This window comes from Bradyrhizobium yuanmingense (assembly GCF_900094575.1).
GTDB classification, from domain to species: Bacteria; Pseudomonadota; Alphaproteobacteria; order Rhizobiales; family Xanthobacteraceae; genus Bradyrhizobium; species Bradyrhizobium yuanmingense.
The window spans coordinates 111,779-225,117 of sequence record NZ_FMAE01000002.1; the positions used below are offsets into that span (position 1 = coordinate 111,779).

Below are 113,339 nucleotides of genomic sequence, written 5' to 3' on the forward strand. Positions count from 1 at the left end.
AATGCCCATCGACCTCATCATCTTCGATTGCGACGGCGTGCTAGTGGACAGCGAGGTGATCTCCTGTCGCGCGCATGCAGACGTGCTGACGAAGCACGGCTATCCGATCACGTCGGAGCAGGTGCTGGTCCGATTTCTCGGCGTGTCCGAGAAAGACGCGCGGCGGATGGTCGAACAGGAGATCGGCCGCAGTCTTCCCGACGATCTGGAGCAGCAGATCAATGCGGCCACGCTGCAATCCTACGCCAGCGATCTGCAGCCGATCATCCATGTCGCGGCAGCAATCGCCGCGATCGACCTGCCCAAATGCGTTGCGTCGAGCGGCACGCCGGACAAGATCCACCACGGCTTGACCTGCGCCGGGCTCTACGACCTGCTCGCCCCGAACATCTTTTCCGCCAACCAAGTCGCGCGCGGCAAGCCCGCGCCCGATTTGTTCCTCTTCGCCGCGGCGCAGATGAAGGTCCCACCCGAGCGGTGTCTCGTGATCGAGGACAGCGTCCCCGGGGTCACAGGCGCGCACGCCGCCGGGATGACCGTGCTCGGCTTTCATGGCGGCGGCCACTGCCCGCCGGGCCACGCCGAACGGTTGCGCGCCGCAGGCGCCAACCTGACATTCGACGATATGCGGCAATTGCCGGAACTGGTCCGGCGGGTTGAGGCGGACGCTCTGGCGGGCTGATTTTCGCCCAGACCGTTATTCCGGGGCACGCGTGGGCGCGTGAACCCGGAATCTCGCAGCAAAACTCTGGATTCCGGGTTCGCAACTGCGTCGCGCCCCGGAATGACAGGCGGAAATGGCTCCATTCGCTGGATTTTCGGCCCTCCAGCCTATATCTGAGGGCCGTCCTCCAGCTCCATTTCGGGTTCCATGACGCCGCCGCGCAAGCTGCACATCAAATCATATGGCTGCCAGATGAACGTCTACGATGCCCAGCGCATGGTGGACACGCTGGCCCCGGAAGGATTCGTGGAGACGGCGAGCGCGGAGGATGCCGACCTCGTCATCCTCAACACCTGCCATATCCGCGAGAAGGCCTCGGAGAAGGTCTATTCCGAGCTCGGCCGGCTACGCGTCGCCAAGGACGAGGCCGCGCGTGCAGGCCGCGCGATGCAGATCGCGGTGGCGGGCTGCGTGGCGCAGGCCGAGGGCGAGGAGATCGTGCGGCGCGCGCCTGTCGTCGACGTCGTGGTGGGACCGCAGAGCTATCATCATCTGCCGGAGCTGTTGAAGCGCGCCGAGGGCGAAGGCCGCGCGATCGAGACCGAATTTCCCGCCGCCGACAAGTTCGGCTTCCTGGCCCAGCCGAAGCCGGACGCGATCCGCGCGCGCGGCATTTCCGCCTTCGTCACGGTGCAGGAAGGCTGCGACAAGTTCTGCACCTTCTGCGTCGTGCCTTACACGCGCGGCGCCGAAGTCTCGCGCCCCGTGGCGAAGATCGTCGAGGACGTGAAGCGGCTCGCTGACAACGGCGTGCGCGAGCTCACGCTGATCGGGCAGAACGTCAACGCCTATCACGGCGAGGGGCCGGACGGACAAACCTGGCCGCTCGGCCGGCTGCTCGAACATCTGGCGGCGATTCCCGGCATCGCGCGGCTGCGCTATTCGACCAGCCACCCCCGCGACGTCGATGACAGCCTGATCGCGGCCCATCGCGATCTCGGTGCCCTGATGCCGTTCGTGCACCTGCCGGTGCAGTCGGGCTCGGACCGCATTTTGGCGGCCATGAACCGCAAACATACCGCCGATGATTACCGGCGGGTCATCGACCGTTTTCGTACCGCACGCCAAGACATTGCTTTTTCATCGGATTTCATCGTCGGCTTCCCCGGCGAGAACGAGCAAGATTTTCTCGCCACCCTCGCGCTTGTCACGCAAATCGGCTACGCTGCGGCCTATTCGTTCAAATACTCCGCCCGGCCGGGAACGCCGGCCGCGGACATGCAGGAGACGGTGTCCCCCGCCGAGATGGACCAGCGATTGGAGCGGCTCCAGGAACTGATCGACAGCCAGCAATCGGCCTTCAACAAGGCCGCGATTGGCTCAACGGTCGACGTGCTGTTCGAGCGTCCGGCGCGCAAGGAGGGCCAGATCGTGGGCCGCACCGCCTACCTCCAGCCCGCCCACGTAATGGCCGCGCCCGACATCATTGGACAGATCCTGCCTGTCAGAATCGACAGCCTTGAGCGCTACAGTTTTCTCGGCGAGCTCGTGATGCCGCGCAAGGCGCGCGAGCCCGCTTTATCGCAAGCCAGTGGAGCCTGAACCCTTGCCCAAAAGCGCATCGGATTCGTCTTCGTTCGCTCCCAGCCGCAAATTTGACCGCGACATGCAAGTTCCGCCCGAGACCCAGGTCGTCATCGACTTCGACGACAACCGCGCCGCTTCCGCGCTGGTCGGCCCCTACGGCCAGCACCTGGCGCAGATCGAGCGGCGGCTCGGCGTCATCGTCGATTCCAAGGGCAACCACATCACAATCGGCGGCACCCGCGACGGCTGCGACGCTGCGCGCCGCGTGCTGGAGATGCTCTACGCGCAGGCCGCGAAGGGGCACGATCTCGACCAGGGCGAGGTAGAGGGCGCGATCCGCGCCGTGATCGCGCAGGGCTCGCTGTTCGAGTTCGACGCCAAATCGGCCAAATCGACCTTCGACAGCATCAACTTGCGCAAGCGTCCGGTGCGGGCACGCACGGCGGCGCAGGATTCCTACATCCGCGCGCTGAAGCGGCACGAGCTGGTGTTCGGCATCGGCCCCGCCGGCACCGGCAAGACCTGGCTCGCCGTCGCGCATGCCGCGCAGCTGTTCGAGCGCAAGGAGGTCGACAAGATCATCCTGTCGCGCCCGGCGGTGGAAGCCGGCGAGCGGCTCGGCTTTCTGCCCGGCGATCTCCGCGAGAAGGTCGACCCTTATCTGCGGCCGATCTACGATGCGCTCTACGACCTCATGGATGCGCGCATCGTCGAGCGCGCGCTGCAGACCGGCGAGATCGAGATCGCGCCGCTCGCCTTCATGCGCGGCCGCACCCTGACCAACGCCGCCATCATCCTGGACGAGGCCCAGAACACCACGTCGATGCAGATGAAGATGTTCCTGACGCGTCTCGGCGAGAACAGCCGCATGATCGTGACGGGCGATCCCTCGCAGATCGACCTGCCGAACGGCCAGACCTCGGGCCTGGCCGAGGCGACCCGCCTCCTGAGCGGCGTCGAGGGCATCGCCCAGGTTCATTTCAAGGCGGAGGACGTGATCCGCCACGAGCTCGTGGCGCGGATCGTCGCCGCCTATGAAGGGCCGCCGCAGCGGCCGGCCACCGGTCAATCCTGACGAGGCAACACCGGACCAAAGAGGGCGCGAGCACCGCGCCTTCGTCCGAGACAACACAATGTCCCATTCCAACCTTCCCATGACCGAGGTCCTCGTCGTCGCCGATTGCTGGCAGCGCGAGCCCGATTCCGAAGCCGTGATCCAGCGCGCACTGGCGGCGGCCGCCGAGAGCGTCGACGAGGATGTTGCCGACGCCGAAGTGGCCGTGATGCTGACCGATGATGCCGGCATCCGCACGCTCAACAGCAACTGGCGCGGCATCGACAAGCCGACCAACGTGCTGTCGTTCCCGGCGCTGCAGCCGGAGGGCGCGTGGAAGCCGGGCGATGCCCCGCGCATGCTCGGCGATATCGCGATCGCCTATGAGACCATGCGGCGCGAGGCGGACGAGGAGCACAAGCCGTTCGACCATCATCTGAGCCACCTCGCCGTGCACGGCTTCCTGCACCTGATCGGCTACGACCACGAGAACGAGGGCGACGCCGAGGAGATGGAAGCGCTCGAAACCGATATCCTCGCCCATCTCGGCATCCCCGATCCCTATGCCGACCGCCCGGGGACGCACTGAGATGCCGGATTCCGAGCCTACCCACGACAATCCCCGCACCACGGCCAATTTGCCGGTTGTGGTGACGCCGGGCGAGGTGCTGCGCCCGAGCGCCGAAAGCTGGCTGCTGCGCGCCTTCCGCACGCTGTTCGGCTGGAAGGCGGGGTCGGTGCGCGACGACCTCCAGGTCGTGCTCGACGCCTCGACGCCCGACGACACCGGCTTCTCCGCGGTCGAGCGCACCATGCTGCGCAACATCCTCAGCCTGCACGAGCGCCGCATCGCCGACGTCATGGTGCATCGCGCCGACATCGTCGCGGTGAAACGCGACATCCCGCTCGGGGAATTGATGGACCGCTTCGAGAGCGCCGGCCATTCGCGCCTCGTCGTCTTCAACGAGACGCTCGACGATCCCGTCGGCATCGTCCACATCCGCGATTTGCTCGCCTTCATGACCGCGCGCGCCCGCGTGTCGGAAGCCACCAAGACCAAGCGCAAGAAGCCGCTGCCGGCCGGGCTCGATTTGCGCGCGGTCGATCTCGCGCTGCCGCTTCACGAGGCGCACATCATCCGCAAGCTGCTCTACGTGCCGCCGTCGATGCGGGCGATCGACCTGCTCGCGCAGATGCAGGCCTCGCGCATCCATCTGGCGCTGGTGGTCGATGAATATGGCGGCAGCGACGGGCTGGTCTCGATCGAGGACATCGTCGAGCAGATCGTCGGTGAGATCGACGACGAGCACGATAGCGACGAGCCGCCCTCGATCGTGCGCCTGCCCGACAACGCCTTCATCGCCGACGCCCGCGCCAGCCTCGACGACGTCCGCTCGGTGATCGGCGAGGATTTCGTCACCGGCGAGGCAGGCGAGGAGGTGGAGACGCTGGGCGGCTATCTCGTCAGCTTCGTCGGGCGCCTGCCGGTGCGCGGCGAGGTGATCTCGGGCCCCGGCAATTACGAGGTCGAGGTGCTCGATGCCGATCCGCGCCGCGTCAAGCGGCTGCGCATCGCGACGCGGAAGGAACGCCCGGCGCCCCGCACCCAGCGCGAGAGCCGGCGGCGTGAAGCCACGCCGGAGAGCGGACAAGCGCCGGCCAGCGACACGCCGACATCGCCGCCGCGCGACGGGGCCGCCTCGCAGTGAGCCCATCGCAGCGCCTTCGGCAAATTGCGCTCGCCATCATCCTTACCTGGGGATGGCAGCGCGCAGTCGTCGCCATGGCGGCCGGAGCGCTGTCGGTGCTGGCGCTGGCGCCGTTCAACCTCTTTCCGGTGCTGTTCGTCACCTTCCCGGTGCTGGTCTGGCTGATCGACGGCGCCGGGGCCGGCCGCTATGGCGGCGTGCCCGCCGCCGCCCTGACCGGCTACTGGTTCGGGCTCGGCTATTTCGTGCCCGGCCTCTACTGGATCGGCTACGCCTTCTTCGTCGAAGCCGACACATTCGCCTGGCTGACGCCGTTCGCGGTGCTGGGCCTGCCGGCCTATCTTTCGATCTTCACGGCGATCGGCTTTGCGCTGGCGCGCCTGCTCTGGAGCAAGAACGCCACGCGCGTGCTGGCGCTCGCAGCGAGCCTCACCATCAGCGAATGGCTGCGCGGCCATGCGCTGACCGGCTTTCCCTGGAACGCGTTCGGCTATGCGCTGTCCGAGCCATTGCCGCTGGCGCAGACGGCCTCGCTGATCGGCCTGTGGGGCGTGACGTTCCTGACGATTGTGATCTTCGCGAGCCCGGCGACGCTGATCGACCGCACGCCGGATCGGCGCCTGCAATGGCGGGTGCCGGCCGCGGCCGTCGCGCTCCTGCTCGTCATGAGCATCTTTGGCGCAATCCGCCTGTCGCTGCATCCGACCACGATCGTATCCGGCGCCAAGCTGCGCCTGATGCAGCCCAACCTGCAGCAGGACGAGAAATTCAACTATGCCGCCAAGCCGGAGGTGATGAAGAAGTACCTTGCGCTGTCGGACCGCGCCTCCGGCCCGCAATCGACCGGCGTGCGCGATGCCACCATCCTGATCTGGCCGGAATCCGCCTTTCCGTTCTTCCTGACCCGCGAAGCCGACGCGATGGCGCAAATCGCCGATCTGTTACCGAAGGGCACGGTGCTGGTCACGGGATCGGTCCGCGCGCCCGATGTGCCGCGGGGCACGCCGATCACGCGCGCCTACAACTCGATCTACGTGATCGACCACGACGGCAGCGTGCTCGCCGTCTACGACAAGCTGCATCTGGTACCGTTCGGAGAATTTCTTCCGTACCAGTCGTTGATGGAGAAGCTCGGTTTCGAGCAACTGACGCGTGTGCGCGGCGGCTTCATTCCAGGCACCGTGCGGCATGCGCTCCCCGTTGCCGGCGCGCCGCCCGCGTTGCCGCTGATCTGCTACGAGGCGATCTTTCCCGACGAAGTGGCTGCACGCAACGAACGTCCGGGCTGGATCGTGAACCTGACCAATGACGGCTGGTTCGGCATCTCGACCGGTCCCTACCAGCACCTGGAGCAGTCGCGGATGCGCGCGATCGAGCTCGGATTGCCGCTGGTCCGCTCGGCCAATACCGGCATCTCCGCAGTGATCGATCCGGTCGGCCGCACGGTCGCGAGCCTCGGTCTCGGCCTCGAAGGCATTTTGGACGCAAACCTGCCGGCCGCGATCCCACCGACCGTTTATGCACGGGTGGGTGATGTGCCCGCAATCATGCTCGTCGCGGTGGCCGTGCTGCTGGCGGTCCGCCGACGAATAGGCAAACGCCAGCCCTGATCGCACCGCCGCCGCAGCGGCCGGAATCCTTTGACAACCGTAGTCCCACGGTTGACAGACTGCACGCGGGCTCCCCATTCTGCACCGGCTGCGAAAGATGGCGGTGCATTGCTAAATTTCTCCGCAATGTTTCCCAATAACAGGGTTTGATTTTGACGGTGCTGCACCCGAGGCATGCTTGATCATTGCGCCGAAGGTGGTGTTTGGAGGGCTGAGGAAATGTCGAAAGCGCCCAACCCTGTTGACAAATATGTCGGCAGTCGCGTGCGCATGCGCCGCATCATGTTGGGCATGAGCCAGGAGAAGCTCGGTGAAGCTTTGGGCCTGACTTTCCAGCAGATTCAGAAGTACGAGAAGGGCACCAACCGGGTCGGCGCAAGCCGCATCCAGCAGATCGCGGAGATTCTGCAGGTGCCGGTGTCCTTCCTGTTCGAGGGCGGCCCGAGCGGCGTGCCGGGTCCGGATGGCTTCAGCGAAGGCGCCTCGCCCTCTTACGTCTCGGACTTTCTCGCCACCTCCGAAGGGCTCGCTTTGACCAAGGCGTTCACGCGAATCACTGATTCGAAGATGCGCCGCTCGATCGTCGATCTCGTCGAGCAGATTGCGGCCCGCGAAGGTCCGGACAAGCGTTGAAGCTCATGTCCCCCGCGATTTGAGACTGCATCAAATCTGGCCTATGTCGTCATTTACGACCGCGCTTTGATGCGCGTCCGCTTCGATGATGCGATTCAAAGGCACAGATGCGTCCATGACCGGCTCCAATTGGTTCGATTCACAAACTATTCTCGATGGCATCCGCCGCTGGGTGGAGATCGAGACGCCGACGGAAGCACCTGAACAGGTCAACAAGCTGGTCTCCGTGGTCGCGGAGCAATACGGCGACCTGCCCGTCACGCTCGAGCGCATCGCCGGCACGGACGGCTGCGGCGATCATCTCGTGGCGCGCACGAATTGGGGGCAGGATCAGCCGGGCATCCTGGTGCTGAGCCATCTCGATACCGTCCATCCCATCGGCTTCATCGAGCGCCTGCCGTTCAAGGTCGAAGGCGACGTCGCGTTCGGTCCGGGCATCTACGACATGAAGGGCGGCGCCTACATCGCCCACCACGCCTTCCGCGCGCTTTGCGCGACGGGCGATCGCTCGCCGCTCGGCATCACGCATCTGTTCACCTCCGACGAGGAGATCGGCAGCCCGACCTCGCGTGCGCTGATCGAGCAGGAAGGGCGCAACGCCAAATACGTGCTGGTGACCGAGCCGGCGCGCGACGGCGGCAAGATCGTCACCGGGCGCAAGGGCGTCGGACGCTTCCGGGTATTCATCAAGGGCGTGCCCGCGCATGCCGGCTCGCGGCCCGAAGACGGCCGCAGCGCCGTTCGCGAACTCGGCAACGTCATCCTGGCGCTGGAAGGAATGAACGATGTTGCGCGCGGCGTGACCGTCAATGTCGGCGTGGTGCGCGGCGGCACGCGCCCCAACGTCACGCCCGAGGAGGCCTATGCCGAAGTCGATCTGCGCGTCGTGAGCCTCAAGGACGCGGACGAGTTCGTCGGCAAGATTCTCTCTTTGACCTCGAAGACCGATGGCGTCACCGTCACGGTCACGGGCGAGCTCAACCGGCCGCCTTACGAGAAGAGCAATGCGGGAGCTTCGCTGTACGAGCATGCCAAGACGCTCGCCGGCGAGATCGGCTTCGAGCTGATCGACACCCACACCGGCGGCGGCTCGGACGGCAATTTCACCGCTCCCTTCACCGCAACGCTCGACGGGCTCGGCGTCGACGGCAAGGGTGCACACACCCATTATGAGCAGCTCTATGTCTCCTCGCTGGCCCCACGCGCGCGGCTGCTCCATCGGCTTTATCAGACGCTGCGATGAGCGAACGTAAATCAAGCCCCGACCGCGACGACAGCGAGCGCGCCTTCTTCGGGCGCCGCAAGGGCCACAAGCTGAGGCAACACCAGGCCGGCTTGATCGAGCAGCTGCTGCCGCATCTTGCCCTCGATATCGACGGTGAGGCGCCGGCGGACGCCCGCGACATCTTCGATCCCGCAGCCGACGACGTCAGGCTCGAGATCGGCTTCGGCGGCGGCGAGCATCTCGCGGCCGAGGCACAAAACTTTCCTGCCACCGGCTTCATCGGCTGCGAGCCCTATGTCAACGGCATGGCCAAGATCCTCGCGCAGATCGAGGCGGCCAACATCGGCAACATCCGCCTGTTCGCGGGCGATGCCGCCGAGCTCTTGGCCTGGCTGCCCAAGGAGTCGCTGTCGCGGATCGACCTGATCCATCCCGATCCCTGGCCGAAGCGGCGACACTGGAAGCGGCGCTTCGTCCAGGACCGCACCATCGCGGCGATGGCGCGCGTGCTCAAGCGAGGCGGCGAATTCCGCTTCGTCTGCGACATCGACGATTACTGCGCCTGGACACTGTCGCATCTTGCGCGCTCGCAGGACTTCGTCTGGCTGGCCGAACGCGCCGACGATTTCCGGCTTCCATGGCCGGGCTACACCATGACGCGCTACGGCCGAAAGGCCGCGCGCGAGGGACGCAAGGCGGCTTATCTGCGGTTCAGGCGGGTGGGTTAGCCATCATTGCGAGGAGCCCGCGACAAATTGCAAGGCAATTTGCGCTGGCGACGAAGCAATCCAGAGCGTTTTCGCGGAACGAGTTCTGGATTGCTTCGCTTCGCTCGCAATGACGGAGTGGGACGCTAGATCGTCTGCCGGTTGCGCCAGAAATTCACGACGCGTTCGGCGGTGGCCGGCATCAGGCGTGTGAAGTTCAGACGCGCGGCCTCGATATCGGCATCGGCCGGCGTGCGGTTCGAGCCGTACCAGAGCAGGATGAGCGCGCGCACCGTGGGCCAGCCGAGGCTCAGCACGCGGCCGAGGATCAGAAGCGGATCGTAGCGGTCGCCTGCGATCAGGCGGTCGAGGACCTGGAGGCGAACGCCCGACATCGCCGACAGCGCGGCGACCGATTCCTCGTATTTGTGCGCCTTGGCGAAGCCGAGCAGCGCGCTCTCGCCGAGATGGCCCTCGCGCCGCAAGGTCAGCACGGTGTGCTGTGCCGCGGAGTAGTCGCGGCGCGGACCCGGCGGCAATGCGGCCTCCTCGATCGCCGCCATCGCGCGCTTGATCTCGACCTGGCGCGCGGGATTGACCACGGTGGAGAGGCGGCGGCGGATGACGTCGAGCGTGCCATCGAGCAGCTGCTTCAGGTGCTCGCCGGAAAGGTCGTTGCGCTGGCCGATCTTCAGCGTCAGCACGCCGTCCTGCGCCGCGCGCTTGATCATCTCGGAATAGCTGCCCGGCGAGAACACCGCACCGGCATTGGCGGCGGCACGGCGCACCACGTCGCGATCGCCGCGCTCGACCAGCACGTCGGTGACGGCGGGAGACAAAGCTGGACGCTCAGTCATCGCCAACAGATGACCCTGGCCCTTCAACCGCGCGATCTCGACCAGAGCCGCGTCGTCGAGCACTGGCGAGCGGCGCAGCACGGGGCCGGCGACCGCGATCTCGTTTTCGCGCGCGAGCTGATTGACGAGGTGCGGCGGCGCGTTGTTCAGGCGCGAGAAACGCTCGGCCAGATCGGCGCGCGAGGCCAGCTCGGCATGCGGGACGAGATCGACCAGGAGATTGTCGAAGAGATCGATCAGTTCAGGGCGGAGCTTTTCCGCGTCCTGGAAGAACAGCTGGGAAATGGCGCGCGCGATCTCGCCACGACGCCTCGGGTCGCCGCGCTTGACGATATCGTCCAGTCCAGGAATGAGCGACGTGGCAACGGTCATGAAAACGCAACTCGAACGGGGCACGCCGCGGGTGCGCCCTTGGTCCAAGCCGCCCCACAATCGGGGAATCTAGGCCTGCTTGATGAAGGAAGCGTTGCGCAGGGTCCGACGGGCGCAAAAAGGCCCCGTTCCCGCTGCAATGGGCCTTGTCCGGGGGTTAAGAAAGCGCTATATCAGCGCCAATTCATCTTCTCATACGATCCGCGTAGTGAGAGTGGGCCCGCAAGGACCCGCTCTTTTTTATTACCTGAACGCGGCTCGGCGGGAGATGCGCCCGACGCGTCGTCGGGAAAGTTCCGAAGCGGGCTTTGACATCGTAACCAAGCCTTAACCATCGAGCGCTCTGACCCTGGACATGACCGAACCGAACCCTGGTTCCACGGATGCCGAATTGCTGGCCGAGCCGCGGCTCGTGGTCGAGCCCGGCGTCGCGGCACGGGTGTCCGCGGTGGCAGCTCCCGTGCTGCAGGGCATGGGCTACCGCCTGGTCCGGATCCGCATTTCCGGCGAGGCCGGCTGCACCGTGCAGATCATGGCCGAGCGGCCGGACGGCTCGATGCAGATCGAGGATTGCGAGGCGATCTCGCGGGCGCTGTCGCCCGTGCTCGACGTCGCCGATCCCATCGACCGCGCCTATCGGCTCGAGATCTCCTCGCCGGGAATCGACCGCCCGCTGGTGCGCCGCTCCGATTTCGAGCGCTATTCCGGGCACCTGGTGAAGATCGAGATGGCGGTCGCGCATGAGGGGCGCAAGCGCTTCCGCGGCACGCTCGGCGCCGTCGAGGGCGACCGCGTGCATCTGCATCGCGACGATGCCAAGGCTGGCGACGATGCCGACGTTCTCCTGACCATGGAGGATATCGGCGATGCCCGGCTGGTGCTGACCGACGAGCTGATCGCCGAATCCATGCGCCGCGGCAAGGCCGAGGCGCGCGAGATGCGGCGCAATCTCGGTCTCGAGCCGCCGCAGGCGCCGCACGCCAGGATCAGCGAGAAGACCACCAAGAACACCAAGCCGAAGAAGAAGCCGGCCCCGACCAACACGAAGAAACATCGCCTTGCCGCCGAACGCGCGCGGCGCGGCGAGATCGAGCCTGACCAAGGAGACTAGCCATGGCAGTCAGCGCCAACCGACTCGAATTGCTTCAGATCGCCGACGCCGTCGCACGCGAAAAGTCGATCGACCGCGGCATCGTCATCGCGGCGATGGAGGACGCCATCGCCAAGGCGGCGCGCGCACGTTACGGCAGCGAGACTGACGTTCATGCCGAGATCGACCCGAAGAAGGGCGAGCTGCGGCTGTCGCGCCACATGCTGGTGGTCGACAAGGTCGAGAATCACTCCAACCAGATCTCGCTGGTGGACGCGCAGCGCGCCAATCCCGGCGCCCAGGTCGGCGACACCATCGCCGACACCCTGCCGCCGCTGGAATATGGCCGCATCGCCGCGCAATCGGCCAAGCAGGTCATCGTGCAGAAGGTGCGCGAGGCCGAGCGCGACCGGCAGTACCAGGAATTCAAGGACCGCATCGGCGACATCGTCAATGGCGTCGTCAAGCGCGTCGAATATGGCAGCGTGATCGTCGATCTCGGCCGCGGCGAAGCCATCATCCGCCGCGACGAGATGCTGCCGCGCGAGGTGTTCCGCAACGGCGACCGCGTTCGCGCCTACATCTTCGACGTCCGCCGCGAGACGAGAGGCCCGCAGATCTTCCTCTCCCGCACCCATCCCCAGTTCATGGCGAAGCTGTTCGCGCAGGAAGTGCCGGAGATCTATGACGGCATCGTCGAGATCAAGGCGGTGGCCCGCGATCCGGGCTCGCGCGCGAAAATCGGCGTGATTTCCCGCGATTCCTCGGTCGATCCGGTCGGCGCCTGCGTCGGCATGCGCGGCTCGCGCGTGCAGGCCGTGGTCAACGAGCTGCAGGGCGAGAAGATCGACATCATTCCATGGTCGCCCGACATCGCGACCTTCGTGGTCAACGCGCTGGCGCCGGCGGAAGTCTCCAAGGTCGTGATCGACGAGGACCGCGAGCGCATCGAGGTCGTGGTGCCCGACACCAACAACCAGCTCTCGCTCGCGATCGGCCGCCGCGGCCAGAACGTGCGCCTGGCCTCGCAGCTCACCGGCTGGGATATCGACATCCTGACCGAGCAGGAGGAATCGGAGCGCCGCCAGGCCGACTTCGAGAACTCGACCCGGGTCTTCATGGAATCGCTTAACGTCGACGAAGTGGTCGGCCAGCTGCTGGCGTCCGAGGGCTTCACCTCGGTCGAGGAGCTCGCGATGGTGGACGTCAAGGAGCTCGCCGGCATCGAGGGCTTCGACGAGGAGACCGCGCAGGAGCTGCAGAATCGCGCCCGCGAATATCTGGAGCAGCAGGAAGCCGAGCTCGAGGCGAGGCGCAAGGAGCTCGGCGTCGAGGACGCGCTCAAGGACGTGCCCGGCGTGACCTCGAAGATGCTGGTGAAGTTCGGCGAGAACGACATCAAGAGCGTCGAGGACCTCGCCGGCTGCGCCACCGACGATCTGGTCGGCTGGACCGAGCGCAAGGAAGGCAGCGAGCCGACCAAGCACGCCGGCGCGCTCGACGGCATCGACATCTCCCGTGACGACGCCGAAGCGATGATCATGCAGGCCCGCGTCAAGGCCGGCTGGATCACCGAAGCCGATCTCGCCAAGCCCACCGAGGAGGCCGAGGCGACCGAAGATCAACCGGCTTAAGGGCAAAGGAGAATGTCGCCCGGATGCTTGCAGATTCCGACCTCGAACTTGACCATGGCCCGCGGACCGAAAGGTCCGCGACCATGCGCATGTGCGCGGTCAGCCGCGAGGTCCGGCCGATCGACGAGCTGATCCGCTTCGTTGCATCGCCTGACGGACAAATAGTTCCCGATCTCAAGCGCAAGCTGCCCGGACGCGGGATGTGGCTCACCGCCTCCCGCAAGACGGTTGCGGAAGCGGTGCGGCGTCACCAATTTAGCAAGGCCTTCAAGCGCGAGCTGCGCATCCCTCAGACGCTTCCCACCGACATCGAGGCGCTCCTGGTCCGGAGCGTGACCGAAGCCCTTGGGATCGCCGCCAAGGCGGGTCAGGTCGTGGCCGGCTTCGGCAAGGTCGAGAGCGCCCTCCGGGAAGGAACGGTCGAGGTCCTGATCCATGCCAGCGACGGGGCCGCGGACGGAATCCGCAAATTGGACATGCTGGCGCGTCAGAATGCCGGGAATCGCGGTGCTAAGGCGCAGATTCCCGTCGTCACCGCTCTGAAATCGGTAGAATTGGATTTGGCACTGACCCGGTCAAATGTGATACATGCTGCCCTGCTCGCGGGCCCGGCGAGCAAGTCATTCCTGTCACGTAGCCAGATCCTGGTCCGATACCGGATGGCGGACGACGACAAGACTGCCGAAAAACCCGGCCAGGATTTCTGAGAGACAACGACGACCCGATTGGATGGTGCGGCAACGCACAACACTGATAAATCAGGATTAGGACTGCTGAATGGTTGATACCAAGACCCCTGGCGACAAGAAGCTGAGCGTTCCGAGCAAGACGCTATCGCTCAAGCCGCGCGTCGAAACGGGCACCGTGCGCCAGAGCTTCAGCCATGGCCGCAGCAAGCAGGTCGTGGTCGAGAAGCGCGGCAAGCGCCGCATTGGCGATGGACCCGAGCCGCACGCGCCCGAGGTGACGGCAAAGCCGGCGCCGGCCGCACCCGCCGCGCCGCCGCGTCCGGCTCCGCCCCCGCCGCGCAACGCCGGTTCCGGCGTGGTGCTTCGCACCCTCACCGAGGATGAGCGTTCGGCCCGTGCCAGTGCGCTGGCCGATGCCAAGCTGCGCGAGGTCGAGGAACGCCGCCAGGCCGAGGAAGAGGCCCAGCGCCGCGCCGCCCGTGAGGCTGCCGAGCGCGCCGAGCGCGAAGCCGCCGAATCCCGCCGCAAGGCCGAGGAAGAGCGCCACCGTCACGAGGACGAAGCCAAGCGGAAGGCCGAGACCGAGGCCAAGAAGCGTTTTGGCGAAGGCGAGCAGCCGTCCGCACCGCGTCCCGCCGCCGCGGTACCGGCCGCCTCCGCACCGCGCCCCGGTGCGCCTGCGTCCCGGCCTGGAACCACCACCACAGCGCGTCCTGGAACCACGACGGCGCGCCCTGCAACCACGACCGCGCAGCGTCCGGGTGGACCGGCTGGCCGCGGCCCCGCCGTTGCGGCCGAAGCTGACGACGACGAGGCGCCGCGCCAGATCCGCCGCGGTCCCGGCGGCGCCGCGCGTCCCGTGGTGGCCCCCAAGCCCACCCACAAGCCCGGCCCGCAGAAGGAGCGCGGCCGCCTGACCGTCGTCACCGCGCTCAATGCCGATGAGGTGCGCGAGCGCTCGATCGCCTCGTTCCGCCGCCGCACCCAGCGCCTGAAGGGCCACGCTTCGAACGAGCCCAAGGAAAAGCTCATCCGCGAAGTGGTCATTCCGGAAGCGATCACCATCCAGGAACTCGCCAACCGCATGTCCGAGCGCGCGGTCGACGTCATCCGCATGCTGATGAAGCAGGGCGCGATGCACAAGATCACCGACGTGATCGACGCCGACACCGCGCAGCTGATTGCCGAAGAGCTCGGCCACACCGTCAAGCGCGTTGCCGCCTCCGACGTTGAAGAAGGTCTGTTCGACGCTACCGACGATTCGACCGACACCGAGACCCGTTCGCCCGTGGTGACCGTCATGGGTCACGTCGACCACGGCAAGACCTCGCTGCTCGACGCGCTCCGTCACGCCAACGTGGTCTCCGGCGAAGCCGGCGGCATCACCCAGCACATCGGCGCCTATCAGGTGACATCGCCTGAAACCGGCAAGAAGATCACCTTCATCGACACGCCCGGCCACGCAGCGTTCACCGCGATGCGCGCCCGCGGCGCCAAGGTGACCGACATCGTCGTGCTGGTGGTCGCGGCCGATGACGGCGTGATGCCGCAGACGGTCGAAGCCATCAATCACGCCAAGGCGGCCGGCGTGCCGATCATCGTTGCCATCAACAAGATCGACAAGCCCGATGCCAAGCCCGAGCGCGTGCGCACCGAGCTGCTCCAGCACGAGGTGCAGGTGGAATCTTTCGGCGGCGAAGTCGTCGACGTCGAGGTGTCCGCCAAGAACAAGACCAATCTCGACAAGCTGCTCGAGATGATCGCGCTGCAGGCCGAAATCCTCGACCTCAAGACCAATTCGGAGCGTCCGGCCGAAGGCACCGTGATCGAGGCCAAGCTCGATCGCGGCCGTGGTCCGGTCGCGACCGTGCTGGTCCAGCGCGGCACTCTTCGCGTCGGCGACATCATCGTCGCCGGTGCCGAAATGGGCCGCGTCCGCGCGCTGATCTCCGATCAGGGCGAGACCGTGCAGGAGGCCGGCCCCTCGGTGCCGGTCGAGGTGCTCGGCTTCAACGGCCCGCCTGAGGCCGGCGATCGTCTCGCGGTGGTCGAGAACGAAGCCCGCGCCCGCCAGGTCACCAGCTACCGCGCGCACCAGAAGCGCGAGAACGCGGCAGCCTCGATCTCCGGCATGCGCGGCTCGCTCGAGCAGATGATGTCGCAATTGAAGACGGCGGGCCGCAAGGAATTCCCGCTGATCGTCAAGGCCGACGTGCAGGGCTCGCTGGAAGCCATCCTCGGCTCGCTGGAGAAGCTCGGCACCGACGAGGTCGCCGCCCGCATCCTGCATGCCGGCGTCGGCGGCATCTCGGAATCCGACGTGACGCTGGCCGAAGGCTTCAACGCCGCGATCATCGGCTTCTCGGTTCGCGCCAACAAGGAGGCCGCTGCGGCCGCCAAGCGCAACGGCATCGAGATCCGCTACTACAACATCATCTACGACCTCGTGGACGACGTGAAGAAGGCGATGAGCGGTCTGCTCGCGCCGACCTTGCGCGAAACCATGCTGGGCAATGCCGAGATCCTGGAGATCTTCAACATCTCCAAGGTCGGCAAGGTCGCCGGCTGCCGCGTCACCGACGGCACCGTGGAACGCGGCGCCAATGTGCGCCTGATCCGCGACAACGTCGTCGTGCACGAAGGCAAGCTGTCGACGCTGAAGCGCTTCAAGGACGAAGTGAAGGAAGTCCAATCCGGCCAGGAATGCGGCATGGCCTTCGAGAACTACCACGACATGCGTGCCGGTGACGTGATCGAGTGTTATCGCGTGGAGACGATCCAGCGCTCCCTGTAAGTCCAAATCTTACCGAAGCGTTCGGATCTTTTTGAACTGAGATTGCGGGAGTGCGATGGCCGGTTTTTTCCGGCCATCCACCCCCTCTTCGTTTCAACAGGACAAATGACAATGCCCGTGTCCCAGATGCGGGCATGACGAGGTGATTTTCGAAAAAATGCCACGGCATCATCAGAAGAAGAGTTCCGCGCCCGGCGGCTCGCAGCGTCAGCTGCGCGTCGGCGAGCAGGTTCGCCACGCGATGGCCGATATTCTGGCGCAAGGCAATGTGCATGATGCCGACCTCGAAGGTCACATCATCACCGTGCCGGAGGTGCGGATGTCGCCCGACCTGAAGCTCGCGACGGTCTACGTGATGCCGCTCGGTGGCCGCGACACCGAGATCGTCATCGCTGCGCTCGAGCGCAACAAGAAGTTCTTGCGCGGCGAGGTCGCGCGGCGCGTTAACCTGAAATTTGCACCTGACATTCGCTTCCGCGTCGACGAACGATTCGACGAAGCGGAACGGATCGAGAAGCTTTTGCGAACGCCTGCGGTGCAGAAGGATTTGGAACAGGATCCGCATTCGGATCGGGAAGAAGAGCAATGACCATGGACCCCGCTCACGGCACGATCGGCGGCAACGACACCGATCAGCGCGACGCGCAGACCAACGATTTCGCGGAGATGGGCGGCAATTCGCAGCCGCATCAGGAGCCGCGCCGCGTCAACAACGATCCGCGGGCCAAGCAGCAGAAGGGCAACCAGGTCCGCCGCGACCGCCGCGACGTCCATGGCTGGGTCGTGCTCGACAAGCCGATCGGCATGACCTCGACGCAGGCGGTCGCCGTGCTCAAGCGCCTGTTCAACGCCAAGCGCGCCGGACACGCCGGCACGCTCGATCCGCTCGCCTCGGGGGGCTTGCCGATCGCGCTCGGGGAAGCCACCAAGACCGTCCCCTTCGTGATGGACGGCCGCAAGCGCTACCGCTTCACGGTCTGCTGGGGCGAGGAGCGCGACACCGACGACATCGAGGGCCGAGTGACCGCGACCTCGGACCAGCGCCCGAGCCGGGAGGCCATCCTGGCTTTGCTGCCCCGCTTCACCGGGGTGATCGAGCAGATCCCGCCGCGCTATTCGGCGATCAAGGTCCAGGGCGAGCGCGCCTATGACCTCGCCCGCGACGGCGAGATCGTGGAACTGGCGCCCCGCCCGGTCGAGATTCACCATTTAACCCTTGTCGATCAACCAGATAACGACCGGGCCGTGTTCGAGGCCGAGTGCGGCAAGGGCACCTATGTGCGGGCGCTCGCCCGCGATATGGGCCGGATTCTCGGCACTTACGGCCATATCTGCGCGCTGAGGCGGACCCTGGTCGGCCCATTTGGCGAAAACGACATGATTCCGCTGGATCAGTTGGAGTCTTTGTGCGATAGAGCCGCGTCCGGCGAGGGCAGCCTCGCCGACGCGCTTTTGCCCGTTGAGACCGCGCTGGACGACATCCCGGCACTGGCCGTCACTCGGGCTGATGCGGCAAGGCTCCATCGGGGCCAGGCCGTTTTGTTGCGCGGACGGGATGCGCCCACTTGTAGCGGCACAGTCTATGTCACGGTGGCAGGCCGTCTTTTGGCGCTTGCCGAAGTTGGCAATGGCGAAATCATCCCCAAGCGTGTGTTCAACCTGACCGGCCTGACTGCCAGCCCCGGTCGCAACGAGAGAAATTGACGATGTCGATTGCCGCAGAACGCAAAGCGGAAGTCATCAAGACGAATGCCACCAAGGCCGGCGACACCGGCTCGCCCGAGGTTCAGGTCGCGATCCTGTCGGAACGCATCAACAACCTCACCAACCATTTCAAGACCCACGTGAAGGACAACCATTCGCGTCGTGGCCTCTTGAAGCTGGTCTCGACCCGCCGCTCGCTCCTCGACTACCTCAAGAAGAAGGACGAGGCGCGGTACAAGGCGCTGCTCGAGAAGCACAATATTCGTCGTTAAGAGTTCCTGCGCGCGCCACCGGCGCGCGTTTTCGCGCGTGGTTTCGAACGAAAGCGCTTGTTTTAAGCTTTTTGATCGAGGTTGCGCGCACGTCGGATGCAGGTCGTTGGCGGCCGGCATCCGGGCATGAACGGCGAAGACCGCGGTTCGGTGTTCGCAGTCGTGCCGACTGACAGTCCAGCAGCAATCCGGCGGCTGGGCACAACGGGCAAGGCGCCCGTATGACCCGAAAGGATGGACGCCATCCGACATCCAAAAACCATGGCAGGATCGCAGGACGCTGATCATCCGCTCCGATCAGCGTCCCGCAATCTTGCGCATGGTTTTTGTTTTTCGAGAGCCGTCCCTTCTTTCGAGAACCCATGAAAGAAGACCTCTATGTTCAATAAGCATTCAGTCGAAATCGACTGGGGCGGACGCCCACTCAAGCTCGAAACCGGCAAGATCGCCCGCCAGGCCGACGGCGCCGTCGTCGCCACCTATGGCGAGACCGTGGTGCTCGCCACCGTCGTCGCGGCGAAGGCGCCGCGCGAGGGCGTCGACTTCCTGCCGCTGACCGTCGATTACCAGGAAAAGGCCTACGCTGCGGGCCGCATTCCCGGCGGCTATTTCAAGCGCGAGGGCCGTCCGACCGAGAAGGAGACGCTGGTCTCCCGCCTGATCGACCGACCGATCCGCCCGCTGTTCGTCGACGGCTGGCGTAACGAGACCCAGGTGATCGTCACCGTGCTGTCGCACGACATGGAGAACGATCCCGACGTCGTGGCGATGGTCGCGGCCTCCGCGGCGCTGACGCTGTCCGGCGTGCCGTTCAAGGGCCCGATCGGCGCGGCCCGCGTCGGCTTCGCCAACGACGAGTTCATTCTCAATCCGACGCTCGACGAGATGGTCGACACCCAGCTCGACCTCGTCGTCGCCGGCACTGCCGACGCCGTGCTGATGGTGGAATCGGAAGCCAAGGAACTGAACGAAGACATCATGCTCGGCGCGGTGATGTTTGGTCACCGCCACTTCCAGCCTGTCATCAACGCGATCATCGAGCTCGCCGAGAAGGCCGCCAAGGAGCCGCGCGAAGTCACCGTCATCGACAACGCCGCGCTCGAGAAGGAGATGCTCGGCCTGGTCGAGCAGGAGCTGCGCGCCGCCTATGCGATTCCGATCAAGCAGGAGCGTTATGCCGCCGTCGGCGTCGCCAAGGAAAAGGTGATGGCCCACTACTTCCCGGAGGGCCAGGAGCCGAAATACGACAAGCTCCGTGTCGCCGGCGTGTTCAAGGAGCTCGAGGCCAAGATCGTTCGCTGGAATATTCTCGACACCGGCAAGCGCATCGACGGCCGCGACAGCAAGACGGTGCGCAACATCGTCGCCGAGGTCGGCGTGCTGCCCCGCGCCCACGGCTCGGCGCTGTTCACCCGCGGCGAGACCCAGGCGATGGTCGTGACCACGCTCGGCACCGGCGAGGACGAGCAGTACATCGACGCGCTGTCCGGAACCTACAAGGAAACGTTCCTGCTGCACTACAACTTCCCGCCCTATTCGGTCGGCGAGACCGGCCGCCTCGGCGGCACCAAGCGCCGCGAGATCGGCCACGGCAAGCTGGCCTGGCGCGCGATTCGTCCGGTGCTGCCGCCGCACCATGAATTCCCCTACACCACGCGCGTGGTCTCGGAGATCACCGAGTCCAACGGCTCGTCCTCGATGGCTTCGGTCTGCGGCGCCTCGCTGGCGCTAATGGATGCGGGCGTGCCGCTGAAGCGGCCGACCGCGGGCATCGCGATGGGCCTGATCCTCGAAGACAAGCGCTTTGCGGTTCTCTCGGACATCCTCGGCGACGAGGACCATCTCGGCGACATGGACTTCAAGGTCGCCGGCACGGAAGCGGGCATCACCTCGCTCCAGATGGACATCAAGATCGAGGGCATCACCGAAGAGATCATGAAGGTCGCGCTGGCTCAGGCCAAGGACGGCCGCATCCATATCCTCGGCGAGATGGCCAAGGCCCTCACCGCGGCCCGCGCCGAGCTCGGCGAATATGCGCCGCGCATCGAGACCTTCAAGATCGCCACCGACAAGATCCGCGAGGTGATCGGCACCGGCGGCAAGGTGATCCGCGAGATCGTCGAGAAGACCGGCGCCAAGGTCAACATCGAGGATGACGGCACCGTGAAGGTCGCCTCCAGCGACGGCGAGGCGATGAAGGCGGCGATCAAGTGGATCAAGTCGATCGCGTCCGATCCGGAAGTCGGCCAGATCTATGACGGCACTGTCGTCAAGGTGATGGAGTTCGGCGCCTTCGTGAACTTCTTCGGTTCCAAGGATGGTCTCGTCCACATCAGCCAGCTCGCGGCCAACCGCGTGCAGAAGACCTCCGACGTCGTCAAGGAAGGCGACAAGGTCAAGGTCAAGCTGCTCGGCTTCGACGATCGCGGCAAGACCCGCCTGTCGATGAAGGTGGTCGACCAGACCACGGGCGAAGACCTCGAAGGCAAGGACAAGGGCGGCGAGGGCGAGAAGGCCCCGCGCGAAGCCGCCGGCGAGTAAGGCCTCGCGACAGTCCGGAAACGCGAAGGGCGGCCGAGAGGCCGCCCTTTTTCTTTGCCATGCCGCCTGCATCATCGCGGGCCATGCGCGCTTCCGCCGCAGCGTCGGAGTGACCGCGATCGAAACCCGGAATGGTTGGTCTTGCGTAGCTATCGGACCGCCGTACGCTTCATCAGCGGATCGTCCCAAGACAGGAGAACCAAATGACGTCCATATCCCGGCGCCGCCTCATGTTCACTGCAACCGGCCTCGTCGCGGCTGCCGCTGCCCCGCGCATGGCGTTTGCGCAAGCCGGCGCGGCGGCCACAGGGCCGTTCAAGCTCGATCCTTTGGCCTATCCGGCGAATGCGCTGGAACCGCATATCGATGCCAAGACGATGGAAATCCACCACGACCGCCATCATCAGGCGTTCATCACCAACCTGAACAATTTCGCCAAGGACAATCCGCAGATCGCGGGAAAGCCGGTCGGCGAGGTGCTGGGCAATCTCGGGGCCATTCCCGACGCGATCCGCACCGGCGTCCGCAACAACATGGGCGGCCACGCCAACCACACGATGTTCTGGCAGATCATGGGACCGAACGGCGGCAAGCCGGAAGGTGCCCTGCTCGCCGCGATCGACAGCGACCTCGGGGGCATGGAAAAGTTTCAGGCCGACTTCAACGCTGCCGGCGGGCGCGTATTCGGCTCGGGCTGGGTGTTCGTGACCGTCAGCAAGGACGGCAAGCTCGCAATCGAGACGAGGCCCAATCAGGACAATCCGATGATGGACGGCAAGCGGGCCCTGCTCGGCAACGACGTCTGGGAGCACGCCTACTATCTGAACTACCAGAACCGGCGCGCCGATTATCTCAAGGCATGGTGGAATACGGTGAACTGGAAGGCGGTGGGCGAGCGCTACGCTGCCGCGAAGGCCGGCACACTCGACGTGTAACGCCGATCCGGGATGATGAAAAAAGGGCGGCCTCTCGGCCGCCCTTTTGTTTGCGGGCCCCCGATCAGGATCGCGCCGCGATGTCGTAGCGGTCGAGGTTCATCACCTTGGTCCAGGCTTTCGCAAAGTCCTTCACGAACTTCTCCTTGGAGTCCGAGGTGGCATAGACCTCGGCGAAGGCGCGAAGCTGCGAGTGCGAGCCGAAGATCAGATCGACGCGCGTTGCGGTCCACTTGACGGTGTTGGTCTTGCGGTCGCGGCCTTCGTAGACGCCGTCCGCACCGGGCGGTGCCCACTGCGTGCTCATGTCGAGCAGGTTGACGAAATAGTCGTTGCTTAGCGTTCCCACCTTCGAGGTGAAGACGCCGTGCTTCAACCCGCCGGCATTGGCGCCGAGCACACGCAGGCCACCGACCAGCACCGTCATCTCCGGACCGGTCAGCCGCAGCAGCTGGGCGCGGTCGACGAGGGCCTCTTCGGGCTGCATGAACTGATGCCGCTTGCCGATGTAGTTGCGGAAGCCATCGGCTCGCGGCTCCAGCGGGGCGAAGGAGGCCGCATCGGTCTGCTCCTGCGAAGCATCCATGCGGCCCGGCGTGAAGCCGACCTTGACGTCGACGCCGGCATCCTTGGCAGCCTTCTCGACGGCGGCGGTGCCGCCGAGCACGATCAGGTCGGCGAGCGAGACCTTCTTGGCGCCGGATGAGGCGTTGAAGTCCTTCTGGATCGCTTCGAGCTTGCCGAGCACCTTGGCGAGCTGAGCCGGCTCGTTGACCTCCCAGTCCTTCTGCGGAGCAAGGCGGATGCGCGCACCGTTGGCGCCGCCGCGCTTGTCCGAGCCGCGGAACGTCGAGGCCGAGGCCCAGGCCGTCGAGACCAACTCCGGCACCGTCAGGCCCGAGGCCAGGATCTTCGACTTGAGGGCCGCGATGTCCTGCTCACTGACCAGCTCGTGGTTCACGGCCGGGATCGGATCCTGCCAGATCAGCGTCTCCTTCGGCACCAGCGGGCCGAGATAGCGCTGGATCGGACCCATGTCGCGATGGGTGAGCTTGAACCAGGCACGGGCGAAGGCGTCCGCGAACTGATCCGGGTTCTCCAGGAAGCGACGCGAGATCTTCTCATATGCGGGATCGAAGCGCAGCGAGAGGTCGGTCGTCAGCATGGTCGGCCGATGCTTCTTCGACGGATCGAACGCGTCCGGAATGATCGCTTCGGCGTTCTTGGCGGTCCATTGCTGAGCGCCGGCCGGGCTCTTCGTCAGCTCCCATTCGAAGTTGAAGAGATTTTCGAAGAAGTTGTTGCTCCACTTCGTCGGCGTCTTCGTCCAGGTCACTTCCAGACCGCTGGTGATGGAGTCGGCGGAGTGGCCCGCCCCATGCTTGCTCTTCCAGCCGAGGCCCTGGTCTTCAAGCGCACCGGCTTCCGGTTCTGGACCGACCAGCGAGGGATCGCCGGCGCCATGGGTCTTGCCGAAGCTGTGGCCGCCAGCGATCAGCGCGACGGTCTCCTCGTCGTTCATCGCCATGCGGGCGAAGGTCTCGCGGATGTCCTTGGCCGCGGCGACCGGATCCGGCTTGCCGTTCGGGCCTTCCGGATTGACGTAGATGAGGCCCATCTGCACCGCGCCGAGCGGCTCGGCGAGCTGGCGCTCGCCGCTGTAGCGCTCATCACCGAGCCAGGTGCCTTCCGGCCCCCAATAGAGCTCTTCCGGCTCCCAGACGTCGACGCGACCGCCGGCGAAACCAAAGGTCTTGAAGCCCATCGATTCGAGCGCGACGTTGCCGGCGAGCACCATCAGGTCGGCCCAGGAAATCTTCTGGCCGTATTTCTGCTTGATCGGCCAGAGCAGACGGCGCGCCTTGTCGAGATTGGCGTTGTCGGGCCAGCTGTTGAGCGGGGCGAAACGCTGCTGACCGGCGCCGGCGCCGCCGCGGCCGTCGGTGGTGCGATAGGTGCCGGCGCTGTGCCAGGCCATGCGGATCATGAGGCCGCCATAGTGGCCGAAGTCGGCCGGCCACCATTCCTGAGAATCCGTCATCAACGCGGTCAGGTCCTTGATGACCGCGTTCAGGTCGAGCGACTTGAACTCCTTGGCGTAATCGAAGTCCTTGTCCATCGGATCGGACTTGTCGGAATTCTTGTGCAGCACCTCGATGTTGAGCTGCGTCGGCCACCAATCGCGGTTTGAGCGCGTGGGTTTTCCGCCCGAAAACGGGCACTTCGAAGTGTCGTCCATGAATACCTCCTCTGGCGGCGTCGAACTCGCGCCCTTGGCCAGGTAGAACCACTCTAAGCGTCGCGTCCTATCAGGGGAAGTTGACTTTAATGATCGCTGCGATAGGATTTTCTGATGATCAATCTGACGCTGCGCCAGCTCCGGTATTTCGATGCGCTGGCGCGCCACGGCCATTTCGGCCGTGCCGCCGAGGCCTGCTCGATCTCGCAGCCGGCGCTGTCGATGCAGATCAAGGAACTGGAGGAGACGCTCGGCGGCCTGTTGCTGGAGCGCAGCGCGCGCCAGGTCGCGCTGACCCGGTTCGGCGAGGAGCTGGCGCAACGGGTCCGCGACATCCTGCGCTCGGTCGACGAGCTCGGCGATTTCGCGCGCGCTTCGCAGGACCGCTTCGCCGGCCGCCTGCGCATCGGCATGATCCCGACCATCGCGCCCTATTTGCTGCCCAAGATCACCAAGAACCTCACGCGCATGCACCCGGAGCTCGACATCCGCGTGCGCGAGACCATGACGCCGCGGCTGATCCAGGAACTGGTGGAGGGACGGCTCGACACCGCCATCGTGGCGCTGCCGGTGTCGGAGCCATCGCTCACCGAGGTCGCGCTGTTCGAGGAGAAATTTCTGCTGGTGCGGCCGGGCGCCGATGAAGGCACACCGGTGCCGTCACGCGAGATGATGCGCGAGATGCGGCTTCTGCTGCTCGAGGAGGGGCACTGCTTCCGCGACCAGGCACTCTCCTTCTGCAACATGCAGGCCGCGCCGCCGCGCGAGATGCTGGATGCGAACTCCCTGTCGACGCTGGTGCAGATGGTCAGCGCCGGCATCGGCGTGACCCTGATCCCGGAGATGGCGGTGCCGGTGGAGACGCGCTCCGCCTCGGTCTCGCTGGCGCGCTTCCGCGACCCCGAGCCGTCGCGCACCATCGGCATGGTCTGGCGCAAGACCAGCCCGCTGGCGCGGCAGCTGCTGCAGATTTCCGAGGTGGTGTGTCTGTCCGCGGGCAAGGTCCGCGTGCGGCAATCCGTGCGCAGCCAGAAAGCCTGACCGGATGTCGCATCCGATCATCCGCCCCGCCCGCGCGGTTGAATATGACGAGATCGGGCGCGTCTGGATGGAGAGCTGGGTCTCGACCGGGCTCGCCGAAGCCAGCGACTTCCTGCTGGCGAACCTGCGGGCGCGCATCCGGCGCGAGATCGAGAACGGCTGGAGCCTGTTCGTCGCCGACGACCGCGGCACGCTCGCGGCGATGCTGGCGCTGCATCTGCCAAAGCTCTATCTCGACATGCTGTTCGTCGCGCCCGCCTATCAGGGGCAATCGCTCGGGCGGAAGCTGCTCGCCTTCACGCGCACGCAAATACCCGACGAGATGTATCTGCGCTGCGTCCGCGAGAACGAAAAGGCCTGGCGCTGGTACGAGCGCGAAGGCTTTGTGCTCGAGAGGGAAGAGATCGAGCCATCGAACGGGTTCGTGATGAAGTGTTATCGGTGGAAGCGATAGTAGGAGCCGTACGCAGCTTGCTTGGGAGCCGCGCTGGCAACCTGCCGCGTTGACCAACATGTCGTTCGCGCAGCCGGCTCCTTGCCCAGACGTAGTGCGTTGCGAATGCGCTACAAACGCGTCATGAATCGCGCTGTTCGCTTCTCGTCGATGGAAGGTTCCACGCCATGATCAAGCTCTATTGGTCGCCCCGCTCGCGCTCGTTCACGACGCTCTGGCTGATGGAGGAGAGCGGCCTGCCCTATGAGCGCGTGCTGACCGACATCTCGACCGGCGCGCAGAAGGCGCCGGACTATCTGAAGATCAATCCGATGGGCAAGGTGCCGGCGCTGACCGACGGCGATGCCGCGCTCGCCGAAGCCGCCGCGATCTGCGCCTACATCGCCGACCGCTATCCCGAAACCAGGCTCGCGCCAGCCGTGACCGATCCGCGCCGGGCGCGCTACCTGCAATGGCTGTTCTTCTCGCCGGGCTGCATCGAGCCCGCCATTATCCAGATCTTCACCAAGATCGAGATCCCGACCTCGACCGCGGCCTGGGGCAGCGCGACGCAGGTGTTCGACGTGCTGGAGGCCGCGCTCGAGAAGGGCCCGTGGATTCTCGGCGAGGAATTTTCCGCAGCCGACGTCGTCATCGGCTCCGGCCTGAATTTCGCGGTGCGCCTGTTCAAGATGGTGCCGTCGCGCCCGGCGTTCGACGCCTATCTCGCGCGCTGCACGGCGCGGCCGGCCTTCCAGCGCGCGGAGAAGATCGCGGCGGGTTAAGCAAGCTCTCGTAGGGTAGGCAAAGCGAAGTAGCTGCAGTAGCCCGGATGGAGCGCAGCGCAATCCGGGGCAATCGCATCCGCGGATGAGCCTGTCCCGGATTTCGCTGCGCTCCATCCAGGCTACGAAGCTATTCCGATGACTTCAGATCATCCGGCCGCGGCATCAGGATGACGTTGTAGCCGGAATCCACATAATGGACTTCGCCGGTCACCCCGCCGGAGAGATCCGACAACAGATATAGCGCCGAGCCGCCGAGGTCGTCGAGCGTGACGCCGCGGCGCAGCGGCGAATGCTTCTGCATGAAGGCGAACATCGCCCGCGCCTCGCCGATGCCGGAGCCGGCGAGCGTGCGGATGGGGCCGGCGGAGATCGCGTTGACGCGGATGCCGCGCGGTCCGAAATCGGCGGCGAGATAGCGCACGGAGGCCTCCAGCGCCGCCTTGGCCACGCCCATCACGTTGTAGTTCGGCATCGCGCGCTCTGAGGCGCCGAAGGTCAGCGTGATCATGCTGCCCCCCTCCGTCATCAGCTCGGCGGCGCGCTTTGCGACCTCCGTGAACGAGAAGCAGGAGATCACCATGGTGCGCGAGAAATTCTCGCGGCTGGTGTCGGCATAGCGGCCCTTCAGCTCGTTCTTGTCGGCAAAGCCGATCGCGTGGATCACGAAGTCGAGCTTGCCCCACTTTTCGCGGAGCACCGCGAAGGTGGCATCGACGCTGGCGATGTCCTCGACGTCGCAAGGCAGCACCAGATCGACGCCGAGCTGCTCCGCCAGCGGCTTGACGCGCTTGCCGAGCGCCTCGCCCTGGAAGGTGAAGGCAAGCTCGGCGCCATGGGCATGAAGCGTCCGCGCCATGCCCCAGGCGATGGAATGATCATTGGCGATGCCCATGATCAGACCGCGCTTGCCTTTCATCAAACCTTCCATACCGCCATCGCTCCTATTTTCGACGTCATCGCCCGCGCAGGCGGGCGATCCAGTATTCCAGAGACCGTCGTGATAAATAGAGAAGCCGCGGCGTACTGGATGCCCCGCCTTCGCGGGGCATGACAAAGTCAGAGATCACGCATCCAGCCGGCTGAACACCAGCGTGGCGTTGGTGCCGCCGAAGCCGAAGGAGTTCGACAGCACGGTGCCGATCTTGGCGTTGTCGATGCGCTTGCGCACGATCGGCATGTCGGCGAACACGGGGTCGAGCTCCTGGATGTGCGCGCTCTCGCAGATGAAGCCGTTGTTCATCATCAGCAGCGAATAGATCGCTTCCTGCACGCCGGTGGCGCCGAGCGAATGGCCGGTCAGCGCCTTGGTCGCCGAGATCGGCGGGCACTTCTCGCCGACGCCGAACACTTTGCGGATCGCCTCGATCTCCGGCGGGTCCCCGGCCGGCGTCGAGGTCGCGTGCGGGTTGATGTAGTCGACCTTGGTTTTCACCGTCGACATCGCCATGCGCATGCAGCGCTCGGCGCCTTCGCCCGACGGCGCCACCATGTCGTGGCCATCAGAGGTCGCGCCATAGCCGACCACCTCGCCATAGATGCGCGCGCCGCGCGCCTTGGCATGCTCGAGCTCTTCCAGCACCAACACGCCGGCGCCGCCGGCGATGACGAAGCCGTCGCGATTGAGATCGTAGGGACGCGAGGCCGTGGCCGGCGTGTCGTTGTACTTCGAGGACATCGCGCCCATGGCGTCGAACAGCACCGACAGTGACCAGTCCAGCTCCTCGCAGCCGCCGGCGAAGATGACGTCCTGCTTGCCGATCTGGATGGTCTCATAGGCATTGCCGACGCAATGGTTCGAGGTCGCGCAGGCCGATGAGATCGAATAGTTCACGCCCTTGATCTTGAACCAGGTCGCGAGCGTCGCGGATGCCGTGGAGGACATCGCCTTCGGCACCGCAAACGGGCCGACGCGCTTCGGTCCCTTGGAGCGGGTGATGTCGGCGGCTTCGACGATGGTGCGCGCCGAGGGGCCGCCGGAGCCCATGATGATGCCGGTGCGGATGTTGGAGACTTCGTCGGGCGACAGGCCGGAATCCTGGATCGCCTGCTCCATCGCGATGTGATTCCACGCCGCGCCCTGGCCGAGGAAGCGCATCGCGCGGCGGTCGACCACCGTCGACGGATCGAGCGACGGCTCGCCTTGCACCTGCGAACGGAAGCCGAGCTCGGCATATTTCTCAGCCCGCGAAATGCCCGACTTCGCCTCGTGAAGGCTCGCAAGCACTTCCTGGGTGTTGTTTCCGATCGACGAGACGATGCCCATCCCGGTGACCACAACCCGCCTCATGACAGCCTCGCCTCAATCGTTGTCTTCTTAGTGATGCGCTCAGCCCAGGCTCGTGCCCTGCTTGAACAGGCCGACCTTCAGATCCTTGGCGCGATAGATAATCTGGTCATCGACCGAAAGCCACCCGTCGGCGATGCCGAGCACGAGCTTCGAACGCATCACGCGCTTGATATCGACGTTGTACACAACCTTGCGGGCGTCGGTCAGCACCTGGCCGCCGAACTTCAGCTCGCTCAGGCCAAGCGCCCGGCCGCGGCCTTCCCCCCCGCTCCAGCCGAGGTAGAAGCCGACCATCTGCCACAGCGCATCGAGTCCGAGGCAGCCGGGCATGACCGGATCGTTCTTGAAATGGCAGCCGAAGAACCAGAGGTCGGGCTTCACGTCGAGCTCGGCGCGCACGAGGCCCTTGCCGAACTCACCGCCATTGTCGTTGATGTCAGTGATGCGGTCGAACATCAGCATCGGCGGCAGCGGCAGCTGGGCATTGCCGGGGCCGAACATCTCGCCGCGGGCACAGGCCAGCAGATCCTCGTAGTCGTAACCGTTGCGCCTGTTCAGCATTCACGAGCCTCTGTTCAAATTCCGATTGAGCGGCGTTCCTGGCAAAATTGGGCCCCGTCTGGATCGGACAGCAACGCCAATTGCCACCGCCGGCTGCGACTTGCGCAAGCTTCGCATGAACTGCCGACCGGGCCTCCATGCCGGCTGCGCCAAAATCGGCTAAGCGGAACCGCGCGCTCTCTAACACAGCCGATTTCGGGTGGCAAAGCGCAGACATGAAGGTAAAATGACGCGCTCCCCAGCCGGTTCCAGGCCTGATTAGAACCTCTCTAGTTGCGAGAAACTTGCATCTGCATCTTTCTGTTCTTATATTACAGAGAGATATTGTTCACGCGTGCCCGAAATCTTGGAAATGAACGAGAATACCGCGTCCCAACACGACGACGACCATGCCGCGGCCCTCTTGGCCGGCCGGCAGCCGGCTTTGACCGGGTGCCCCTGGCACGACGTCAACGAAATGCTGCAGTCCGCGGGGTTGCGGCCGACGCGCCAGCGCATGGCGCTGGGCTGGCTGCTGTTCGGCAAGGGCGCACGCCACCTCACGGCTGAAATGCTCTACGAGGAAGCCACGCTCGCCAAGGTCCCGGTGTCGCTGGCGACGGTCTACAATACGCTGAACCAGCTCACCGATGCCGGCCTGCTGCGCCAGGTCAGCGTCGACGGCACGAAGACCTATTTCGACACCAACGTCACCACCCACCACCACTATTATCTCGAGAACAGCCACGAGCTGGTCGACATCGAGGATCCGCATCTGGCGCTATCCAAGATGCCGGAGGTGCCCGAGGGCTACGAGATCTCCCGCATCGATATGGTCGTGCGCCTGCGCAAGAAGCGCTGAGCTAGCCTTAAACTGCTGAAATCGTCGTCATGGCCGGGCTTGTCCCGGCCATCTACGTTTTCGACCAGATGCAAGGGTCGTGGATGCCCGGGACCAGCCCGGGCATTGATGGTGGGCGGCAGATTGCTAGCCTTCGGCCTCAATTCACCTGTTCGTCGACGTAGACGCCCCAGAGCCGCTCCTGCTGGATCCATCCGTCGAAGCCGTTGCCGATGACGCGGCACCAGCCTGCGGCGCATTTCTTCACCTGGGTGACGACGCCGGCCTGGAGCTTGGCGGCAACCGCACTGTCGGGATCGGGTCGGTCGTAGATCGGAGCGAGATCGTCCTTGTGCTTCATGGTGACGACCGCAGTGCGGCGGCCCGACAGCAGCGAGTGATAGACCCAGCCCTCGGCGCCCTCGGAATCGCGCACCCGGCGCCAGTTCTCGAACTCGGCGGTAATTTCGACCGGCAGGCCGGCGCGGGTGTAGACCCAGGCGACGTCATTGTCCTTGGTCGGGCCGGCGCGGACGTTCACGTGATCCGATTTGAGGCTGACATAGCGCGGCACCGGCAAGCCGCTGCTGGCCTGCGGGGTATTATCCTTCGAATGCGAGGGGTCGACCGAGGCGCTCAACCACAAGCAAACAAGCGCCATCATCGAACAAAAACGCCCCAACGCCATCAACCCGTCTCCTTCAAAGACCCGGCAGACCGGACCTTCACCCCAATTCCAAACCCTGCCGCGCCTGTCCCTTCTCCCCGCGCCTTGCGGGTTCCAAGCCTTGAGCCGTGGTTCTTGTCTTGGCCCGGTCTTCTGCTAGAGAGAACGGGCACTCGAGCAACCAATTGGCCCCGATTTTCCGGCCGGAAATGTCGGGTGAGCTTGGAGGAAACGCCGGGGACGGACACGGCAAGGGCAGTGTCGAACAACCGGGTTAATGAGGCCTCAACGACCGGCCTTTGGCGACAGAGGCGGCCTGCGATGCCTCATGAGAGCAGGACATGTCGGTGAAGAAAAAGCCCCTCGTCGTGGTGACGCGCAAGCTGCCGGATTCGATCGAGACGCGGATGCGCGAGCTCTTCGATGCGCGGATCAATCTCGACGACACGCCGATGTCGCCCGAGCAGATCGCGGAAGCCGCCCGCACCGCCGACGTGCTGGTTCCCACCGTGACCGATCACATCAGCGCCGACGTGGTGAACCAGCCCGATTGCAAGCTCCGCCTGATCGCCAATTTCGGCAACGGCGTCGACAATATCGACGTCGCGGCCGCCCATGCCCGCGGCATTACCGTCACCAACACGCCGAAGGTGCTGACCGAAGACACCGCGGACATGACCATGGCGCTGATCCTGGCGGTGCCGCGGCGAATGATCGAAGGCGCCTCGATCCTGACCGAAGGCAAGCCCTGGGCCGGCTGGTCGCCGACCTGGATGCTCGGCCACCGCATCGGGGGCAAACGCCTCGGCATCATCGGCATGGGCCGCATCGGCCAGGCGGTGGCGCGCCGCGCCCGCGCCTTCGGCCTGCAGATCCACTACCACAACCGCCGTCCCGTCGCCCCCGTCATCGCCGAGGAGCTGGGGGCAACCTATTGGGAAAGCCTCGACCAGATGCTGGCGCGGATGGACATCATCTCGGTGAACTGTCCGCACACGCCGGCAACCTACCACCTGCTCTCGGCCCGGCGGCTGAAGCTGATCCGAAAAGACGCCTATATCGTCAACACCGCGCGAGGCGAGGTCACCGACGAGGACACGCTGATCAAGCTGATCGAAGGCGGCGAGATCGGCGGCGCCGGCCTCGACGTCTACGAGCACGAGCCCGCGGTGAATCCAAAACTGGTGCGGCTCGCCAGGGCCGGCAAGGTGACGCTGCTGCCGCATATGGGCTCGGCCACGATCGAAGGCCGCGTCGAAATGGGCGAGAAGGTGATCATCAACATCCGCACCTTCCTCGACGCCCACAAGCCGCCGGACCGCGTGCTGCCGAGCATGCTTTGAGGCGCTGTGCTCCGGCGGACGGATGCTGATCCTATGTGCCCCCGGGCAAATTGAACCTGGCGCGCGATTTCAAGACTGGCCGCCACGTCCTCACCTGTACGTGCAAGCCGGCGTATCCGCGTCTGCTCGATGCGTAACGAAAACTCTCGGATCAGCTCCATAACGTCTGGTGCGAGCCCAGCCGTATTTACGATCTTGATGTTGTAAGGGGGCTTGAGTGCGTTCATTCCGCCCCCGAAAATCGAATCCAAAAAGGCAGCCAGCATGTCGCCATCCCACTCCGGTGCCCCTATTGCTGCCTTGAGACCTGATCAAAAATCCTGAGCTGTTTTCCAAGTACTGGCATCGAGTTCTACTGTTCGCACAGTGCTCTCGATGCCGCCCGAATTTTGGGCCGGTGTCCTACTCGCGGTGGATGCTCAAGTCATCGAACACAGGCCCGTCGCCGTTGAGCGGATTGGCGGGATCGCGGCCGTAGCGCAGCGTCTCGAAGCGCATCGCGCGCGCATCGATCATCAGGAGGCGGCCCACGAGGCCATCGCCGAAGCCGACGATCTCGCGGATCGCCTCCAGCGCCATCATCGAGCCGAGCACGCCCGCCAATGCGCCCATGACCCCGGCCTCCGCACAAGCCGGCACGGTGCCGGGCGGCGGCGCTTCCGGAAACAGACAGCGGTAGGTCGGGTTGAACTCGCCCTGCTCGTTGGTCTCATGCGCGCGGATGGTGGTGAGAGAGCCGTCGAACGTGCCGAGCGCCGCGGTGATCAATGTCCGCTTGGCAAAGAAGCAGGCGTCGGAGACCAGATAGCGGGTCGAGAAATTGTCGGAGCCGTCGAGCACGAGGTCGTAATCACCGATCAGGCTGAGCGCGTTATCCGCGTTGAGCCAGGTGGCGTGGCCGACGAAGCGGACGTGCGGGTTGAGCGCCGCGATCCGCTCGGCCGCACTCTCGACCTTGTGCCGGCCGATGTCGGGCGTCGTATGGATCACCTGGCGCTGCAGGTTGGACAGCGACACCACGTCGTCGTCGACCACGCCCAGCGTGCCGATTCCGGCGGCGGCCAGATACATCAGCGCGGGCGCGCCGAGCCCGCCGGCGCCGATCACCAGCACCGAGGCCCGCTTCAACGCAGCCTGGCCGGGACCACCGACGTCGCGCAGGACAATATGGCGGGCATAGCGTTCGAGTTCGTCCGGGCTCAGCACCTTCTCTTACTCCTGAACCGCACCGTCATTGTTCGCGACCAACGAGATGTGCTTCAATCGCATGCTTTTCAATGTTTTGGCGTTCAACGGGCTGGCTGGATTTGTCATGAGGTCGATGCTTGCGGCAACACTGATGTTCGGGGCTGTCACGGGCGCGCACGCCCAGATGACGACGCCCCAAGTGCCAGGCGCCACCCCGAAGACGGTCCAGACCGTTCCGGTCAAGCCCCCGTCGATGCAGACGCCTGCCGCCACGGCCGATGCCATGGCCAAAGCCGAGCGGCTGGCGCTGCAGTCCGACCTCGCCTGGGTCGGCCAGTATAACGGCGCCATCACCGGCGACGTCAGCGAGCGCATAGTCAACGCCATCAAGGAATACCAGAAGGCCAAGGGCGGCAAGCCGACCGGCGTGCTCAATCCGCAGGAGCGCGCCGCGCTCGCCGACACGGCGCGAAAGAAGCAGGAGAGCGTCGGTTGGAAGATCGTGACCGAGCCGACCAGCGGTGCCCGGCTCGGCATTCCGGGCAAGCTGGTGCCACAGCAGGCAAGCGACGCCAACGGCTCGAAATGGACCTCGCCGACAGGGACGGTGCAGGTGGTTCTCAGCCGCCGCAAGGAGGCGAACCCGACCTCGGCAAAGCTCGCCGATCTCGAGAAGGAGCCGTCCGGACGCAAGGTTGATTACACCGTGGTGAAGCCCGACTTCTTCGTATTGTCGGGCTTGCAGGGCCTGAAGAAGTTCTATGTCCGCGGCACCTTCAAGGGCGACGAGGTCCGCACCATGACGATCCTCTACGACCAGGCGACAGAGAATACTGTCGAGCCGGTCGTGATCGCGATGTCGAGCGCGTTCAACGCGTTTCCGTCGCGGCCGCTGGCCGGGCCGCCCCCACGCAAGACCGTCGAATACGGCACCGGCGTCGTCGTCAGCGAGGACGGCGCGATCGTCACCGACCGCCTCGTCACCGATGGCTGCCTTGCGATCATGATCGCCGGTCATGGCAGGGCCGATCGCATCGCGGAGGACAAGGAGCGCGATCTCGCGCTGCTGCGCGTCTACGGCGCGCCCGGCCTGAAGCCGCTCAGCCTCGCCGGCGGGGCCCCGAAAACCAATGTCGATCTCGTCGGCATCGCCGATCCGCAAAGCCAGGGCGGCGCGGCGGCGGTGTCGAGCCTCAAGGCCACGCTGGCGCCGGTGACCAGCAGCAATTCCGCACTCTCGCCGTCGCCGGCGGTCGGCTTCTCCGGCAGCCCGGCCGTCGACGCCGACGGCAAGTTCGCCGGCATCGCGCTGCTGAAGGCGGCGGTGGTCGCGGGGCCTGCAACATCGGTGCAGGCGTCGCAGGCGATGATGGTCTCCGCAGAGGCGGTGCGCGGATTCCTGAAGGCGAACGGGGTCGCGGCGAACGGCACGTCGACGGACGCCAAGGCCGCCGTCGTGCGCGTGATCTGCGTGCGGAAGTAGCATGTTGCGGCGTCTTATCTCTCCTTCCACGCTGAAGCAGGCATTCGCGACCTTTGCCGGGCATCACATCGACGCCATTGCCGGCATGCCGATCCTTAAGCGAGCCTGAACCTGATTCCGCTCTTCGCAAGGCCGCCCGAAATGCCGACTGGCGTGCCGTCGGCGCGCCAGCAGGCGGCGCCTGTCATGGTGCCGCCGTCCTGGAAGGCGATACCGTTCATGCCGCCGGCGACGGTCGGAACGGGCTCGACCTTGTGGCCCAGCGCCGCGAGCCTCAAGCGCACGCTCTCAGGCACCGTCTGCTCGACCTCGAGCGCATTGCCCTCGGTCCACACCCTCGGCGCCTCGACCGCCTCCTGCAGGCTCATGCCGTGGTCGATCAGATTGACCAGCGCCTGCATCGCGCTCGGGAAGATGCGCTTGCCTCCGGGCAAACCGAGCGCATAGCGCAGCTTGCCGCCCTTCAGCGCCATCATCGGCGACATCGAAGTGGTGACACGCTTTCCCGGCGCCAGCGACAGCGCGTGGCCCGGACGCGGATCGAACAAATTCATGTAGTTGTTGGCGATGGCTCCCAAGCCCGGGATCATGATCTTGGCGCCGAACAGACTGTTGATCGTCTGCGTGGTCGCAACCACGTTCCCGAAGCTATCCGCCGCCGTCATGTGCGTGGTATGTGCGCCTTCGAGCTGCGACACGCCGGCACCCCAAATCTGCGCCCGCGCCGGATCGATGGCGCGGCGGCGCTCCTCGGCATAGGCTTTCGAGGTCAGCTTCTCCACCGGCACGCCGACATAATCAGGATCGCCACTCGCGGCAGCGCGGTCGGCAAAGGCGATCTTCAGGACCTCGGCGAGGTAATGAATCGTTTCAGGCGTGCCGAAGCCGAGGCCAGCGATGTCGTAGCCTTCCAGGATGTTCAGCATCTGCGCGATATGCACGCCGGAGGCGGCCGGAGGCGGCGGGCCAAAAATGGTCCAGCCGCGATAATCGGCCCGGATCGGCTGCCGCTCAACGGTCTTGTAGCCTGCGAGATCACTGCGACGGATGAAGCCGCCGGTCTTCTCCATGTAGTCGGCGAGGATGTCGCCAAGCGGCCCTTCGTACAGCGCGGTCTCGCCTTGCTCGGCGATATAGCGCAGGGTCTCGGCATATTCGGCCTGAATTACGCGCTCGCCAACCTTGAGAGGCTCACCGTTCGGCAAGTAGATCGCCGAAATCGGTTTGTCCTTACGCATCTCGATAGCGCACTCACTGATGCATTCGTGCAAATAGGGCGTCGCTGCATAACCGCGTGCGGCGTGCTTGATGGCGGGTTGCAGGACGTCGGCGAGGCTCATAGTGCCGAACCGGCGCAACGTCTCGCACCAAGCCTTCAGCGAGCCCGGCGTGGCAACTGCCTTCGGTCCGTTGAGATTCTCGTCGCCGACGGTATCGAACACGTCGTGCGCCGAGCCGGGCTTCGAGATGTAGGTGGTGTCGCGCACAGCCGCGGGCACGGTGCTCTGGCCGTCGATGAAGCGGTGGCTGCCGTCGGCGAGCCGGATATGCGCCATGCCGCCACCGATGATGCCGACCATCATCGGCTCGACCACCGTCAGCGTGAACAGGGTGGCAATCGCGGCATCGATGGCGTTGCCGCCGGCTGCCAGCATCTCGGCACCGGCGCTGGAAGCCAGCGGATGATTGCTGACCACCATGCCGCGGCTCGAGACCGCCGGCATCTTCTGGCATTCAAAGGTGGTTGCCGTCCGCTCGCGCCAGTTCCCGCCCATGCCGCCTGCCCTTCTTGTTCACGGCGGCAACCACATCATACGCACGATTACGGGTCCAGTATTGGTACGGATTAGCTGACATTCCCAATTCTGCCACCATTGCCTCTGTTGATTCGGACCTCCGCGATCCCTCTTTGGATCGGGCCGGCACGTCCTGAGCGAGAAGCGCTCAGCATCCAGAAGCGATGCACGTTCGCGTGGCGTATCCCTGACCCAGCTCCAAAGGACTGATCTTCAAATGCACACCATCGCATTGGCCACCCAAAAGGGCGGCAGCGGCAAGAGCACGCTCGCCATCGGGCTCGCTTTGGCCGCCAAGCAGACCGGCTTCACCGTCCGCCTGATCGAGACCGACCCGCAGGGCACCCTCTCCAACTGGCAGCGCCGCCGCAACAATGACGACGTCGTCGTCGAGCCGATCTATCAAGCCGCCAATATCGAGCCTCGCTTGAAGATGCTCGCCGACAGCGGCCTCCAGATCGCGATCGTCGACACCGCCGCCGGCCTCAGCGCCGCCACCACCGCCGCGATCCGCCATTCCGACCTCTGCCTGATCCCGGCCCGTCCCAGCGTCGCCGACATCGAGGCGACCGTCTCGACGCTCAGCGTCGCCCGCGCCTGGAAGCGGCCTTACAGCTTCGTGCTCAACCAGACGCCGATCCGCGGACAGCGCATCGACAACGCCGCGACCGCGCTCGCCGAGGAAGCCGCGCTCGATCTTGCCGAGGTGCTCGCGCGTCCGCTGATCGTGATGCGCAACGATCACCAGGACGCGCTTGCGAGCGGCCTTGCCGTGAGTGAATTCGCGCCGAACGGCAAATCGGCGGACGAGATCCGCGGCCTCTGGCGCTGGATCGAGACCCGGCTCGAGCTCGAAGCCACCACCAATGTCCTGATCGACCAGGTCATCTCGGCTGCGCACGGCATGCTGCAGATCGCTGCAGAGCAGGCGGCGGACGAGACCACGACACTGGCGTCCTGAGCGGGGCGATCGCTCGGACGACAGCCGAGCTCTTCGCTATCCGGTGAAAGAGCCCAAGCGGCGCTCGCAATGACGGCGGGGTGAGATCGTCGCCCTTGCTGAGACTCACGGCCTCTCTGCGGCAATCCCGATGGTCACTTCTGACATTTCGGGCACCAGAACGTCGAACGACCATTCTGCACGAACCGCTTGATCGCGCCGCCGCAGCGCGGCGTCGTGCATTTTCCGCCTTCGCGATCGTAGACCTTGAACGAGTGCTGGAAATAGCCGAGCTCGCCGGTGGTCTGGCGGTGATCGCGCAAGCTGGAGCCGCCGGCCTTGATCGCATCGTTCAGCACGGCATGGATCGCGCCGACCAAGCGCTTGGCATGATCTGTCGGCTCGCCCTTCTTGGTGGATAGCGTCGCAGCGATGCGCCGTGGCGACAGATGCGAGCGGTGCAGCGCCTCGCAGACATAGATGTTGCCGAGCCCGGCCACCACGCGCTGGTCGAGCAGCGCGGCCTTCAGGCTCGTGGTCTTGCCCTGGCAGGAGCGCGCCAGCATCGCCGCGTCGAATTCATTGCCGAGCGGCTCGGGGCCGAGCCCGCGGAGCAGAGGCTCGTCCTCGAGCGCGCCACGTGCAATCACTTTCATGTATCCGAAACGGCGCGGATCGTTGAAGATGATGTCGGCGCCCGAGGACATCCGAAACAGCACGTGGTCGTGCGCGGAATCCTTGGCCTTCGGATAGTGAAACTCGCCGGGCTGAGCCTCGTTGTCCGGCTTGATGACGCGGAACGAGCCCGACATGCCCAGATGCATCAAGAGCACGTCGCCGGAAGCGAGATCCGCCATAAGATATTTTGCGCGGCGCCCGAGGCCCGTGACGACCTGCCCCTTGAGCCGGGCCACGAAGTCGGGCTGGAACGGAAAGCGCAAATCCGGGCGGCGGGCCTCCGCATCGAGGATTTTCGCACCCTCCATCACGGGCTGAAGGCCGCGGCGCACGGTCTCGACTTCGGGCAATTCAGGCATGGTCGGGCATTCACCTTATGAGGGCGGTGTGATAGCGCCATTGCGGCGGGCAGGCTATGGTCCGCCGACTGGAGTAGAGTAATGGATCGGCCGGGCGAAACCACGCATTTTGGCTTCAGGGACGTTCCCCTCGGGGACAAGCAGACGCTGGTGAACGACGTGTTTCACAGCGTGGCGTCGCGCTATGATCTGATGAATGACCTGATGTCCGGCGGCCTGCACCGGATCTGGAAGGACATCATGATCACCTCGCTGGATCCGCCCAGGGGCGACCGGCCGTTCGCCCTGCTCGACGTCGCCGGTGGCACCGGCGACATCTCGTTCCGCGCCGCCAAGGCGGCCGGCCCCGGCTTCCATGCCACGGTGTGCGACATCAATTCGGACATGCTCGCCGTGGGGCGCGAGCGCGCCGCCAAGCGTCATCTGGACACCCAGGTCGATTTCGTCGAGGGCAACGCCGAATCGCTTCTCTTTGCCGATCGCAGCTTCGACGCCTATACGATCGCCTTCGGCATCCGCAACGTGCCGCGGATCGACCTCGCGCTGCGCGAGGCCTATCGCGTGCTGAGGCCCGGCAGCCGCTTCCTGTGCCTGGAATTCTCCACCGTCGAGATGCCCGGCCTCGACAAACTTTATGATCTCTTCTCGTTCAAGGTGATCCCGCCGCTCGGGCGCATGGTCACGGGCGACGCCGAATCGTATCAATATCTCGTCGAGTCGATCCGCAAATTTCCAAAGCCCGCCGTCTTCGCCGACATGATCCGGGAGGCCGGCTTTGCCCGCGTCAGCTGGCAGACACTCTCGGGCGGCATCGTCGCACTGCATTCGGGCTGGCGTTTGTGATCTCTGCCGTCACCCACATTGCGCGCCTGATCCGCGCCGCGTTCGTGTTTGCGCACGAAGGCGTGTTCGGCGCGGTCGACCCGAGTCTGGTGCCGCCGCCGGGACAGCTCGCGCTGAAGCTGGCGCGCATCATCGAGCGCCGTGGCGCCAAGCAGGGACCGCGGATCTCGCGCGCGCTGACGCGGATGGGCCCGGCCTATCTCAAGCTCGGCCAGTTCCTGGCGACGCGCCCCGACGTGGTCGGCGTCATCATGGCGCGGGATCTCGAAAGTCTGCAGGACCGTCTGCCGCCGTTTCCGCAACAGGAAGCCGAGGCCACGATCGCGACTTCGCTGGAACGGCCGCTGACGGACGTCTTCGTGAGCTTCGGCCCGCCGGTCGCGGCGGCCTCGATCGCGCAGGTGCATCGCGGCGAGGTGTTGCGCGACGGCATCCGCAAGTCGGTCGCGATCAAGGTGCTAAGGCCCAACGTCGCGGCACGCTTCCGCCGCGATCTCTCCGATTTCTTCTACGTCGCGCACAAGGCCGAGGCCTATTCAGCCGAGGCGCGGCGCCTGCGCCTGATCGAGGTCATCAACACCATGTCGCGCTCGGTCGCGATGGAGATGGACCTGCGACTCGAAGCAGCTGCACTGTCGGAGATGGCGGAGAACACGCGCGACGATCCCGATTTCCGCGTGCCCGCCGTCGACTGGGACCGCACCACGCACAACGTGCTGACGATGGAATGGATCGACGGCATCGCGCTGAACGATCACAAGCGCCTCGCAGAGGCGCAGGTCGACCTGCCAGATCTCGGCCGCAAGGTGATCCAGAGCTTCCTGCGCCACGCGCTGCGCGACGGCTTCTTCCACGCCGACATGCATCCGGGCAATCTATTCCTGGATGACGCCGGCCGTCTCGTCGCGGTCGATTTCGGGATCATGGGCCGGCTCGGCATGAAGGAGCGGCGCTTCCTCGCCGAAATCCTGCTCGGCTTCATCACCCGCGATTATCGCCGCGTGGCCGAGGTGCATTTCGAGGCCGGCTATGTGCCCGCGCATCATTCGGTCGAGAATTTTGCGCAAGCCATCCGCGCTATCGGCGAGCCGATCCACAACCGCACGGCGGAAGAGATCTCGATGGCGCGGTTGCTCACGCTGCTGCTCGAGGTCACCGGCCTGTTCGACATGACGACGCGGCCCGAGCTTATCCTGCTGCAGAAGACCATGGTGGTGGTCGAAGGCGTGGCGCGCGGCTTCGATCCCAAGCTCGACATCTGGAGGATCGCCGATCCCGTGGTGCGCGAATGGATCGAGCGCAATCTCGGACCCATCGGTCGCATCGAGGGTGCGATCGCCGGCACCGGGGACATCGCCCGGGTCTTGATGCGCCTGCCCGAGATCGCCGAGCGGTCCGTGAAGGTGCTGGAGCAGCTCGAGACCATGACGCGGGAGGGCATCAGGCTGTCGCCTGAGAGCATCGCGGCCATGGGACGCAGCGAGGGCCGCAAGAACCGCTGGCGCACCGTGGCGCTCTGGATCATCGCCGCGACCTTCATCGGGATTCTGATCGCAGTCCGGAATTTGTGATTGCACTGCAATCATGCGAATGATAGCATCGCTATCATTCTCTGCCGGAGGGCGTCATGGCAAGCCTGACCATCCGCAAGCTCGACGACGCAGTCAAAACCTATCTACGGCTGCGCTCGGCCAAGAACCACAGGTCGGTCGAGGAGGAGGTCCGGGTCATCCTGCGGGAGCTGATCGAGGGCCGCGAGGAGCCGCTGACGCCGTTTGCGGTGCCGTCTCCCGCCCCGACGCCCCAGCGCACCGGCGCGCTTGCCGAGGCCAGCGTCACCCTGATCATCGGAGGCGGGATCGCGGCGTATAAGTCGCTCGACCTGATCCGCAGGCTGAAGGAGCGCCGCATCGAGGTCCGCTGCGTGCTGACAAAGGCGGCCCAGCAATTCGTGACGCCGCTGGCCGCGAGCGCCCTGTCGCACGAGCGCGTCTATACCGACCTGTTCGACCCGCAGAGCGAGTTCGATGCCGGCCACATACGCCTCGCGCGCGACTGCGACCTGATCGTGGTGGCGCCGGCCACTGCCGACCTGATGGCGAAGATGGCGAACGGTCATGCCGACGACCTCGCCAGCGCCATCCTGCTTGCGACCAATCGTAAGGTGCTGCTGGCACCGGCGATGAATCCGTTGATGTGGACCAACGCGGCGACGCGCCGCAACCTCGCCCAGCTCCAGCGCGACGGCGTTGTGCTGATCGGCCCGAACGCGGGCGAGATGGCCGAAGCCGGCGAAGCCGGGACGGGCCGCATGTCGGAAGCCATCGAGATCGCCAATGCCGCCGAGCGCCTGCTGCGACCGCCGATGCCGAAGCCGCTCGCCGGCAAGCGCGTGCTGATCACCGCAGGCCCCACCCATGAGGCGATCGATCCCGTGCGCTATATCGCCAACCGTTCCTCCGGCAAGCAGGGCTTTGCCATTGCCGCCGCTGCACAGGCCGCGGGCGCCGAGGTTGTTCTGGTGAGCGGTCCGGTCGACATCGACGATCCCCCGGGCGTGACGGTGAAGCATGTCGAATCGGCGCGGCAGATGCTGGAGCAGGTCAAGGCCGCGCTTCCCACCGACGTCGCGATCTTCGCCGCCGCAGTCGCCGACTGGCGCGTCGCCAATGAAGGCGAGCAGAAGCTGAAGAAAACCGCGGCCGGCATGCCGCCGCTGCAATTGGTCGAGAACCCCGACATTCTCGCCACCATCTCCAAGCTCGCCGACAAGCGCCCGAGGCTCGTGATCGGCTTTGCCGCCGAGACCGAGCACCTCATCGACAACGCCAAAGCAAAATTTGCGCGCAAGGGCTGCGACTGGATCGTCGCCAACGACGTCTCGCCCGCCACCGGCGTGATGGGCGGCGACCGCAACACGGTCCACCTGCTCAGCCGCAAGACCGGTGCGCCGGACGGCGAGATTGCAGTTGATTCCTGGCCGGCGATGACCAAGGAACAGGTCGCGATCGAACTGGTCGCGCAGATCGCGAAGAGCGTGACCGGCAAATCCCTGGAGTCCGCATCTTGAGTACGAAGGTGACCGTCGAGCTGCAACGCCTCGCCCACGCTGAGGGCCTGCCGCTGCCGGCCTATCAGACCAGCGAGGCCGCCGGCCTCGACTTGATGGCGGCGGTGCCGGACAACGCGCCCATGACGCTCGCACCGGGCGAATATGCGCTGGTGCCGACGGGCCTTGCCATCGCCTTGCCGCCCGGACACGAGGCGCAGGTGCGGCCGCGTTCGGGGCTGGCGGCTAAGCACGGCGTCACCGTGCTGAATTCGCCGGGCACGATCGATGCGGACTACCGCGGCGAGATCAAGGTGATCCTGATCAATCACGGCACCGCGCCTTTCGTGATCAAGCGCGGCGAGCGCATCGCGCAGATGGTGATCGCGCCGGTGCTGCAGGCCGCGCTGGTTCCCGTCGCCACGTTGTCGTCGACCGACCGCGGCGCCGGCGGTTTTGGCTCGACGGGGCGCTAACCCAAGACAACTCCAGCCGAATCATCCGCAGAATCACGCGCCTTGGAACCGCGCGGCCCGCATTTTTTTGGGGCCGCCTTTGCGTTCACGATCTGGACTCTTACCGGCGGAGTCGCGGTGAGGGTATTGTCTTTTGATTCGCGCGCGACGGGGGTCGCCGCGCGCAGATTCGTGCGGTCTTGAATTTCCGCGTCTTGGGGCAACTATGTCAGGCGTGATCGTGTCGATGCGTCGGACGCTGTTGTCGTGCACATCGCTGGCGCGCAACGGCTTGGTGGGAGGCGCTCTCGCAGCGCTGCTGCCGGCTGCGCCGGCCAAGGCCGCCGACCTCATCGACACCCTCGCCCTCGTGATGGATCTCAACCGGCAGGAACTCGCGGTGCTCGCCACCGCGCTGGCCCTGCTCGGCTTTTCGGTGATGGCCGCGATCCTGTTGATGCGGACGCGGGTGCGCACGGCGAAGAACGAGGCGCGGCTGCGCGCGCGGATCGGGGAACTTCAGCTCCAGGCCGACCGCTTCGGCGCACTGTTGTTCGCCGAGCCGCAGATCCTGATCTCATGGCCGGCGGGCGACAACCGCGCGCAGATTTCCGGCGATATCGCGCTGGTGCTGCCGCGCGATTCCTCGCCGCAGCGCGTGCTGGCGTTCGGAACCTGGCTGCCGCCGGAACCGGCGCTGCTGATGGACCATGCGGTCGATGCGCTGCGCGAGCGCGGCGACGGGTTCCAGCTGACGCTGACCACCGCGCACGGCCATATGCTGGAAGCGATCGGGCGCGCCATCGGCGGCCAGGCCATCGTCCGCATTCGCGAGCTCTCGGGCCTGCGCCGTGATCTGGCCGAAACCAATCTGCGCTACAAGGCGCTCTCCGACGAGACCGAGATGCTTCGCGGCTTTGCCGCGGCCGCACCGTGGCCGATCTGGGCGAAGGGCGAGAACGGCGCGCTGACCTACGCCAACCCGGCCTATGTGCGCGCCACCGAGGCGACCAGCGCCATCGATGCCCAGGAGCGCAAGCTCGAGCTGCTCGACAGTGACGACCGCAATGCGATGGAGCGGGGGCTCAAGGACGCCGCCAATTTCACCTCGCGGCTGCCGATCGTGGTCGGCGGCGAACGGCGCATCTACGACGTGCGCGCCGTCAATGTCGGCAGCGGCAGCGTCGGCGTCGCCATCGATGCCAGCGAGGCGGATGCGCTGAGCTCGGCGCTGGTGCGCATGGCGGAGGCGCACCGCCGCACGCTCGACCAGCTCTCCTCCGGCGTTGCCGTGTTCGACGGCCAGCGGCGCCTTGCCTTCTACAACGATTCCTATCGCCGGCTGTGGGATCTCGATCGCAACTTCCTCGACGCTCATCCCGACGATTCCAGCGTGCTCGACCAGCTCCGCGCCGCGCGCAAATTACCGGAGCAGCCGGATTTCCGCGCCTGGAAGGCCAAGCTGCACGAGGCCTATCGCGCGGTCGAGACCGCCAAGGACACCTGGTTCCTGCCTGACGGCCGCGCGCTCTCGGTCGTCACCACGCCGAATCCCGAGGGCGGCGTCACCTATCTGTTCGACGACGTCACCGAAAGCCTCGACCTCGCCCGCCGCTTCGACGGCCTGATCCGCGTCCAGCGCGAGACGCTGGACAGCCTCGCCGAGGGGGTCGCGGTGTTCGGCAGCAACGGCAAGGCGCAGCTGTTCAATCCGGCCTTCGTGCGGATGTGGAAGCTGTCGAGCGATGCCATGCGCGACGAGCCGCATATCCAGACCGTCGAAGGCTGGTGCCATCAGCTGTTCGACGATCCGCAAGTCTGGCGCCAGATCCGCGAGGCCATCACCGCGATCGAGAACCGCGCCGACCTGCCGCTGAAGCTGGAGCGCAAGGACGGCAGCGTGCTCGACGGCATGATCCGGCCGCTGCCGGACGGCGCCACCATGCTGACCTTCCAGGACATCACCGACACCGAGAATGTCGAGCGCGCGCTGCGCGAGCGCAACGAGGCGCTGGAGGCGGCCGACCAGATGAAGGTGGATTTCGTCCACCACGTCTCCTACGAGCTGCGCTCGCCGCTCACCACCATCATCGGCTTCGCGCATTTCCTCAGCGATCCCTCGACCGGACCGCTGACGCCGAAGCAGGCCGAATATCTCGACTACGTCACCAAATCGACCAACGCTCTGCTCGCGCTCACCAACAACATCCTGGATCTCGCCACCATCGACGCCGGCGCGATGAAGCTGGAACTCGGGCAGGTCGACGTCAGCAAGGCCATCGAGCTTGCCGCCGAGGGCATCCAGGACCGGCTCGCCACCGACCGCATCCGCCTCAAGGTCGAGATCGCGCCCGACGTCGGCAGCTTCGTCGGCGACGAGAAGCGCGTGGTGCAGGTGCTCTATAACCTCCTCGCCAACGCCGTCGGGTTTTCTCCACAGGATTCCACCGTCGGCATCAGCGCGCGGCGCACCGAACGCAGCGTGGTCTTCACCGTGACAGATTCGGGCCCTGGAATACCTGCCGACATGAAGGACAAGGTGTTCAACTGGTTCGAAAGCCGCTCGCAGGGCTCGCGTCACCGCGGCGCCGGGCTCGGCCTGTCGCTGGTGCGCTCCTTCGTCGAGCTGCATGGCGGCAAGGTGCGGGTGGATTCGATCGTCGGCCGCGGCACGGTCGTGATCTGCGATTTCCCGACCGACCAGGCGGCGCACCGCGACGCCGCCGAATGACGGAAACAACCACATTCTCCGTCGCGCTTCACAACGAGACGGCCACGGCGCAATTAATGGCCGACCTCGCGCTGCTGGTCGGTCCCGGTGACGTCATTACGCTGACCGGCGATCTCGGCGCCGGCAAGACCGCGGCGGCGCGCAGCCTGATCCGCTATCTCGCCGGTGACGATGCGCTGGAAGTGCCGAGCCCGACCTTCACGCTGGTGCAGGGCTACGAGCTGCCACCCTTCCCGGTGCTGCATGCCGATCTCTACCGTGTCGAGGAGGAGAGCGAGCTCGAGGAGATCGGGCTGTCGCCGCTGCCCGATGCCACGCTGGTGCTGATCGAATGGCCGGAGCGCGCTCCGTCGGCGATGCCCGAGGACCGCATCGACATCGCGCTGACGCACCGGCCGGCGCTGGGCTCGAACGCGCGTGCCGCCGACATCACAGGCCATGGCAAGAGCGCAGCTACAGTTGCGCGGCTGAAGGCGCTGCGCGACTTCCTCGACGCATCCGGTTACATCGATGCGACGCGCAGGCGCATGCCGGGCGACGCCTCGACACGCTCCTACGCGCGGCTCGTGCGCGATGAGGAGATCGTCATCCTCATGAACTTCCCGCAGCGGCCCGACGGCGCAGCGCTCTACAACGGAAAATCCTACAGCGCCGCGGTGCATCTGGCCGAGAACGTAAAACCCTTCGTCGCCATCGACGAAGGCCTCCGGGCGCAGGGGATCTCCGCGCCTGCGATCCATCATTTCGATCTCGACCAGGGCTTTCTGATCTCCGAGGATTTCGGCAGCGAGGGCGTGATCGAGGGCGATCCGCCGCGGCCGATTCTCGGGCGCTACGAAGCCGCCACCGACGTGCTGGCGATGCTGCACGGCAAGACACTACCGGAGACGCTGCCGCTAGACGGGCAGACCTACGCGATCCCCGTCTTCGACGTCGAGGCGCTGCTGATCGAGATCGGGTTGATGCAGGAATGGTATCTGCCCGATCGCAACGCGCCGCTGAGCGATGAGGCGCGCGCGGAATTCTTCGCGATGTGGCGCGGATTGCTGAAGCGGCCGCTGGCGGCGCCGAGGACGTGGATCATCCGCGATTATCACTCGCCCAATCTGATCTGGCTCGGCGAGCGCAGCGGCATCGAGCGCGTCGGCGTGATCGATTTCCAGGACGCCGTGCTGGGGCCGCAATCCTACGACGTGGTGTCGCTGCTCCAGGACGCCCGCATCGACGTACCCGAGACCATCGAGCTGACGCTGCTGTCGCGCTACATCAAGGCGCGGCGGGCGCAGGATGCGAGCTTCGACGCCGCCGGCTTCGCCGAGCTCTACGCGATCATGTCAGCCCAGCGGAACACGCGCCTGCTCGGCACCTTCGCCCGGCTCAACCGCCGCGATGGCAAGCCGCATTATCTGCGCCATCAGCCGCGGATCTGGACCTATCTCCAGCGCTCGCTGGCGCATCCCGCGCTCGCCCATCTGCGCGACTGGTATCTCGCCAACGTCCCGCCGCCGGGCTGATTCAGGACCGATTTACCGGCCGTTAGCCAAGATGTCGCTATTCTGGCGCCGAGGGAGCCGGAACATTGCGGGGCTGGAGCGGGGCAGATGGCAGCGAAAGCGGATCAGCGCGGAAATAGCCGGGTCATTTTCGAGCGCGGGTTTTCGGCCCAGATGATGGGAATCGACGGCACCTGGCGGCGCGACTGCACCATGGAGGACGTCTCCGAGACCGGCGCCAAGCTGACGATCGACGGCTCGGTCGAAGGTCTGCATCTGAAGGAATTCTTTCTCCTGCTGTCCTCCACGGGGCTCGCCTACCGGCGTTGCGAGCTGGCCTGGGTCAATGGCGACCAGATCGGCGTCAATTTCCTGAAAGTGGGCGACAAGAAGAAAAAGCTACGTTCCACAGCCGTTGGGGCGTGACGGCAACACCCGTCGTACAACCGTCACGGCGGGTGGTTAAGGCGGTTGAGATGCGGTGCGGCAGATCGAGCCTCGTGTTAGGATTGCTGCGAACGCGAAAGGTCCTGAGAAGGGGAAGGATGTCCGTCAAGCCGACCAAAGCCATGGTGCTCGCCGCAGGGTTTGGCCTGCGCATGCGCCCCCTGACGGACAAGATGCCGAAGCCGATGGTGCCGGTCGCAGGCCAGCCGTTGCTCGACCACGTGCTCGACAAGCTCGGCCAGGCCGGCGTGACCGAGGCGGTGGTCAACGTGCACTATTTGCCGGACCAGATCATCGACCACGTCGCATCACGCCAGCTTCCGCGCGTGACGATCTCCGACGAGCGCGACCAGGTGCTCGGCACTGGTGGCGGCGTCGTCAAGGCGCTGCCGCTGCTCGGCGATGCGCCGTTCTTCCATGTCAATTCCGACACGCTGTGGATCGACGGTGTGCGCTCGAACCTGACGCGGCTCGCGGAAAATTTCGACCCTGATCGCATGGACATCCTGCTCCTGATGGCGCCGACCGCGACCAGCATCGGCTATGGCGGCCGCGGCGATTACGGCATGCTGCCCGACGGCGCCTTGCGCAAGCGCAAGGAGAAGGAGGTCGTTCCGTTCGTCTATGCCGGCGCAGCGATCATGTCGCCCGCGATCTTCGTGGACGCACCCAAGGGCGAATTCTCGCTGACGAAGATGTTCGATCGCGCGGGCGAGCAGGAACGGCTGTTCGGCCTGCGCCTCGACGGCGTCTGGATGCATGTCGGCACGCCCGATGCCGTGCACGCCGCGGAAGAGGCGTTTTTGGAGAGCGTGGCGTAGGGGCTGCCTCGAAGACGCCGTAGCCCGGATGGAGCGTAGCGTAATCCGGGGCCTCTCGCCGCGGAGAGAGCATCCCGGATTGCGCTGCGCTCCATCCGGGCTACGAACCTCGGCGAACAGCGGGGACGACTCCTCCGCCACCCATGACCAATTGACCCCGCCTCCCTATATTGCCTGATCCTTCGAATCAGGCAGCCCATGCGCGTCTTCAGCGTTCCCATCTCAGTTCCGTTCCTGCGCACGGTCGTCACCGCCCTGCTCGATGGGCGGCTGGTCGAGGGATTCGAGGCGCGCAAGGAACCGGCGCGGCTGGCGGACGCGACGCTGTATCTGCCGACGCGGCGCGCCATGCGGATCGTGCGCGAGATCTTCCTCGACGAGATGAAGGCGGATGCCGTCGTGCTGCCGCGCATCGTCGCGCTCGGCGATATCGACGAGGACGAGCTCGCTTTCGCGGGCGAGAGCGAGCAGTTTTCCGGGACCGCGCCGCTCGACATTCCGCCGCGCCTGGGCGAGCTCGAACGGCGCCTGACGCTGGCGCAGCTCGTCGCCGCCTGGGCCAAGGGCCCGGTGCTGGCGCCGCTGGTGGTGGGCGGCCCCGCCTCGACGCTGGCGCTGGCGTCCGATCTCGCGCGCCTGATCGACGACATGGTGACGCGCGGCGTCGACTGGAGCGCCCTTGATGGGCTGGTACCCGACAACCTCGACCGCTATTGGCAGCACTCGCTCGAATTCCTGCGCATCGCCCGCATCGCCTGGCCCAATCATCTCACCGAGATCAACCGGATCGAGCCGGCCGCGCGGCGCGATCTTCTGATCGCCGCGGAAGCGAGGCGCTTGACCGCGCATCCAAATGGACCCGTGGTTGCGGCGGGTTCGACCGGCTCGATGCCGGCCACCGCCAAATTTCTCCATGCGGTCGCCGCGCTGCCGCATGGCGCCGTGGTGCTGCCGGGCCTCGATACCGATCTCGATGAGGATGCCTGGCGCAGCATCGGCGGCAGCAGGGACCTCTTGGGCATCACCGAGAATCCGGCGTCGAACCATCCGCAATATGCGATGCATGCGCTGCTCGATCGCTTCGGCATCAAGCGCAGCGACGTCGAGATCTTGCAGCCGCCGGCGGAAGACGGCCGCGACCTGCTCGCGTCGGAATCGATGCGGCCGTCCGCCAAGACCGAGGTCTGGCACGACCGGCTGAAGCAGCCCGATGTTGCCGCGAAGATCGCGGGCGGCATGAAGAACCTCGCGGTGGTCGAAGCGCCCAATCCTGAAATGGAAGCGCTCGCCATCGCCATCGCCATGCGCGAGGCCAGACACCTGGACAAATCCGCGGCGCTGGTCACGCCCGACCGCGCCCTGGCGCGGCGGGTGATGGCGGCGCTGACCCGATGGGATCTCGCCTTCGACGATTCCGGCGGCGACGTCTTGATGGAAACCTCCGCCGGCACGTTTGCGCGCCTCGCGGCGGAGGCGGCGACCAAGGGCCTGGAGCCGCCGACGCTGCTGGCGATGCTGAAGCATCCGCTGTGCCGGCTCGGCCGCGCGCCGGGCGCGTGGAAGATGGCAATCGAGAGCCTGGAGCTTGCGCTGCTGCGCGGCACGCGCCCGCCGGCAGGCACGGCCGGCCTCCTGCGCGAGTTCAACCGCTTTCGCGAGGAGCTGGCAAAGCTGTGGCGCAGCGAGGTCTCCGCACTGCATCGCGCCGAGCCGCGGGCGCGTCTCAAGGCCGAGGATCTCGATCGCATCCAGGCTCTGATCGACGCCCTGCAAAAGGCATTGGCGTCGATCGAGAGCCTGCCGCCGGCGAAGCCGTATGATTTCGCGGAGCTTGCGCATCGGCATCGCGAGATCATGATCGAGCTGTCGCGCGACGATCAGGGCATTCCGCTCGCCTTCGAGGATCGCGATGGACTCGCGCTCGCCGGCGCCTTCGACGATCTCTTGCGCGGCGGCACGACCAGCGGATTGCTGGTGCAGCTAGCGGATTACCCGGACGTCTTCCAGACCGCGTTCAGCGATCGCGCGGTGCGGCGGCGCGACAGGCCGGGCGCGCGGCTGCAAATCTACGGCCCGCTGGAATCGCGCCTGATGCAGGCCGACCGCATCATCATTGGCGGCCTGATCGAAGGCGTCTGGCCACCGGCGCCGCGCATCGATCCCTGGCTCAGCCGGCCGATGCGGCACGAGCTCGGGCTCGATCTGCCGGAACGCCGTATCGGCCTGTCCGCCCATGACTTCGCGCAATTGCTCGGCGGCGACGAGGTCATTCTCACTCACTCGGCCAAGGCCGGCGGCGCGCCGGCGGTGGCCTCGCGCTTCCTGCATCGGCTGGAGGCGGTGGCCGGCGATGAGCTCTGGCAGGCGGCCGTTCGCGCCGGCGAGACATATGTGCAGTTCGCTTCGGCGCTCGACCAGCCCGACGAGGTCAAGCCGATCAAGCAGCCGGAACCACGGCCGCCGCGCGCGACACGCCCGCTCAAAATGTCCGTCACCGAGATCGAAGACTGGCTGCGCGACCCCTACACGATCTACGCCAAACGCATCTTGCGGCTCGATGCGCTCGATCCCGTCGACATGCCGCTCTCGGCCGCCGACCGCGGATCGGCGATTCACGATGCCATCGGCGAATTCACGGAAAGCTATGCGGCGCGTCTGCCCGACGATCCCGCGCGGGTGCTGCGCGCGATCGGCGAGAAGCACTTTGCACCGCTGATGGAGCGGCCCGAAGCACGGGCGCTGTGGTGGCCGCGCTTCCAGCGCATCGCGCGCTGGTTCGGCGAATGGGAGACGGCGCGGCGCGAGGCGATCGCGGCGATCGTCGCGGAGACCCGTGGCGAGATCTCGTTCATGCTCGATCCTCAGCGCAGCTTCCGCCTTTCCGCGCGCGCCGACCGCATCGAACGCCGCCAGGGCGGCGGCTACGCCATCCTCGACTACAAGACCGGCCAGCCGCCGACCGGCAAGCAGGTCCGCATGGGCCTGTCGCCGCAGCTGACGTTGGAAGCCGCGATCCTGCGCGAGGGCGGTTTTCCCGACATCGACGCCGGCGCCTCCGTGAGCCAGCTCGTCTATGTCCGCCTCAGCGGCAACAATCCACCCGGCGAGGAGCGCATCCTCGAGCTCAAGTACAAGCCCGGCGACGAGCCGCAGCCGCCGGACACCGCGGCCGCCGAGGCGAGGGCAAAGCTGGAAGCGCTGATCCGCGCATTCGAGGACGAGAACCAGGCCTATACATCGCTGAACCTGCCGATGTGGGCGAATCGCTACGGCACCTATGACGACCTTGCCCGGATCAAGGAATGGTCCGCGGCCGGCGGGTTGGGGATCGAGGAATGGTGAAGGCGCCGCGTCCCATCCCTGACGAGGTGCGCGCGCGGCAGGCGCGCGCCTCCGATCCGACTGCATCGGCCTTCGTCTCGGCCAATGCCGGCTCGGGCAAGACGCATGTGCTGGTGCAGCGCGTGATCCGCCTGCTGCTCTCGGGCGTGCCACCGGAGAAGATCCTCTGCATCACCTTCACAAAAGCTGCCGCCGCCAACATGGCCGAGCGCGTGTTCACCACGCTCGGTCATTGGGTGACGCTGGACGATGACGCGCTCGACGCGGCGATCCGCGCGGTCGGCATCCCGCATCCCGGCGCAAAGCTGCGCCGCGACGCGAGAAAACTGTTCGCCTGCGCGCTGGAGACGCCGGGCGGGCTGAAGGTGCAGACCATCCACGCACTGTGTACCCGCCTGCTCCAGCAATTTCCGTTCGAGGCCAACGTTCCCGCACGCTTCGCCGTGATCGACGAGCGCGACCAGACCGACATGATGGAACGCGCCAATCTGAAGGTGCTGCTGGAAGCCGCACGCGATCCGGAGAGCGTCACCGGCCGCGCGCTGCTGACGGCGATGGCGAGCGCCGCGGATGTCACCTTCAAGGAGGTCGTGCGCGAGGCGTGCCTCAGCCGCGATCATTTCATGGCCTGGACCGACCAGGCCGGCAATGCGGAAGCCGCAGCGGCGCAGATGGCTGCGGTGCTGGGCGTTGACATCGGCGACCGTATCGAAGCCGTCGAGACGGAAATTCTCGACGGCCCGTTCCTGCCGCGCGCGCGCTGGGACGACATTGCCTTCGCGCTGGAGGACGGCAGCAAATCCGACAATGACCAGGCAGGGCGGCTGCGCGCGGCAAAGGTGTTTTCCGGCAGCGATCAGGTCGACGCCTATCTGTCCGTCTTCCTCACCGACGACAAGCTGCCGCGCAAGGCGGTGCTGACCAAGAAGTTCTGCGATCACAATCCCTCCGTGGCCCGCCTGTTCGAAGCCGAGGCGCAGCGCCTTGCAGGGCTGATCGAAAAGCGCCGCGCCGTGACGGTTCGGGACCGCACCGCGGCCCTGCTGCATATCGCGACAGCGGCCGCCGCGAATTACCGCCGCGAGAAGCAGGAGCGCGGCCTGCTCGACTACGACGACCTGATCGACAAGACGCTGGCGATGCTGGACCGCATCGCCTCGGGCTGGGTGCATTACAAGCTCGACCGCGGCGTCGATCACGTGTTGATCGACGAGGCGCAGGATACCAGCCCGCGGCAATGGGACATCATCGCGCACATCATCTCCGAGTTCACCGCCGGCGAAGGTGCGCGCGAGGGGCTGAACCGCACCATCTTCGCTGTCGGCGACGAGAAGCAGTCGATCTTCTCGTTCCAGGGCGCAGCTCCCCACGAGTTCGACGCGCGCAGGCGCGAGCTGCATCGCAAGTTCACCGCCGCCGGCCTGAAATTCGATCCGGTCGCCTTCACCTATTCGTTCCGCTCGGGCGCGACGATCCTGCATTCGGTCGACCACGTCTTCCGCGATCCCGCGATCTACAAGAGCATCCATTCGGTCGAGATCGGCCATCCCCTGCACAATTCGCTGAGCGATGCCGGCCCGAGCGTGATCGAGCTGTGGGATCTCGCCGAGGCCGACGATCGGCAGGACATCGAGGGCTGGCGTGCGCCATTCGACGGCGTCGCCGTCACCAGCCCCGAGGTCAAGCTTTCCCGACGCATCCAGGCCGAGATCAAGCGGCTGGTCGAGAGCGGCACGCTGACCGGGCACGAGGGCGAGCGTCGTCCTCTTCGCTATGGCGACATGCTGATCCTGGTGCGCCGGCGCGGCAACGCATTCGACGCCGTGATCCAGGCGCTGAAGCACGCTGGTATCCCGGTCGCCGGCGCCGACCGCCTCAAGCTGACCGAGCACATCGCCATCATCGACCTGATGAACCTGGCCGACGCGCTGCTGCTGCCGCAGGACGATCTCGCGCTCGCGGTGGCGCTGAAGTGCCCGCTGTTCGGGCTCGATGACGACGATTTGTTCCAGCTTGCGTGGGACCGCAAGGGATCGCTGCGCCGCGCGCTGGGCGACCATGCGGCCACAAGCGAGAAATTCACCACGGCGTTGCGACGCCTAGAAGCCTGCGAGATCCGCGCCCGCGAGGAGACGCCGTTCGCGTTCTACGCCTGGCTGCTGGGCGGCGATGGCGGGCGTGCGCGCATCCTGCGCCGGCTCGGCCACGAGGCCAATGACGCGCTCGACGAATTCCTGGAGCTCGCGCTGAACTACGAGCGCAAGGCGCCGGCTTCGCTGCAGGGCTTCATGGCCTGGCTCCGCTCGGCCGACACCGAAGTGAAGCGCGACATGGAGATCTCGCGCGACGAGGTGCGGGTCATGACCGTACACGGCGCCAAGGGCCTGGAGGCCTCGGTCGTGTTCATGGTCGACACCACGTCTTCGCCCGCGGACTCGCAGCGGCTGCGGCTGATCCAGGTACCGCGCGGCAATGGCGGCGAGGTCGTGGTCTGGGCCGGCCGCAAGGCCGACGATCCAAGGCCTGTCGCCGAGGCGCGCAAGGCGATGCTGGAGGAGACCGAGGACGAATATCGCCGCCTGCTCTACGTCGCGATGACGCGCGCGGCCGACCGGCTGATCGTCGGCGGCTGCATGCCCGGCAACATGAAGACGGTGCGCAAGCTGAGCTGGTACGACCTCGTCGACACCGGGCTCAAAGGCTCGGGCCTCGACAAGCAGGTGATCGAGACGCCGCTCGGCAAGGTGACGCGGTTCGCCCGTCCGGAGGATGTCGCGGCGCTGGGCGCGCCGGCGACGTTCGTGCTCCAGACAGTCGCCTTGCCGGACTGGCTGCGGACACCGGCCCCGCGCGAGACCATCGACGACGATCCCGTGCGCCCCTCGGGCCAGTCTGCCGAGGAGGGCCGCAGCGTCCGATCGGGCGAATCGGTGCAGTCGCGCGCGCTGGCGTTGCAACGCGGCACGCTGGTGCATCGGCTGTTGCAATCGCTGCCCGAGATCGCCAGCGAACGCCGGCGCGAGGCCGCGCTCGGCTTCATGGCGCGCAACGCCGCGGACTGGCTGGAGGCCGATCGCATCGCACTGGCCGACAAGGTGCTCGCCCTGATCACGGAGCCGCGTTTCGCGCCCGTCTTTGCCGCCGGCAGCCGGGCGGAGGTCGCGATCGCCGGCCGGGTGGAGCGGCCGGGCCGCACGCCGGCCCTGGTGTCGGGGCAGATCGACCGGCTGGTCGTGCGCCCCGAGGAGGTCCTGATCGTCGACTTCAAGACCAACCAGGCAGCGCCCAAGAGCGCGGCCGAGGCGCCGGCGGCCTATGTCCGGCAGCTTGCGCTATACCGGGCGGTGCTGTCCCGGCTTTATCCCCAAAAGCCGGTCAGGGCCGTCCTGCTCTGGACCGAGGCCCTTGAATATATGGAGATTTCGGCCCCCGCGCTGGACGCGGCGCTGGCATCCCTTCATCTCGGTGTGAGCGTCCTTGACCCGGCAAGGGGCCGTTCATAGGTTGACCGCATGATCCCGGGCGCGATTCCAGGTCGCGCCGATTCTCTTTCAACCGAGTGAGGTACTCCCAATGGCCGTTAGCAAGGTTTCCGACGCCGATTTCGAAGCCGAAGTGCTCAAGGCGAACGGCCCCGTGGTCGTCGATTTCTGGGCCGAATGGTGCGGCCCCTGCCGCATGATCGCACCCGCTCTCGACGAGATCGCCGGCGCGATGGGCGACAAGGTCAAGATCGTGAAGCTTAATGTCGACGAGAGCCCGAAGACCGCGTCCAAGTACGGCGTGATGTCGATCCCGACCCTGATGATCTTCAAGGGCGGCGAGATGGCCTCGCGCCAGGTCGGCGCCGCGCCGAAGGCGAAGCTGCAGCAATGGATCACCTCCGCGGTCTGATCCACTGGCGCAGGATTATTGGCGCAAGATTATTTTCGACAACGGCCGGCGAAAGCCGGCCGTTTGGCGTTGATGGGGCGTGTTCAGCCTATGACGAGTCCCGCCCTTGCCTGCTCCTCCCCGAAAGCGCGACCGCAAGCCCACCGCTCTCGCCGCAATGGAGGCGCGCTCGGTCGACGCGATCCCGCGCGGCGGTGAATGGCAATATGAACCCAAGTGGGACGGCTTCCGCTGCCTGTTGGCGCGCAACGGCAGCAACGTCGACCTGCGCTCCAAATCCGGCGAAGATCTCGCGCGCTACTTCCCGGAAGTCGTCACTGCTGCTTTGGAGCTGAAGGCCGACCGCTTCACGCTTGACGGCGAAATCGTCGTGCCGCACGGCAAGAGCTTTTCCTTCGACGCGCTGCTGCAACGCATTCATCCGGCGGCAAGCCGCGTGAAGAAGCTCTCGGTGGAGACACCGGCGCTCTACCTCGTCTTCGATCTGCTCGCGACATCCGGACAGAAGGGCCTGGCTGAGAAGACGCTGCGCGAGCGCCGGCCGGCGCTGGAAGCCTTCGCGAAAGCCAACATCAAGGGCAGCCTGTTCCGCCTCTCACCGGCGACCACGAGCTACGCCACGGCCAAGAAATGGCTGGCGCGATCCGGCGGCGGCTCGGACGGCGTCATCGCCAAGCGGATCGATCTGCCCTACCAGGCGGGCAATCGCGACGGTATGCAGAAGATCAAGAAATTCCGCAGCGCCGATTGCGTGGTCGGCGGCTTCCGCTACGCCACCAACAAGATCGCCGGCCGGAACGTCGTCGGCTCGCTGCTGCTCGGGCTCTACGACGATGATGGCCTGCTGCATCACGTCGGCTTCACCTCGGCGATCAAGGCGGAGGCGAAGCCTGGTATGACCGATCGGCTCGAAGCACTGATCGGCGAGCCCGGCTTCACCGGCAACGCGCCGGGCGGGCCGAGCCGCTGGTCGACCGAGCGTTCCGCAAAGTGGTGTCCGCTCAAGCCGAAGCTGGTGATCGAGGTCTGCTACGACCATTTCAGCGGCGAACGCTTCCGTCACGGCACCTCAATCCTGCGCTGGCGCCCGGACAAGGCGCCGCGGCAATGCACGTTCGAGCAGCTGAAGCAGAAGGCGGCCGATCCGATGAAGCTGTTGAAGTAGCCCGTAGCCCGGATGGAGCGGAGCGTAATCCGGGAATCATGCCCCAAGCAACGATGGCCCCGGATTGCGCTCCGCTCCCTCCGGGCTACGCAGCAACACCTACTTGATCCACCCCGTCGCCAGCGCGTTCGCAAGCTCCGGCTGACCATTGCGGCGCGCCAGCGCGGCCATGGCCCCGTGATCGTAGGCGACGTGGCGGAACGTCACCTGCCAGGCAGCATCGGCACGTTCGAGGATCGCATAGCGCGCGTGCGGCGTGCCGGCCTCGACCACATGCGCGTACGGATGCTTGTCGCGAAAACCAGGGCTACCGACGCTGCCGGGATTGACGATCAGCCGGCCGTCGCGCAGGCGCACCGCGCGGGCGAGGTGGGTGTGGGCGCACAGGATCAGCGATTGCGTGATGCCGTCCGCGAGCTGCTCGATGCGGTCGAGCGGCGACAGCGCCACCGTGCCGTCGGGATGAACGGTGTCGAGCCAGTACACCTCATCGCTGCCGGGCGTCGCGTGGCAGACGAACACCTGCTCACGGAAGACACGCGTCATCGGCTGCGCGCGCAGCCAATCGAGGTGGGCGGCATCGAGCTGTTCGTAGGCGGGACGATCCCACGACCCCATCTTCTCCGGCGGACGGTCGAGCAGATAGCGGTCGTGATTGCCGAGGACGTGCACGGCATCGAGCGGCATCAGGATCTCGATGGTGCGGCGCGCATCGAGCGGGCCACTCAGCATGTCGCCGAGATTGACGATGTCGGCAATACCGAGCGCGCGGATGTCGGCGAGCACGGCCTCCAGCGCGAGATAGTTTCCGTGGACATCGGCAATCGCGGCGAAGCGCATTGGCATTTCCTGTAGCCCGGATGGAGCGCAGCGTAATCCGGGACCTTCCTTGCTTGTGGCACGATCCCGGATTGCGCTTCGCTCCATCCGGGCTACGGCAACCTCTATGCAGGCGGCGTGCCGTTGATGGCCAGCACGTGGCCGGCGAGATACAGCGAGCCGGTGATCAGGATCCGCGGCGGCAACTCGTAGGCGAGCTGCGCCAGCGCGCGCAGGGCGGCCTCGACGCCGGGGGCGGGCTCGACGCGCATGCCGAGGCTGCGCGCGGCATCGGCGAGACGGTCGACCGGCATCGCATTCTCCGTGTCGGGAATCGGCACTGCGATGATGTGACGGGTGAGGCCGGCGAAATTGGCGAGGAAGGCGTGCGCATCCTTGTTGGCCATCATGCCGGCGATGATCACCAGCGGCCGCGACACCCGCTCCTCGAGGTCGCCGAGCGCGGCCGCCGCAACGCGCCCGCCCTCGGCATTGTGGCCGCCGTCGAGCCAGATCTCCGAGCCCTGCGGACCCCAGGACAGCAACTCGCCCGAGGTGAGGCGCTGCATCCGCGCCGGCCAGTCGGCACCGACGATGCCGGCCTCGAACGCGGCGTGATTGACCTTGATGGTCGGCAGCGCGCGTAGCGTCGCGATCGCGAGCCCGGCATTGGCGAACTGGTGGCGCCCGAACAGACGCGGCGCCGGCAGGTCCATCAAGCCGCGATCGTCGGAATAGACCAGACGTCCGCGCTCGACATTGACGTGCCAGCTCTCGCCTGCGGCGAACAGCGGCGCACGCATGCGCCTCGCCTGCGCTTCGATCACGGCCATGGCCTCCGGCATCTGCTCGGCGCAAATCACGGGCACGCCGCGCTTGATGATCGCGGCCTTCTCGCCGGCAATCGACGCCAACGTATCGCCGAGGAAATCCGTGTGATCCATGCTGACGGGCGTGATCACAGAGGCCGCCGGCTGATCGACCACGTTGGTCGAATCCAGCCGGCCGCCGAGGCCGACTTCGAGCAGCACGATGTCGGCCGGGTTCTGCGCGAACAGCAAGAAGGCAGCCGCCGTCTTCAGTTCGAACAATGTCGCGGCCTCGCCGGCATTGACGCGCTCGACCTCTTCCAACGCCGCGCGCAGTTCGTCGTCGCCGACGAGCACGCCGCCACTGAGGCGGCCAAGCCGGAAACATTCGTTGATGCGGACGAGATAAGGGGACGTATAGGCGTGGACGCGAAGACCTGAGGCCTCCAGCGTCGCGCGCAGATAAGCGAGCGTCGAGCCCTTGCCGTTGGTGCCGGCAATGTGGATCACCGGCGGCAGCTTGCGCTCGGGGTGGCCGAGCCGCTCGAGCAGACGGTGCATCCGCTCCAGCCCGAGATCGATGCGCTTCTGATGCAGGGTCGACAGCCGCCCGATCAACTCGTCGAGCGGTCTCTTTGCACTGTCAGGGGAGGCGTTCACGCGTGCGGCGCAGCCGGCGCCGTCTCGGCGGCCGATACGATCTGCGCCGGGCTGGCGACCGGCTCCACGGGCTTCGATGCGCCTTCCTGCGCCGGCGCCTTGGTCAAGAGGCGGCAGAGCCGCGCCAGCGTCGGCCGCAGCTCGTGGCGATGCACGACCATGTCGACCATGCCGTGCTCCTTGAGGTACTCGGCGCGCTGGAAACCTTCAGGCAGCTTCTCGCGGATGGTCTGCTCGATCACGCGCGCACCGGCAAAGCCGATCAGCGCGCCGGGCTCGGCGATCTGGACGTCGCCGAGCATCGCATAGGACGCGGTGACGCCGCCGGTGGTCGGATTGGTCAGCACGACGATGTAGGGCAGCTTTGCCTCGCGCAGCATCTGCACGGCTACGGTGGTGCGCGGCATCTGCATCAGGGACAAAATGCCTTCCTGCATGCGGGCGCCGCCGCTGGCCGCGAACACGATGAACGGCGACTTCTTCTCGACCGCGAGCTCCATCCCGCGCACGATGGCTTCGCCCGCGGCCATGCCGAGCGAGCCGCCCATGAAGTCGAAATCCTGCACGGCGACGACGACGGCGGAGCCTTCGAGCTTGCCGTAGCCGACCTTGACCGCATCATTCAGATTGGTCCGCGCCCGAGCATCCTTGACGCGGTCGACATATTTCTTCTCGTCGCGGAACTTGAGCGGGTCAGGGGTGACTTCGGGCAGCGCCACGTCGAACCAGGTCTCGTTGTCGAAGATCGACTTGAGCCGCGCGACCGCGCCCATGCGCATGTGATAGTTCGAGCCGGGAATGACGAACTGGTTGGCCTCGACGTCCTTGTAGAACACGAGCTGTCCGGAATCCGGGCACTTGATCCACAGGTTCTCCGGCGTCTCCCGCCGCAGCATGTTGCGGATCTTCGGCCGGACCACGTTGGTAAGCCAGTTCATGGTTTGCTCCGATGTGCGATCCCGCCGGGAATCGCCTGAAGGATATATGGCGGCCGGACATCTGCCCGGCAAGCCGCCGTGTCGCCCGCGTTAGAGCATGATCCGGAAAAGTGTGAAGCGGTTTTCCGACCAGATCATGCTCAAACTAAAGAGCTACAGCGGAATTATGGCCTATTCCGCCGCCTGCTGCGCGCCCTTGACGCCCTGGGCCAGAGCGGCCGTCAATTCGGCGACGGCGTTAACGGTCTTGGCGGTCGCCCGTCCCTCGGCATCGAGGCTGTTCTTGAGGGCGTCGACCAGCGCGGTGCCGACCACCGAACCATCGGCCTTCTCGGCAATGGCGCGCGCCGCCTCCGGCGTGCGGATGCCGAAACCGACGCAGATCGGCAGCCTGGTATGCCGCTTGATGCGCGCGACAGCTTCGCCGACGGCATTGGCGTCCGCCGCCGCTGCACCGGTGATGCCGGCGATCGAGACGTAATAGACAAAGCCTGATGTGTTCGCGAGCACCGCAGGCAGGCGCTTGTCGTCAGTAGTCGGCGTCGCCAGGCGAATGAAGTTGAGCCCCGCCTTCAGCGCAGGAATGCAGAGCTCGTCGTCTTCCTCCGGCGGCAAATCGACGATGATCAGGCCGTCGACGCCGGCCGTCTTGGCATCAGCCAAGAACTTGTCGACGCCGTAGATGTAGATCGGATTGTAATAGCCCATCAGCACCAGCGGCGTGACATTGTCGTCCTTGCGGAAGTCGCGCACCAGCTCCAGCGTCCTCTTCAAGGTCATGCCGATCTTGAGCGCACGCAGGCCTGCAGCCTGGATCGAGGGACCATCCGCCATCGGATCGGTGAAGGGAATGCCGAGTTCGATGACGTCGGCGCCGGACTTCGGCAGCGCCTTGACGATCTCGAGCGAGGTCGCGGGATCGGGATCGCCGGCCATCACATAGGTGACAAAGGCCGCGCGGCCTTGGCTTTTCAGCTCGGCAAAACGGGTATCGATACGCGTGGTCACTTCTTGCCCCTCAGGATGTCGCCGACCTGCGGGACGTCCTTGTCGCCGCGGCCGGAGAGATTGACGACCATCAGGTGGTCCCGCGGCCGCTTCGGCGCGAGCTCCATCACCTTGGCGATGGCATGCGCGGGCTCGAGCGCGGGGATGATGCCTTCGAGCTTTGACAGCAGCTGGAACGCGGCGAGCGCCTCGTCATCGGTCGCGGAGAGATAATTGACGCGGCCGACCTCGTGCAGCCAGGAATGCTCAGGGCCGATGCCGGGATAATCGAGACCGGCCGAGATCGAATGCGCGTCCTGGATCTGGCCGTCGGCATCCATCAAGAGATAGGTGCGGTTGCCGTGAAGCACGCCGGGGCGGCCGCCCGCGATCGAGGCCGCATGCAGCTGCGTCAGGCCATGGCCGGCGGCTTCGACGCCGAAGATCTCCACGGAGGAATCATCGAGGAACGGATGGAACAAGCCCATCGCGTTGGAGCCGCCGCCGATGCAGGCCACCAGCGAATCCGGCAGGCGCCCCTCGATCTCCTGCATCTGCGCCTTGGTCTCGTCGCCGATGACCGACTGGAAATCGCGCACCAAGGTCGGATAGGGATGCGGACCGGCCACCGTGCCGATGCAATAGAAGGTGTTATGCACGTTGGTGACCCAGTCGCGCAGCGCCTCGTTCATGGCATCCTTCAGCGTGCGCGTGCCCGACTGCACCGGCATCACCTTGGCGCCCAGCATCTCCATGCGGATGACGTTGGGCTGCTGCCGCTCGACGTCGACGGCGCCCATATAGACCACGCATTCGAGGCCAAAGCGCGCGCACAGCGTCGCGGTGGCAACGCCGTGCTGGCCCGCGCCGGTCTCGGCGATGATGCGCTTCTTGCCCATGCGCCGTGCCAGCATGATCTGGCCGAGCACGTTGTTCACCTTGTGCGAGCCGGTGTGGTTGAGCTCTTCACGCTTGAGGTAGATCTTGGCGCCGCGGAGATGCTCGGTCAGGCGCTCGGCGAAATAGAGCGGCGAGGGCCGGCCGACATAGTTCTTGAGGTAGCCGTTCATCTCGGCCTGAAACGCCGGATCGGCCTTGGCCGCGGTGTAGGCCTTCTCCAGGTCGAGGATCAGCGGCATCAAGGTTTCGGCGACGAAGCGCCCGCCGAAAATGCCGAAATGGCCGCGCTCGTCGGGGCCGCTGCGGTAGGAATTTGGCTTGGCAATGTTCATCGGACGCTCAACTCTTGACTGGCATCTTTGCTGGCGCGCGCGGCGCGGATGAAGGCCTTGATCATCTCTGGGTCTTTCACGCCGGGAGCGCTCTCGACACCGGAGGACACGTCGACGCCGCTGGCGCGGGTGACACGAAGGGCCTCGGCGAGATTCTCGGCGTGCAGCCCCCCCGAAACCATATAGGGCAGTTTCAGATCGAGCTTTTCGAGCAGGTGCCAGTCGAAGGGCTCCCCGAGGCCGCCGGGCCGCGTCGCGTCCTTCGGCGCGCGCGCATCGAACAGGATGCGATCGGCGACCGCGGCGTAGCCGGGCAGCACCGCGAGATCGGCCGCTGTCGCGACCGGGACCGCCTTCATCACCGGGCGGCCGAAGCGTTGCTTGAGGTCGCGCAGCCGCGCCACGCTCTCCCCGCCGTGGAGCTGGAAGATGTCCGGCGACAGCGCGTCCATGATGTTGTCGAGCGTTGCGTCATCGGCATCGACCGTGAGCGCCACCTTGAGCGCGCGCCGCTTGACCTGACGGCCGAGGTCACGGCCGAGTTCCAGGGACAGGTGCCGGGGCGACGGCGGAAAGAACACGAACCCGACCATGTCGGCGCCCGCCTCGAGCGCCGTTTCGAGCGTCTCGGGCGTGGACAGGCCGCAGATCTTGACGAGCAGGGACATGGTCTCAAAGCGGGTAGAGGCCGCGGGTCCGCGGCCGGAAAACGGGGCTTTTCGGTCGGGGCCGCTTCTACAACGTCGCGCGCTGCTTGTCTCGCCCGACGGGCCCGTACAGGCCCATCCCGGAGGGAACGGGAAGGCGCTGGGACTCCGCCTTCGCTGCCGTCGCCTGGGCCCGCAGATCGGCCAGTTCGGCCCTGACGGCCCGGGCCTCCGCGTCATTCCGGCGCGCCGCGCGCCGCCAGCGCCGCTGGCCGAGCCAGACGGCGGAGCCGCCCGCGACAACGCCCAGGGCCGCCGCCAGGATCAGCAACAGGAACAGCGGCAGGGTGATCGACAGCGAGGGGTCGTCGGCAATGAAGGGGTCGAAGGAGACCGTGACGAAATGCCTGTTGGCGACGGCGAACGCCACCAGGATCAGGCCCAGCGGAAGTACGATCAGCGCGGTCAGGAACTTTCGCATCTGGCTTCGCTCGCCTTGAATCAAGCTTGCGGCCGCATCCTGTGCGACCGCGAAAAACCCCAAAGCGCGCTCACATCGCGCTCTAGTCTACGCCGCCGGGATCCGGATGGTCGCGGTTCAGCCGCTCGCGCATTTCCTTGCCGGTCTTGAAGAACGGAACGCTCTTCTGATCGACGGGCACATGGGCGCCGGTGCGTGGATTGCGCCCTGCGCGCGCAGGGCGATGCTTGACCGAGAAGGCACCGAAGCCGCGCAGCTCGACGCGGTCACCGCGTGCAAGCGCCGCTACGATCTCTTCGAGAATCGCATTCACAATGTTCTCGACATCCCGCTGGTACAGATGCGGGTTGTGCTCGGCGATACGCTGAACAAGTTCGGATTTGATCATCGAGAGATAGGACCCGGGAGCGTGCGGATGACCATTTCCGTGAAAATACCGTGATCTGTCAAGACGCTAAATCAAGGATGGGCGTCGTGAAAATGCGTGACAAATGCCGAAAAAGCAGGCTGCGCCAGCACGCGTCAGACGCGAAAAAGCTCTGAAACTCGCCTGCCGACGGTCAGTTGGACGCAGCCGGCTGCCACAAGGCCAGCATTCCATCCATTCCGAGCCGATCCACCGCCTGCGCGACGCCGGTTTGCCCGATCTGGTGCGCGATCGAGCCCAAACCGAGCGCTTCCAGCGTCAATGCGGCCGCCGTCTTCAGGAACGGCAGGTCGCCGAAGCGCGGCTGGAGCTTGTAGTCGCGCACCGGTAGCCCCTTCTTGACGCCCTTCTGCTCGACCAGCCAGGTCACGGCCGTCTTCTCGTCGCCGATCTGGTCGATCAGCTTGAGATCGATCGCCTGGCGCCCGGTGAAGACGCGGCCGTCGGCGACTTTTTCGAGCTGCGTGTCATCCATGCCACGCCGCTCCTTCACCATCCCCTTGAACCAGGCATAGGAATCCTTCACCAGCGCATCGAGCGCGGCGCGCGCCTCGGGACTGGTCGGCTCAAAACCGTTGGGCGCCGCCTTCAGCGGCGAGGACTTCACCTCCTCGACCTTGACGCCGATCGTCTTCATGAGCTCGGAGAGGTTGGGGTACTGGAACAGCACGCCGATGGAGCCGACCAGGGAGCTTTGCTGGGCGACGATGTGGTCGCTCGCAATCGCGGTGATGTAGCCCCCGGAGGCGGCCAGCCCCTCCACCACCACCACCAGCGGCTTTTTCGCCTTGAGACGGACCAGCGAGTCATAGAGCTGCTCGGAGCCGGCGGTGGTGCCGCCGGGCGAGTTGATGTGAACGATGACGGCGGCGGCCTGCGAATTCTCGAGCCGCTCCAGCGCCTGCGTGCGGTCGGAATCGCTGCGGATCAATCCCTCGATCTGGACGCGCGCGATCGAGCCGGCGGATGCGAGGGTGCCGCGTGCACCGGGCGTCGCAATCAGCGCGAAGCTTGCAATCGCCGCGATCGCGATCAGCGCCGCCATCACCCGCCAGAACGTCAGCTTGCGGCGGATCCTGCGGCGATCGACGATGATGTCCGAATCGAGCGACATCGGAATATCTCCAAATGAAAGATCAGGCGCGTTGTGCCGTCACGGCGTGACCATTGGCCTATCTCGATACATCAATTGCGGCGCAATTTGAAGAAAACAAGGCCTCGTGTGGGGCAAGCAAGTCGTCGCAGACTCGGTCGTCATCCCCGCCTAGTGCGCAATTGCGCACGGGGGCGGGGATCCATAACCCCAAGGAGGAGTCGTCGAGCGAGCTGGCAACTCCGAGTCTTCGTCAAACTCCTCCCTGGGGTTATGGGTCCCGGATCGGCGCTCCGCTTCGCGTCGCTTGTCCGGGACGACAGCGGAGTTCGTGGAGACAGCAACAAAAAAGCCCCGGCTTGCGCCGGGGCCTTGATGTCGCAAAACGGACGTTTCGCTTACTTGCTGTCGCGGTTCTTCAGCGCGGTGCCGAGGATGTCGCCCAGCGTCGCACCCGAATCCGAGGAGCCGTACTGCGCGATGGCTTCCTTCTCTTCGGCGACTTCGAGCGCCTTGATCGACACCTGGACCTTGCGGGCCTTCTTGTCGAACTGGATGACGCGGGCATCGACCTTCTCGCCGACGGCGAAGCGTTCGGCGCGCTGGTCGTTGCGGTCACGGGCGAGCTCGGAGCGCTTGATGAAGGTGGTGAAGTCGGTACCGGCGATCTTAACCTCGATACCGCTTTCCTTCACTTCGAGCACTTCGCAGGTCACGACCGCACCCTTCTTGACATCGCCCGGCTCGGCGAAGGGATCGCCTTCGAGCTGCTTGATGCCGAGCGAGATGCGCTCCTTCTCGACGTCCACATCGAGCACCACGGCCTTCACCATGTCGCCCTTCTTGTAGTTGTCGATCACCTGCTCGCCCGGAAGCTTCCAGTCGAGATCGGAGAGGTGGACCATGCCGTCGACGTCGCCCTCGAGGCCCAGGAACAGACCGAACTCGGTCTTGTTCTTGACCTCGCCCTCGACCACCGAACCGGTCGGGTGCTTCTCGACGAAGACCTCCCAGGGGTTGCGCATGGTCTGCTTGAGGCCGAGCGAGATGCGGCGCTTGACGGAATCCACTTCCAGCACCTGCACGTCGACTTCCTGCGAGGTCGACACGATCTTGCCAGGGTGCATGTTCTTCTTGGTCCACGACATCTCGGAGACGTGGATCAGGCCTTCGATGCCCGGCTCGAGCTCGACGAACGCACCGTAGTCGGTGATGTTGGTGACGCGGCCGGTGAAGCGGGCACCCAGCGGGTACTTGGCTTCGATGCCCTGCCACGGATCGTCCAGCAGCTGCTTCATGCCCAGCGAGATGCGGTGCGTCTCGTGGTTGATCTTGATGATCTTGACCTTCACGGTCTGGCCGATCGAGAGCACCTCGGTCGGGTGGTTGACGCGGCGCCAGGCGATGTCGGTGACGTGCAGGAGGCCGTCGATGCCGCCGAGGTCGACGAACGCACCGTAATCGGTGATGTTCTTGACCACGCCGTCGATGACCTGACCCTCTTCGAGGTTCTGCACCAGCTCCTGGCGCTGCTCGGCGCGGGTCTCTTCCAACACCGTGCGGCGGGACACGACGATGTTGCCGCGGCGGCGGTCCATCTTCAGGATCTGGAACGGCTGCGAGTTGTTCATCAGCGGCGCAACGTCGCGGATCGGACGGATGTCGACCTGCGAGCGCGGCAGGAAGGCCACGGCACCGTCGAGGTCGACGGTGAAGCCGCCCTTGACCTGGTTGAAGATGACGCCGTTGACCTTCTCGTTGTTCTGAAACGCCTTCTCCAGCTTGCCCCAGCTCTCTTCGCGGCGCGCCTTGTCGCGCGACAGCACGGCTTCGCCGAGGGCGTTTTCAATGCGATCGAGGAACACTTCCACCTCGTCGCCGACCTTGAGGTCGCTCTCACGGCCGGGGCCGGAAAATTCGCGCAGCGCGACGCGGCCCTCGGTCTTCAGGCCGACGTCGATGACGGCCATGTCCTTTTCAATTGCAACCACCTTGCCCTTGACGACGGAGCTTTCCTGCAGGTTGCCACCTGCGAAGGACTCGTCGAGCATCGCGGCGAAATCGTCGCGCGACGGGCTATAGGTATCAGCAGAAGTCGAAGCCATTTGTTCTCCAGTTGCGGATGTCTGCCGGCCGTTGGGTTCATGGGCGCATCGCGCGCGCAGTGTCGGAAGGTCCGCAAGACCTTCGAGCGACCGCTCGTTGCCCCGATCTAGCGACCAGAACAGCGGAAGCGGGCCGGCTGAGGCCCGCGCGTTCGATACGTTGAAAGCTTTGTCCGGAACCTGGATCGCGCCGGTCCCAAAACCGGGACGAAGCGTATCGACCTCAAAGAGCGGGAGCGGGCACTTCCTCCAATGACGGCGGCGGCTTAACCCCGCGACCGGCCCGCTCGGACAGCCTCGATAATGTCGATGGCGGCCCGGACGCCGCCTTCTATATCCAGTTGGGAGTTATCTAGCAAGTAAGCATCCGGGGCCGGTTTCAGAGGCGCAATCGGCCGATTCTTGTCACGTTCGTCACGCTGGAGGATGTCGGCGAGCACGGCCGCCTCGTCCGCCTCCTCGCCCCGCGCTTTGGCCTCCATGGTGCGGCGCCGCGCGCGGACCTTGGGGTCGGCGACCACGAAGATCTTCACGTCGGCATGGGGGCAGATCACGGTTCCAATATCGCGGCCGTCGAGCACGGCGCCGGGCGGATCAGCGGCGAACTGGCGCTGGAAATTGACCAGGACCTCGCGAACCCGAGGGATTGCCGACACGATCGAGGCTCCCTCGCCGGCCTTCTGGGTCTTCAGCGCAGGATTGCCGAACTTTTCGGGATCGAGCTCCAACGCGGCCTGCACCGCAGCCGCCTCGTCGTTGAGATCGTGCCCCGACTGCATCAGGGCATAGGCGACCGCGCGATAGATCACGCCGGTATCGAGATGACGATAGCCGTAATGGTGGGCGAGACGCTTGCCGAGCGTGCCCTTGCCCGAAGCCGCGGGCCCGTCGATGGCGATGATCATGAAAACTCGGCCCCTAGCGAACGCATCATCGGAATGAAATCCGGAAAGCTGGTGGCGATGAAGGCGGTGTCGTCGACGGTCACGGGCTGATCGGAGGCGCAGCCCATCACCAGCGCGGACATCGCGATGCGATGGTCCATATGGGTGGCGACAGTGCCGCCGCCCGGGACGTGGCCGCGACCCTCCACGATCAGATCGTCGCCGGAGACCACGACCTTGACGCCGTTGACGCGCAGCATGGCGGCGGTGGCTTCAAGCCGGTCGGATTCCTTGACGCGCAGCTCCTGCAGGCCGCGCATGATCGTGGTGCCTTCGGCGAACGACGCCGCCACCGCCAGCACCAGATATTCGTCGATCATCGACGGCGCGCGCTCCGGCGGCACCTCGACGCCGCGCAGCTTCGACGCCCGCACGCGCAAGCGCGCCATCGGCTCGCCGGCATCGCCGCGCACTTCGCTCTCCTCGATGGAGGCGCCCATTTCGCACAGCGTGGTGAACAGCCCGGTGCGCAGCGGATTGGTCATGACGTCGGACAGCACGACATCGGAGCCCTCCACGATCAGCGCCGCGACGATCGGGAAGGCGGCCGAAGAGGGATCGGCGGGCACCACGACATTGGCGCCATGCAGCTCGGGCTGGCCCACCAGCGTGATGCGGCGGCCGTGCCGGCCTTCCTGGACCGAGGTGATGTCGGCGCCGAAATGCTTCAGCATCAGCTCGGTGTGGTCGCGGCTGGCCTCGGTCTCGATGACCGTGGTGGTGCCGGGAGCGGCGAGGCCCGCCAGCAGCACGGCCGATTTGATCTGGGCCGAGGCGACCGGGGTCTTGTAGACGATCGGCAGGGGGTCGCGCGCGCCCTGGAGGGTCAGCGGCAGGCGCCCGCCCTCGCCGCCGGCGGTGACTCTGGCACCCATCTTTTCCAGGGGATCGAGGATCCGGCGCATCGGACGGCTGCGCAGCGAGGCGTCGCCGTCGAACACCGCCGAAATCGGGCAGCCGGCGACGGCGCCCATGACCAGCCGGCAGCCGGTGCCGGAATTGCCGAAATCCAGTGCTGCCTTGGGCTGGGCGAAGCCTCCGACCCCGACGCCGTTGACGGTCCAGGCGAAATCGCCGGTGCGCTCGACGCTGGCGCCCAGCGCCTGCATCGATTTGGCGGTGTTGAGGACGTCCTCGCCCTCGAGCAGGCCCGAAATCCTGGTTTCGCCGACCGCGAGCGCGCCCAGGATGAGGGCGCGGTGGGAGATCGACTTGTCGCCGGGCACCCGTACTTTCCCGGTCAGGGGACCGCTGGCGCGAGACTGGAGCGGCCTCGGTTGGTCGGAATGGGTCAAGATTGTGTCCTTGAATAGGCCCGGTGGGCTGGCGCGCAGGTACCACATGGTCCGCGCCCCGTCACGGGCATGTCGTTCTCCCGTAATGCGCTATTGACAGCGGGCCGCCAACTAGCCAAGTGAAGCACCGCTTTTCAGACATTCCCAGGATTCCTGCCGTGGCCAAGTCCGAACTCGGAACCAAACGTATTTGCCCGACCACGGGCAAGAAGTTCTATGACCTCAACAAGAATCCGGTGATCTCGCCCTATACCGGCGAAGTGGTGCCGATCGCACCGGTCGCTCCTGCCCGCGGCCCCCGTGCGGCCGAGGCCCGTAACATGGCCCAGGACAACGCGCCGGAGCCGGCGGAGGCCGAGGAATTGGTGTCGCTCGAGGAGGCCGATGCCGAGGAGAACACCGGCAAGGTCAAGGCGGTCGTGCCCGAATCGGAGGACGATATCGAGGTCGACGAGACCCTCGACGACGATGATGACGACGATTCGACCTTCATTGCCGACGAGGAAGAGGGCGATGAGGACGTCACCGACATCATTGGTGATGTTGGCGGTGATGAAGAGACTTGAGATCAGCCCTGATCTGTGAAAAAGGGTGCTCCGCGCGAGTCGCCTAGAGCGCTCGCCGGCCGGGACGGGTCCCCCAGGATCCTCCCATCTGGACTAAGGGGCCATAGCTCAGCTGGGAGAGCGCTTGCATGGCATGCAAGAGGTCGGCGGTTCGATCCCGCCTGGCTCCACCAGCCTTCGCTGGCTTCGCCAGCTACGGCTCGGCAAGCCAGCTCCGCTCCCTCGTGGCGAAGCTAGCGAAGGCTGCCGCGGCGGAGCCCAAAGGGCGAAGCCGGGCTTCAGCAGAGCAACGGCGGGTGTAAACTCTCTTCGACAACCGGGGGGAGTGCGATGAAGTACGTCTACATCTTGGAGAGCCTCGATTCCCTCCATTTCTACGTCGGGATCACCGACGACCTCCGCGCCCGACTGGCAAAGCACAATGCTGGCGAGGTGCCCCACACTTCGAAATACGGACCTTGGGGGCTCAAGACTTACGTCGCATTCAGCGATGAGAAGCAGGCCGTCGCATTCGAAAAGTACTTGAAGTCAGCATCAGGCCGCGCCTTCGCCAAGAAGCGGCTTTAGTCCCCTACTCCCCGATCACCGCATTCAGCCGATCCCTTAGCGCGACGATCTCGTCTTTCATCGCGACCAGCTCCGACACCGAGCAGTCCGATGCCGCCAGGATCGATTGCGGCACGCTGCGGGCCTTTTCCTTCAGCGCATGGCCCTGCGGCGTCAGGGCGATCAGAACCTGGCGCTCGTCCTCACGCGAGCGGGTGCGCCTGACGAGATGGGCGGCCTCGAGGCGCTTGAGCAGCGGCGTCAGCGTGCCCGAATCCAGGAACAGCTTCTCGCCGATCTCCTTGACCGGCACGTCGTCGCGCTCCCACAGCACCAGCATGACCAGATATTGCGGATAGGTCAGGCCGAGCCGATCGAGCAGCGGCTTGTAGACGCGGTTAAAGGCGTGCGTAGCGGAATAGACCGCGAAGCAGATCTGGTTGTCGAGACGAAGCGGGTCTACCGCCGTTGATTTCCGGGCCATGAAGAATCCTGCGCGTTTCTCCCATTCTGGGCCCGGCCGGCGCCAGATTCAATTGCGAACAATTAAATGTGAGGCGCGACGAATTAGATTGCGCGCAATCTAATTGTCTGCGATAAAGCTTACACCCCAACCCGGAAAGACCCGAGGAGACGACAATGTCTGTGAACGTCCTCTACAAGACCAGCGCCAAGGCCACCGGCGGCCGCGACGGCCATGCTGCGACCCTCGACGGCGCGCTCGACGTCAAGCTCACCACGCCGAAGGAGCTCGGCGGTGGCGGCGGCGCTGGCAACAATCCCGAGCAGCTGTTTGCGGCCGGCTATGCCGCCTGCTTCATCGGCGCGATGAAGTTCGTGGCCTCGCAGGGCGGCCCGAAGGTGCCTGCCGACGCCTCGGTCACCTCGACCGTCGGCATCGGCCCGCGCTCCGAGGGCGGCTTCGGCCTCGATATCGACCTCGCGGTCTCGCTGCCGGGCCTTGCCCGCGCAGACGCCGAGGCGCTGGTGGCGAAGGCGCATCAGGTGTGCCCGTACTCCAATGCCACGCGCGGCAATGTCGACGTTCGCCTGACGGTGGTCTGATCGGCAGCGCGGATTGGCTGGCCCGGGAATCCCCCCTCGGGCCGGCCGCATCCGAGGGAATTTGCCACCCCGCGGCATGGCTGCACGCCGGCGCATGCGGCTCCACGCTCGGCGCCATTGCTGGCGCAAACAAACCTCGCTAGGCCTGTGAGCCAATGATCGACACAGGGAAGCGAAGGCATGACTGAAGCAGCAACGGGCGCCATGAGCGGATTGCGCGTCATCGATCTCACGCGCGTGCTCGGCGGTCCCTACTGCACCCAGATCCTCGCCGACCACGGCGCCGACGTGATCAAGGTTGAGCCGCCCGCGGGCGACGAGGTGCGCGAATGGGGCCCTCCGTTCCACGAGGAGGATGCGGCCTATTTCGTCGGCATCAACCGCAACAAGCGCTCGATCGGCCTCGACCTCGCCTCCGAGGGCGGCCGAATCGTGCTGCTCAAGATGCTGGAGACCGCCGACGTCCTGATCGAGAATTTCAAGCCGGGCACGCTGGAGAAATGGGGCATCGGCAACGAAATCCTCAGCAAGAAATATCCCCGCCTCGTGCATTGCCGGATCTGCGGCTTCGGCGCCGACGGCCCGCGCGGCGGCAACCCCGGCTATGACGCCATCATCCAGGCCATGACCGGCATGATCGCAGCGACCGGCTCGCCCGAGAGCGGGCCGATGCGGATCGGCGTGCCGCTGGTCGACATCACCACCGGACTTTATGCGGCGATCGGCATATTGATGGCGCTGTCGGAGCGGCAGCGGTCGGGCAAGGGCCAGTTCCTGGAGACGACGCTGTACGAGACCGGCCTTGCCATCATGCATCCGCACACCGCGAATTATTTCATGCATGGCAAGCCGCCGGGTCTCACCGGCAACGAGCATCCGAACCTCGTGCCTTACGCGATCTTCCCGACCAAGACCGACAACATCTTCATCGGCGTCGGCAATGACGGCACCTTCCGCAAGCTGGCGAAGGAGATCGGCAAGCCCGAGCTCGGCACCGATCCGCGCTTTGCCCGCAACAAGGACCGCATCGCCAATCGCGAGGCACTGCGCGCCGAGCTTGCCGCCGTGTTCAGCCAGCACGAGGCCGAGCCGCTGTGCAACCGCCTGCTCGCGGCCGGCCTGCCTGCAGGTCCCGTGCAGAAGATCGACCAGGCGTTGACCAATCCGCACACGATCGCGCGTGGCGATATTATCGAGAAGGACTGGTACAAGGGCGTTGCCTCGCCGATCCGGCTCGATCGCAGCAAGCCGAGCCTGCGCCGCGTGCCGCCGAAATTCAGCCAGCATGCGGCCGAGGTGCTGGGCGAGTTCGGCTACTCCAAAGCCGAGATCGACGCGATGGTCGAAAAAGGCACGGTCTGCGGTCCCGAGCGGAAACGCTGAGCTAAGGCGAGCGTCAACGGTGGTGCGCTCCCTCTCCCGCTTGCAAGTGGGAGAGGTTCGGAGCCCGCGGCACGATAGTGCCTCATCTCAATGCCGCACTGCGGCGCGCGCACGCATGTGCAGCGCGAACGAGTTGGCTGACGGCTCCGTCTTGGCCTATTTGACAACTTCCCATTTGGCCGCGCTTGCTGCTTTCGTTTCTCCCGCTTACACAGTCATGTGAACGTCATATGGCGCTGCTAGCGCAAGCGCTTCTTTAGTGACGGGCAAGGGAGGTTCTTGATGGCTCTTCGACATTTTGGCACGGCGGCGGCCGTCGCACTCACAATTGGTCTCGGCGCGTCGCCGGCGCTTGCCGTGACCGAAATCCAGTGGTGGCACGCGATGACCGGCGCCAACAACGACGTCATCGTCAGGCTCGCCAACGATTTCAACACCACGCAGAGCGACTACAAGGTGATCCCGACCTACAAGGGCAACTACGCCGACACGATGAACGCCGGCATCGCCGCGTTCCGCGCCGGCAACGCGCCGCACATCATGCAGGTGTTCGAGGTCGGCACCGCCACCATGATGGCAGCGACCGGCGCCGTGAAGCCGGTCTACAAGCTGATGGCCGAGACCGGCGAGAAGTTCGATCCGAAGGCCTATCTGCCTGCGATCACCGGCTATTACTCGACCTCGAAGGGCGAGATGCTGTCCTTCCCGTTCAACTCGTCCTCGACCGTGATGTGGGTCAACCTCGACGCACTGAAGAAAGCGAATGTCGAGGTGCCGAAGACCTGGCCCGAAGTGTTCGACGCCGCCAAGAAGCTGAAGGCGGCCGGCCACGCCACCTGCGGCTTCTCCAACTCCTGGGTCACCTGGGTCAATCTCGAGCAGCTCTCCGCCTGGCACAACGTGCCGCTCGCCAGCAAGGCCAACGGCCTCGACGGTTTCGACACCGTGCTGTCCTTCAACGGTCCGCTCCAGGTCAAGCATCTCGAAAATCTGGTCGAGCTCCAGAAGGACAAGACCTACGACTATGCCGGCCGCACCAACACCGGCGAAGGCCGCTTCACGTCGGGCGAATGCCCGCTCTACCTGACCTCGTCCGCGTTCTTCGGCAACGTCAAGGCGCAGGCCAAGTTCGCCTTCACCGCGGTGCCGATGCCCTATTACCCGGACGCCAAGGGCGCGCCGCAGAACTCGATCATCGGCGGTGCCTCGCTCTGGGTAATGGGCGGCAAACCGGCGGACGATTACAAGGGCGTCGCCAAATTCTTCTCTTTCCTCTCGGACACCGATCGCCAAGTCTACATCCACAAGGCCTCGGGCTATCTGCCGATCACCAAGGCGGCCTATGAGAAGGCCAAGGCGGATGGCTTCTACAAGGATCAGCCCTATCTGGAGACGCCGCTGCTCGAGCTGACCAACAAGGAGCCGACCGAGAATTCGCGCGGCCTGCGCCTCGGCAACATGGTGCAGCTCCGTGACGTCTGGGCTGAGGAGATCGAGCAGGCGCTGGCCGGCAAGAAGACCGCCAAGCAGGCGCTGGACGCGGCCGTCGAGCGCGGCAACACCATGCTGCGCCAGTTCGAAAAGACCGCCGTGAAGTAAGGCGACAAGCGGCAGGCCGGTCCCCCGGCCTGCCGCGCTGGGGCATCATGCAAAAGCAAGCCATTTTCCAATCGAAGCTGTTGCCCTATGCGCTGGTTGCGCCGCAACTCGCGATCGTCCTGATTTTCTTCTACTGGCCGGCCTTGCAGGCGATGATCCAGTCGTTCCTGCTGCAGGACGCCTTCGGCCTGTCGACCAGCTTCGTCTGGTTCGAGAACTATATCGAGCTGTTCAAGGAGCCCGCCTATTTCGAGGCGATCCTGCGCACCTTCTTCTTCTCGTTCGCGATCGCGGTGTCGTCGCTGTCGTTCGCGCTGCTGCTGGCCGTGATGGCAGACAAGCCGCTGCGCGGCTCGATGCTCTACCGCACGCTGCTGATCTGGCCCTATGCGGTGGCGCCGCCGGTCGTCGGCGTGCTCTGGATCTTCATGCTGCATCCCTCGCTCGGCGTGCTCTCGCGCTACCTGCGGGCGCTGGGCATCGACTGGAATCCACTGCTCGACGGCGACCAGGCCGCAGCGCTGATCATCCTGGCCGCCGCCTGGAAGCAGATCTCCTACAACTTCCTGTTCTTCCTCGCCGGCCTGCAGAGCATCCCCAGAAGCGTGATCGAGGCGGCTGCGATCGACGGCGCCCGCCCGATGCGCAGGTTCTGGACCGTGATCTTCCCGCTGCTGTCGCCGACCATCTTCTTCCTCCTGGTCGTCAACATCGTCTACGCCTTCTTCGACACGTTCGGCATCATCGACACGATGACCCGCGGCGGTCCGGGCAAGTCGACGGAGACGCTGGTCTACAAGGTCTATACCGACGGCCTGCTCGGCGGAAACCTCGGCAGCTCCGCGGCGCAATCGGTGATCCTGATGATCATGGTGATCGTGCTGACGGGCATCCAGTTCCGCTTCGTCGAACGCAAGGTGACCTACTGATGGTCGAGGAAGAAGGCTTTCGGCGCTACATTGCCCATATCATCCTCTGGATCGGGATCGCGATCGTCGCCTTCCCGGTCTATCTCGCCTTCGTGGCGTCCACCCAGGACAACGCGGTGATCGCCAACGGGCAGATGTCGTTGCTGCCCGGGGGTCATTTCTTCCAGACCTACTACCAGACCATCTTCGTCGGCACGAGCGGCTCGACCCGCGAGCCGGTCGGCAACATGATGCTGAACTCGCTGGTGATGGCGCTGCTGATCGCGCTGGGCAAGATCGCGGTCTCGATCATCTCGGCCTATGCGATCGTGTATTTCCGCTTCCCGTTCCGGATGGCGCTGTTCTGGCTGATCTTCATCACGCTGATGCTGCCGGTCGAAGTCCGCATCTATCCGACCTACAAGATCGTCGCCGACCTGCACATGCTCGACAGCTATGCCGGCCTGTCGCTGCCGCTGATCGCATCGGCCACCGCGACGCTGCTGTTCCGCCAGTTCTTCATGACCGTGCCGGACGAGCTGCTGGAGGCCTCGCGCATTGACGGCGCCGGCCCCTTCCGCTTCTTCTGGGATACGCTCTTGCCGCTGTCGCGCACCAACATGGCGGCGCTGTTCGTGATCCTGTTCATCCTCGGTTGGAATCAATATCTCTGGCCGCTCTTGATCACCACGCGCGACGACATGCAGACCATCCAGATCGGCATCCGCAAGATGATCACCACCACCGACGCGCTGACCGAATGGCCGATCGTGATGGCAACCGCCGTGCTGGCCATGCTGCCGCCGGTGTTCGTCGTCGTCGCCATGCAGAAATTGTTCGTGCGCGGCCTGGTCGAGACGGAAAAGTGAAGATGGCGAATAGTGAATGGCGAGTGGCGAATGGGGTCGCTGCGTCCGCCTTGCGTGCTAACAAGTCCCCATTCGCCATTCCCTACTCGCTACTCGCCGGTGCAACCCATGGCTAACGTCACCCTGCGCAGCGTCCGCAAGACCTATCCCGGCGGCTTCGAGGCCATCAAGGGCGTCGACGTCGATGTCGGCGACGGACAGTTCTGCGTGCTGGTCGGCCCCTCCGGCTGCGGCAAGTCCACGCTGCTGCGCATGGTCGCGGGGCTGGAGACGGTCACCGGCGGCGAGATCGACATCGGCGGCCGCGTCGTCAACGGAGTAGAGCCCGCCGATCGCGACATCGCGATGGTGTTCCAGAACTACGCGCTCTATCCGCATATGAGCGTCTACAACAACATGGCCTATGGCCTGCGCAACCGCGGCATGGCCGAGGCCGAGATCAAGACCCGCGTCGAGGAAGCCGCGCGCGTGCTCGAGCTCTCCGCCATGCTAGAGCGCAAGCCGCGCCAGCTCTCCGGCGGCCAGCGCCAGCGCGTCGCCATGGGCCGCGCCATCGTGCGCCAGCCGAAGGTGTTTTTGTTCGACGAGCCGCTGTCCAACCTCGACGCCAAGCTGCGCATCGCGATGCGGGTCGAGATCCGCAAATTGCAGCGCCGGCTCAACACGACGTCGATCTACGTCACCCATGACCAGCTCGAGGCGATGACGCTGGCCGACATCCTCGTGGTGATGAATGGCGGCCAGGTCGAGCAGGTCGGCAATCCGCTTGATATCTACGAGAAGCCGGCCACGACCTTCGTCGCCTCCTTCATCGGCGCGCCGCCGATGAACTTGATGTCGACGCGGCCCGAGGAGATCCGGTCGCAGCTCGCCGGCAGCGCCGCGGCCGATGCCGGCATCGTCGGAATCCGCCCGGAGGATTTCGTCATCACCGACGAGACGCCGGCCGGCGGCCTCGTCCTGCCGCTCACCGTCGAAGCCATCGAGCGCGTCGGCGCCGAGACCTTCGTCTACGGCTCCCGCGAGCAGGAGGACCAGCGCGTCGCCGCCACGCCCGGCGAGCTGCCGCCCGGCGAGGTCATCGTCCGCATTCCCGGAACCCAAGCGCCCGCCATCGGCGCGAGAATCCGTGTCGCGGCGGTGCGGGCGAAGCTGCATCTGTTCAGTGACGACGGGCGGACGCGGCTCAAGGGCTGAGCGGCTCCGGGGCCCGACGACAAAAGTGCGAAAACAACCCCATGCACAGTAGAAGGGGGTTTGTTTTTGTTGGGATAAATCGCCTCGCGCGACGCGTCATGCCAACCACGACGAACCAGGCATTCGGGCGATGGCAGAAAGTGGCCCGTCCACAGCTCCCCCGCTACCTGCTTGAACCCACAGGGGAACATGCCCATATTGCTGATCAAGGGGCGCCGCTCGCGGGCCCTGATGCACCAAAGTCGCTTCGAGAGGACTTTGTAAACTATGTCTCGTGTTCCAACGCTCTCCAGTCCCTTCCTGCTGGGCTTTGACGAGATCGAGCGCGTGCTCGATCGGGTCGTCAAAGGCGCCGACGGTTATCCTCCCTACAATATCGAGAGGTGCGACCGCACGGACGGCCAGCCCGAGCGTTTGCGCATCACGCTGGCGGTCGCCGGATTTACGCGCGACCAACTCGATGTAACCATTGAGGAAAACCAGCTCGTGATCCGCGGGCGGCAGCAGGACGACAAGACCCGGCAATACATCCATCGCGGCATCGCCGCGCGCCACTTCCAGCGCACCTTCGTGCTGGCCGAGGGGATGCTGGTGCTGGGTGCGGATCTGAAGAACGGGTTGTTGTCGATCGATCTGGCCCGGCCTGAACCGGAGCGGATCGTTAAGACAATCGCTATCAATGAGCACGAATAATGGAACGAGTAGCGGACTCGACCGCTTAGTGTTCCAGAGGAGTCGAGACCATGAGTGAAGGTCACGTTGCGTTCGAATACGAAGCCAAGAACGTCTCTCCGGAGACGCTGGCAACCCTGGGCGAAGGCCATATCGCCTATGTGAAGCAGATCCGCTCCGAGGACGTGCCGGGCCTGTTCCCCGAGGCGCCCAAGATCGCGCCGGGCCTCAAGCTTTTCGCGCTCCACGCCGCCGACGGCACGCCGATCATGCTGACCGACAGCCGCGAAGCTGCGATCGCCAACGCCTGGAGCAACGAGCTGCAAGCGGTGAGCGTGCACTAAGCACGCGCGTCGCACGAATAGGGTTTCAAACGGGCATGCCTTCGCAAGAAGGCGTGCCCGCTTTCATTTGAGCGGCGAGGTATTCGCGTCGCCATCGCCAGCCGAAGGGAATTCGGCGATGTTCCCGCCCGCGCGGGGCGGCCTTGGCTCTTCCGCGCACGAGACCGTCATCAATCCGTGATTTGACATTTCGTTCGCGTTTGTCAAATCTGACAAAATGCAGGCCAAGGCCCCTCCCCAGGACCGGATCCTCGACGCTGCCTTGCGCGTGTTCCGGCGCCACGGCTTCCGCCGCTCCTCGATCGAGCTGGCGGCGGAGGAAGCCGGACTGACGCGGCAGGCGCTCTATCATCACTTCGCCTCCAAGGAGGCGCTGTTTCGCGCCGTGCTCGAGCGGATCTACGCGCAGGGGCTCGCTGCCGAAATCGCGGCCGCGAAGGCGGCGGAAGAAGCTGGCCTCGATCTTGCCGACATCCTGGTCGCCGAGATCGGCGCGCGAATGCAGTCGCTGCTCGCTTCGCTGAAGGACTCGCCCCATACCGATGAGCTGTTTTCCGAGCACCTCGCGCAGGCGCGCGACCTCTACCAGAGCTATTCCAACCGTTTCGCCGACGAGATCGCAACCACGATCGCGCGGGTGTGCCGCAAGCGAAAGCTTAACCTCGAAAGCGGCGTCAGCGTGCGCGAGCTCGCGCGCTGCGTCGAGATGGCGATCCACGGCACCAAATCCGCTTTCCCTTCCATGCAGCCGGTCGACGCGTTCCTGAAACAGCTCGAGACCATGCTGCGCATGCTGATCGCCGGCGCGATGGCGCCGTCCGCAAAGAAGTCCCAACGCAAAACGGGAGTTCGAAAATGACCAGCACGACCATCAATGGACGGCCTCTCCCGCTGCCCGACGATCCGGATGCGCTCTTGATCGACGTGATCCGCGATGGCGGCCTCACCGGCACCAAACTCGTCTGCGGCTCCGGCGTCTGCGGCGCCTGCACCGTGCTGCTCGACGGCACGCCGGTCGTGAGCTGCCTGTTGCCGGCGCAGGCGGCCGCGGGCAAATCGCTGACGACCATCGAGGGCGTCGGGGCGGCCGGATTGCATCCGGTGCAGAAGGCGTTCATGGCGCACGACGCCCTGCAATGCGGCTTCTGCACACCCGGCTTCGTCGTCGAAGCCGCCGCCTTCCATGACGGCTGGCGCGCGACCAAGGGCGCGGCGACACCCTCGCGCGAGGAGATCGCCGCCGCGCTATCTGGACATCTCTGCCGCTGCGGCGCCTATGAAGGCATTTTTCGCGCGGTGGCGGAGGCTTGTTCAGGCCGCTTCGACGGCAACGAGCCCATCGCGCCGCGGCTGGAAGCCCGCGACAAGGTGACGGGCCTCGCCCGCTACACCGTCGACGTCCACCATGACGGCCAGCTCGAAGGCGTCATCCTGCGCGCGCACGTCGCGCATGCGAGGATCACCGGCCTTGATCTGGCGCCGGCGCGCGCCATTGCCGGTGTTGCCGCGGTCGTTCCGCTGCTCGACGACGACAACATGGTCCGCTTCGTCGGCGCGCCGATTGCAGCCGTCGCGGCCAAGGACCGCCGCACCGCACTGCAGGCCATCGCCGCGATCAGCTTCAAGCCCGAGCCTTTGCCCGCTGTGATCGGGCTCGATGCAGCGCGACGCGACGATGCACCGGTCGTGTTCGAAAAGAAGGACCGCAAGCGTGCCGGCAACGTGTCCGAGGGCGCAGGCGGCGCTCCGGTGTCGTGGAAGGGCAATGTGCGCGGGCCCTCGGCGCCGTTCTCGCAGAAAGCCAAGCGCGCCAAGAGCTGGCTTGACGAGGCGCGCCAGCAACGCAATCCGCTGCTGGTCGAGGAGACCTTTCGCGTCTCGACGCAACAGCACGCAAGCCTCGAACCACATGCCGCCGTGGCCAGGTTCGATGGCGATCAGCTCATCGTGCACATCTCGACCCAGGCCATCCACGAGAGCATGGAGAAGATCGCCAAGCGTTATGGCCTTCCGCACGACAAGGTGCGTGTGATCGCCGATCATGTCGGCGGCGGGTTCGGCTCCAAGGGCAGCGTTGGGCTGGAGACCATCGCCGCGATCGAGCTTGCGCGCGCCGCGAAGGCGCCGGTGCGCGTCGCCTTCGATCGTGAAGAGGAGCTTTCCGTCACCGGCTATCGTCCGGCCGCCGAGCTGAAGCTGTCCTTGCTGCCTTCTGCGGAAGGCCGCCTCAAGGCGCTGTCGCTCACCGCCCATGCCGATACCGGCGCCGCCGTGAACTCGCTGATCGCGGGCCTGGCGCGGCTGATCTATCCGGCCGAAGCAAAGGAGCTCGTCGACTTCGACGTGCTCAGCAATTTGCCGCCCGGCGCGCCGTTCCGCGGCCCCGGCGGTCCGCCGATGTCGTTTGCGCTGGAGCAGGCGGTCGACGAAGCCGCACTGCGCATGAAGGTCGATCCGATTCAGCTGCGCAAGCTCTGGGACCCCGATCCCAACCGCCAGCGACTGTACGACTGGGCTGCCGGCCTCGACGTCTGGAAGAGCCGCAAGCCAGCCGCATCGCAGACCGGCCGCTACCGGCGCGGCGTCGGCGTCGCCACCGGTTACTGGCTCTATCTCTGGCAGACCGGCTCCTCGGTCGAACTCGCGATCAAGGGCGGCCGCATCGTCGCAAGCTGCGCGGTACAGGATATCGGCACGGGCACACGCAGCGTGATCGCGAACACCGTCGCGAAGGCGTTCGATCTCGAACCGCATGATGTGGACGTTCGCATCGGCCGCTCCAGCCTGCCCCGCGGACCGGGTTCCGGCGGCAGCCGCGTCACCGCCTCGCTGGTGCCGCCGACCTTGCTCGCCATCGACAAGCTGAAAGCGGAAATCAGGCGCACGGCGTCTCGCACACCTGCTCCGGGCTCGAACGCGCCGTGGCGCGAGATGATCGCGGCCTCCCCTGATATCGCCGTGTCGGCCAAGCGCCAGGAGGACGGCAAGCCGCCGCCCGGCGTCAGGCCCGCGCTGCACGAGGCGGGCATCATGGGCCGGGTGTTCGGTTGGGTGCTGCGTCTGATGAGCCACATGGTGGTCGGCGCCGGCGTGCCGAGCTCGGTGCAGGTGATGGAAGTCGAGGTCGACACCTGGCTCGGCCATGTGCGCGTGCTCAACGCCTATACGGGCCTCGCGGTCGGCAAGCTCGCCGCGCCGGCGCTGGCGCGAAGCCAGGCCGCGGGCGCGGTGATTCAGGGCATCGGCTACGCACTCTATGAGTCGCGGGAGACCGATCCCTCGAGCGGCCACATCCTGAGCGGCAGCATGGAGGATTACCGCATCCCGGGGATTGCCGACATGCCGAAACTGGACGTGCATTTCGACGAGGCCGGTTTCGAGCATGTGCCGGGCGGCAGCGTCGGCATCGGTGAAGTCGCCACCGTGCCGACCTCGCCCGCGATCGCCAACGCCATCCGCGATGCGATCGGCGTGAGACTGACTGAAATTCCGTTCCGGCCCGATCGTCTTGTGGCCGCGCTGAAAGGGAGGGATGCAGCATGAGTGTCGCCGTCATCACCGCCAATCCCACGCCTGAATTCCGCGCCGGAGGCACCGACTTCAGCGAACGCCGCCGCAGCGGGGTGTCGCAGGGAATGCTGATCGATATCTCGACCAGCGGCGACAAGACGATCAGCTGGGGAGCCGATGGAGCGGCCCGGATCGGCGCGCTCGCCACCATCGCCACGATCGCGACCGACGCTCGCATCCTCGCCGCTTATCCCGGCATTGCGGCGAGCGCGCAGGGACTCGCCACGCCACAGGTGCGCAACGTTGCCACGCTCGGCGGCAATCTCGCGCAGCGTTCACGCTGCTGGTATTTCCGCCGGGCCGACATCGATTGCCTGAAGAAAGGCGGCAGCACCTGCCCTGCCCGTTCCGGCAATCATCTCTATGGCGTTGCCTTCGATCTCGGACCGTGCATCGCGCCGCATCCCTCGACCATGGCGGCGGCTCTGCTCGCCTATGATGCGACCATCACCACGGACCGGCGCAGCGGATTGACGATTAGCGGTCTCCTCGGCGACGGCTCGGTCGCGCACGCCGATCATACACTCGCAGCAGGCGAGATGATCAAGAACATTGCGCTTCCTGCTCCGCTCGAGGGCGAGCGCGCTTCCTACAAGCGGGCGATCAGCCGGACCTATGCGGAATGGCCGCTGGTGGAACTCTGCGCCCGCGTCGTGATCGCCGGCGGCAAGTTCCAGCTGGTGCGTCTCGCTGCCGGCGGCGTCGCGCCCGTGCCGCTTCGCCTCACCGCCGTGGAAGTCCAGCTCAGCGGCAAGCTTGCCAATGCGGCATCGATCGCAGAAGCGGCGAAAGCGGCGAGCTCGGGTGCCAAACCATTGCCGATGACGGCCTACAAGCTCGATCTCCTGCAAGGGCTGGTGCGCGACGTGCTGGAGCGGCTTTCGGACTAAAGCGCGATGAGAATGGGATGAATCATCATCGCGCTTTAGGTTGTTGTTCACGCATGATCTCTCCGGAAAAGCGCTTCGCACTTTTCCGGATCATGCTTTAGCTAGCCGCCTGAGCGACCTGCCAGCCGCGCGCGGATATCCGGCTTCAGCACCTTGCCGACCTTGGAGCGCGGCAGATCGTCCCAGACTTCGATCTGCTTCGGTGTCTTGACGCTGCCGATCCGCTGCTTGACGAAGGCCGCCAGCGCCGTCGCATCGACGCTCTGGCCGGCACGGGGCTGCACCACGGCAACGATACGCTCACCCCATTTCTCGTCCGGAAGGCCGATCACGGCGCAATCCTGTACCGCCTCATGCGCCCGCAGCGCGTTCTCGACCTCGATCGAATAGACGTTGAACCCGCCGGTGATGATCATGTCCTTGGCGCGATCGACGATGTAGAGGTAGCCATCGTCGTCGATGTAGCCGATGTCGCCGGTGTGGTGCCAGCCATGCGCGGAGGCCTCCGCCGTGGCTTCGGGATTTTTGTAGTAGCCTTCCATCACCAGCGAGCCGCGAACCACGATCTCGCCGCGTGAGCCGGTCGGCAGCAAATTGCCGTCGCCATCCATGATGCCGGCCTGCACCAACGGGCTGATCCGCCCCGCCGAGGCGAGGCGCTCCATCGCGATCGTGCCATCGGCATTGTAATGCTCATCCGGTGCCATCATCGAGATCATCATCGGCGCTTCAGTCTGACCGAACAACTGCGCCATGGGCCCGATGCGCCGGAGCGCCTCCGCAAGCCGTGCGGCCGAGATCGGTGCCGCGCCGTACCAGAAGCATTGCAGAGACCCGAGCTTCGCCGAGTCGAGCTTGGGATGATCGAGCAGCATGTAGATCAATGTCGGCGGCAGGAAGGTGTGCGTGACATGGTAGCGCTCGATCAATTCGAGGAATTCGGCGATGTCGGGGTGATGCATGATCACGATGCGGCCGCCGAGCGCCATGATCGGGAAACACAGCACACCGGCCGCATGGGTCAACGGCGCGAGCGCGAGATAGACCGGACGACCCTTGAAGGGATAGCCCATCAGCGTCAGTGCCGTCATGGCCTCGATGTTGCGACCCGACAGCATGACTCCCTTCGGCTTTCCGGTGGTGCCGCCGGTGCCGGGAAGCATCGCGAGATCGTCGACCGTCTCGCGTTGATATTGGTCGGCGGACAGGCCCGCGAGCCAGCCGTCGAACGAGGGCGCGAAGGGCAACTCGGCATCGAGGCAGACGAGGACACGCAGCTTCGGCAGCTCTGCACGCACCGCCTCGACCATCGGCGCGAAGCTCGAGTGAAACAGCAGCAGGCTGCAGTCGAATTGGTCGAGGATGAGCCGGTTCTCGGCCGCCTCGTTGCGCGGATTGATCGGGCACCAAACCGAGCCCGCGCGGGAAATGCCGAACACACATGCAAACGCGACCGGATCGTTGCCGGACAGGATTGCGACCTTCTCGCCGGCAGCAATACCCGATCGCGCGAGCCCGCGCGCGACGCGGTAGCTCAGCAACTGCACCTCGCGGTAGCTGAGATCGCGCCCGTCCATGGTCAGGCACGGCGCATCGGGGCCGAGCGAGGCACCTTTGTCGAGGTAATCGATGAAGCGCATGATCAATCCCGGAAGCAGCTGGCGGGTGGCGCGCGGCCGCGCCACCCGTGATCTTGCTCAGTCGTGCACGGTGAGGATCGGTCTGCTGACCAGCCCGAAGCTGCGCAGCTGGCCGAGCAGCTCGTGATGACCGAACGCCTGGCAACCGGAGGCGAAACCCACGCGCTTGGGCGGCTGCTGCAGCAGATGCGCCGCGGCATAGGCCTGCAACAAGCCGGTCTGCTTGTAATTGCTGTTGCCGTTGATGACGCAGTGCGCGCGCCCGAGCGGGCCAGAGGCATGCACCGAATCCAGCGACTTGTTGACGCGCGGGTTCTCGCGCGGCGGCATGGTGTTCATCACGCCGGCGGCGGTCTGCGCCAAAGCAGTGTAGCGGTCGTCGGGGTTCATGTTCTTGGTCGCGTCCAGCGCGGCGGCGACGATCTGCGGCACGCCCAGCATCAGCGCGCGGTTGAACACGCCGCCCAGCACCTTCACGTTGGCCACGCGCGGATCGCGCTTGAACCACACCGGGTGCGAGGTGCCGCCCCAGGGCAGCGCCAGTGCGAGCTCATGCTGGCCGGGGATGGCGAGGTTGTAGAGGCCGGCATCCGCCTGATGCTCGACATACTTGTTCTGCTCCAGATAGTAGGCCTTTGCCATCGCGGCGTTGACCAGGATGGTCTGCGTCGAGGCGATGGTCGGGCTGCCGCCCCAGAACACGGCGATATCGAGCGTGTCGAGGCCGGGCGTCTCCAGGCACAGCTGCGCCGCAATCTCACCGGTGGTGTACATCTGCGCGATGCCCGGCGCGAGCAGCAGGCCGGCATTGGCGAACTTCGTGCCCCATTCCTGCTCGAGCGTGATCAGCCAGTCCTGCTCGCCTGTCGTGTCGGTGTAGTGGCATCGGGACGCCCAGCAGGCCTGCACCACCTCGGCGCCGAACCTGGCGAAGGGGCCCACGGTGTTGAGCACCACCGAGGCACCGTTGAACAACTCCGTCAGTGCGCTCACGGTATGCGGCACTTCCACCACCTCGTAGTCGGCGGTCTCGATACCGGCCACGTTCGCCTTCATTGCGGCGTTGAGCTTCTCCGCGCTGCGCCCCGCGGCGATGAAGGGGATGTTGTACTCGCGTAAGTATTCGCAGACCAGGCGGCCGGTGTAGCCGGACGCGCCATAGACGATGACGGGCTTCTTCGCGCTCATTGTCGTTCCTCCGAAATGTTCGTTGTCAGGTTTGCAGCTCACATTCCCATGCCGCCATCGACCGGCAGTCCGATGCCGGTGATGAAGCGCGCCTCGTTCGAGCACAGGAACACCGCAGCATTGGCGATGTCGCCGACCTCCGCGAGCTTGCCGAGCGGCGTCTGCTCCACCACCGAGCCGACCGCGGCGTTGACGTCGGGCGCGAGACCTATCTTGACGATGTCGTTGGCCAGCTGCAGGCCCATGTCGGTCGGGATCAAGCCGGGATAGATGCAGTTGACACGCACGCCATAACCGAGCTTGCCGGCCTCCATCGCAGCGACCCGTGTCATGCGATCGACCGCGGATTTCGTGCCGGAATAGACCGCGATGCTCGGGAAGGCGATCGTCGCCGCGACAGACGCGATATTGACGACCGCGCCGCCTTTGCCCGCCGCTCCGCCCGGCCGCATCGCGCGGAAGGCGTGCTTCATGCCTAGCACGGTGCCGACGATGTTGACGTCGCACATCCGCCGCGCATCCTCGGCCCTGATCTCGCTGACCAGCGACGTGATCTCGATGCCGGCATTGTTGATGAGGATGTCGTAGCCGCCGAGGGTGGCGACCGTCGCAGCAGTCGCTTTCTCCCACTGCGCATCGTCGGCGACATCGAGATGCACGAAGCCGGTCTTCACGCCGAGCCTGGCGATCTTGCCGGCGCTATCCTTGCCGGCGTCATCGAGAATGTCGCCGATCATGACCGCCGCACCGGAGCGCGCCAGTGCTTCTGCAATAGCGGCTCCGATCCCGCGGGCTCCGCCGGTGACCAGGGCTTTGCGGCCATCAAGGCTCTTCTCACTCATCGCACGTCCTCCCTTTGCTTGGACTGATCTGTTGGACTGATCTTTTGGACTGATCTGTTCGCTGATGATCGGTGCGCGCTGCGATTGGCAGCACGGTGCCGGCGCGGTTGCGCAACGGCATGCGAGTCCGTTCCGGCGCCGCGGCGCCGGCGGGTGCATTTCCTCCATTTGCTGACGTCTTGACGACTGTCCAAATTTCTTGGCGCGCACACTCTTCCCGGAACTTGACAGTTGTCAAGGAAAAAATTTGACAGTTGTCAAAGAGGATGGTCTGTAGACGATGACCGACGACGTGATCGTGGTGACCAAGAGACGGGAGACAGCGCGACGATGGCGCGGCAAGCGACAGGAGCGGCGAAGCGAGAGGCCGCGGCGGAGATCGTGCGGGACGACAAGTTCAACGCGCGACGCATCGAGCTTGCCGAGGCCGCGCTCGAAACGCTTGGAGAGCTCGGCTTCGCCCGGACCAGCCTGCGGGAGATCGCGCAGAACTCGGCGTTCACGCACGGCGTGTTCCACTATTATTTCAGCGACAAGCTCGACCTGATCTGCTGCTGCGTTCGCCACTACAAGGCCAAGTGCGTGACGCGCTATGACGAGGTCGTCGCGACAGCGACGAGCCGCGACGAATTGACGGAGGGCTTCCTCGCCAAGCTCGCAGCAACGCTGCAGAACGAAGCCCGCATGCACCGGCTTTGGTACGATTTGCGCTCGCAGGCGATGTTCGAGGCGGCGTTTCGCAAGGATGTCCTCGAGATCGACAAGAGCCTGGAAGCGATGATCTGGCGCATTGCCTCTCGCTATGCCGAGCTCGGCGGCAAGCGGCCGGCGTCGTCGCCAGGCGCACTCTACGCGCTGTTCGACGGTCTGTTCCAGAGTGCGCTGCTCAAGCACCTCGCGGGTGACAAGAGGGCGGTCCCCGAACTGCTCGACGAAGTCCGGCGCCTGCTGCCGACGGTCTGCTGACGCGCGGAAGCGGCGCCCACGAAGGCGTCGCCGCTCGAGGCCTGCACGTTGCGCCATCCAAATTGATCGTCCGACTCGAAACTGCTTAGATGCGGCATGCCGCCGAAAGTCGAACGTCTGCCCAAGCAGCAATTGTGGTTTCCGGCCGGGCGCTATTTTCTGCGCACCATCAAGCGCGATGACGCCTCGCAGCGCTGGGCGGACTGGTTGTCCGATCCCTGGACGGTGCATGTCCTCAACACGTCACCGCGCGCGATGACCAAGGCGGAGATCGCCGACTACATCAAATCCTTCGATCAGCGCGAACGGCTCCTGCTCGGGATATTCGAGCGCGGCAGCCGCATCCATGTCGGCTTCATCCGCCTCGACATCAACGCGGCGGCGAGCGAGGCGCTCGTCAGCGCCGTGATCGGAGAAAAGGAGCACCGCAATGCCGGAGCGACGGTGAACACCTTCATTCCGCTGCTCAGGTTCGTGTTCGACGATCTCAAGCTGAGCCGCATCCGCGCGTTCGTGCTGGAGCGCAATCAGACGACCATTCAATATCTGTCCAAGCTCGGATGGACGCTCGAGCCCGAACCCGAAAAACCGGTGCGATCGCATACGGATGGATCGCTTCTGGTATTGCGTCGGATGATCTGGGACCGGCCCGGTTTCCAGGCCTGGTTGAAGAGCCCGATCGGGCAGCGGATCGTGAATCGCATGGAAGCGGCGCGAGGTTGAGCCCCGGCCGCTCCCTTTGTCTGCTTAAGCGATCAATCAGTACTTCGCGACGACGGGTGACCCGCCGAACCGATAGTTGATACCTACCTTCACGATATCGATGTCCTGACGAATATCGATCAACGCGGTGGTGGCGGCGGCTGGATTGGCGAATCCCACGCGCTTGCTGTCGAAGCCGTAGTGAGTGTACTCGACCAAGGCCGACCAGTTCGGGGCGAAGGCCCACTCGACACCGGCACCTGCCACCCAGCCGACACGATCGGTGCTGGCGCTTGAATTGCAGGGCTCAAAAACGAGGAATCCCACACCGGGACAAAAGAAGCCGCCAATCGACGAGAAATTGTTCAGATTGTATCGGTCATGCGCAAACCCGACGCCGCCCTTGCCATAAACGAGCAAGCGATCCCATGTGTAGCCGACCCGACCCGTGACGCTGGCGACCCAGTCGGTGCGGCTCGATAGAGTGGCGGGCGCGCCGGTCTTTCCGGCGAAGAAGGGATCGTTGGCGGTGCCGTGAAGATCGGTGGCCGTGAAATCGCCGGCAATCCCGAGCACCCAATTGCTGGCAAATTGGTAGTCGCAACCTACCTGAACGCCTCCTACAATTCCGACGTCTCCGTTCACCCCAATGCGATCACCAGGCACACTGCCTATGGTCATTGCAGGCGAGATGACCGCCCCCGTTCCGATGCCGGGATCCGTGAAGCCCGTTCGGCTCGCACCGCCGCCGACATGACCCCCGATATAGCAGCCGGTCCAACTGAAAGGCACGGCCGCCGCAACCGGCGCTTTCGTGTAGGGACGAGCTCCCAGATCGGCACCTTGAGCAGAGCCTGCGACAATCAGAGCCGACGTCGCCAGCAGCAGTCGTTTCATTCGTCACCCCCGAAGCAATCAGCGATAGAAATCTCCGGTAAGGTACATCGGCCGGCCTCCGCGCGCTGTATTCGAGGAGCAACACTCCGACACATTTGGTAATTCGGTACTGTTGAGCACAACGCGCCGCAACACGGCGCCTTAGGCTTAATGACGGCGCTCCAGGCTGAACTATCCGATCGTCGGATGGCTTCACGCCGGCGCGGCTGAGTTCAGGTCACGCCCCCGCCTCAGCGCCCCGCCGGAATCAGCGCCCGCATGATCTCCGGCTTCCAGCTTTGACGCGCGCTGTCGAAGGCTGCGAAATCATGATCGAATTGCCAATAGGCCCAGGCCCAGCCGAGCCGCTCCGCGCTTCGCGCCACGAACGACAGATATCTCGTCCTTGCTTCGGCTGGCGCGGCCTCGTACACGCCGAACTCACCGAGATAGATCGGACGCTTTTCCCGTTCGGACCAGGACCGGATCTTGTCGAAATCGGCGCGCGCCTTCCGTTCGTCCTCCGGCGTGCCCCAATCAAGCGGGCCTATTTGCGAGAACGTCGGCGACCACGGTGCGCCCTGATGGGTGAAGCGGATCGGCGCGTAGTAGTGGAACGTCACGATGATGTTTCGGTCATCTGACGGCAGGACCAGGTCCTCGACGGGCAGCTCGTCGACGTTGAGAACCGCGGCGATCACCGGCCGCCGGGGGTTGGTGGCGCGGATGATGCCGAGACATTCGTTCAGAAGGGCGTTCCAGGCGGCGGACGTCATCTGCCCGCCCGGCTCATTGAGCACCTCGAAGACGAGCCTCGGATATTTTCCGGCATAGCGCGCGGCGATTTGCGTCCAGAACGCTTTCAGCTTCCCGGCGCACTCCGAGATGTCGTGCTGACAGATATGGGTATCGTGCTCGTCCAGGATGGGGATGAGATTTCGGGCGAGCACCTCCTCGATCACCGCATCGAGCCGCCTCATGACGATCTCATCCAGCGCATTCTCCGGGTCCATGAACTTGAAGCCGAAGAAATTGATCCGGACGTGCGAGAACCCGGCGCGCCTGATCGCGGTGAGGTTGTCCAGACGAAATGGCGCGTTCCGGCCTCCCTCCCAAATGCCGTCATAACCGAGGATGTTGATGCCGCGCCCCAATTTTGGGGTAGCGGACGCGGCCTGTCCGGCGGCCTCTGCCGGGGAGCAGATAGCAAGCACGGAGAGCGCGAAGGCGAGACCGAAAATCACAGCCCAGCGGACGCAGATTGCATTCATCGTGCCTGCCCCATCATTGCTGCAGGCCTTGCTGTGGCACCGGCCTGCACACCGCGAAGAAGAATGCGACGAGCAGCACCGAGGTGAACATCGTCGAGCGAAGGAACATCGTCTCCGTGAAATTCGATTGAAAGCTGAGGACGACGAATCCGATGATGAGAGCGCAGTGGCGACGGTCGATCGACCGCGTGGCGATCAGGTACAGGACCTTTTCCGAGAACAGATAGACGCTCGCCACGAACAGCACGTATCCCAGGAATCCGGTTTCCATCGCCACCGCGATATAGCCGCTATGATAATTGTCCAGCACCCAGCCGTGGTTCTGGTTGAAATAGTCGTAAATCGCAGGGCGCGTCCAGAACCCGTTGATGCCGAAGCCCAGCAGCGGCGCATCGTCGAAATGGCCGATGGCGTACTGCCAGATAAAGGTTCGCTCGGTCAGATTGATGGTCGATTCGCCGAGATGGATGGAATCGTAGCCCGTGACGTAGAAATACAGGATCAGGAGCGCAGCCAGGATGCACATGACGACCGGCAGCACCGCGTAAATCCTCATGCAGCGGATCGACCATAGGGAGGTCATGAGTAGTGCACCGGCGGCAATTGCAACGGCACCGGCACCACGGGATTCCGAGGCGATGACGCATGTCGATGCCAGGAGAAACATCAGCAGAAAGACTGTCCAGCCCTGGCCCGTCATCTTCTGATAGCAGGCAAAGAACATCAGATAGGCGCTGATGAAACCGAGGGTCTGCTTCGATTCGTAGATTCCCTGCCACTGGCCGTTGTGCATCCAGCTCTGATCGACGCCGATCTCGGGCACGAAAACCGCGCACAGGGCCGAGGCGGCGACCAAGATGAAGAGTCCCAGCGCCGTCGCTCCGACGATCTCGTCGATGTCGATCCGCGTGATCAGGCAGTACGCACCAAAGGTCGTCATCACGAGGGCCGCGCTCTTCATGATCGCCGCGGTGGCGAGGCCGGTCCAGAGCACAGAAACAGCGGCGAGAGCATAGAATGCGACCAGCGCGATGAAATCGGGATTGGGCTGCACGCGCAGGCAGGGTCGCACGAAGGCACTGGCGTAGATCAGGATGACCCACATCAGGAGCGCAACGGCCTGTTGCACGAAGCTCCATTCTGCGGGAAGCAGCGCGGGGTTGAAGACACCCATCGACGCGATCACATTGACGGTGATTGAGCCACGCATCACGATTCTGGCGAGCTTTTCCACGCCGACGCCGGGCGCTTGCCAGATCGCGCTGTCGTCCTCCTCGGAATCGTGCAGGCTGGTCATGAGCTGACCGCCTGACGCGCGGCAAATCTTGCCTCACCGCGCACCACGGGCGCCTTCGCACGCGCGCCTGCCGCGGGCATCGGCCGGTCGAGGCCTGATTCCCAGGGCCGTTCTCCCGCCGCGGCCGCGAGGCGCAACGGCGTCATTCCATTCCCAGTCACGTCCGCTCAGTCCACGGCTTCGAACGGCTCTCAGCGGATGTTGGCGCCGCCCAATGTGCCGTGCGTCTCAAGCGGGAAGATTGTCCTACCTTCTACCTTTGAGATCAAGGTGGCATGACGGGACGCTGCCCTCACAATCAGGTGCGAGGGACGATCGGGCCCTTGCCGGGCGGGAAAGACGGAACGTTACGCCGCCGTTGCCGGCGGCAGCGCGAGCACCGAATAGATCGCCTGCGCATCGCGCGAGGCGCGGAGCTTCTTGGCGATGTCCTGGTCGCGCAGCAGGCGGGCGATGCGGGCGAGCGCCTTGAGGTGATCGGCGCCGGCGCCTTCGGGGGCCAGCAGCAGGAAGACGAGATCGACCGGCTGGCCGTCCATCGCCTCGAAGTCGATCGGACGATCGAGCCGCGCGAACAGGCCGAAGATCTTCTCCAGCTTGGGCAGCTTGCCGTGCGGAATGGCGACGCCATAGCCGACCGCGGTGGTGCCGAGCTTCTCCCGCTGCAGCAGCACCTCGAACACCGAGCGCTCGTTCTGCCCGGTCAGCTCGGCGGCCTTGGCCGCCAGCTCCTGCAGCGCCTGCTTCTTGCTGTTGACTTTCAATGCCGGGAGAATCGCCTCGGGTGCGACCAGATCGGTAATCGGCATGGAAGCTTTCCGAGGTGAATTAAACCGTCAGGTTCCGATTTGGCCAGCTTGATAGACCAAGCTCGGCCGGCGTCAATAACATGAAGCAGGAGGCGGACTTAGCCCCGATCCAGATGTGGGGGGCTTCTACTCCAACGCAATCCCGGTGCCAACTCCCGCGTGCGGCTTTGCCCCCGTCATTGTTAAGGGCCGGGATGGTACGGGCGCCGGCTGGCGGGCCTAGCCACCGCCCTGGCCGTCCACCTTGGCTCCCGGCGGGTCGATCCAACCCACATTGCCGTCCGCCCTGCGGTAAATGATGTTCACCCGACCGGACGAGCCATGCTGGAATACCAGGCAGGGTGCCCCGCTGAGATCGAGTTCCATGACGGCTTCGCTGACCGAGAGCCGCTTCAGCGACGTGGTTTGCTCCGCGATGATGACGGGGCTGTAGCCGGCGACTTCCTCTTCGCCCTCTCCGGGCGCTTCCAGCACATAGCTGGTGGCGTCGAGCGCAGCCATCGCCTCTGAGGCGGCATGGGCCTTGCGCGCGGAGCGGTCCTTGAGCCGGTTCTTGTAGCGCCGCAGCCGCTTCTCGATCATCACCAGCGCCTGGTCGGCACTGGCATAGGCATCCGGTGCGTTCGAATCGGCTTCCAGCGTGATTCCCGAATCGAGATGCAGGGCGCAATCGGTGCGAAAGCCGAAGCCGTCCTTGCTCAGCGTGATGTGGCCGGAATAATTGCCGTCGAAATATTTGCGCAGCACCTCGTCGGTGCGGTCGGCAACGCGGCCGCGCAGCGCCTCGCCGACGCTGATGCTCTTTCCCGAGATTCTGAGAGTCATGTGATGCCTCGCTTGGTTGGTGCCCAGCTTGGATCGGTCTCGATGGGGCATCGAGAGTAGCGCGATTTGGCGCCAGCGCAATCAGGCCGGTTCGGGATTGCGGGAGCGATCGGACAAGGCGGTAGAGAGGACGTTACCAAGAGCGCTCTGCTTGTCGCGGCGGCGTTGCACCGAGGAAGGTATGCGCATGGCTTCGCGGTACTTCGCGACCGTGCGGCGGGCAATATCAATGCCCGAGGCGCGCAAGCGTTCCACGATGGTGTCGTCCGACAGGATCGCGGAGGGCTCCTCCGAATCGATCAGCTGCTTGATGTGGTGACGCACCGCTTCCGCCGAATGCGCTTCGCCCCCGTCGGCCGAGGCGATCGAGGCCGTGAAGAAATATTTCAGCTCGAACGTGCCGCGGTTGGTCGCCATGTATTTGTTGGCGGTGACACGCGACACCGTGGATTCGTGCATCTGGATGGCGTCGGCGACGGCCTTCAGATTGAGCGGGCGCAAATGGGCGACACCGTGGGTGAAGAACCCGTCCTGCTGGCGCACGATCTCGGTCGCCACTTTCAGGATGGTGCGGGCGCGCTGGTCGAGCGCGCGCACGAGCCAGGTCGCGTTCTGCAACGCATCCGTGAAATAGGACTTGTCGCCGTCCTTGCCGATCTTCTTCGAAAGCTCGGAATAATAGGTCTGGTTGACCAGCACGCGCGGCAAGGTGTCGCTGTTGAGCTCGACATGCCAGCCGCCGTCGGGACCCGGGCGGACATAGACGTCGGGCACCATGGTCTGCAGGCGCGCCGAGCCGAACTTCATGCCGGGCTTGGGATTGAGGCGGCGGATCTCGCCGATCATGTCGGCGATGTCCTCGTCGTCGACGCCGCAGATCTTGCGAAGAGCCGCGATGTCGCGCTTGGCGAGCAGATCGAGATGCTCGACCAGCGCCTGCATCGCGGGGTCGTAGCGGTCGAGCTCGCGCAGCTGGATCGCCAGGCATTCGCTTAAGGAACGCGCGCAGACCCCGGGCGGATCGAATTTTTGCAGCACGGCGAGGACGCTTTCGACCTCGGCTTGCGACGCGCCGAGACGCTCGGCGGCTTGGCCGAGATCGGGCGGCAGATAGCCGGCCTCGTCGACGAGGTCGATCAGGTACTGGCCGATCATGCGTTGCGCGGGCGCGGTGAAGGCAACCGAGAGCTGCTCGGCGAGATGGCCTGACAACGTCGTCTCGGCCGCGACAAAAGCTTCGAGATTGTAGTCTTCGTCACCGGAGGCGCCGCCGCCCCATTCGGTATAGGTGGTCGGCGCGGCATCCTGAGCGTTGCGCGCGGCCGCCTCGGCCGGCTCCTCGGAGAAGACATTGTCGAGGCCGGTGTCCAGGGTCTGCTCGATCTCGGCGCGGGTGCCGAGATCCTTGCTCATCCATTCTTCCTGGCCCGGCTCGAAGCCTTCCGCGCTGCCGCCGAAGCCGTCCTCGCCCGGACCGTCGTTCTGGCCGTCGGAATCGCCGTAATTGGCCGCCTCGGCCGGAGCTTCGCCCGCGGGCGCGTCGTCACTGGCCCGTTCCAGCAGCGGGTTTCGCTCGAGCTCCTCTTCCACGAAGGTCGTGAGATCGAGATTGGACAATTGCAGCAGCTTGATCGCCTGCATCAGCTGCGGCGTCATGACCAGCGACTGCGATTGCCGGAACTCTAATCTCTGCGTAAGCGCCATGAAGCAAGAACCGATCCCAAAAGTTGGTCCGATTTTTGCTTATCCTAGTCTCAGCCCGATGTACACGGCTTGACGAATTGGAAAAAAGGGCTAGAGGCGGAATTCCTCGCCAAGGTAAAGGCGGCGCACGTCCGGATCGGCAACGATCTCATCCGGGGTTCCCTCGGTCAAGATTTCCCCGGCATAGACGATATAGGCACGGTCGGTCAGGCCGAGCGTCTCGCGGACATTGTGGTCGGTAATCAGCACGCCGATGCCGCGATTGGTGAGATGGCGGACGAGGTCCTGGATGTCGCCGACCGCGATCGGGTCGATGCCGGCGAAGGGCTCGTCGAGCAGCATGTAGTTCGGCCGCGTCGCCAGCGCGCGCGCGATTTCGACGCGGCGACGCTCGCCGCCGGACAGCGCGATCGACGGTGATTTCCGTAGCCGCGTGATGTTGAACTCGTCGAGCAGCGAGTCGAGCTGCTGCTCGCGCTTCTTGCGCGAGGGCTCGACCACTTCGAGCACGGCGCGGATGTTCTGCTCGACGGTGAGGCCGCGGAAGATCGAGGCTTCCTGCGGCAGATAGCCGATGCCGAGCCGCGCGCGCTGATACATCGGCAGCTTGGTGACGTCGTGGCCGTCGAGCTCGATCGCGCCGCGATCGGCCTTGATCAGGCCGGTAATCATGTAGAACACGGTGGTCTTGCCGGCGCCGTTCGGGCCGAGCAGGCCGACGGCCTCGCCGCGGCGCACATAGATGCTGACGCCGCGCACCACCTGGCGGCTGCCAAAGGCCTTTTCCACACTATGCACAGCCAGGAAGCCGGGCCGCTTCAACAGCTGCGGCGCGCCGGCACCGTTGGACCTGGCGGCCGTTCGGACGGGATGAACCGCCTGCGGACGCGGCTCGGCCTGATAGTCGGCCTCGTAGTCGCCCGTGTAGTCACCTTGGAACTGGTCGGGCCCGCGGGGCTGGTCGCGGGCAATCGGCGTGTCCCTGACGGGACTGGGCACGAGGCCGCCGACGCTGTCCCCGAGCGCAGTGATGTCCTGACGCGCAAATCCTGGCCGGCCGCGCTTGGCGGGGCGCCGACGGAACATGCTGAAGAGATCGACCATCCCCGCCTTCTAGCCTTTGGCGTCGTCTTGCGCGAAATCCGCGCGATCTGTCGCGCCAGCCTGAGCGATTGGCCGACGCAGCATGGGTGAAGGAATGTCTCATGCCCAGTGAAACACGCCCGAAAAGCGGCGGACCCCGCTTCGAAAGCCCTGCGCGCTAGATACAGGCTCGCCGGGCAGGCTTCAACCCTCGGTTCGGCCGCATCCGAACCAAGCCGTTGAATTCATTTTGGTTTACTTGCACCGGGTAACTGCAAAGGCGGCGCGCCGCCGGGCTTGCCCGAACCGCAATCGTTGCTGGAGCCCTGCGGCAGCAGGACCTGAACCCGGCCGCTGTCGGATTCCACACGTGACACGCCGGTCGTCATATCGACAGTCAGCCGATCGCCCCGCATGACGTTCTTGCACTGGGTCATGACGACTTGGCCCGAGCCCCCGCCGAACATGGTGATCAGGTTGGTCTTGGTGTCGAACACGGCGGTCTCCCCCGTCACCACCTGGTCCTTCTGGGTGACCACGACATTCCCGCGCGCCTCGAGCCGCTTGATCGAGGAGCTGCCGCCCGGACCCGGCTGCGCCGACTGCATCGGCGCGCTCTTGGTCGCTTTCGCCGCAGGCTGCGGCGCGGCCGGCTTGTCGCCGCCGCCCGAATCGTAAAACACCACCAGCGTCTTCGAGGTCATGGTGGTGTCGCCCTGCACGACCTTCACATTGCCGGAGAAGGTCGCCTCCTTCTTCTTGTCGCGCATCTCGAGCGAGGCCGCTTCGATCTGAATTGGCTGATCGCGGTTTTGCGTAAAGCCCTGCAGCGCGTTGTTGGGCGCAGTCGCCGAACTCTGCGTGCGGCCTTCACCGGATGCGATCAAGACACCAAAGGCAAGCGCGGCTGCGCTGACGATCGCGCTGCGCCTGTTGTCGTTGCGCGAGAAGAACTTCATCATGAAAATCACTTCGAATTGGCAGACTTGTTCTGAGGCGTGCGCGTCTTCGTCGGCGCAGGCTCGGTTGGTCCAGGCTGAGCAGCGGCGGGTTCATCCAGCTTGTCCAGATGCATCACCACATTGCCCTCGAAGCGGATGACGTCGCCGCCTTCGGTAATTCGCAGGCGATCCGCACTCAGCGTGCCGTTGGTCAGCTTGACGTCGACGCGCTCGTCCGAGGAGACCGTGCCCTTGCCCATGTCGACGAAGGCGGAATTGAGCCGCGCCTCATAGCCGGTCGAGGTGCGCAGGAAGATGTCCTTGCGCAGATCGAGCTGCTGCTGCTTGTTGTCGAAGCGGCCGGTGCGGGCATCAAGGAACAGGGTCGACTTGTCCTCCATCAGCACTTTCGCACGCAGGTCATTGAGATCGACATGATCGGGATCGGTGATGTCCTGCGTCGCGGTCTTGGCCCAGAGCTCATAGGGCCGCTGGTCCGGCGTGTATCCGGCGAGGTGCGGCGATTCCATCGTGATCCTGGTGCCCGACACCACCAGATTTCCGGAGTCGAGCGGCAGCTTCGGCATCAGCATGCGGAACGGATTGAAGATCGAGACGCCGATGATGACAGCCATGGACAGCACTACAGCACCCGGGACCGCGATACGCAGAATCCGCACCAGGCGGCTGTGGCGCGCCGCGCTGGCAAACTTCGCCGCAAGCGCGGCGTCGTAGGTGGGGTTCTGGGCCGAATTCACCGGGGTTCCTGCTTACCTGTCTCCTGACGTATCGCTCGCCTTGTCCGGTCGAGGGGGCGCACCCCATTCTATCCGGCGCCGCCCAAATATGCAGCCGGCGACAGGCCGTTACGAAAGTGTCCGAAACGGGGCGGCAATCCCGGGCCAACCGCCACGGGGGGCCTTCAGGAGTGCGCGAAAATGTCCTCTTCCGCCCAGCCCTGGAGGTCCAGCAGGGCGCGGGTCGGCAGGAAGTCGAAACAGGCCTGCGCCAGCTGGCTGCGGCCTTCCCGCACCAGCATGGCGTCCAGTCGGTCGCGCAAGGCATGCAGATGCAGCACGTCGGAGGCGGCGTAGGCGAGCTGCGGCTCGCTCAGGCTGTCGGAACCCCAGTCGCTGGACTGCTGCTGCTTGGAGAGGTCGATGTTGAGCACCTCGCGGACGAGGTCCTTGAGGCCGTGGCGGTCGGTGTAGGTGCGGGTCAGGCGGGACGCAATCTTGGTGCAATAAATCGGCCCGGTCATGACGCCGAAGGTCTGGTTCAGCACCGCGACGTCGAACCGCGCGAAGTGGAATATCTTCGTGACCGCCGGATTGGCGAGCAGCGCCTTCAGGTTCGGCGCGTCGGTGTGGCCCTTGGGGATCTGCACCACGTCGGCGCTGCCGTCGCCCGGCGAGAGCTGCACCACGCAGAGCCGGTCGCGGTGCGGGTTCAGCCCCATAGTCTCGGTGTCGATCGCCACCGCTCCGGTGTAGCGGGACAGGTCGGGCAGGTCGCCGCGGTGCAGGCGTACGGTCATGAAACCCTCGGGTCGAATCGGTGCGTCGATATCATAGGCTAGAGCATGATCCGGAAAAGTGTGCAGCGGTTTTCCGAAAAGATCATGCTCAATCAATAACCTAAAGCGCGATGACGATTCATCTTAATCGCATCGCGCTTTAGTCGAATGGATCGCGATGTAGCCAGTCGCGACAGGTCACGCAAGCGGCCGTGACCTTACGGCCGTCAGATCGCAGCGAGCATAATGCAGATCATCGCCGCGACTGCGGTGCGGCTGGGGCCGTCCCGGAACGCGTACAGGATCGGATCGTCCGGCATCTCGCGGCGATGCGCCATCATCAGAGCACGGCCGAACCAGTACAGCAGCAGCGGTGTGAGCAGCCACAGCATCCAGGGGCGGCTGTAGAGCGGCGTCACCGCCGAGGACGAGACGTAGAGCGAGAACACGGTCACCGCGTTCATGGCGCTTGCCGCCGCCATCGCGGCGATGACGTTAAGGTCGGTGACGCGATAGTCGCGGTTGGAGGGATCGGCGAGGCCCACGCTCTCGCGCATGCTGAGCTCGCTGAAGCGCTTGATCAGGGCGAGCGAGGTGAACACGAACAGCGAGAAGATCAACAGCCATTCCGACAGCACCACGCCGACGCCGACTGCGCCGGCGACGATGCGAAGCGTGTAGAGGCCGGCGAGCGTGACGATGTCGACCAGCATCTTGCGCTTGAGCACGAGCGAATAGGCGATCGTGGTGGCGAGATAGAGGCCGAGCACGCCGAGAAACAGCGGCGAGATACAGAGGCTGGCGGCAAGCGCGAACAACCACAATGCAGGAATGGCCGACAGCGCCGACGAGATCGGCAAATCGCCGGCTGCGAGCGCGCGGTGGCGCTTGCTCGGATGCTGCCGGTCGGCGGCGAGATCGAGCAGATCGTTCATCAGATAGGCGCCCGAGGCGCAGGCCGAGAACGCCAGGAATGCGAGCAGCGCGTAGCCGAGGGTCGAAAGGTTCAGCTGATGCGCCGTGAGCGCAGGCACGAACACCAGCGTGTTCTTGGCGTATTGATGAACCCGCAGCGCTTTCACCCAGGTGGCGAGGCCGGCTCTGCGGACCTCGCCATTTTCGATGCGCGTGATGGAGGCACAATCGAACGGCACGCGCCCCGCCGCGAGATCGGCGTGCGTGACGACGCCATCGAAGCCGAGATGCGCTGAGATCGCCGCGGCATGAGCGGCGAGCCGATCCGCGACGAGATAGATCTTCTCGCCGCGCGCCCGTGCCGCCAGCGCCCGGTTCATCACATCGGAATCATAGGGCAGATGGGCGTAGTCGATTTCGCCTCGCGCCAGGATCGCCGTGAGCGCCGCCATCCCCGCCCGTCCGCCCGCACCGAAGCGCGCCAGCATGCGGCCGGGGCTGGAGAACAGCGCCTCCATCAGCAGTTCGGAACGCAGCAGCGCGCCTTCGAGGTCGATGACGAGGGTCCGGGCCGGCGACGGCTCGGACACGCGAGGATCATACTGGGAGGCACGCTGCTCCATCCGAAAACGCTCTGACTTGCCGTGACATGACCGGCATTCGGCCGGGGGAGCAGGAAATTGGACGGCCAACCCTATGGGAACATTCACTAAAGGCGGCTTAATTCACCTGGAGAGATGGGGGCGGCTTCCGCCCGAGGCGCTGTTGCCCGGATCCCACAATCCGGCGCGAGCTTCCTGTACCGTCAGAACTTTTGCTTCGCGCGCCGTGGATATCGTCCCGGCCCACCCTATCTGCCAATTTCCCTCCCCGGGGGCCCACCCTGGATCAGGTGCCATGACCGAACCAACGCTCGCTGCGCCGATCGACGACCAGCGTCCGCGCGGATTTTCGCGCTACCAGGCGCTCCTCATCGCGCTGCTGGCGCTGACGCAGTTCACGATCATCCTCGATTTCATCATCATGTCGCCGCTCGGCGCTATCCTGATGCCCGCGCTCGGCATCACGGCGGGGCAGTTCGGCGTCGCCGTATCGGCCTACGCGTTCAGTGCGGGACTATCGGGCATCCTCGCCGCCGGCTTTGCCGATCGTTTCGATCGCAAGCGCCTCCTGCTGTTCTTCTATGTCGGCTTCACGCTCGGCACGCTGTTGTGCGCGGTGGCGCCGAACTACCATGTGCTGCTGATCGGCCGGATCGTGACCGGATTGTTCGGCGGCGTGATCGGCGCGGTCGTGCTCGCCATCATCACCGACCTGTTCTCGTTGCAGATGCGCGGCCGCGTGATGGGAATCATCCAGACGGCGTTCGCCGCCAGCCAGGTGCTCGGCATTCCCGCCGGCCTGTTTCTCGCCAATTACTGGAGCTGGCATGTCTGCTTCATCGCCATCGTGGTGCTGTCGATCGTGACGATCGCCATCATCGCCTTTGCCATGGAGCCGGTCGACGCGCATCTGAAGCTGAAGCAGGACAGAAACCCGTTCCGCCATCTGGTCGCGACGGTCGGTGAGCCGCGCTACACGCTCGCCTTCGCCGTCACGACGCTGCTGGCGACCGGCGGCTACATGCTGATGCCGTTCTCCAGCGCCTACACCGTGCACAATCTCGGCATCGACATCACGCATCTGCCGACGATCTATCTCGTCTCCGGCCTGTTCAGCATCGTCACGGGACCGCTGGTCGGCCGCGCCAGCGACGCGTTCGGCAAATATCCGACCTTCGTGTTCGGCTGCGCCATGACCGTCCTCATGGTGCTGATCTACACCCATCTCGGCCACGTCTCGCTCGCGACCGCAATCATCGTCAACGTGCTGATGTTCGTCGGCATCTTCTCGCGCATGATCCCCTCGCAGGCGCTGATGTCGGCGATCCCGGAGCCCGGCCAGCGCGGCTCGTTCAGCGCGGTCAGCGCCTCGCTCCAGCAACTGTCCGGCGGGCTCGGCTCGGTGCTCGCCAGCGCGATCATCGCCCAAGGCGCGGACGGCGCGCTACTCCATTTCGACCGGATCGGCTACGTCGTCGTGACCACGACGATCATCACGCTGGTGATGATGTACTTCGTGCAGAAGGCGGTGGCGGAGCGGACGGGGAAGCGGGTGGTGTGAGGGGGAGAGGAGCCGCCGTGCGAATTCGTTTTCCGCGCGATGGAAGTCACCTGCTTTGTGGTGGACACAGTGCCACACGTCACGCAGCCACGTTCTTCGCTAGTTTTATCCGATCGGTCCTCGCGACTCGACAAGAAACAAGACCAAGGGCGGGAAATGAGAAAGCTGACACGACGAACATTCGTGATGGGTTCGGCCGTCGCGTTGTGCGCGCCGGCTGTAAGGACCGAGGCGCAATCCGCGTGGCCGTCCAAATCGATCAGGATCATCGTGCCCTATCCACCGGGCGGCCAGACCGATGGCATCGCGCGCGCGTTCGGCGACTTCCTGGCGCGGCAGGTGGGCAAGCCGGTCATCGTCGAGAACAAGGGCGGCGCCGGCGGCGTCATCGGCGTGGCAGAAGCGAAACGCGCCGATCCGGACGGCACCACCATCCTGTGCACGATCTCGTCGTCGCTGATCCAGAACCGCGTCACGGTAAGAGACCTGCCCTACGATCCCGAAAATGATTTTACCTATCTGACGATGGTCATCGGCGCTGGCGGTCCGGTCGTGGCGGCGAAGAAGACCGGTGCGACCAACCTGCGCGAGTTCATCGAATACTGCAAGAAAGTCGGCAGCGTGAACTGGGGATCCTACGGCGTGGGCTCGACGCCGCACGTCCTGATCGAGACGATCGCCAAGCAATACGGCATAAAGGTTCAGGTCATCCAGTATCGCGGCGAGGCGCCGATGTGGAATGACGTCGCCGGACAGACGCTTGATGGCGCCGCCGGGAGCTATGCCGCAGCCGCGCCCGTCATCCAGGCCGGCACCGGCAACCTGATCGGCGTGGTCGGCACCCGTCTGCCGCCCCATCCGGACACGCCGACCATGACCGAGCAAGGCGCCGTCGGCGACTTCTACAATCTGCGTCCCTTCACCACGTTTGCGGTGCCGTCCGGCACGCCGCGGGATATCGTCGATCGCCTCTCGCCGCTGCTGATCCAAGCCGGAACCGATCCGAAAGTTCAGCAGATGCTGAACAACTTCATCCTGTCATCGCCGGCCGATTTCGAAACGACGAATCGGATCTTCAAGCGCGACAGCGACGTGATGCTCCGCATCCTGGGCGATCTCGGCGTCAAGCCGTCGGATTAGCCGCGTCGCGGCCTAGTAGCCCAGCCCGCTTTGCTCGTCGTGGCTCTCCGTATTCGGCGCCCAGCCGACATTGAGCGGATCATGGCGACACTCCGGGCGTCTGCCGGCGTGTCAAATGCACGGTCGTCGTTGCGGAGCCACCAGATGGTTTCCAGATATGACGTGCAGAAGGCGGTGGCGGAGCGGACCGGGAAGAAGGTGGTGTGAGGAACGGCTCCTGCTCCACATTCGGGTGAACCCACGCCGGGCCTCCGGTGACCAAGGTTGCATCGATGCGCCGAACGGAGATCTCCCGTGAAATTCAAGCTTGCCGCCGCGATTCTCGCCGCAGGCCTCCCGCTGGCATCGATGGCTTTCGCCCAAGACACCGCCCAGAGCACCGCGCCAGCCGACCTTGCCGTGATCGATGCCTGCCTGAAGAAGGTGGAGAAAACCGGCGGTTTCGGCAGCGCCTGCGTCGGGCTCGTCGCCGACCCCTGCATCAAGGCGGCAGAGGGCGCGAATGACGATGTCGCCAGATGGAAGGCCTGCGCGGCGCGCGAACTCGCCGTCTGGACGCAGAAAACCAGTGGGGCGCTGAAGAAGGTTCAGGCCGGCGGGTTCGCCGACGCGATCAAGGCCGTCAATGACTCGCAGAAAGTTTTCGCCGCCTCGCGTGATCGCCTCTGCGCGGTCTTCGACAACGTCGACCCCGGCATGTACCGGGGCGGCGCGAGCTACTGCCGCCTGCGCGAGACCGCGAACCGCTCGCTGAGCCTGATCAAGCTGGGCGCTGCGGTCAACGAGCACTGAGGCTTCCTAGGGGGGCTCGGGTCACCGGCCTTGCCGGCACCTTCCGACGTGGCGACGACGGCCATTCGGCGCCATGAGCGCCGTGCTTCGGTGTCGCGGACCGGTCAGCAGCTCGATGTCCTGCGGATGAGCGATTTCAATCGCTTGAGCAGGGGATGGTGCCCAGGAAAGGACTCGAACCTTCACGGCCGTTAAGCCACTGGCACCTGAAGCCAGCGCGTCTACCAATTCCACCACCTGGGCATGCCGTTTGGGGCACGGAGGCGGTTACTACGGTTCGGTGACGCCGTTGTCAATTCATGCGTGAGGCCGGGGTCGGGATGCCGATTGCGCATCGCAAACCGGCCCGATACAAGCCTGACAAGACGCACTCTTTTCCGCAGGAATGGCTCCCATGGCATCGAATCTGGACACGCTGGTCACGGTTTTCGGCGGATCTGGGTTTTTGGGCCGCAGCGTCGTCCGCGCCCTGTGCAAGCGGGATTACCGGGTTCGGGTTGCGGTGCGGCGGCCGGAACTCGCCGGATACCTGCAGCCGCTCGGCCGGGTCGGGCAGATTCACACCGTGCAGGCGAATCTGCGCTATCCGGCCTCGGTCAAGGCGGCGCTGCGTGATTCGCATGTCGTGATCAATCTGGTCGGCGTGCTCACCGAGAGCGGCGGGCAGACGTTTGACGCCGTCCAGGCCAGGGGCGCCGAGACCGTCGCCAAGGCGGCGGCCGCCGCAGGTAGCGCGCTGGTGCATGTCTCGGCGATCGGGGCCGATGCGCAGTCGCCCTCACGCTATGCCAGGGCCAAGGCGGCCGGCGAAGCCGCGGTCCTGGCCGCGGTTCCCTCCGCCACGATCTTCCGCCCCTCCGTGATGTTCGGCCCCGAGGACCAGTTCACCAACCGCTTTGCCGCGCTGGCCCGGATGTCGCCGGTGCTGCCACTGATCGGTGGCGAGACCAAGATGCAGCCGGTCTATGTCGGCGACGTCGCCAGCGCGATCGCGGATGCGGCCGACGGCAAGGCCAAGGCGGGCGCCACTTACGAGCTCGGCGGGCCGGAAGTGCTGACCATGCGCGAGATCATCGAGGCGATCCTCGAAATCACCGACCGCAAGCGCATGCTGGTGCCGCTGACATTCGGCCTCGCCCGCTTCCAGGCCAACTTCCTGCAATTCGCGCCGGGCGCGTTCAAGCTGACGCCGGACCAGGTCACGCTGCTCGAGCGCGACAATATCGTGTCGGACGCGGCGAAGGCGGCCGGGCTGACGCTGGAAGGCCTCGGCATCCAGGCCGACTCGCTGGAAGCGATCGCCCCGCAATATCTCTGGCGCTTCCGCCCGCAGGGCCAGTTCCAGCGCATGAGCGTGTGAGGGATCTTCTTTACCTCGCCCCGCTTGCGGGGAGAGGTCGGATTGCGCAGCAATCCGGGTGAGGGGTACAGGTCTCTCGAAGACCGCTCGTGCGGAGAGAGACCCCTCACCCCAACCCTCTCCCCGTAAGAACGGGGCGAGGGGGTGCACTGTCGCTGGAACGAAGACTGGCCTGTTACACGACTTTCAAAACTTCAGCTTCTTGAACACCGCTTCCGGCAGCGTCTTGATGATCAGCATCACGAGACGCCATCTGCCGCTGACATAGACGATGTCGGTCTTGCTCTCGACGGCGCGAAGGATCTCAGCGCCGACGACGGGGGCTTCGACGGTGAGCGGGCCGATCAGCTTCATGCCTTCGGTCATCCTGGTGCGGACGAAGCCGGGCTTGACCGTGACGACGTGCACGCCGCCACGGCTGGCGCGGGCGCGCAGGCCGGACAGGAAGGCGGAGAAGCCGGCCTTGGCCGAGCCATAGACATAGTTGGAGGCGCGGCCGCGATCGCCGGCGACCGAGGACACGCCGACCAGCGTGCCGCTGCCGCGGCCCAAGAACTTCTCCGCGAACAGGCCGAGGATCAGCGCCGGACCTTCGTAGTTGGAGCGCATGATCGCGGTGGCCTGGGCGAGATCGCTCTGCGCGCTCTCTTGCACACCAAGCAGGCCGACGATCGAGATGACGACATCGGGCAGCGCGGCCAGGCCGGCGACGAAGCCCTCGAATGAGGCGGTGTCGAGCACGTCGAATGTGTGAACACCGACCTCGACATCGTAGCGCGCGCGAAGATCGGCGGCGTCAGGCTCCAGCGCGCCGACGTCGCGGCCGGCGAGCCCCACATCGTATCCCGCTTTGGCAAAGGCGCGCGCCGTGGCGCGGCCGATGTCGGATGAGCCGCCCAGCACCAGTACAGACTTGCGCGACGTCACGGCCTAGACCTCATCGAACAGACGTTGTGAAAGCTTGGAGCGGATGTTGCCGGCAGGGTCGAGCGCTTTGCGGATCGCGTTGAAGCGCGGCAGGGCGGGATAGCCGGCTTCGAGCGTCTCGCGCGACTGGCGCGCATCCTTGGCAAGATAGAGCCGGCCACCGGCCGCGACAACGAGACGGTCGATCTCGTCGAGAAAATTCAGGATGTCGCCGCGCACAGGGAAATCCAGCGCCAGCGTGTAGCCGGGCAGCGGAAACGACAGGATGCCCTCGCCCTCGCCGAGCTTCTTCAGCACCGCGAGGAAGGAGGCATCGCCGCGCCGCGCGACGCGACCCAGAATCTCGCCGAGCACGTCGCGCGCGCCGTTCTCGGGTATCACGCATTGATGCTGCAGAAAGCCGCGCTTGCCGTAGATGCGATTCCAGTCGGCAAGGCTGTCGAGCGGGAAGAAATAGGGATAGAGCGAGACCACATGGCTGCCGCCGGCGCGGCGCGCGCCCATGCGATAATACAGCTCGTTGAAAACGCGGATGCTGAAGCGGTTCAGCGTCATCGAGGGCAAATCGATGGGCACGCCAAGACCGGGATGCTTGCCGGCGGGAAACGCCGCGGCGCCGGCAGGAAGCTCGTCCTTGCCGGCGTGCTCGCCGAGATAGATCAGCGAGCGGCCGAGATCCTTGCCGCGGGCGGCGCAATCGATCCAGGCCACCGAATAGGTCGCGGCATCGCCTGCATCGAGCGCGCGCATCGCGGCATCGAGGTCGGATGCCGAGATCACGCGCTCGCGGATCCACCCCGTTTCGACCTTGCGCAGCCGCAAGGTCGCTTCGAGGATGACCCCGGTCAGGCCCATGCCGCCGATCGTCGCAAAGAATGCGTCGGAGTTCTGCTCGCGCGAGGCTTCGATCAATTCGCCCTCGCCCGTGCGCAGCAGGATGCTGTCGACATAGCGGCCGAAGCCGCCTTCACAATGGTGATTCTTGCCGTGCACGTCGGCGGCGATGGCGCCGCCGACCGACACGAAACGCGTGCCGGGCAGTACGAAGGGCAGGAAGCCGCGCGGGCCGAAGGTCTCGATCAGGTCCGAGAGCAGCACGCCGGCCTCGAGGCGGATTCGGCCGGTCGCCGGATCGAACCACCTGATGCGGTCGAAGCCCGTCATCGTCAACGTCGTGACGGTCCCGATCGCGGCATCGCCATAGGCACGGCCATTGCCGCGCGCCACGGTGCCGGACACGATGGCGTCGGCTACCGACGCGAACGCGCGCGGACGCAGCATCTCGGTATCGACGACCGGGAAGCGCCCCCAGCCGCTGACGAGGGTCATGGGCTCAGCTCCTGCGCCGGGCGCGCCGCCCGGCATTGCGAAACTGAGTACCGATCAAAAGCTTATATTGCGTTGAAAGCGTAGCCCGGATGGAGCGCAGCGTATTCCGGGATCGTGCCCCAAGTGATGACGGACCGGGATGCGCTGCGCTCCATCCGGGCTACGGACCAAGGGCCTACCGTCCCAGCGCCAGCGCGATCAGGCCGAGGGTGCCGACGATGACGCGCCACCAGGCGAACAGCAGGAAACCGTGCCGGGTGACATAGGTCAAAAACGTCTTCACCACGATGATCGCGGTGATGAACGACACCACGAAGCCGATCGCGACGATGTTGATGTGGTCCATCGTCATCTCGGCGCGGCTCTTGTAGAAGTCGTAGGCGAACGCGCCGATCATGGTGGGGATCGCCAGAAAGAACGAGAATTCCGCCGCCGCGCGCTTGTCGGCTCCGAGCAACATCGCGGCGACGATGCTGGCGCCGGAGCGCGACACGCCCGGGATCATGGCCACGCACTGCGCGATGCCGATATAGAGATACATCAAGAGCGGAAATCTGGTGGCATCATACTCGCGCGGCTTGAGCTCGAGCTTGTCGACCCAGAGCAGGACGGCGCCGCCGACGATCAGTGTGAAGCAGATGACCCACGGATTGAACAGCAGGAGCTTGATGTACTTACCGGCGACGAGGCCGACGATGACAGCGGGCAGGAATGCGACCAGCACGCCGATCACGAAGCGGCGAGCATAGGCATCGCCCGTGAACAGGCCGATCACGACGTCCCACAGCTTGCGGAAGTACAGCCCCACGATCGCGAGAATCGCGCCCAGCTGGATCAGAACCGTAAACGAATCCCAGAACGCGCCTTCTCCGAGATGAAAGAAGCGCTCGGCGATCAGGAGGTGACCGGTCGAGGATACGGGAAGGAACTCGGTCACGCCCTCGATGATGCCGAGGATCACTGCCCGTATAGCGTCTGACATATTTACGGTCCATTTCGGCTGGAAAAGCGGGGCTCTTCTCGCCTATTCGACCCCATGCCGCAATCGCAAAATGCCGAATCACGCCCTTGCTTCGAGGTTTTGAAGGACTAGTGTGGCGCCGCACAAACATTGATGGATTCTTAAGCACCATCACATAGTCAAAGGCTTCATGTTTACGCTGTTTCATCATCCGTTCTGTCCGCATTCGCGCTTCATTCGCCTGATCGCGGGTGAATACGGGCTCGACCTGAAGCTGATCGAGGAGCGCAGCTGGGAGCGGCGCGAGGCGTTTCTGCTGCTCAATGCGGCCGGCACCACGCCCGTGCTGGTGGACGACGAGCAGCCGCCGATTCCGGGCGCGGCCATCATCGCCGAATATGTCGATGAGGCCTATGGGGCCGGGATGGGCCCCAAGCGCCTGATGCCGGAGACGCTTGCCGAGCGTGTCGAGGTGCGCCGGCTGATGGCCTGGTTCAACGAAAAGTTCTTCGAGGAAGTCTCGCATCCACTCGTCACCGAGCGCATCTACAAGCGCTTCATGAGCGAGGAGAACGGCGGCGGGCCGCCTTCGGCCGACGTGATGCGCGCAGCGAAGGCCAATGTGCGCTATCATCTGGCCTATATCGGCTGGCTGGCGCAGACCCGCAACTTCCTCGCCGGCGACCGGCTCACCTACGCGGATCTCGCCGCCGCGGCGCACCTTTCGGCGATCGACTATCTGGGCGACGTGCCATGGAGCGAGGACGACGCAGCAAAGGCGTGGTACGCGCGGGTGAAATCCCGCCCGTCGTTCCGTCCGCTCCTCAGCGAATGGCTGGCCGGCGTGCCGGCGTCGCGGACCTATGTGGACCTGGATTTCTGAGCTGCGACCCGACTGAACTGAAGGCGGCGCTGGCGCGCGAAGCGCACGCGCTCGGCTTCGACTGCATCGGCGTCACCGCGCCGGGCTCGATCGATGCGGCCGGACAATACTTCCTCGAATTCATCGCCTCGGGCGGCCATGGCGACATGGATTGGCTTGCGAACCAGCCGGAGCGCCGCGTCGACCCGCGCGGGCTGTGGGCCGATGTGCGCAGCGTGATCATGCTCGGCGTCAATTACGGTCCCGACTCCGATCCGCTCGCGATCCTGAAGCAGCGCGCGCGCGCGGCGATCTCGGTCTATGCGCAAGGCGACGACTATCACGACCTCATCAAGAAGCGGCTGAAGGCGCTGGCGCGCTGGCTGGTCGCGACCGCGCCGAGCGAGGTGAAGGTGTTCGTCGACACCGCGGCAGTGATGGAGAAGCCGCTGGCGCAGGCCGCGCATCTGGGCTGGCAGGGCAAGCACACCAATCTCGTCTCGCGCGAGTTCGGCTCGTGGCTGTTTCTCGGCGCTATCTACACCACGCTGGAGCTGCCGCGCGACGAACCCGAGATCGATCATTGCGGCTCGTGCCGAGCCTGCCTCGACATCTGCCCGACCGCGGCGTTTCCAGCGCCCTACAAGCTAGATGCGCGGCGCTGCATCTCGTATCTGACCATCGAGAACAAGGGCCCGATCCCGCACGAGTTTCGCAAGAGCATCGGCAACCGCATCTATGGCTGCGATGATTGCCTTGCCGCCTGCCCCTGGAACAAGTTTGCGCAAGAGGGGCGTGAGGCAAAACTCGCCGCGCGCGACGAGTTGCGCGCGCCCTCGCTCGCTGAGCTGGCACGGCTGGACGACGCGGCATTCCGTGCGCTGTTCACGAAATCGCCGGTGAAGCGCATCGGCCGCGACCGGTTCGTGCGCAATGTGCTGATTGCGATCGGCAACTCAGGCGAGGTGGCGCTGGCTGAGGCGGCGCGGCGATTGTTGGATGACGCAAGTCCGCTGGTGCGCGGCGCGGCGGTGTGGGCGCTGGGCCAGTTGCTGGCGCGCGAAGAGTTTGAGGCGATGAAGGGTGCTGCGATCAGTAACGAGCACGACGAGAGTGTGCGCAAGGAGTGGCGCGCCGCTTCCTAGCTCACCGTAGTCATTCCCCGCGAAGGCGGGGAATCCAGTGCGCCGCGGCCTATCGATTCAATCACAACTGCCGCGGAGTACTGGATCGCCCGGTCAAGCCGGGCGATGACACTCATGTTGTGGCTGGCACATGCTCTCACCACCCTTGATTTCCCCGCCCATTCCCGCAATCTCGCGCGTCATGACAAGCATGCCTTTCTTCACCCGCGACGGCGATACATTCCATCCGACGGAAGTCGCCAACGGTCCATGGGATCCGAAATCGCTGCACGGACGCGTCATCGTCGGACTGCTCGGCTTCGTCATCGAGGAGCGCCATTCCGGGCCCGAATTCGTGCCGGCGCGGCTCACGGTCGACATGTTCCGGCTGCCGACTATCGACAAGCCGATCGAAGTGACGACGCGGCTGGTGCGCGACGGCATGCGCATCCGCGTGGTGGAAGCGGAGTTCTTTTCCGGCGGGGTCAGCATGGCGCGCGCCTCGTGCCAGCTGCTGCGCAAGACGCAAAATCCCGATGGCAATGTCTGGTCGCCGCCGAACTGGGACGCACCGAAGCCGGCCGAGATCCCCAAGCCGACCGATCCCAGGCTCGGCATGAACGGCAAATGGGCGACACGCCCGATCGTCGGCCATATGGGCTCGCTCGGCCCGCGCAGATTGTGGATGAGCGAGGTGCGTGAGCTCGTCGCGGGCACCCCGATGACGCCGTTCGTCCGCGTCGCCACCGGCGCCGATTTTGCGAGCCCGTTTGCCAATGCCGGCGACCAGGGGCTCGGCTACATCAACAGCGATGTCACGATCTATCTGCACCGCCTGCCGGCGACGGAGTGGATCGGCTTCGAGGTGGTGAACCACCACGCCACCGACGGTGTCGCGATCGGCGAATGCTGGCTCTATGACGAACAGGGTCCGATCGGCACCGCGACGGTGGCCGCGCTGGCGCAGCGCAAGCCGATGGTGAATCCGTCGAAGCGGTAGGAGCGCGCGCCTCTCTCCGGTCGTCATTCCGGGATGCGCCGTCAGGCGCAGACCCGGAATCCATCGGGCCGCAGGCCAAGAGTTGAAATGGATTCCGGGTTCGCGCTTCGCGCGCCCCGGAATGACGACCTAGTCCAAATGCCGCTGCATCTCCGGCCGCGCCTTCAGTTCGGCACCCTGCTTGGCGACGATCTTCGCGATCCGCTCCGGGGCGAAGTTCAAATCGACGAACGCCGGCGCGGTGTTGGCGACCTCGTGATAGCTCGCGATCCTGCCGCCCTTCAGCGTCATGATCGCAACGCCCTCGAACATCGCCCGCGCGCCGTTTGCTTCCGGCAGGGTCGATCTATAGCTGAAGGTGTAGCGCGCATAGAGCGTGGTGCCGTCGGTGACGGGATCATGCATGTCCCAGCGGAAATCGGTCGCCGTGCGGTAGAACCAGTCGTCGATCATCGCGGCGATCTTCGCGCGGCCGGCGAAGGCGCCGTAGAAGACATCGTGATAGACGCCGTCCTCGGTGAACAGCTGGGCGAAGGCTTCGCCGTTGCGCTGCTCGACGGCATCGCAGAAGGCGCGCAGCATGGCGGTGGTGGTCATTGGCGTTGCCTCCCAGTTGTTATGCCCTCTCCCCTTGCGGGAGAGGCCAGCTCCGCTCGTTGACGCGCATTTCGTTCGGGTGAGGGGTTGCTTCCGCGAGTCCAACTCTCATTCGGGCCCGTGGAGAGAACCCCTCATCCGACTTCGCTTCGCGAAGCCACCTTCTCCCGCAAGGGGAGAAGGAAGATGACACATCACCCGATCTCAGCCACCGCCGCAAGAAGGCGCGCGATGTCCTGCGGGCGGGACAGGCGGTGATCGCCGTCCTGGATCATGGTCAGCACGACGTCGTCGGCCGGCAGGCGATGAGTCAGCGCAAACGCGTGCTGCCAGGGCACATCAGGGTCCTTCGCGCCTTGCAGGATGCGGACGGGGCAGCCGAGATCGATGGCGCTGCCCAGCACGAGGTGATTGCGTCCCTCCTCGATCAGGTTCCGCGTGATCGGATAGGGCGAGCCGTCGCCATATTCCGATGGGCGCAGCCAGAAGCCCTTGGTCTCGATCTCCTTCTTCACTGCGGGCGAAAAATTCTTCCACATCAGCTCTTCGGTGAAATCGGGCGCCGGCGCGATCAGGACGAGCCCTGCGAGCGACGCTTTGCCGGCACGCTTCTTGATCTCGCGCGCGAGCAGCAGCGCCATCCAGCCGCCCATCGACGAGCCGATCAGGATTTGCGGGCCGTCGCAGAAGCGTTCGAACACCGCAACACTGTCCTCGAGCCAGCTGCCGATGGTCCCCATGGCGAAATCGCCGCTGGATTCGCCGTGGCCGGAATAGTCGAAGCGAACGATTGCGCGGCCGCGCTCGTGGGCCCAGGCATCCAGCGCCACGGCCTTGCCGCCCTGCATGTCCGACTTGAATCCGCCGAGCCAGACCAGGCCGGGGCCTTTCCCAGGACGGCGGCGCACCGCGATCCTGCGGGCGGACGGCCCTTCGCCCACATCGATGAATTCAAGCGCGGCATCGGGAATTGCGTCGGTCATGGAACGTTTACTCTGATTGTGCGGTTTGAGCTGTCCGGACCTGTTCCGAAAGCACGACCGGCATCGGTATTGGTCCTTTGGGACGCTTGCGGAACAGAGGCAAGGTGTCTATGTCGGTCAGCGTGCCGAGGGCCGTGACCAAAATGCATCGCATTTGAGGGTTTTTCGCGCCTCGCACCAGCGACTTGCTTGCCGGCAAACGCATCTTCCTTCAAAATAGCCGCTTCTTTCACAACTTTGGAGAACCACCCATTCGCCGTCCTAATAAAGCTCCGCCCGCTGCCAGCAAAGACGGGCCGCGCATCAATGATGATATCCGCAATGCGCAGATCCAGCTGATCGACCAGACCGGTGACAACAAAGGCACGGTCGAGACCGTCGTCGCCATCCGCATGGCGCAGGAAGTCGGGATGGACCTGGTCGAGATTTCGCCGAATACCAGCCCTCCCGTCTGCAAGATCATGGATTACGGGAAGTACAAGTATTCCGCTCAGAAGAAAGCCGCGGAAGCCCGCAAACGGCAGAAGACCGTCGAGATCA

101 protein-coding genes and 2 tRNA genes (1 of these 103 cut by a window edge) are annotated in these 113,339 nt (G+C 65.2%); 61 read left to right on the forward strand and 42 right to left on the reverse strand.

Annotation, left to right across the window (positions count from 1 at the left end):
* The first annotated feature begins 1 nt into the window (after nucleotide 1).
* The 9 genes from GA0061099_RS05580 (at nucleotide 2) to trmB (ending at nucleotide 9,210) form a co-directional block, all read left to right on the forward strand.
* Nucleotides 2-682 carry an HAD family hydrolase gene (locus GA0061099_RS05580; protein ID WP_036024524.1) on the forward strand — a complete coding sequence of 227 codons (681 nt, stop codon included), beginning with the start codon at nucleotides 2-4 and terminating at the stop codon, nucleotides 680-682.
* Between the two features lie 189 nt (nucleotides 683-871).
* Nucleotides 872-2,266 (forward strand): tRNA (N6-isopentenyl adenosine(37)-C2)-methylthiotransferase MiaB, encoded by a 1,395-nt coding sequence (miaB, locus tag GA0061099_RS05585; RefSeq protein ID WP_036024522.1) that lies wholly within the window; start codon nucleotides 872-874, stop codon nucleotides 2,264-2,266.
* A 64-nt stretch (nucleotides 2,267-2,330) separates the two neighbouring features.
* A complete protein-coding gene (locus tag GA0061099_RS05590; protein ID WP_036008958.1) occupies nucleotides 2,331-3,326 on the forward strand; it encodes a PhoH family protein in 996 nt (331 codons plus the stop codon).
* Between the two features lie 58 nt (nucleotides 3,327-3,384).
* Complete coding sequence (gene ybeY, locus GA0061099_RS05595; protein ID WP_036024539.1) at nucleotides 3,385-3,894, forward strand: rRNA maturation RNase YbeY; 510 nt, start codon at nucleotides 3,385-3,387, stop codon at nucleotides 3,892-3,894.
* A 1-nt stretch (nucleotide 3,895) separates the two neighbouring features.
* Nucleotides 3,896-5,014 (forward strand): hemolysin family protein, encoded by a 1,119-nt coding sequence (locus GA0061099_RS05600; RefSeq protein WP_036024519.1) that lies wholly within the window; start codon nucleotides 3,896-3,898, stop codon nucleotides 5,012-5,014.
* The gene (lnt, locus tag GA0061099_RS05605) at nucleotides 5,011-6,624 is read left to right on the forward strand and encodes an apolipoprotein N-acyltransferase (protein ID WP_036024517.1); all 1,614 of its coding nucleotides are present in this window, start codon (nucleotides 5,011-5,013) and stop codon (nucleotides 6,622-6,624) included. The genes GA0061099_RS05600 and lnt overlap by 4 nt, the downstream gene beginning before the upstream one ends.
* Before the next feature lie 219 nt (nucleotides 6,625-6,843).
* Nucleotides 6,844-7,257 (forward strand): helix-turn-helix domain-containing protein, encoded by a 414-nt coding sequence (locus tag GA0061099_RS05610; RefSeq protein WP_018319423.1) that lies wholly within the window; start codon nucleotides 6,844-6,846, stop codon nucleotides 7,255-7,257.
* A gap of 85 nt (nucleotides 7,258-7,342) precedes the next feature.
* Complete coding sequence (locus tag GA0061099_RS05615) at nucleotides 7,343-8,500, forward strand: M20 family metallopeptidase (RefSeq protein WP_036024516.1); 1,158 nt, start codon at nucleotides 7,343-7,345, stop codon at nucleotides 8,498-8,500.
* A complete protein-coding gene (gene trmB / locus GA0061099_RS05620) occupies nucleotides 8,497-9,210 on the forward strand; it encodes a tRNA (guanosine(46)-N7)-methyltransferase TrmB (protein ID WP_036024514.1) in 714 nt (237 codons plus the stop codon). The genes GA0061099_RS05615 and trmB overlap by 4 nt, the downstream gene beginning before the upstream one ends.
* Nucleotides 9,211-9,335: 125 nt before the next feature.
* Here trmB and GA0061099_RS05625 read toward each other — a convergent pair whose 3' ends face one another.
* Nucleotides 9,336-10,418, reverse strand: coding sequence for a DUF2336 domain-containing protein (locus GA0061099_RS05625; RefSeq protein WP_036024512.1), 1,083 nt, complete (start codon nucleotides 10,416-10,418; stop codon nucleotides 9,336-9,338).
* Nucleotides 10,419-10,773: 355 nt separating this feature from the next.
* Here GA0061099_RS05625 and rimP point away from each other — a divergent pair, with 355 nt between their 5' ends.
* From rimP to GA0061099_RS05670, 9 genes are all read left to right on the forward strand, one after another.
* Complete coding sequence (gene rimP / locus GA0061099_RS05630) at nucleotides 10,774-11,529, forward strand: ribosome maturation factor RimP (RefSeq protein WP_036024509.1); 756 nt, start codon at nucleotides 10,774-10,776, stop codon at nucleotides 11,527-11,529.
* A gap of 2 nt (nucleotides 11,530-11,531) precedes the next feature.
* Nucleotides 11,532-13,142 carry a transcription termination factor NusA gene (gene nusA / locus GA0061099_RS05635; RefSeq protein ID WP_036024506.1) on the forward strand — a complete coding sequence of 537 codons (1,611 nt, stop codon included), beginning with the start codon at nucleotides 11,532-11,534 and terminating at the stop codon, nucleotides 13,140-13,142.
* A 23-nt stretch (nucleotides 13,143-13,165) separates the two neighbouring features.
* Nucleotides 13,166-13,849: an RNA-binding protein gene (locus GA0061099_RS05640; protein WP_025032907.1), complete on the forward strand. Its 684-nt coding sequence runs from the start codon at nucleotides 13,166-13,168 to the stop codon at nucleotides 13,847-13,849.
* Between the two features lie 70 nt (nucleotides 13,850-13,919).
* Complete coding sequence (gene infB / locus GA0061099_RS05645) at nucleotides 13,920-16,625, forward strand: translation initiation factor IF-2 (protein WP_074447575.1); 2,706 nt, start codon at nucleotides 13,920-13,922, stop codon at nucleotides 16,623-16,625.
* Between the two features lie 157 nt (nucleotides 16,626-16,782).
* The gene (rbfA, locus tag GA0061099_RS05650; RefSeq protein WP_036008998.1) at nucleotides 16,783-17,214 is read left to right on the forward strand and encodes a 30S ribosome-binding factor RbfA; all 432 of its coding nucleotides are present in this window, start codon (nucleotides 16,783-16,785) and stop codon (nucleotides 17,212-17,214) included.
* The gene (gene truB / locus GA0061099_RS05655) at nucleotides 17,211-18,329 is read left to right on the forward strand and encodes a tRNA pseudouridine(55) synthase TruB (RefSeq protein ID WP_036024493.1); all 1,119 of its coding nucleotides are present in this window, start codon (nucleotides 17,211-17,213) and stop codon (nucleotides 18,327-18,329) included. Before rbfA ends, truB begins: the two co-directional genes overlap by 4 nt.
* 2 nt (nucleotides 18,330-18,331) lie before the next feature.
* The gene (gene rpsO, locus GA0061099_RS05660) at nucleotides 18,332-18,601 is read left to right on the forward strand and encodes a 30S ribosomal protein S15 (RefSeq protein ID WP_008540131.1); all 270 of its coding nucleotides are present in this window, start codon (nucleotides 18,332-18,334) and stop codon (nucleotides 18,599-18,601) included.
* 378 nt (nucleotides 18,602-18,979) lie between these two features.
* Nucleotides 18,980-21,142, forward strand: a complete 2,163-nt coding sequence (pnp, locus tag GA0061099_RS05665) for a polyribonucleotide nucleotidyltransferase (protein ID WP_036024490.1) — start codon at nucleotides 18,980-18,982, stop codon at nucleotides 21,140-21,142.
* Nucleotides 21,143-21,345: 203 nt separating this feature from the next.
* The gene (locus GA0061099_RS05670) at nucleotides 21,346-22,077 is read left to right on the forward strand and encodes a superoxide dismutase (RefSeq protein WP_036024489.1); all 732 of its coding nucleotides are present in this window, start codon (nucleotides 21,346-21,348) and stop codon (nucleotides 22,075-22,077) included.
* Nucleotides 22,078-22,141: 64 nt separating this feature from the next.
* On the opposite strand, the gene katG is transcribed toward GA0061099_RS05670, so the two are convergent.
* Nucleotides 22,142-24,316, reverse strand: a complete 2,175-nt coding sequence (gene katG, locus GA0061099_RS05675; protein WP_036009010.1) for a catalase/peroxidase HPI — start codon at nucleotides 24,314-24,316, stop codon at nucleotides 22,142-22,144.
* A gap of 114 nt (nucleotides 24,317-24,430) precedes the next feature.
* On the opposite strand from katG, the gene GA0061099_RS05680 reads away from it, so the two are divergent.
* The 3 genes from GA0061099_RS05680 to GA0061099_RS05690 all read left to right on the forward strand — a co-directional run bounded on the left by GA0061099_RS05680 (nucleotide 24,431) and on the right by GA0061099_RS05690 (nucleotide 26,575).
* A complete protein-coding gene (locus tag GA0061099_RS05680; RefSeq protein ID WP_036024487.1) occupies nucleotides 24,431-25,357 on the forward strand; it encodes a hydrogen peroxide-inducible genes activator in 927 nt (308 codons plus the stop codon).
* A 4-nt stretch (nucleotides 25,358-25,361) separates the two neighbouring features.
* Entirely contained in the window at nucleotides 25,362-25,811 is a 450-nt protein-coding gene (locus GA0061099_RS05685; protein WP_036024486.1) for a GNAT family N-acetyltransferase, read from the forward strand.
* Nucleotides 25,812-25,978: 167 nt separating this feature from the next.
* On the forward strand, nucleotides 25,979-26,575 hold the full coding sequence (locus GA0061099_RS05690) for a glutathione S-transferase family protein (RefSeq protein ID WP_036024484.1): 597 nt from the start codon (nucleotides 25,979-25,981) through the stop codon (nucleotides 26,573-26,575).
* Nucleotides 26,576-26,705: 130 nt separating this feature from the next.
* On the opposite strand, the gene fabI is transcribed toward GA0061099_RS05690, so the two are convergent.
* From fabI to fabA, 3 genes are all read right to left on the reverse strand, one after another.
* Nucleotides 26,706-27,506, reverse strand: coding sequence for an enoyl-ACP reductase FabI (gene fabI / locus GA0061099_RS05695; protein WP_036024482.1), 801 nt, complete (start codon nucleotides 27,504-27,506; stop codon nucleotides 26,706-26,708).
* Between the two features lie 135 nt (nucleotides 27,507-27,641).
* Complete coding sequence (fabB, locus tag GA0061099_RS05700; protein ID WP_036024480.1) at nucleotides 27,642-28,865, reverse strand: beta-ketoacyl-ACP synthase I; 1,224 nt, start codon at nucleotides 28,863-28,865, stop codon at nucleotides 27,642-27,644.
* A gap of 39 nt (nucleotides 28,866-28,904) precedes the next feature.
* A complete protein-coding gene (gene fabA / locus GA0061099_RS05705) occupies nucleotides 28,905-29,426 on the reverse strand; it encodes a bifunctional 3-hydroxydecanoyl-ACP dehydratase/trans-2-decenoyl-ACP isomerase (protein WP_036009034.1) in 522 nt (173 codons plus the stop codon).
* Between the two features lie 352 nt (nucleotides 29,427-29,778).
* Here fabA and irrA point away from each other — a divergent pair, with 352 nt between their 5' ends.
* Entirely contained in the window at nucleotides 29,779-30,267 is a 489-nt protein-coding gene (gene irrA / locus GA0061099_RS05710; protein ID WP_036024479.1) for an iron response transcriptional regulator IrrA, read from the forward strand.
* Nucleotides 30,268-30,406: 139 nt separating this feature from the next.
* Here the strand turns inward: irrA and GA0061099_RS05715 are convergent, their stop codons facing one another.
* Entirely contained in the window at nucleotides 30,407-30,934 is a 528-nt protein-coding gene (locus GA0061099_RS05715) for an SH3 domain-containing protein (RefSeq protein ID WP_036024477.1), read from the reverse strand.
* A gap of 320 nt (nucleotides 30,935-31,254) precedes the next feature.
* Here GA0061099_RS05715 and GA0061099_RS05720 point away from each other — a divergent pair, with 320 nt between their 5' ends.
* Nucleotides 31,255-32,256 carry a 2-hydroxyacid dehydrogenase gene (locus GA0061099_RS05720; RefSeq protein WP_036024475.1) on the forward strand — a complete coding sequence of 334 codons (1,002 nt, stop codon included), beginning with the start codon at nucleotides 31,255-31,257 and terminating at the stop codon, nucleotides 32,254-32,256.
* Between the two features lie 402 nt (nucleotides 32,257-32,658).
* On the opposite strand, the gene GA0061099_RS05725 is transcribed toward GA0061099_RS05720, so the two are convergent.
* Nucleotides 32,659-33,462, reverse strand: a complete 804-nt coding sequence (locus GA0061099_RS05725; protein WP_036024474.1) for a HesA/MoeB/ThiF family protein — start codon at nucleotides 33,460-33,462, stop codon at nucleotides 32,659-32,661.
* A gap of 106 nt (nucleotides 33,463-33,568) precedes the next feature.
* Between GA0061099_RS05725 and GA0061099_RS05730 the strand changes: the two genes are divergently transcribed.
* Complete coding sequence (locus GA0061099_RS05730) at nucleotides 33,569-34,927, forward strand: serine protease (protein ID WP_036024498.1); 1,359 nt, start codon at nucleotides 33,569-33,571, stop codon at nucleotides 34,925-34,927.
* 95 nt (nucleotides 34,928-35,022) lie between these two features.
* Here the strand turns inward: GA0061099_RS05730 and ggt are convergent, their stop codons facing one another.
* Complete coding sequence (gene ggt / locus GA0061099_RS05735; RefSeq protein WP_036024472.1) at nucleotides 35,023-36,702, reverse strand: gamma-glutamyltransferase; 1,680 nt, start codon at nucleotides 36,700-36,702, stop codon at nucleotides 35,023-35,025.
* Between the two features lie 238 nt (nucleotides 36,703-36,940).
* On the opposite strand from ggt, the gene GA0061099_RS05740 reads away from it, so the two are divergent.
* A complete protein-coding gene (locus tag GA0061099_RS05740; RefSeq protein WP_036024470.1) occupies nucleotides 36,941-37,684 on the forward strand; it encodes a ParA family protein in 744 nt (247 codons plus the stop codon).
* Nucleotides 37,685-37,818: 134 nt separating this feature from the next.
* On the opposite strand, the gene mutM is transcribed toward GA0061099_RS05740, so the two are convergent.
* Entirely contained in the window at nucleotides 37,819-38,700 is an 882-nt protein-coding gene (mutM, locus tag GA0061099_RS05745) for a bifunctional DNA-formamidopyrimidine glycosylase/DNA-(apurinic or apyrimidinic site) lyase (RefSeq protein ID WP_036024469.1), read from the reverse strand.
* A gap of 81 nt (nucleotides 38,701-38,781) precedes the next feature.
* Between mutM and ubiE the strand changes: the two genes are divergently transcribed.
* From ubiE to GA0061099_RS05805, 12 genes are all read left to right on the forward strand, one after another.
* A complete protein-coding gene (gene ubiE, locus GA0061099_RS05750) occupies nucleotides 38,782-39,543 on the forward strand; it encodes a bifunctional demethylmenaquinone methyltransferase/2-methoxy-6-polyprenyl-1,4-benzoquinol methylase UbiE (RefSeq protein WP_036024468.1) in 762 nt (253 codons plus the stop codon).
* The gene (gene ubiB, locus GA0061099_RS05755) at nucleotides 39,540-41,114 is read left to right on the forward strand and encodes a 2-polyprenylphenol 6-hydroxylase (RefSeq protein ID WP_036024467.1); all 1,575 of its coding nucleotides are present in this window, start codon (nucleotides 39,540-39,542) and stop codon (nucleotides 41,112-41,114) included. Before ubiE ends, ubiB begins: the two co-directional genes overlap by 4 nt.
* Nucleotides 41,115-41,170: 56 nt before the next feature.
* Entirely contained in the window at nucleotides 41,171-42,613 is a 1,443-nt protein-coding gene (gene coaBC / locus GA0061099_RS05760; protein ID WP_036024466.1) for a bifunctional phosphopantothenoylcysteine decarboxylase/phosphopantothenate--cysteine ligase CoaBC, read from the forward strand.
* On the forward strand, nucleotides 42,610-43,068 hold the full coding sequence (dut, locus tag GA0061099_RS05765) for a dUTP diphosphatase (protein ID WP_036024465.1): 459 nt from the start codon (nucleotides 42,610-42,612) through the stop codon (nucleotides 43,066-43,068). The genes coaBC and dut overlap by 4 nt, the downstream gene beginning before the upstream one ends.
* A 205-nt stretch (nucleotides 43,069-43,273) precedes the next feature.
* Complete coding sequence (locus GA0061099_RS05770; protein WP_036024463.1) at nucleotides 43,274-45,778, forward strand: sensor histidine kinase; 2,505 nt, start codon at nucleotides 43,274-43,276, stop codon at nucleotides 45,776-45,778.
* A complete protein-coding gene (gene tsaE, locus GA0061099_RS05775) occupies nucleotides 45,775-47,292 on the forward strand; it encodes a tRNA (adenosine(37)-N6)-threonylcarbamoyltransferase complex ATPase subunit type 1 TsaE (RefSeq protein ID WP_036024460.1) in 1,518 nt (505 codons plus the stop codon). Before GA0061099_RS05770 ends, tsaE begins: the two co-directional genes overlap by 4 nt.
* 87 nt (nucleotides 47,293-47,379) lie before the next feature.
* Nucleotides 47,380-47,697: a PilZ domain-containing protein gene (locus GA0061099_RS05780; RefSeq protein ID WP_036024457.1), complete on the forward strand. Its 318-nt coding sequence runs from the start codon at nucleotides 47,380-47,382 to the stop codon at nucleotides 47,695-47,697.
* A 119-nt stretch (nucleotides 47,698-47,816) separates the two neighbouring features.
* Nucleotides 47,817-48,539, forward strand: coding sequence for a nucleotidyltransferase family protein (locus tag GA0061099_RS05785; protein ID WP_036024455.1), 723 nt, complete (start codon nucleotides 47,817-47,819; stop codon nucleotides 48,537-48,539).
* Between the two features lie 198 nt (nucleotides 48,540-48,737).
* On the forward strand, nucleotides 48,738-51,881 hold the full coding sequence (gene addB / locus GA0061099_RS05790; RefSeq protein ID WP_036024454.1) for a double-strand break repair protein AddB: 3,144 nt from the start codon (nucleotides 48,738-48,740) through the stop codon (nucleotides 51,879-51,881).
* Nucleotides 51,875-55,384, forward strand: a complete 3,510-nt coding sequence (addA, locus tag GA0061099_RS05795) for a double-strand break repair helicase AddA (RefSeq protein WP_074447576.1) — start codon at nucleotides 51,875-51,877, stop codon at nucleotides 55,382-55,384. The genes addB and addA overlap by 7 nt, the downstream gene beginning before the upstream one ends.
* 70 nt (nucleotides 55,385-55,454) lie before the next feature.
* The gene (gene trxA, locus GA0061099_RS05800) at nucleotides 55,455-55,775 is read left to right on the forward strand and encodes a thioredoxin (protein ID WP_008540017.1); all 321 of its coding nucleotides are present in this window, start codon (nucleotides 55,455-55,457) and stop codon (nucleotides 55,773-55,775) included.
* Between the two features lie 157 nt (nucleotides 55,776-55,932).
* Nucleotides 55,933-56,940 carry an ATP-dependent DNA ligase gene (locus tag GA0061099_RS05805; RefSeq protein ID WP_036024452.1) on the forward strand — a complete coding sequence of 336 codons (1,008 nt, stop codon included), beginning with the start codon at nucleotides 55,933-55,935 and terminating at the stop codon, nucleotides 56,938-56,940.
* 99 nt (nucleotides 56,941-57,039) lie between these two features.
* Here the strand turns inward: GA0061099_RS05805 and GA0061099_RS05810 are convergent, their stop codons facing one another.
* From GA0061099_RS05810 to aroA, 12 genes are all read right to left on the reverse strand, one after another.
* A complete protein-coding gene (locus tag GA0061099_RS05810) occupies nucleotides 57,040-57,780 on the reverse strand; it encodes a metallophosphoesterase family protein (protein ID WP_036024451.1) in 741 nt (246 codons plus the stop codon).
* A 104-nt stretch (nucleotides 57,781-57,884) separates the two neighbouring features.
* Nucleotides 57,885-59,228 carry a bifunctional folylpolyglutamate synthase/dihydrofolate synthase gene (locus tag GA0061099_RS05815; protein ID WP_036024450.1) on the reverse strand — a complete coding sequence of 448 codons (1,344 nt, stop codon included), beginning with the start codon at nucleotides 59,226-59,228 and terminating at the stop codon, nucleotides 57,885-57,887.
* Nucleotides 59,225-60,166 (reverse strand): acetyl-CoA carboxylase, carboxyltransferase subunit beta, encoded by a 942-nt coding sequence (gene accD / locus GA0061099_RS05820; RefSeq protein ID WP_036024449.1) that lies wholly within the window; start codon nucleotides 60,164-60,166, stop codon nucleotides 59,225-59,227. The genes GA0061099_RS05815 and accD overlap by 4 nt, the downstream gene beginning before the upstream one ends.
* Nucleotides 60,167-60,337: 171 nt before the next feature.
* A complete protein-coding gene (gene trpA / locus GA0061099_RS05825; protein ID WP_036024448.1) occupies nucleotides 60,338-61,174 on the reverse strand; it encodes a tryptophan synthase subunit alpha in 837 nt (278 codons plus the stop codon).
* Nucleotides 61,171-62,385: a tryptophan synthase subunit beta gene (gene trpB / locus GA0061099_RS05830; protein ID WP_036024444.1), complete on the reverse strand. Its 1,215-nt coding sequence runs from the start codon at nucleotides 62,383-62,385 to the stop codon at nucleotides 61,171-61,173. Before trpB ends, trpA begins: the two co-directional genes overlap by 4 nt.
* Nucleotides 62,382-63,053, reverse strand: coding sequence for a phosphoribosylanthranilate isomerase (locus tag GA0061099_RS05835; RefSeq protein WP_036024441.1), 672 nt, complete (start codon nucleotides 63,051-63,053; stop codon nucleotides 62,382-62,384). The genes trpB and GA0061099_RS05835 overlap by 4 nt, the downstream gene beginning before the upstream one ends.
* A 67-nt stretch (nucleotides 63,054-63,120) precedes the next feature.
* Nucleotides 63,121-63,513 (reverse strand): lipopolysaccharide assembly protein LapA domain-containing protein, encoded by a 393-nt coding sequence (locus tag GA0061099_RS05840; RefSeq protein WP_036009133.1) that lies wholly within the window; start codon nucleotides 63,511-63,513, stop codon nucleotides 63,121-63,123.
* Between the two features lie 82 nt (nucleotides 63,514-63,595).
* On the reverse strand, nucleotides 63,596-63,901 hold the full coding sequence (locus GA0061099_RS05845; protein ID WP_025032949.1) for an integration host factor subunit beta: 306 nt from the start codon (nucleotides 63,899-63,901) through the stop codon (nucleotides 63,596-63,598).
* Nucleotides 63,902-64,073: 172 nt separating this feature from the next.
* On the reverse strand, nucleotides 64,074-65,054 hold the full coding sequence (sppA, locus tag GA0061099_RS05850; RefSeq protein ID WP_036024439.1) for a signal peptide peptidase SppA: 981 nt from the start codon (nucleotides 65,052-65,054) through the stop codon (nucleotides 64,074-64,076).
* A 377-nt stretch (nucleotides 65,055-65,431) separates the two neighbouring features.
* On the reverse strand, nucleotides 65,432-67,138 hold the full coding sequence (rpsA, locus tag GA0061099_RS05855; RefSeq protein ID WP_036009120.1) for a 30S ribosomal protein S1: 1,707 nt from the start codon (nucleotides 67,136-67,138) through the stop codon (nucleotides 65,432-65,434).
* A gap of 266 nt (nucleotides 67,139-67,404) precedes the next feature.
* Nucleotides 67,405-68,043, reverse strand: a complete 639-nt coding sequence (gene cmk / locus GA0061099_RS05860; protein ID WP_036024437.1) for a (d)CMP kinase — start codon at nucleotides 68,041-68,043, stop codon at nucleotides 67,405-67,407.
* On the reverse strand, nucleotides 68,040-69,377 hold the full coding sequence (gene aroA / locus GA0061099_RS05865; RefSeq protein WP_036024496.1) for a 3-phosphoshikimate 1-carboxyvinyltransferase: 1,338 nt from the start codon (nucleotides 69,375-69,377) through the stop codon (nucleotides 68,040-68,042). The genes cmk and aroA overlap by 4 nt, the downstream gene beginning before the upstream one ends.
* A 158-nt stretch (nucleotides 69,378-69,535) precedes the next feature.
* Here aroA and GA0061099_RS05870 point away from each other — a divergent pair, with 158 nt between their 5' ends.
* The 3 genes from GA0061099_RS05870 to GA0061099_RS05880 all read left to right on the forward strand — a co-directional run bounded on the left by GA0061099_RS05870 (nucleotide 69,536) and on the right by GA0061099_RS05880 (nucleotide 70,510).
* Nucleotides 69,536-69,943, forward strand: a complete 408-nt coding sequence (locus GA0061099_RS05870; protein ID WP_036024433.1) for a TIGR02300 family protein — start codon at nucleotides 69,536-69,538, stop codon at nucleotides 69,941-69,943.
* A 97-nt stretch (nucleotides 69,944-70,040) separates the two neighbouring features.
* Nucleotides 70,041-70,116, forward strand: a tRNA-Ala gene (locus GA0061099_RS05875).
* Nucleotides 70,117-70,273: 157 nt separating this feature from the next.
* Nucleotides 70,274-70,510 carry a GIY-YIG nuclease family protein gene (locus GA0061099_RS05880; RefSeq protein WP_036024431.1) on the forward strand — a complete coding sequence of 79 codons (237 nt, stop codon included), beginning with the start codon at nucleotides 70,274-70,276 and terminating at the stop codon, nucleotides 70,508-70,510.
* Between the two features lie 4 nt (nucleotides 70,511-70,514).
* On the opposite strand, the gene GA0061099_RS05885 is transcribed toward GA0061099_RS05880, so the two are convergent.
* Nucleotides 70,515-70,973 carry a MarR family winged helix-turn-helix transcriptional regulator gene (locus GA0061099_RS05885; RefSeq protein WP_074447577.1) on the reverse strand — a complete coding sequence of 153 codons (459 nt, stop codon included), beginning with the start codon at nucleotides 70,971-70,973 and terminating at the stop codon, nucleotides 70,515-70,517.
* Nucleotides 70,974-71,128: 155 nt separating this feature from the next.
* Here GA0061099_RS05885 and GA0061099_RS05890 point away from each other — a divergent pair, with 155 nt between their 5' ends.
* The 11 genes from GA0061099_RS05890 (at nucleotide 71,129) to GA0061099_RS05940 (ending at nucleotide 82,986) form a co-directional block, all read left to right on the forward strand.
* Nucleotides 71,129-71,554 carry an organic hydroperoxide resistance protein gene (locus GA0061099_RS05890; RefSeq protein ID WP_036009140.1) on the forward strand — a complete coding sequence of 142 codons (426 nt, stop codon included), beginning with the start codon at nucleotides 71,129-71,131 and terminating at the stop codon, nucleotides 71,552-71,554.
* Between the two features lie 180 nt (nucleotides 71,555-71,734).
* On the forward strand, nucleotides 71,735-72,937 hold the full coding sequence (locus tag GA0061099_RS05895) for a CaiB/BaiF CoA transferase family protein (RefSeq protein ID WP_036024418.1): 1,203 nt from the start codon (nucleotides 71,735-71,737) through the stop codon (nucleotides 72,935-72,937).
* Nucleotides 72,938-73,219: 282 nt separating this feature from the next.
* Nucleotides 73,220-74,536 carry a sn-glycerol-3-phosphate ABC transporter substrate-binding protein UgpB gene (gene ugpB / locus GA0061099_RS05900; protein WP_036009146.1) on the forward strand — a complete coding sequence of 439 codons (1,317 nt, stop codon included), beginning with the start codon at nucleotides 73,220-73,222 and terminating at the stop codon, nucleotides 74,534-74,536.
* A gap of 47 nt (nucleotides 74,537-74,583) precedes the next feature.
* The gene (gene ugpA, locus GA0061099_RS05905; RefSeq protein ID WP_036009149.1) at nucleotides 74,584-75,465 is read left to right on the forward strand and encodes a sn-glycerol-3-phosphate ABC transporter permease UgpA; all 882 of its coding nucleotides are present in this window, start codon (nucleotides 74,584-74,586) and stop codon (nucleotides 75,463-75,465) included.
* Complete coding sequence (ugpE, locus tag GA0061099_RS05910; RefSeq protein WP_036024416.1) at nucleotides 75,465-76,313, forward strand: sn-glycerol-3-phosphate ABC transporter permease UgpE; 849 nt, start codon at nucleotides 75,465-75,467, stop codon at nucleotides 76,311-76,313. Before ugpA ends, ugpE begins: the two co-directional genes overlap by 1 nt.
* Nucleotides 76,314-76,421: 108 nt before the next feature.
* Entirely contained in the window at nucleotides 76,422-77,510 is a 1,089-nt protein-coding gene (locus GA0061099_RS05915) for a sn-glycerol-3-phosphate import ATP-binding protein UgpC (protein ID WP_036009161.1), read from the forward strand.
* A gap of 267 nt (nucleotides 77,511-77,777) precedes the next feature.
* Complete coding sequence (locus tag GA0061099_RS05920) at nucleotides 77,778-78,203, forward strand: Hsp20 family protein (RefSeq protein WP_024338612.1); 426 nt, start codon at nucleotides 77,778-77,780, stop codon at nucleotides 78,201-78,203.
* 50 nt (nucleotides 78,204-78,253) lie between these two features.
* Entirely contained in the window at nucleotides 78,254-78,526 is a 273-nt protein-coding gene (locus tag GA0061099_RS05925; RefSeq protein ID WP_007598581.1) for a BQ00720 family protein, read from the forward strand.
* 217 nt (nucleotides 78,527-78,743) lie between these two features.
* A complete protein-coding gene (locus GA0061099_RS05930) occupies nucleotides 78,744-79,385 on the forward strand; it encodes a TetR/AcrR family transcriptional regulator (protein WP_036024414.1) in 642 nt (213 codons plus the stop codon).
* A complete protein-coding gene (locus tag GA0061099_RS05935) occupies nucleotides 79,382-82,069 on the forward strand; it encodes a molybdopterin-dependent oxidoreductase (RefSeq protein ID WP_036024413.1) in 2,688 nt (895 codons plus the stop codon). The genes GA0061099_RS05930 and GA0061099_RS05935 overlap by 4 nt, the downstream gene beginning before the upstream one ends.
* Nucleotides 82,066-82,986: an FAD binding domain-containing protein gene (locus GA0061099_RS05940; protein WP_036024412.1), complete on the forward strand. Its 921-nt coding sequence runs from the start codon at nucleotides 82,066-82,068 to the stop codon at nucleotides 82,984-82,986. The genes GA0061099_RS05935 and GA0061099_RS05940 overlap by 4 nt, the downstream gene beginning before the upstream one ends.
* Before the next feature lie 101 nt (nucleotides 82,987-83,087).
* Here GA0061099_RS05940 and GA0061099_RS05945 read toward each other — a convergent pair whose 3' ends face one another.
* From GA0061099_RS05945 to GA0061099_RS05955, 3 genes are read right to left on the reverse strand one after another with little or no spacing between them, the layout of a single operon-like run.
* Nucleotides 83,088-84,626, reverse strand: coding sequence for an acyl-CoA synthetase (locus GA0061099_RS05945; RefSeq protein ID WP_036024422.1), 1,539 nt, complete (start codon nucleotides 84,624-84,626; stop codon nucleotides 83,088-83,090).
* A gap of 57 nt (nucleotides 84,627-84,683) precedes the next feature.
* Nucleotides 84,684-85,814 carry a DUF5938 domain-containing protein gene (locus GA0061099_RS05950; protein ID WP_036024411.1) on the reverse strand — a complete coding sequence of 377 codons (1,131 nt, stop codon included), beginning with the start codon at nucleotides 85,812-85,814 and terminating at the stop codon, nucleotides 84,684-84,686.
* Between the two features lie 38 nt (nucleotides 85,815-85,852).
* Nucleotides 85,853-86,656 (reverse strand): SDR family NAD(P)-dependent oxidoreductase, encoded by an 804-nt coding sequence (locus GA0061099_RS05955; RefSeq protein ID WP_074447578.1) that lies wholly within the window; start codon nucleotides 86,654-86,656, stop codon nucleotides 85,853-85,855.
* A gap of 330 nt (nucleotides 86,657-86,986) precedes the next feature.
* Here GA0061099_RS05955 and GA0061099_RS05960 point away from each other — a divergent pair, with 330 nt between their 5' ends.
* Nucleotides 86,987-87,622, forward strand: a complete 636-nt coding sequence (locus tag GA0061099_RS05960) for a TetR/AcrR family transcriptional regulator (RefSeq protein ID WP_036024409.1) — start codon at nucleotides 86,987-86,989, stop codon at nucleotides 87,620-87,622.
* A gap of 96 nt (nucleotides 87,623-87,718) precedes the next feature.
* A complete protein-coding gene (locus GA0061099_RS05965; RefSeq protein WP_036009173.1) occupies nucleotides 87,719-88,345 on the forward strand; it encodes a GNAT family N-acetyltransferase in 627 nt (208 codons plus the stop codon).
* Between the two features lie 36 nt (nucleotides 88,346-88,381).
* Here GA0061099_RS05965 and GA0061099_RS05970 read toward each other — a convergent pair whose 3' ends face one another.
* From GA0061099_RS05970 to GA0061099_RS06020, 11 genes are all read right to left on the reverse strand, one after another.
* Entirely contained in the window at nucleotides 88,382-89,221 is an 840-nt protein-coding gene (locus GA0061099_RS05970; protein WP_036024408.1) for an outer membrane protein, read from the reverse strand.
* Between the two features lie 230 nt (nucleotides 89,222-89,451).
* Nucleotides 89,452-90,471 (reverse strand): glycoside hydrolase family 5 protein, encoded by a 1,020-nt coding sequence (locus GA0061099_RS05975; RefSeq protein WP_036024407.1) that lies wholly within the window; start codon nucleotides 90,469-90,471, stop codon nucleotides 89,452-89,454.
* Nucleotides 90,472-90,484: 13 nt separating this feature from the next.
* The gene (locus GA0061099_RS05980) at nucleotides 90,485-91,768 is read right to left on the reverse strand and encodes an O-antigen ligase family protein (protein ID WP_036024406.1); all 1,284 of its coding nucleotides are present in this window, start codon (nucleotides 91,766-91,768) and stop codon (nucleotides 90,485-90,487) included.
* 347 nt (nucleotides 91,769-92,115) lie between these two features.
* Nucleotides 92,116-92,577, reverse strand: a complete 462-nt coding sequence (gene ptsN / locus GA0061099_RS05985) for a PTS IIA-like nitrogen regulatory protein PtsN (protein ID WP_008141251.1) — start codon at nucleotides 92,575-92,577, stop codon at nucleotides 92,116-92,118.
* A 219-nt stretch (nucleotides 92,578-92,796) separates the two neighbouring features.
* Nucleotides 92,797-93,402 (reverse strand): ribosome hibernation-promoting factor, HPF/YfiA family, encoded by a 606-nt coding sequence (hpf, locus tag GA0061099_RS05990; protein WP_036009184.1) that lies wholly within the window; start codon nucleotides 93,400-93,402, stop codon nucleotides 92,797-92,799.
* A gap of 81 nt (nucleotides 93,403-93,483) precedes the next feature.
* Nucleotides 93,484-95,106 carry an RNA polymerase factor sigma-54 gene (gene rpoN / locus GA0061099_RS05995; protein WP_036024405.1) on the reverse strand — a complete coding sequence of 541 codons (1,623 nt, stop codon included), beginning with the start codon at nucleotides 95,104-95,106 and terminating at the stop codon, nucleotides 93,484-93,486.
* A gap of 90 nt (nucleotides 95,107-95,196) precedes the next feature.
* On the reverse strand, nucleotides 95,197-96,210 hold the full coding sequence (lptB, locus tag GA0061099_RS06000) for an LPS export ABC transporter ATP-binding protein (RefSeq protein ID WP_036024403.1): 1,014 nt from the start codon (nucleotides 96,208-96,210) through the stop codon (nucleotides 95,197-95,199).
* A gap of 224 nt (nucleotides 96,211-96,434) precedes the next feature.
* Nucleotides 96,435-97,151: an LptA/OstA family protein gene (locus GA0061099_RS06005; RefSeq protein WP_036024401.1), complete on the reverse strand. Its 717-nt coding sequence runs from the start codon at nucleotides 97,149-97,151 to the stop codon at nucleotides 96,435-96,437.
* A gap of 5 nt (nucleotides 97,152-97,156) precedes the next feature.
* Nucleotides 97,157-97,888 (reverse strand): LPS export ABC transporter periplasmic protein LptC, encoded by a 732-nt coding sequence (gene lptC / locus GA0061099_RS06010; RefSeq protein ID WP_036024399.1) that lies wholly within the window; start codon nucleotides 97,886-97,888, stop codon nucleotides 97,157-97,159.
* Nucleotides 97,889-98,052: 164 nt separating this feature from the next.
* Entirely contained in the window at nucleotides 98,053-98,667 is a 615-nt protein-coding gene (locus tag GA0061099_RS06015) for a ribonuclease D (protein WP_036024397.1), read from the reverse strand.
* A gap of 206 nt (nucleotides 98,668-98,873) precedes the next feature.
* A complete protein-coding gene (locus tag GA0061099_RS06020) occupies nucleotides 98,874-100,151 on the reverse strand; it encodes a UbiA family prenyltransferase (RefSeq protein ID WP_036024420.1) in 1,278 nt (425 codons plus the stop codon).
* A 307-nt stretch (nucleotides 100,152-100,458) separates the two neighbouring features.
* On the opposite strand from GA0061099_RS06020, the gene GA0061099_RS06025 reads away from it, so the two are divergent.
* From GA0061099_RS06025 to GA0061099_RS06035, 3 genes are all read left to right on the forward strand, one after another.
* Nucleotides 100,459-101,724, forward strand: a complete 1,266-nt coding sequence (locus tag GA0061099_RS06025) for an MFS transporter (protein WP_036024395.1) — start codon at nucleotides 100,459-100,461, stop codon at nucleotides 101,722-101,724.
* Nucleotides 101,725-101,910: 186 nt separating this feature from the next.
* Complete coding sequence (locus tag GA0061099_RS06030) at nucleotides 101,911-102,864, forward strand: Bug family tripartite tricarboxylate transporter substrate binding protein (protein ID WP_050995914.1); 954 nt, start codon at nucleotides 101,911-101,913, stop codon at nucleotides 102,862-102,864.
* 294 nt (nucleotides 102,865-103,158) lie between these two features.
* Nucleotides 103,159-103,656: a lysozyme inhibitor LprI family protein gene (locus GA0061099_RS06035; protein WP_036024390.1), complete on the forward strand. Its 498-nt coding sequence runs from the start codon at nucleotides 103,159-103,161 to the stop codon at nucleotides 103,654-103,656.
* A gap of 156 nt (nucleotides 103,657-103,812) precedes the next feature.
* Here the strand turns inward: GA0061099_RS06035 and GA0061099_RS06040 are convergent.
* Nucleotides 103,813-103,899, reverse strand: a tRNA-Leu gene (locus GA0061099_RS06040).
* Nucleotides 103,900-104,050: 151 nt separating this feature from the next.
* Here GA0061099_RS06040 and GA0061099_RS06045 point away from each other — a divergent pair.
* Nucleotides 104,051-105,016, forward strand: coding sequence for a complex I NDUFA9 subunit family protein (locus GA0061099_RS06045; RefSeq protein WP_036024389.1), 966 nt, complete (start codon nucleotides 104,051-104,053; stop codon nucleotides 105,014-105,016).
* A gap of 186 nt (nucleotides 105,017-105,202) precedes the next feature.
* On the opposite strand, the gene GA0061099_RS06050 is transcribed toward GA0061099_RS06045, so the two are convergent.
* The 3 genes from GA0061099_RS06050 to GA0061099_RS06060 all read right to left on the reverse strand — a co-directional run bounded on the left by GA0061099_RS06050 (nucleotide 105,203) and on the right by GA0061099_RS06060 (nucleotide 108,254).
* Complete coding sequence (locus GA0061099_RS06050) at nucleotides 105,203-105,943, reverse strand: SDR family oxidoreductase (RefSeq protein WP_036024388.1); 741 nt, start codon at nucleotides 105,941-105,943, stop codon at nucleotides 105,203-105,205.
* 3 nt (nucleotides 105,944-105,946) lie between these two features.
* Entirely contained in the window at nucleotides 105,947-107,272 is a 1,326-nt protein-coding gene (locus GA0061099_RS06055; RefSeq protein WP_036024419.1) for an FAD-binding oxidoreductase, read from the reverse strand.
* Between the two features lie 175 nt (nucleotides 107,273-107,447).
* Nucleotides 107,448-108,254 carry an undecaprenyl-diphosphate phosphatase gene (locus GA0061099_RS06060; protein WP_036003355.1) on the reverse strand — a complete coding sequence of 269 codons (807 nt, stop codon included), beginning with the start codon at nucleotides 108,252-108,254 and terminating at the stop codon, nucleotides 107,448-107,450.
* A gap of 169 nt (nucleotides 108,255-108,423) precedes the next feature.
* On the opposite strand from GA0061099_RS06060, the gene GA0061099_RS06065 reads away from it, so the two are divergent.
* The 3 genes from GA0061099_RS06065 (at nucleotide 108,424) to GA0061099_RS06075 (ending at nucleotide 111,219) form a co-directional block, all read left to right on the forward strand.
* Nucleotides 108,424-109,116, forward strand: coding sequence for a glutathione S-transferase family protein (locus tag GA0061099_RS06065; RefSeq protein ID WP_036024387.1), 693 nt, complete (start codon nucleotides 108,424-108,426; stop codon nucleotides 109,114-109,116).
* Entirely contained in the window at nucleotides 109,065-110,240 is a 1,176-nt protein-coding gene (queG, locus tag GA0061099_RS06070; protein WP_036024385.1) for a tRNA epoxyqueuosine(34) reductase QueG, read from the forward strand. The genes GA0061099_RS06065 and queG overlap by 52 nt, the downstream gene beginning before the upstream one ends.
* A gap of 181 nt (nucleotides 110,241-110,421) precedes the next feature.
* Nucleotides 110,422-111,219 carry an acyl-CoA thioesterase domain-containing protein gene (locus GA0061099_RS06075; RefSeq protein WP_036024383.1) on the forward strand — a complete coding sequence of 266 codons (798 nt, stop codon included), beginning with the start codon at nucleotides 110,422-110,424 and terminating at the stop codon, nucleotides 111,217-111,219.
* Between the two features lie 129 nt (nucleotides 111,220-111,348).
* On the opposite strand, the gene GA0061099_RS06080 is transcribed toward GA0061099_RS06075, so the two are convergent.
* Complete coding sequence (locus tag GA0061099_RS06080; protein ID WP_036024382.1) at nucleotides 111,349-111,816, reverse strand: nuclear transport factor 2 family protein; 468 nt, start codon at nucleotides 111,814-111,816, stop codon at nucleotides 111,349-111,351.
* Between the two features lie 194 nt (nucleotides 111,817-112,010).
* Nucleotides 112,011-112,799 (reverse strand): alpha/beta hydrolase, encoded by a 789-nt coding sequence (locus GA0061099_RS06085; RefSeq protein ID WP_036003334.1) that lies wholly within the window; start codon nucleotides 112,797-112,799, stop codon nucleotides 112,011-112,013.
* A 251-nt stretch (nucleotides 112,800-113,050) separates the two neighbouring features.
* Between GA0061099_RS06085 and infC the strand changes: the two genes are divergently transcribed.
* Nucleotides 113,051-113,339 carry the 5' portion of a translation initiation factor IF-3 gene (gene infC / locus GA0061099_RS06090; RefSeq protein ID WP_074447655.1) on the forward strand. It continues 251 nt past the right edge of the window, so 289 of the gene's 540 nt are visible here — the first part of the coding sequence; the start codon lies at nucleotides 113,051-113,053; the stop codon falls past the right edge of the window.

Excerpts from the sequence above, each read along its gene's own strand:
- GA0061099_RS05580 (WP_036024524.1), top strand. The coding sequence starts at position 2 with ATGCCCATCGACCTCATCATCTTCGATTGCGACGGCGTGCTAGTGGAC.
- miaB (WP_036024522.1), top strand. The coding sequence starts at position 872 with ATGACGCCGCCGCGCAAGCTGCACATCAAATCATATGGCTGCCAGATG.
- GA0061099_RS05590 (WP_036008958.1), top strand. The coding sequence starts at position 2,331 with ATGCAAGTTCCGCCCGAGACCCAGGTCGTCATCGACTTCGACGACAAC.
- ybeY (WP_036024539.1), top strand. The coding sequence starts at position 3,385 with ATGTCCCATTCCAACCTTCCCATGACCGAGGTCCTCGTCGTCGCCGAT.
- GA0061099_RS05600 (WP_036024519.1), top strand. The coding sequence starts at position 3,896 with ATGCCGGATTCCGAGCCTACCCACGACAATCCCCGCACCACGGCCAAT.
- GA0061099_RS05610 (WP_018319423.1), top strand. The coding sequence starts at position 6,844 with ATGTCGAAAGCGCCCAACCCTGTTGACAAATATGTCGGCAGTCGCGTG.
- GA0061099_RS05615 (WP_036024516.1), top strand. The coding sequence starts at position 7,343 with ATGATGCGATTCAAAGGCACAGATGCGTCCATGACCGGCTCCAATTGG.
- trmB (WP_036024514.1), top strand. The coding sequence starts at position 8,497 with ATGAGCGAACGTAAATCAAGCCCCGACCGCGACGACAGCGAGCGCGCC.
- GA0061099_RS05625 (WP_036024512.1), bottom strand. The coding sequence starts at position 10,418 with ATGACCGTTGCCACGTCGCTCATTCCTGGACTGGACGATATCGTCAAG.
- rimP (WP_036024509.1), top strand. The coding sequence starts at position 10,774 with ATGACCGAACCGAACCCTGGTTCCACGGATGCCGAATTGCTGGCCGAG.
- nusA (WP_036024506.1), top strand. The coding sequence starts at position 11,532 with ATGGCAGTCAGCGCCAACCGACTCGAATTGCTTCAGATCGCCGACGCC.
- GA0061099_RS05640 (WP_025032907.1), top strand. The coding sequence starts at position 13,166 with ATGCTTGCAGATTCCGACCTCGAACTTGACCATGGCCCGCGGACCGAA.
- infB (WP_074447575.1), top strand. The coding sequence starts at position 13,920 with ATGGTTGATACCAAGACCCCTGGCGACAAGAAGCTGAGCGTTCCGAGC.
- rbfA (WP_036008998.1), top strand. The coding sequence starts at position 16,783 with ATGCCACGGCATCATCAGAAGAAGAGTTCCGCGCCCGGCGGCTCGCAG.
- truB (WP_036024493.1), top strand. The coding sequence starts at position 17,211 with ATGACCATGGACCCCGCTCACGGCACGATCGGCGGCAACGACACCGAT.
- rpsO (WP_008540131.1), top strand. The coding sequence starts at position 18,332 with ATGTCGATTGCCGCAGAACGCAAAGCGGAAGTCATCAAGACGAATGCC.
- pnp (WP_036024490.1), top strand. The coding sequence starts at position 18,980 with ATGTTCAATAAGCATTCAGTCGAAATCGACTGGGGCGGACGCCCACTC.
- GA0061099_RS05670 (WP_036024489.1), top strand. The coding sequence starts at position 21,346 with ATGACGTCCATATCCCGGCGCCGCCTCATGTTCACTGCAACCGGCCTC.
- katG (WP_036009010.1), bottom strand. The coding sequence starts at position 24,316 with ATGGACGACACTTCGAAGTGCCCGTTTTCGGGCGGAAAACCCACGCGC.
- GA0061099_RS05680 (WP_036024487.1), top strand. The coding sequence starts at position 24,431 with ATGATCAATCTGACGCTGCGCCAGCTCCGGTATTTCGATGCGCTGGCG.
- GA0061099_RS05685 (WP_036024486.1), top strand. The coding sequence starts at position 25,362 with ATGTCGCATCCGATCATCCGCCCCGCCCGCGCGGTTGAATATGACGAG.
- GA0061099_RS05690 (WP_036024484.1), top strand. The coding sequence starts at position 25,979 with ATGATCAAGCTCTATTGGTCGCCCCGCTCGCGCTCGTTCACGACGCTC.
- fabI (WP_036024482.1), bottom strand. The coding sequence starts at position 27,506 with ATGGAAGGTTTGATGAAAGGCAAGCGCGGTCTGATCATGGGCATCGCC.
- fabB (WP_036024480.1), bottom strand. The coding sequence starts at position 28,865 with ATGAGGCGGGTTGTGGTCACCGGGATGGGCATCGTCTCGTCGATCGGA.
- fabA (WP_036009034.1), bottom strand. The coding sequence starts at position 29,426 with ATGCTGAACAGGCGCAACGGTTACGACTACGAGGATCTGCTGGCCTGT.
- irrA (WP_036024479.1), top strand. The coding sequence starts at position 29,779 with ATGAACGAGAATACCGCGTCCCAACACGACGACGACCATGCCGCGGCC.
- GA0061099_RS05715 (WP_036024477.1), bottom strand. The coding sequence starts at position 30,934 with ATGGCGTTGGGGCGTTTTTGTTCGATGATGGCGCTTGTTTGCTTGTGG.
- GA0061099_RS05720 (WP_036024475.1), top strand. The coding sequence starts at position 31,255 with ATGTCGGTGAAGAAAAAGCCCCTCGTCGTGGTGACGCGCAAGCTGCCG.
- GA0061099_RS05730 (WP_036024498.1), top strand. The coding sequence starts at position 33,569 with ATGAGGTCGATGCTTGCGGCAACACTGATGTTCGGGGCTGTCACGGGC.
- ggt (WP_036024472.1), bottom strand. The coding sequence starts at position 36,702 with ATGGGCGGGAACTGGCGCGAGCGGACGGCAACCACCTTTGAATGCCAG.
- GA0061099_RS05740 (WP_036024470.1), top strand. The coding sequence starts at position 36,941 with ATGCACACCATCGCATTGGCCACCCAAAAGGGCGGCAGCGGCAAGAGC.
- mutM (WP_036024469.1), bottom strand. The coding sequence starts at position 38,700 with ATGCCTGAATTGCCCGAAGTCGAGACCGTGCGCCGCGGCCTTCAGCCC.
- ubiE (WP_036024468.1), top strand. The coding sequence starts at position 38,782 with ATGGATCGGCCGGGCGAAACCACGCATTTTGGCTTCAGGGACGTTCCC.
- coaBC (WP_036024466.1), top strand. The coding sequence starts at position 41,171 with ATGGCAAGCCTGACCATCCGCAAGCTCGACGACGCAGTCAAAACCTAT.
- GA0061099_RS05770 (WP_036024463.1), top strand. The coding sequence starts at position 43,274 with ATGTCAGGCGTGATCGTGTCGATGCGTCGGACGCTGTTGTCGTGCACA.
- tsaE (WP_036024460.1), top strand. The coding sequence starts at position 45,775 with ATGACGGAAACAACCACATTCTCCGTCGCGCTTCACAACGAGACGGCC.
- GA0061099_RS05780 (WP_036024457.1), top strand. The coding sequence starts at position 47,380 with ATGGCAGCGAAAGCGGATCAGCGCGGAAATAGCCGGGTCATTTTCGAG.
- GA0061099_RS05785 (WP_036024455.1), top strand. The coding sequence starts at position 47,817 with ATGTCCGTCAAGCCGACCAAAGCCATGGTGCTCGCCGCAGGGTTTGGC.
- addB (WP_036024454.1), top strand. The coding sequence starts at position 48,738 with ATGCGCGTCTTCAGCGTTCCCATCTCAGTTCCGTTCCTGCGCACGGTC.
- addA (WP_074447576.1), top strand. The coding sequence starts at position 51,875 with ATGGTGAAGGCGCCGCGTCCCATCCCTGACGAGGTGCGCGCGCGGCAG.
- trxA (WP_008540017.1), top strand. The coding sequence starts at position 55,455 with ATGGCCGTTAGCAAGGTTTCCGACGCCGATTTCGAAGCCGAAGTGCTC.
- GA0061099_RS05805 (WP_036024452.1), top strand. The coding sequence starts at position 55,933 with ATGGAGGCGCGCTCGGTCGACGCGATCCCGCGCGGCGGTGAATGGCAA.
- GA0061099_RS05810 (WP_036024451.1), bottom strand. The coding sequence starts at position 57,780 with ATGCGCTTCGCCGCGATTGCCGATGTCCACGGAAACTATCTCGCGCTG.
- accD (WP_036024449.1), bottom strand. The coding sequence starts at position 60,166 with ATGAACTGGCTTACCAACGTGGTCCGGCCGAAGATCCGCAACATGCTG.
- trpB (WP_036024444.1), bottom strand. The coding sequence starts at position 62,385 with ATGAACATTGCCAAGCCAAATTCCTACCGCAGCGGCCCCGACGAGCGC.
- GA0061099_RS05835 (WP_036024441.1), bottom strand. The coding sequence starts at position 63,053 with ATGTCCCTGCTCGTCAAGATCTGCGGCCTGTCCACGCCCGAGACGCTC.
- GA0061099_RS05840 (WP_036009133.1), bottom strand. The coding sequence starts at position 63,513 with ATGCGAAAGTTCCTGACCGCGCTGATCGTACTTCCGCTGGGCCTGATC.
- GA0061099_RS05845 (WP_025032949.1), bottom strand. The coding sequence starts at position 63,901 with ATGATCAAATCCGAACTTGTTCAGCGTATCGCCGAGCACAACCCGCAT.
- sppA (WP_036024439.1), bottom strand. The coding sequence starts at position 65,054 with ATGTCGCTCGATTCGGACATCATCGTCGATCGCCGCAGGATCCGCCGC.
- rpsA (WP_036009120.1), bottom strand. The coding sequence starts at position 67,138 with ATGGCTTCGACTTCTGCTGATACCTATAGCCCGTCGCGCGACGATTTC.
- cmk (WP_036024437.1), bottom strand. The coding sequence starts at position 68,043 with ATGATCATCGCCATCGACGGGCCCGCGGCTTCGGGCAAGGGCACGCTC.
- GA0061099_RS05880 (WP_036024431.1), top strand. The coding sequence starts at position 70,274 with ATGAAGTACGTCTACATCTTGGAGAGCCTCGATTCCCTCCATTTCTAC.
- GA0061099_RS05885 (WP_074447577.1), bottom strand. The coding sequence starts at position 70,973 with ATGGCCCGGAAATCAACGGCGGTAGACCCGCTTCGTCTCGACAACCAG.
- GA0061099_RS05890 (WP_036009140.1), top strand. The coding sequence starts at position 71,129 with ATGTCTGTGAACGTCCTCTACAAGACCAGCGCCAAGGCCACCGGCGGC.
- GA0061099_RS05895 (WP_036024418.1), top strand. The coding sequence starts at position 71,735 with ATGACTGAAGCAGCAACGGGCGCCATGAGCGGATTGCGCGTCATCGAT.
- ugpB (WP_036009146.1), top strand. The coding sequence starts at position 73,220 with ATGGCTCTTCGACATTTTGGCACGGCGGCGGCCGTCGCACTCACAATT.
- ugpA (WP_036009149.1), top strand. The coding sequence starts at position 74,584 with ATGCAAAAGCAAGCCATTTTCCAATCGAAGCTGTTGCCCTATGCGCTG.
- ugpE (WP_036024416.1), top strand. The coding sequence starts at position 75,465 with ATGGTCGAGGAAGAAGGCTTTCGGCGCTACATTGCCCATATCATCCTC.
- GA0061099_RS05915 (WP_036009161.1), top strand. The coding sequence starts at position 76,422 with ATGGCTAACGTCACCCTGCGCAGCGTCCGCAAGACCTATCCCGGCGGC.
- GA0061099_RS05920 (WP_024338612.1), top strand. The coding sequence starts at position 77,778 with ATGTCTCGTGTTCCAACGCTCTCCAGTCCCTTCCTGCTGGGCTTTGAC.
- GA0061099_RS05925 (WP_007598581.1), top strand. The coding sequence starts at position 78,254 with ATGAGTGAAGGTCACGTTGCGTTCGAATACGAAGCCAAGAACGTCTCT.
- GA0061099_RS05930 (WP_036024414.1), top strand. The coding sequence starts at position 78,744 with ATGCAGGCCAAGGCCCCTCCCCAGGACCGGATCCTCGACGCTGCCTTG.
- GA0061099_RS05935 (WP_036024413.1), top strand. The coding sequence starts at position 79,382 with ATGACCAGCACGACCATCAATGGACGGCCTCTCCCGCTGCCCGACGAT.
- GA0061099_RS05940 (WP_036024412.1), top strand. The coding sequence starts at position 82,066 with ATGAGTGTCGCCGTCATCACCGCCAATCCCACGCCTGAATTCCGCGCC.
- GA0061099_RS05945 (WP_036024422.1), bottom strand. The coding sequence starts at position 84,626 with ATGCGCTTCATCGATTACCTCGACAAAGGTGCCTCGCTCGGCCCCGAT.
- GA0061099_RS05950 (WP_036024411.1), bottom strand. The coding sequence starts at position 85,814 with ATGAGCGCGAAGAAGCCCGTCATCGTCTATGGCGCGTCCGGCTACACC.
- GA0061099_RS05955 (WP_074447578.1), bottom strand. The coding sequence starts at position 86,656 with ATGAGTGAGAAGAGCCTTGATGGCCGCAAAGCCCTGGTCACCGGCGGA.
- GA0061099_RS05960 (WP_036024409.1), top strand. The coding sequence starts at position 86,987 with ATGGCGCGGCAAGCGACAGGAGCGGCGAAGCGAGAGGCCGCGGCGGAG.
- GA0061099_RS05965 (WP_036009173.1), top strand. The coding sequence starts at position 87,719 with ATGCCGCCGAAAGTCGAACGTCTGCCCAAGCAGCAATTGTGGTTTCCG.
- GA0061099_RS05970 (WP_036024408.1), bottom strand. The coding sequence starts at position 89,221 with ATGAAACGACTGCTGCTGGCGACGTCGGCTCTGATTGTCGCAGGCTCT.
- GA0061099_RS05975 (WP_036024407.1), bottom strand. The coding sequence starts at position 90,471 with ATGAATGCAATCTGCGTCCGCTGGGCTGTGATTTTCGGTCTCGCCTTC.
- GA0061099_RS05980 (WP_036024406.1), bottom strand. The coding sequence starts at position 91,768 with ATGACCAGCCTGCACGATTCCGAGGAGGACGACAGCGCGATCTGGCAA.
- ptsN (WP_008141251.1), bottom strand. The coding sequence starts at position 92,577 with ATGCCGATTACCGATCTGGTCGCACCCGAGGCGATTCTCCCGGCATTG.
- hpf (WP_036009184.1), bottom strand. The coding sequence starts at position 93,402 with ATGACTCTCAGAATCTCGGGAAAGAGCATCAGCGTCGGCGAGGCGCTG.
- rpoN (WP_036024405.1), bottom strand. The coding sequence starts at position 95,106 with ATGGCGCTTACGCAGAGATTAGAGTTCCGGCAATCGCAGTCGCTGGTC.
- lptB (WP_036024403.1), bottom strand. The coding sequence starts at position 96,210 with ATGGTCGATCTCTTCAGCATGTTCCGTCGGCGCCCCGCCAAGCGCGGC.
- GA0061099_RS06005 (WP_036024401.1), bottom strand. The coding sequence starts at position 97,151 with ATGATGAAGTTCTTCTCGCGCAACGACAACAGGCGCAGCGCGATCGTC.
- GA0061099_RS06015 (WP_036024397.1), bottom strand. The coding sequence starts at position 98,667 with ATGACCGTACGCCTGCACCGCGGCGACCTGCCCGACCTGTCCCGCTAC.
- GA0061099_RS06025 (WP_036024395.1), top strand. The coding sequence starts at position 100,459 with ATGACCGAACCAACGCTCGCTGCGCCGATCGACGACCAGCGTCCGCGC.
- GA0061099_RS06030 (WP_050995914.1), top strand. The coding sequence starts at position 101,911 with ATGGGTTCGGCCGTCGCGTTGTGCGCGCCGGCTGTAAGGACCGAGGCG.
- GA0061099_RS06045 (WP_036024389.1), top strand. The coding sequence starts at position 104,051 with ATGGCATCGAATCTGGACACGCTGGTCACGGTTTTCGGCGGATCTGGG.
- GA0061099_RS06055 (WP_036024419.1), bottom strand. The coding sequence starts at position 107,272 with ATGACCCTCGTCAGCGGCTGGGGGCGCTTCCCGGTCGTCGATACCGAG.
- GA0061099_RS06060 (WP_036003355.1), bottom strand. The coding sequence starts at position 108,254 with ATGTCAGACGCTATACGGGCAGTGATCCTCGGCATCATCGAGGGCGTG.
- GA0061099_RS06065 (WP_036024387.1), top strand. The coding sequence starts at position 108,424 with ATGTTTACGCTGTTTCATCATCCGTTCTGTCCGCATTCGCGCTTCATT.
- queG (WP_036024385.1), top strand. The coding sequence starts at position 109,065 with ATGGCTGGCCGGCGTGCCGGCGTCGCGGACCTATGTGGACCTGGATTT.
- GA0061099_RS06075 (WP_036024383.1), top strand. The coding sequence starts at position 110,422 with ATGACAAGCATGCCTTTCTTCACCCGCGACGGCGATACATTCCATCCG.
- GA0061099_RS06080 (WP_036024382.1), bottom strand. The coding sequence starts at position 111,816 with ATGACCACCACCGCCATGCTGCGCGCCTTCTGCGATGCCGTCGAGCAG.
- GA0061099_RS06085 (WP_036003334.1), bottom strand. The coding sequence starts at position 112,799 with ATGACCGACGCAATTCCCGATGCCGCGCTTGAATTCATCGATGTGGGC.